Origin of the sequence: Nocardia sp. FDAARGOS_372 (genome assembly GCF_002554515.1) — a bacterium.
GTDB classification, from domain to species: Bacteria; Actinomycetota; Actinomycetes; order Mycobacteriales; family Mycobacteriaceae; genus Nocardia; species Nocardia farcinica.
Genome location: NZ_PDDW01000001.1, coordinates 557,554 through 669,658 on the forward strand (window position 1 = coordinate 557,554; position 112,105 = coordinate 669,658).

At 70.3% G+C, this 112,105-nt stretch carries 109 protein-coding genes, 3 rRNA genes and 2 pseudogenes (1 of these 114 cut by a window edge); 77 read left to right on the plus strand and 37 right to left on the minus strand.

What is annotated here, in order from left to right; genetic code table 11:
- Nucleotides 1–84: 84 nt before the first annotated feature.
- A complete protein-coding gene (locus CRM89_RS02830; protein ID WP_098083151.1) occupies nucleotides 85–1,053 on the minus strand; it encodes a YafY family protein in 969 nt (322 codons plus the stop codon).
- Nucleotides 1,054–1,116: 63 nt separating this feature from the next.
- Here CRM89_RS02830 and CRM89_RS02835 point away from each other — a divergent pair, with 63 nt between their 5' ends.
- Nucleotides 1,117–1,608 (plus strand): pyridoxamine 5'-phosphate oxidase family protein, encoded by a 492-nt coding sequence (locus CRM89_RS02835; RefSeq protein ID WP_011208464.1) that lies wholly within the window; start codon nucleotides 1,117–1,119, stop codon nucleotides 1,606–1,608.
- Between the two features lie 66 nt (nucleotides 1,609–1,674).
- Here the strand turns inward: CRM89_RS02835 and CRM89_RS02840 are convergent.
- Nucleotides 1,675–2,007: pseudogene (locus tag CRM89_RS02840) on the minus strand (transglycosylase family protein); the annotation flags it as partial.
- 931 nt (nucleotides 2,008–2,938) lie between these two features.
- On the opposite strand from CRM89_RS02840, the gene CRM89_RS02845 reads away from it, so the two are divergent.
- The 7 genes from CRM89_RS02845 (at nucleotide 2,939) to CRM89_RS02875 (ending at nucleotide 10,138) form a co-directional block, all read left to right on the plus strand.
- On the plus strand, nucleotides 2,939–4,177 hold the full coding sequence (locus CRM89_RS02845; RefSeq protein ID WP_086840955.1) for a cation:proton antiporter: 1,239 nt from the start codon (nucleotides 2,939–2,941) through the stop codon (nucleotides 4,175–4,177).
- A 27-nt stretch (nucleotides 4,178–4,204) separates the two neighbouring features.
- Complete coding sequence (argC, locus tag CRM89_RS02850) at nucleotides 4,205–5,257, plus strand: N-acetyl-gamma-glutamyl-phosphate reductase (RefSeq protein ID WP_098083152.1); 1,053 nt, start codon at nucleotides 4,205–4,207, stop codon at nucleotides 5,255–5,257.
- Nucleotides 5,254–6,471: a bifunctional glutamate N-acetyltransferase/amino-acid acetyltransferase ArgJ gene (argJ, locus tag CRM89_RS02855; protein WP_011208468.1), complete on the plus strand. Its 1,218-nt coding sequence runs from the start codon at nucleotides 5,254–5,256 to the stop codon at nucleotides 6,469–6,471. Before argC ends, argJ begins: the two co-directional genes overlap by 4 nt.
- Nucleotides 6,468–7,379: an acetylglutamate kinase gene (gene argB, locus CRM89_RS02860; protein WP_011208469.1), complete on the plus strand. Its 912-nt coding sequence runs from the start codon at nucleotides 6,468–6,470 to the stop codon at nucleotides 7,377–7,379. The genes argJ and argB overlap by 4 nt, the downstream gene beginning before the upstream one ends.
- Nucleotides 7,380–7,405: 26 nt before the next feature.
- The gene (locus tag CRM89_RS02865) at nucleotides 7,406–8,602 is read left to right on the plus strand and encodes an acetylornithine transaminase (protein ID WP_060592349.1); all 1,197 of its coding nucleotides are present in this window, start codon (nucleotides 7,406–7,408) and stop codon (nucleotides 8,600–8,602) included.
- Complete coding sequence (gene argF / locus CRM89_RS02870; protein WP_060592348.1) at nucleotides 8,602–9,549, plus strand: ornithine carbamoyltransferase; 948 nt, start codon at nucleotides 8,602–8,604, stop codon at nucleotides 9,547–9,549. Before CRM89_RS02865 ends, argF begins: the two co-directional genes overlap by 1 nt.
- 61 nt (nucleotides 9,550–9,610) lie before the next feature.
- Nucleotides 9,611–10,138 (plus strand): arginine repressor, encoded by a 528-nt coding sequence (locus CRM89_RS02875; RefSeq protein WP_011208472.1) that lies wholly within the window; start codon nucleotides 9,611–9,613, stop codon nucleotides 10,136–10,138.
- 39 nt (nucleotides 10,139–10,177) lie between these two features.
- Here CRM89_RS02875 and CRM89_RS02880 read toward each other — a convergent pair whose 3' ends face one another.
- Together CRM89_RS02880 and CRM89_RS02885 are read right to left on the minus strand one after the other, a co-directional pair.
- A complete protein-coding gene (locus CRM89_RS02880) occupies nucleotides 10,178–11,071 on the minus strand; it encodes an aminoglycoside phosphotransferase family protein (protein WP_098083153.1) in 894 nt (297 codons plus the stop codon).
- Between the two features lie 3 nt (nucleotides 11,072–11,074).
- Nucleotides 11,075–12,178 carry an XRE family transcriptional regulator gene (locus CRM89_RS02885; protein WP_228822060.1) on the minus strand — a complete coding sequence of 368 codons (1,104 nt, stop codon included), beginning with the start codon at nucleotides 12,176–12,178 and terminating at the stop codon, nucleotides 11,075–11,077.
- Between the two features lie 62 nt (nucleotides 12,179–12,240).
- On the opposite strand from CRM89_RS02885, the gene CRM89_RS02890 reads away from it, so the two are divergent.
- The gene (locus tag CRM89_RS02890; RefSeq protein ID WP_098083154.1) at nucleotides 12,241–12,957 is read left to right on the plus strand and encodes a peptidase E; all 717 of its coding nucleotides are present in this window, start codon (nucleotides 12,241–12,243) and stop codon (nucleotides 12,955–12,957) included.
- Here the strand turns inward: CRM89_RS02890 and CRM89_RS02895 are convergent.
- The 4 genes from CRM89_RS02895 to CRM89_RS02910 all read right to left on the minus strand — a co-directional run bounded on the left by CRM89_RS02895 (nucleotide 12,938) and on the right by CRM89_RS02910 (nucleotide 15,184).
- On the minus strand, nucleotides 12,938–13,432 hold the full coding sequence (locus CRM89_RS02895) for a hypothetical protein (RefSeq protein ID WP_127516044.1): 495 nt from the start codon (nucleotides 13,430–13,432) through the stop codon (nucleotides 12,938–12,940). The two genes, CRM89_RS02890 and CRM89_RS02895, sit on opposite strands and share 20 nt — an antisense overlap.
- Nucleotides 13,429–14,133 carry a helix-turn-helix transcriptional regulator gene (locus tag CRM89_RS02900; RefSeq protein WP_127516046.1) on the minus strand — a complete coding sequence of 235 codons (705 nt, stop codon included), beginning with the start codon at nucleotides 14,131–14,133 and terminating at the stop codon, nucleotides 13,429–13,431. Before CRM89_RS02900 ends, CRM89_RS02895 begins: the two co-directional genes overlap by 4 nt.
- A gap of 286 nt (nucleotides 14,134–14,419) precedes the next feature.
- Nucleotides 14,420–14,593 (minus strand): hypothetical protein, encoded by a 174-nt coding sequence (locus CRM89_RS30705; protein WP_172964430.1) that lies wholly within the window; start codon nucleotides 14,591–14,593, stop codon nucleotides 14,420–14,422.
- Nucleotides 14,594–14,734: 141 nt separating this feature from the next.
- Nucleotides 14,735–15,184 (minus strand): MarR family winged helix-turn-helix transcriptional regulator, encoded by a 450-nt coding sequence (locus tag CRM89_RS02910; RefSeq protein WP_098083158.1) that lies wholly within the window; start codon nucleotides 15,182–15,184, stop codon nucleotides 14,735–14,737.
- Between the two features lie 69 nt (nucleotides 15,185–15,253).
- On the opposite strand from CRM89_RS02910, the gene CRM89_RS02915 reads away from it, so the two are divergent.
- A complete protein-coding gene (locus CRM89_RS02915) occupies nucleotides 15,254–15,862 on the plus strand; it encodes a TIGR03086 family metal-binding protein (protein ID WP_098083159.1) in 609 nt (202 codons plus the stop codon).
- A gap of 45 nt (nucleotides 15,863–15,907) precedes the next feature.
- On the opposite strand, the gene CRM89_RS02920 is transcribed toward CRM89_RS02915, so the two are convergent.
- Nucleotides 15,908–16,576: a TetR/AcrR family transcriptional regulator gene (locus CRM89_RS02920; protein WP_060592334.1), complete on the minus strand. Its 669-nt coding sequence runs from the start codon at nucleotides 16,574–16,576 to the stop codon at nucleotides 15,908–15,910.
- Between the two features lie 332 nt (nucleotides 16,577–16,908).
- On the opposite strand from CRM89_RS02920, the gene CRM89_RS02925 reads away from it, so the two are divergent.
- From CRM89_RS02925 to CRM89_RS02940, 4 genes are all read left to right on the plus strand, one after another.
- Nucleotides 16,909–17,268, plus strand: a complete 360-nt coding sequence (locus CRM89_RS02925; RefSeq protein WP_060592333.1) for a hypothetical protein — start codon at nucleotides 16,909–16,911, stop codon at nucleotides 17,266–17,268.
- A 117-nt stretch (nucleotides 17,269–17,385) separates the two neighbouring features.
- Nucleotides 17,386–17,589 carry a hypothetical protein gene (locus CRM89_RS02930; protein WP_098083160.1) on the plus strand — a complete coding sequence of 68 codons (204 nt, stop codon included), beginning with the start codon at nucleotides 17,386–17,388 and terminating at the stop codon, nucleotides 17,587–17,589.
- Nucleotide 17,590: 1 nt separating this feature from the next.
- Nucleotides 17,591–17,995, plus strand: a complete 405-nt coding sequence (locus CRM89_RS02935) for a hypothetical protein (protein WP_216641955.1) — start codon at nucleotides 17,591–17,593, stop codon at nucleotides 17,993–17,995.
- Between the two features lie 169 nt (nucleotides 17,996–18,164).
- A complete protein-coding gene (locus CRM89_RS02940) occupies nucleotides 18,165–18,536 on the plus strand; it encodes a hypothetical protein (protein ID WP_228822059.1) in 372 nt (123 codons plus the stop codon).
- A gap of 262 nt (nucleotides 18,537–18,798) precedes the next feature.
- On the opposite strand, the gene CRM89_RS02945 is transcribed toward CRM89_RS02940, so the two are convergent.
- Genes CRM89_RS02945 through CRM89_RS02955 form a run of 3 tightly spaced genes read right to left on the minus strand, consistent with a single transcriptional unit; the run spans nucleotide 18,799 to nucleotide 20,010 of the window.
- Nucleotides 18,799–19,032 carry a hypothetical protein gene (locus tag CRM89_RS02945; RefSeq protein ID WP_127516048.1) on the minus strand — a complete coding sequence of 78 codons (234 nt, stop codon included), beginning with the start codon at nucleotides 19,030–19,032 and terminating at the stop codon, nucleotides 18,799–18,801.
- Between the two features lie 47 nt (nucleotides 19,033–19,079).
- Nucleotides 19,080–19,400, minus strand: coding sequence for a hypothetical protein (locus tag CRM89_RS02950; protein ID WP_127516050.1), 321 nt, complete (start codon nucleotides 19,398–19,400; stop codon nucleotides 19,080–19,082).
- Nucleotides 19,384–20,010, minus strand: coding sequence for a hypothetical protein (locus tag CRM89_RS02955; protein WP_098083163.1), 627 nt, complete (start codon nucleotides 20,008–20,010; stop codon nucleotides 19,384–19,386). Before CRM89_RS02955 ends, CRM89_RS02950 begins: the two co-directional genes overlap by 17 nt.
- A 36-nt stretch (nucleotides 20,011–20,046) precedes the next feature.
- Between CRM89_RS02955 and CRM89_RS30305 the strand changes: the two genes are divergently transcribed.
- From CRM89_RS30305 to CRM89_RS02980, 6 genes are all read left to right on the plus strand, one after another.
- On the plus strand, nucleotides 20,047–20,268 hold the full coding sequence (locus tag CRM89_RS30305; protein WP_127516052.1) for a hypothetical protein: 222 nt from the start codon (nucleotides 20,047–20,049) through the stop codon (nucleotides 20,266–20,268).
- Between the two features lie 420 nt (nucleotides 20,269–20,688).
- Nucleotides 20,689–21,771: an ABC transporter substrate-binding protein gene (locus CRM89_RS02960; RefSeq protein WP_098083164.1), complete on the plus strand. Its 1,083-nt coding sequence runs from the start codon at nucleotides 20,689–20,691 to the stop codon at nucleotides 21,769–21,771.
- Nucleotides 21,768–22,598, plus strand: a complete 831-nt coding sequence (locus CRM89_RS02965) for an ABC transporter ATP-binding protein (RefSeq protein WP_060592326.1) — start codon at nucleotides 21,768–21,770, stop codon at nucleotides 22,596–22,598. Before CRM89_RS02960 ends, CRM89_RS02965 begins: the two co-directional genes overlap by 4 nt.
- On the plus strand, nucleotides 22,595–23,461 hold the full coding sequence (locus CRM89_RS02970) for an ABC transporter permease (RefSeq protein WP_098083165.1): 867 nt from the start codon (nucleotides 22,595–22,597) through the stop codon (nucleotides 23,459–23,461). Before CRM89_RS02965 ends, CRM89_RS02970 begins: the two co-directional genes overlap by 4 nt.
- A 29-nt stretch (nucleotides 23,462–23,490) precedes the next feature.
- Nucleotides 23,491–24,831, plus strand: coding sequence for an LLM class flavin-dependent oxidoreductase (locus CRM89_RS02975; protein WP_098083166.1), 1,341 nt, complete (start codon nucleotides 23,491–23,493; stop codon nucleotides 24,829–24,831).
- A gap of 150 nt (nucleotides 24,832–24,981) precedes the next feature.
- Nucleotides 24,982–25,920, plus strand: coding sequence for a TauD/TfdA family dioxygenase (locus CRM89_RS02980; RefSeq protein WP_098083167.1), 939 nt, complete (start codon nucleotides 24,982–24,984; stop codon nucleotides 25,918–25,920).
- A 66-nt stretch (nucleotides 25,921–25,986) separates the two neighbouring features.
- On the opposite strand, the gene CRM89_RS02985 is transcribed toward CRM89_RS02980, so the two are convergent.
- Together CRM89_RS02985 and CRM89_RS30710 are read right to left on the minus strand one after the other, a co-directional pair.
- The gene (locus CRM89_RS02985; protein WP_011208489.1) at nucleotides 25,987–26,355 is read right to left on the minus strand and encodes a hypothetical protein; all 369 of its coding nucleotides are present in this window, start codon (nucleotides 26,353–26,355) and stop codon (nucleotides 25,987–25,989) included.
- A 120-nt stretch (nucleotides 26,356–26,475) separates the two neighbouring features.
- Nucleotides 26,476–26,634 carry a hypothetical protein gene (locus CRM89_RS30710; RefSeq protein WP_167547509.1) on the minus strand — a complete coding sequence of 53 codons (159 nt, stop codon included), beginning with the start codon at nucleotides 26,632–26,634 and terminating at the stop codon, nucleotides 26,476–26,478.
- A 276-nt stretch (nucleotides 26,635–26,910) separates the two neighbouring features.
- Here CRM89_RS30710 and CRM89_RS02990 point away from each other — a divergent pair, with 276 nt between their 5' ends.
- Together CRM89_RS02990 and argH are read left to right on the plus strand one after the other, a co-directional pair.
- Nucleotides 26,911–28,113, plus strand: coding sequence for an argininosuccinate synthase (locus tag CRM89_RS02990; protein ID WP_098083168.1), 1,203 nt, complete (start codon nucleotides 26,911–26,913; stop codon nucleotides 28,111–28,113).
- A 33-nt stretch (nucleotides 28,114–28,146) separates the two neighbouring features.
- Entirely contained in the window at nucleotides 28,147–29,568 is a 1,422-nt protein-coding gene (gene argH / locus CRM89_RS02995; protein ID WP_098083169.1) for an argininosuccinate lyase, read from the plus strand.
- 362 nt (nucleotides 29,569–29,930) lie between these two features.
- Here argH and CRM89_RS03000 read toward each other — a convergent pair whose 3' ends face one another.
- The gene (locus CRM89_RS03000; protein WP_098083170.1) at nucleotides 29,931–30,776 is read right to left on the minus strand and encodes a LysR family transcriptional regulator; all 846 of its coding nucleotides are present in this window, start codon (nucleotides 30,774–30,776) and stop codon (nucleotides 29,931–29,933) included.
- A 69-nt stretch (nucleotides 30,777–30,845) separates the two neighbouring features.
- Between CRM89_RS03000 and CRM89_RS03005 the strand changes: the two genes are divergently transcribed.
- Nucleotides 30,846–32,006 carry a YbfB/YjiJ family MFS transporter gene (locus CRM89_RS03005; protein WP_307582711.1) on the plus strand — a complete coding sequence of 387 codons (1,161 nt, stop codon included), beginning with the start codon at nucleotides 30,846–30,848 and terminating at the stop codon, nucleotides 32,004–32,006.
- A gap of 198 nt (nucleotides 32,007–32,204) precedes the next feature.
- On the opposite strand, the gene CRM89_RS03010 is transcribed toward CRM89_RS03005, so the two are convergent.
- Together CRM89_RS03010 and CRM89_RS30715 are read right to left on the minus strand one after the other, a co-directional pair.
- On the minus strand, nucleotides 32,205–32,642 hold the full coding sequence (locus CRM89_RS03010; RefSeq protein WP_011208500.1) for an SgcJ/EcaC family oxidoreductase: 438 nt from the start codon (nucleotides 32,640–32,642) through the stop codon (nucleotides 32,205–32,207).
- A gap of 24 nt (nucleotides 32,643–32,666) precedes the next feature.
- Nucleotides 32,667–33,308, minus strand: coding sequence for an SgcJ/EcaC family oxidoreductase (locus tag CRM89_RS30715; protein ID WP_172964431.1), 642 nt, complete (start codon nucleotides 33,306–33,308; stop codon nucleotides 32,667–32,669).
- Between the two features lie 93 nt (nucleotides 33,309–33,401).
- On the opposite strand from CRM89_RS30715, the gene CRM89_RS03020 reads away from it, so the two are divergent.
- The 4 genes from CRM89_RS03020 (at nucleotide 33,402) to CRM89_RS03035 (ending at nucleotide 35,669) form a co-directional block, all read left to right on the plus strand.
- Entirely contained in the window at nucleotides 33,402–33,848 is a 447-nt protein-coding gene (locus tag CRM89_RS03020; RefSeq protein ID WP_098083171.1) for a MarR family winged helix-turn-helix transcriptional regulator, read from the plus strand.
- A 361-nt stretch (nucleotides 33,849–34,209) separates the two neighbouring features.
- Nucleotides 34,210–34,578 (plus strand): hypothetical protein, encoded by a 369-nt coding sequence (locus tag CRM89_RS03025; protein ID WP_098083172.1) that lies wholly within the window; start codon nucleotides 34,210–34,212, stop codon nucleotides 34,576–34,578.
- 200 nt (nucleotides 34,579–34,778) lie between these two features.
- Nucleotides 34,779–35,177: a VOC family protein gene (locus CRM89_RS03030; protein WP_098083173.1), complete on the plus strand. Its 399-nt coding sequence runs from the start codon at nucleotides 34,779–34,781 to the stop codon at nucleotides 35,175–35,177.
- A gap of 27 nt (nucleotides 35,178–35,204) precedes the next feature.
- Nucleotides 35,205–35,669: a hypothetical protein gene (locus CRM89_RS03035; protein ID WP_060592309.1), complete on the plus strand. Its 465-nt coding sequence runs from the start codon at nucleotides 35,205–35,207 to the stop codon at nucleotides 35,667–35,669.
- A gap of 96 nt (nucleotides 35,670–35,765) precedes the next feature.
- Here CRM89_RS03035 and CRM89_RS03040 read toward each other — a convergent pair whose 3' ends face one another.
- A complete protein-coding gene (locus CRM89_RS03040) occupies nucleotides 35,766–36,404 on the minus strand; it encodes a hypothetical protein (RefSeq protein WP_098083174.1) in 639 nt (212 codons plus the stop codon).
- A gap of 99 nt (nucleotides 36,405–36,503) precedes the next feature.
- Here CRM89_RS03040 and CRM89_RS03045 point away from each other — a divergent pair, with 99 nt between their 5' ends.
- Nucleotides 36,504–36,827 carry a multidrug efflux SMR transporter gene (locus CRM89_RS03045; protein ID WP_011208507.1) on the plus strand — a complete coding sequence of 108 codons (324 nt, stop codon included), beginning with the start codon at nucleotides 36,504–36,506 and terminating at the stop codon, nucleotides 36,825–36,827.
- 7 nt (nucleotides 36,828–36,834) lie between these two features.
- On the opposite strand, the gene CRM89_RS03050 is transcribed toward CRM89_RS03045, so the two are convergent.
- The 3 genes from CRM89_RS03050 to idi all read right to left on the minus strand — a co-directional run bounded on the left by CRM89_RS03050 (nucleotide 36,835) and on the right by idi (nucleotide 39,357).
- Nucleotides 36,835–38,061 (minus strand): serine hydrolase domain-containing protein, encoded by a 1,227-nt coding sequence (locus CRM89_RS03050; RefSeq protein WP_098083175.1) that lies wholly within the window; start codon nucleotides 38,059–38,061, stop codon nucleotides 36,835–36,837.
- A 139-nt stretch (nucleotides 38,062–38,200) separates the two neighbouring features.
- Entirely contained in the window at nucleotides 38,201–38,551 is a 351-nt protein-coding gene (locus tag CRM89_RS03055; protein WP_060592302.1) for a hypothetical protein, read from the minus strand.
- Between the two features lie 236 nt (nucleotides 38,552–38,787).
- Entirely contained in the window at nucleotides 38,788–39,357 is a 570-nt protein-coding gene (gene idi, locus CRM89_RS03060) for an isopentenyl-diphosphate Delta-isomerase (RefSeq protein WP_229434957.1), read from the minus strand.
- A 177-nt stretch (nucleotides 39,358–39,534) separates the two neighbouring features.
- On the opposite strand from idi, the gene CRM89_RS03065 reads away from it, so the two are divergent.
- A complete protein-coding gene (locus tag CRM89_RS03065; protein WP_098083176.1) occupies nucleotides 39,535–42,483 on the plus strand; it encodes an acyl-CoA synthetase in 2,949 nt (982 codons plus the stop codon).
- A gap of 115 nt (nucleotides 42,484–42,598) precedes the next feature.
- Nucleotides 42,599–43,198, plus strand: coding sequence for a trans-aconitate 2-methyltransferase (locus CRM89_RS03070; RefSeq protein WP_098083177.1), 600 nt, complete (start codon nucleotides 42,599–42,601; stop codon nucleotides 43,196–43,198).
- A gap of 18 nt (nucleotides 43,199–43,216) precedes the next feature.
- Here CRM89_RS03070 and rffA read toward each other — a convergent pair whose 3' ends face one another.
- Nucleotides 43,217–44,356 carry a dTDP-4-amino-4,6-dideoxygalactose transaminase gene (gene rffA / locus CRM89_RS03075; protein ID WP_098083178.1) on the minus strand — a complete coding sequence of 380 codons (1,140 nt, stop codon included), beginning with the start codon at nucleotides 44,354–44,356 and terminating at the stop codon, nucleotides 43,217–43,219.
- Nucleotides 44,346–45,443, minus strand: coding sequence for a glycosyltransferase family 2 protein (locus CRM89_RS03080; protein WP_228822058.1), 1,098 nt, complete (start codon nucleotides 45,441–45,443; stop codon nucleotides 44,346–44,348). Before CRM89_RS03080 ends, rffA begins: the two co-directional genes overlap by 11 nt.
- Nucleotides 45,444–45,734: 291 nt before the next feature.
- Here CRM89_RS03080 and CRM89_RS03085 point away from each other — a divergent pair, with 291 nt between their 5' ends.
- The 3 genes from CRM89_RS03085 to CRM89_RS03095 are packed head-to-tail and all read left to right on the plus strand — an operon-like array spanning nucleotide 45,735 to nucleotide 48,608.
- Nucleotides 45,735–47,897, plus strand: coding sequence for a hypothetical protein (locus CRM89_RS03085; protein WP_172964608.1), 2,163 nt, complete (start codon nucleotides 45,735–45,737; stop codon nucleotides 47,895–47,897).
- Nucleotides 47,894–48,367, plus strand: coding sequence for a GtrA family protein (locus CRM89_RS03090; RefSeq protein ID WP_011208516.1), 474 nt, complete (start codon nucleotides 47,894–47,896; stop codon nucleotides 48,365–48,367). The genes CRM89_RS03085 and CRM89_RS03090 overlap by 4 nt, the downstream gene beginning before the upstream one ends.
- Nucleotides 48,368–48,377: 10 nt before the next feature.
- Entirely contained in the window at nucleotides 48,378–48,608 is a 231-nt protein-coding gene (locus CRM89_RS03095; protein WP_011208517.1) for a Trm112 family protein, read from the plus strand.
- A gap of 18 nt (nucleotides 48,609–48,626) precedes the next feature.
- Here the strand turns inward: CRM89_RS03095 and CRM89_RS03100 are convergent, their stop codons facing one another.
- Genes CRM89_RS03100 through CRM89_RS03110 form a run of 3 tightly spaced genes read right to left on the minus strand, consistent with a single transcriptional unit; the run spans nucleotide 48,627 to nucleotide 50,727 of the window.
- On the minus strand, nucleotides 48,627–49,238 hold the full coding sequence (locus tag CRM89_RS03100; RefSeq protein WP_098083180.1) for a TetR family transcriptional regulator: 612 nt from the start codon (nucleotides 49,236–49,238) through the stop codon (nucleotides 48,627–48,629).
- Nucleotides 49,235–49,999 (minus strand): ABC transporter permease, encoded by a 765-nt coding sequence (locus CRM89_RS03105; protein ID WP_060592291.1) that lies wholly within the window; start codon nucleotides 49,997–49,999, stop codon nucleotides 49,235–49,237. The genes CRM89_RS03100 and CRM89_RS03105 overlap by 4 nt, the downstream gene beginning before the upstream one ends.
- A complete protein-coding gene (locus CRM89_RS03110) occupies nucleotides 49,996–50,727 on the minus strand; it encodes an ABC transporter ATP-binding protein (RefSeq protein ID WP_060592289.1) in 732 nt (243 codons plus the stop codon). Before CRM89_RS03110 ends, CRM89_RS03105 begins: the two co-directional genes overlap by 4 nt.
- A 110-nt stretch (nucleotides 50,728–50,837) precedes the next feature.
- Between CRM89_RS03110 and CRM89_RS03115 the strand changes: the two genes are divergently transcribed.
- From CRM89_RS03115 to recN, 11 genes and pseudogenes are all read left to right on the plus strand, one after another.
- Entirely contained in the window at nucleotides 50,838–51,476 is a 639-nt protein-coding gene (locus CRM89_RS03115; protein ID WP_060592288.1) for a DNA-3-methyladenine glycosylase, read from the plus strand.
- A gap of 144 nt (nucleotides 51,477–51,620) precedes the next feature.
- Nucleotides 51,621–52,910 carry a tyrosine--tRNA ligase gene (gene tyrS / locus CRM89_RS03120; protein WP_011208522.1) on the plus strand — a complete coding sequence of 430 codons (1,290 nt, stop codon included), beginning with the start codon at nucleotides 51,621–51,623 and terminating at the stop codon, nucleotides 52,908–52,910.
- 543 nt (nucleotides 52,911–53,453) lie between these two features.
- A 16S ribosomal RNA gene (locus CRM89_RS03125) occupies nucleotides 53,454–54,971 on the plus strand.
- A 327-nt stretch (nucleotides 54,972–55,298) separates the two neighbouring features.
- A 23S ribosomal RNA gene (locus tag CRM89_RS03130) occupies nucleotides 55,299–58,425 on the plus strand.
- Nucleotides 58,426–58,545: 120 nt separating this feature from the next.
- Nucleotides 58,546–58,662, plus strand: a 5S ribosomal RNA gene (rrf, locus tag CRM89_RS03135).
- The 16S, 23S and 5S rRNA genes sit together here, the layout of an rRNA operon.
- Nucleotides 58,663–59,653: 991 nt before the next feature.
- Nucleotides 59,654–60,649 (plus strand): annotated as a pseudogene (locus CRM89_RS03140) (tetratricopeptide repeat protein); the annotation flags it as partial.
- A gap of 137 nt (nucleotides 60,650–60,786) precedes the next feature.
- Nucleotides 60,787–61,674 (plus strand): HAD-IIA family hydrolase, encoded by an 888-nt coding sequence (locus CRM89_RS03145; protein WP_041560038.1) that lies wholly within the window; start codon nucleotides 60,787–60,789, stop codon nucleotides 61,672–61,674.
- A gap of 13 nt (nucleotides 61,675–61,687) precedes the next feature.
- Nucleotides 61,688–61,954, plus strand: a complete 267-nt coding sequence (locus CRM89_RS03150; RefSeq protein WP_060592284.1) for a hypothetical protein — start codon at nucleotides 61,688–61,690, stop codon at nucleotides 61,952–61,954.
- 1 nt (nucleotide 61,955) lies between these two features.
- A complete protein-coding gene (locus CRM89_RS03155; RefSeq protein ID WP_098083181.1) occupies nucleotides 61,956–62,777 on the plus strand; it encodes a TlyA family RNA methyltransferase in 822 nt (273 codons plus the stop codon).
- A complete protein-coding gene (locus CRM89_RS03160) occupies nucleotides 62,774–63,748 on the plus strand; it encodes an NAD kinase (RefSeq protein ID WP_098086864.1) in 975 nt (324 codons plus the stop codon). The genes CRM89_RS03155 and CRM89_RS03160 overlap by 4 nt, the downstream gene beginning before the upstream one ends.
- A complete protein-coding gene (gene recN, locus CRM89_RS03165; RefSeq protein WP_086847674.1) occupies nucleotides 63,726–65,492 on the plus strand; it encodes a DNA repair protein RecN in 1,767 nt (588 codons plus the stop codon). Before CRM89_RS03160 ends, recN begins: the two co-directional genes overlap by 23 nt.
- Before the next feature lie 34 nt (nucleotides 65,493–65,526).
- Here recN and CRM89_RS03170 read toward each other — a convergent pair whose 3' ends face one another.
- Complete coding sequence (locus CRM89_RS03170; protein ID WP_098083182.1) at nucleotides 65,527–65,949, minus strand: SRPBCC family protein; 423 nt, start codon at nucleotides 65,947–65,949, stop codon at nucleotides 65,527–65,529.
- A 162-nt stretch (nucleotides 65,950–66,111) separates the two neighbouring features.
- Between CRM89_RS03170 and CRM89_RS03175 the strand changes: the two genes are divergently transcribed.
- Together CRM89_RS03175 and CRM89_RS03180 are read left to right on the plus strand one after the other, a co-directional pair.
- Nucleotides 66,112–66,447, plus strand: a complete 336-nt coding sequence (locus tag CRM89_RS03175) for a hypothetical protein (RefSeq protein ID WP_011208531.1) — start codon at nucleotides 66,112–66,114, stop codon at nucleotides 66,445–66,447.
- Nucleotides 66,448–66,632: 185 nt separating this feature from the next.
- Nucleotides 66,633–67,820 carry a zinc-dependent alcohol dehydrogenase gene (locus tag CRM89_RS03180; protein ID WP_011208532.1) on the plus strand — a complete coding sequence of 396 codons (1,188 nt, stop codon included), beginning with the start codon at nucleotides 66,633–66,635 and terminating at the stop codon, nucleotides 67,818–67,820.
- A 4-nt stretch (nucleotides 67,821–67,824) separates the two neighbouring features.
- Here CRM89_RS03180 and CRM89_RS03185 read toward each other — a convergent pair whose 3' ends face one another.
- Complete coding sequence (locus CRM89_RS03185; protein ID WP_098083183.1) at nucleotides 67,825–68,628, minus strand: LLM class flavin-dependent oxidoreductase; 804 nt, start codon at nucleotides 68,626–68,628, stop codon at nucleotides 67,825–67,827.
- Between the two features lie 471 nt (nucleotides 68,629–69,099).
- Between CRM89_RS03185 and steA the strand changes: the two genes are divergently transcribed.
- The 13 genes from steA (at nucleotide 69,100) to car (ending at nucleotide 85,197) form a co-directional block, all read left to right on the plus strand.
- On the plus strand, nucleotides 69,100–70,314 hold the full coding sequence (gene steA / locus CRM89_RS03190) for a putative cytokinetic ring protein SteA (RefSeq protein WP_011208534.1): 1,215 nt from the start codon (nucleotides 69,100–69,102) through the stop codon (nucleotides 70,312–70,314).
- A 13-nt stretch (nucleotides 70,315–70,327) separates the two neighbouring features.
- Entirely contained in the window at nucleotides 70,328–71,272 is a 945-nt protein-coding gene (locus tag CRM89_RS03195; protein ID WP_041560040.1) for a copper transporter, read from the plus strand.
- 76 nt (nucleotides 71,273–71,348) lie between these two features.
- Nucleotides 71,349–73,070, plus strand: a complete 1,722-nt coding sequence (locus CRM89_RS03200) for a CTP synthase (RefSeq protein ID WP_011208536.1) — start codon at nucleotides 71,349–71,351, stop codon at nucleotides 73,068–73,070.
- Nucleotides 73,071–73,736 carry an NUDIX domain-containing protein gene (locus CRM89_RS03205; RefSeq protein WP_011208537.1) on the plus strand — a complete coding sequence of 222 codons (666 nt, stop codon included), beginning with the start codon at nucleotides 73,071–73,073 and terminating at the stop codon, nucleotides 73,734–73,736.
- Nucleotides 73,737–73,748: 12 nt separating this feature from the next.
- On the plus strand, nucleotides 73,749–74,699 hold the full coding sequence (gene xerD, locus CRM89_RS03210; protein ID WP_060592274.1) for a site-specific tyrosine recombinase XerD: 951 nt from the start codon (nucleotides 73,749–73,751) through the stop codon (nucleotides 74,697–74,699).
- A gap of 295 nt (nucleotides 74,700–74,994) precedes the next feature.
- Nucleotides 74,995–75,870: a ParA family protein gene (locus CRM89_RS03215; protein ID WP_041560853.1), complete on the plus strand. Its 876-nt coding sequence runs from the start codon at nucleotides 74,995–74,997 to the stop codon at nucleotides 75,868–75,870.
- On the plus strand, nucleotides 75,867–76,787 hold the full coding sequence (locus tag CRM89_RS03220; protein ID WP_011208540.1) for a ScpA family protein: 921 nt from the start codon (nucleotides 75,867–75,869) through the stop codon (nucleotides 76,785–76,787). The genes CRM89_RS03215 and CRM89_RS03220 overlap by 4 nt, the downstream gene beginning before the upstream one ends.
- On the plus strand, nucleotides 76,784–77,461 hold the full coding sequence (scpB, locus tag CRM89_RS03225; protein ID WP_011208541.1) for an SMC-Scp complex subunit ScpB: 678 nt from the start codon (nucleotides 76,784–76,786) through the stop codon (nucleotides 77,459–77,461). The genes CRM89_RS03220 and scpB overlap by 4 nt, the downstream gene beginning before the upstream one ends.
- Nucleotides 77,462–77,471: 10 nt before the next feature.
- Nucleotides 77,472–78,671, plus strand: a complete 1,200-nt coding sequence (locus tag CRM89_RS30010; RefSeq protein WP_107646852.1) for a pseudouridine synthase — start codon at nucleotides 77,472–77,474, stop codon at nucleotides 78,669–78,671.
- A 35-nt stretch (nucleotides 78,672–78,706) separates the two neighbouring features.
- Nucleotides 78,707–79,405, plus strand: a complete 699-nt coding sequence (cmk, locus tag CRM89_RS03235) for a (d)CMP kinase (protein WP_041560856.1) — start codon at nucleotides 78,707–78,709, stop codon at nucleotides 79,403–79,405.
- Complete coding sequence (gene der / locus CRM89_RS03240) at nucleotides 79,402–80,820, plus strand: ribosome biogenesis GTPase Der (protein ID WP_060592272.1); 1,419 nt, start codon at nucleotides 79,402–79,404, stop codon at nucleotides 80,818–80,820. Before cmk ends, der begins: the two co-directional genes overlap by 4 nt.
- A gap of 62 nt (nucleotides 80,821–80,882) precedes the next feature.
- Entirely contained in the window at nucleotides 80,883–81,641 is a 759-nt protein-coding gene (locus CRM89_RS03245) for an acyl-[acyl-carrier-protein] thioesterase (protein ID WP_060592270.1), read from the plus strand.
- An 85-nt stretch (nucleotides 81,642–81,726) separates the two neighbouring features.
- A complete protein-coding gene (gene car, locus CRM89_RS03250) occupies nucleotides 81,727–85,197 on the plus strand; it encodes a carboxylic acid reductase (protein WP_098083184.1) in 3,471 nt (1,156 codons plus the stop codon).
- A gap of 6 nt (nucleotides 85,198–85,203) precedes the next feature.
- Here the strand turns inward: car and CRM89_RS03255 are convergent, their stop codons facing one another.
- Entirely contained in the window at nucleotides 85,204–85,428 is a 225-nt protein-coding gene (locus CRM89_RS03255) for a hypothetical protein (protein WP_041560041.1), read from the minus strand.
- Nucleotides 85,429–85,528: 100 nt separating this feature from the next.
- Nucleotides 85,529–87,568, minus strand: coding sequence for a M3 family metallopeptidase (locus CRM89_RS03260; protein WP_098083185.1), 2,040 nt, complete (start codon nucleotides 87,566–87,568; stop codon nucleotides 85,529–85,531).
- Between the two features lie 193 nt (nucleotides 87,569–87,761).
- Between CRM89_RS03260 and CRM89_RS03265 the strand changes: the two genes are divergently transcribed.
- Nucleotides 87,762–89,843: a TerD family protein gene (locus CRM89_RS03265; RefSeq protein ID WP_098086865.1), complete on the plus strand. Its 2,082-nt coding sequence runs from the start codon at nucleotides 87,762–87,764 to the stop codon at nucleotides 89,841–89,843.
- 284 nt (nucleotides 89,844–90,127) lie between these two features.
- On the plus strand, nucleotides 90,128–90,706 hold the full coding sequence (locus tag CRM89_RS03270; protein WP_228791472.1) for a sigma-70 family RNA polymerase sigma factor: 579 nt from the start codon (nucleotides 90,128–90,130) through the stop codon (nucleotides 90,704–90,706).
- Between the two features lie 7 nt (nucleotides 90,707–90,713).
- On the opposite strand, the gene CRM89_RS03275 is transcribed toward CRM89_RS03270, so the two are convergent.
- Nucleotides 90,714–91,748, minus strand: a complete 1,035-nt coding sequence (locus tag CRM89_RS03275; RefSeq protein ID WP_041560858.1) for an ABC transporter ATP-binding protein — start codon at nucleotides 91,746–91,748, stop codon at nucleotides 90,714–90,716.
- 454 nt (nucleotides 91,749–92,202) lie between these two features.
- On the opposite strand from CRM89_RS03275, the gene CRM89_RS03280 reads away from it, so the two are divergent.
- Nucleotides 92,203–93,285, plus strand: coding sequence for a CdaR family transcriptional regulator (locus CRM89_RS03280; RefSeq protein ID WP_172964432.1), 1,083 nt, complete (start codon nucleotides 92,203–92,205; stop codon nucleotides 93,283–93,285).
- A 211-nt stretch (nucleotides 93,286–93,496) separates the two neighbouring features.
- On the plus strand, nucleotides 93,497–94,789 hold the full coding sequence (locus CRM89_RS03285; RefSeq protein WP_229434959.1) for a mechanosensitive ion channel family protein: 1,293 nt from the start codon (nucleotides 93,497–93,499) through the stop codon (nucleotides 94,787–94,789).
- On the opposite strand, the gene CRM89_RS03290 is transcribed toward CRM89_RS03285, so the two are convergent.
- Nucleotides 94,695–95,153: a hypothetical protein gene (locus CRM89_RS03290; protein WP_228792595.1), complete on the minus strand. Its 459-nt coding sequence runs from the start codon at nucleotides 95,151–95,153 to the stop codon at nucleotides 94,695–94,697. The genes CRM89_RS03285 and CRM89_RS03290 overlap by 95 nt on opposite strands.
- A gap of 158 nt (nucleotides 95,154–95,311) precedes the next feature.
- On the opposite strand from CRM89_RS03290, the gene thiI reads away from it, so the two are divergent.
- A complete protein-coding gene (gene thiI, locus CRM89_RS03295; protein WP_098083187.1) occupies nucleotides 95,312–96,544 on the plus strand; it encodes a tRNA uracil 4-sulfurtransferase ThiI in 1,233 nt (410 codons plus the stop codon).
- 164 nt (nucleotides 96,545–96,708) lie between these two features.
- Here the strand turns inward: thiI and CRM89_RS03300 are convergent, their stop codons facing one another.
- Entirely contained in the window at nucleotides 96,709–97,260 is a 552-nt protein-coding gene (locus tag CRM89_RS03300; RefSeq protein ID WP_098083188.1) for a hypothetical protein, read from the minus strand.
- Nucleotides 97,261–97,697: 437 nt separating this feature from the next.
- Between CRM89_RS03300 and CRM89_RS03305 the strand changes: the two genes are divergently transcribed.
- Nucleotides 97,698–98,438 (plus strand): oxygenase MpaB family protein, encoded by a 741-nt coding sequence (locus tag CRM89_RS03305; protein WP_060592253.1) that lies wholly within the window; start codon nucleotides 97,698–97,700, stop codon nucleotides 98,436–98,438.
- A 13-nt stretch (nucleotides 98,439–98,451) separates the two neighbouring features.
- Here the strand turns inward: CRM89_RS03305 and CRM89_RS03310 are convergent, their stop codons facing one another.
- Nucleotides 98,452–99,780, minus strand: coding sequence for a PLP-dependent aminotransferase family protein (locus CRM89_RS03310; protein WP_098083189.1), 1,329 nt, complete (start codon nucleotides 99,778–99,780; stop codon nucleotides 98,452–98,454).
- A gap of 62 nt (nucleotides 99,781–99,842) precedes the next feature.
- Between CRM89_RS03310 and CRM89_RS03315 the strand changes: the two genes are divergently transcribed.
- From CRM89_RS03315 to CRM89_RS03345, 7 genes are all read left to right on the plus strand, one after another.
- A complete protein-coding gene (locus CRM89_RS03315) occupies nucleotides 99,843–100,328 on the plus strand; it encodes a PaaI family thioesterase (RefSeq protein WP_098083190.1) in 486 nt (161 codons plus the stop codon).
- 146 nt (nucleotides 100,329–100,474) lie between these two features.
- The gene (locus CRM89_RS03320) at nucleotides 100,475–101,137 is read left to right on the plus strand and encodes a PAS and ANTAR domain-containing protein (RefSeq protein WP_060592247.1); all 663 of its coding nucleotides are present in this window, start codon (nucleotides 100,475–100,477) and stop codon (nucleotides 101,135–101,137) included.
- Between the two features lie 176 nt (nucleotides 101,138–101,313).
- Nucleotides 101,314–102,513: a S8 family serine peptidase gene (locus tag CRM89_RS03325; protein WP_098083191.1), complete on the plus strand. Its 1,200-nt coding sequence runs from the start codon at nucleotides 101,314–101,316 to the stop codon at nucleotides 102,511–102,513.
- Nucleotides 102,514–102,533: 20 nt separating this feature from the next.
- Nucleotides 102,534–103,424: a serine protease gene (locus CRM89_RS03330; protein ID WP_127516054.1), complete on the plus strand. Its 891-nt coding sequence runs from the start codon at nucleotides 102,534–102,536 to the stop codon at nucleotides 103,422–103,424.
- Nucleotides 103,425–103,476: 52 nt separating this feature from the next.
- Complete coding sequence (locus CRM89_RS03335; RefSeq protein WP_098083193.1) at nucleotides 103,477–104,289, plus strand: M12 family metallopeptidase; 813 nt, start codon at nucleotides 103,477–103,479, stop codon at nucleotides 104,287–104,289.
- A 154-nt stretch (nucleotides 104,290–104,443) separates the two neighbouring features.
- The gene (locus CRM89_RS03340) at nucleotides 104,444–104,980 is read left to right on the plus strand and encodes a VOC family protein (RefSeq protein WP_098083194.1); all 537 of its coding nucleotides are present in this window, start codon (nucleotides 104,444–104,446) and stop codon (nucleotides 104,978–104,980) included.
- 37 nt (nucleotides 104,981–105,017) lie between these two features.
- Complete coding sequence (locus CRM89_RS03345) at nucleotides 105,018–105,584, plus strand: flavoprotein (RefSeq protein ID WP_011208564.1); 567 nt, start codon at nucleotides 105,018–105,020, stop codon at nucleotides 105,582–105,584.
- Between the two features lie 39 nt (nucleotides 105,585–105,623).
- On the opposite strand, the gene CRM89_RS03350 is transcribed toward CRM89_RS03345, so the two are convergent.
- On the minus strand, nucleotides 105,624–106,844 hold the full coding sequence (locus CRM89_RS03350) for a helix-turn-helix domain-containing protein (RefSeq protein WP_060592236.1): 1,221 nt from the start codon (nucleotides 106,842–106,844) through the stop codon (nucleotides 105,624–105,626).
- Nucleotides 106,845–106,992: 148 nt separating this feature from the next.
- Between CRM89_RS03350 and CRM89_RS03355 the strand changes: the two genes are divergently transcribed.
- The 3 genes from CRM89_RS03355 to CRM89_RS03360 all read left to right on the plus strand — a co-directional run bounded on the left by CRM89_RS03355 (nucleotide 106,993) and on the right by CRM89_RS03360 (nucleotide 108,148).
- Nucleotides 106,993–107,259, plus strand: a complete 267-nt coding sequence (locus CRM89_RS03355; protein ID WP_220276393.1) for a hypothetical protein — start codon at nucleotides 106,993–106,995, stop codon at nucleotides 107,257–107,259.
- Between the two features lie 82 nt (nucleotides 107,260–107,341).
- Nucleotides 107,342–107,440, plus strand: coding sequence for an alpha/beta fold hydrolase (locus tag CRM89_RS32160; RefSeq protein ID WP_371391957.1), 99 nt, complete (start codon nucleotides 107,342–107,344; stop codon nucleotides 107,438–107,440).
- 3 nt (nucleotides 107,441–107,443) lie between these two features.
- Nucleotides 107,444–108,148, plus strand: coding sequence for an alpha/beta fold hydrolase (locus CRM89_RS03360; RefSeq protein WP_098083195.1), 705 nt, complete (start codon nucleotides 107,444–107,446; stop codon nucleotides 108,146–108,148).
- On the opposite strand, the gene CRM89_RS03365 is transcribed toward CRM89_RS03360, so the two are convergent.
- On the minus strand, nucleotides 108,118–108,831 hold the full coding sequence (locus CRM89_RS03365; RefSeq protein WP_172964433.1) for a helix-turn-helix transcriptional regulator: 714 nt from the start codon (nucleotides 108,829–108,831) through the stop codon (nucleotides 108,118–108,120). The genes CRM89_RS03360 and CRM89_RS03365 overlap by 31 nt on opposite strands.
- A gap of 520 nt (nucleotides 108,832–109,351) precedes the next feature.
- Here CRM89_RS03365 and CRM89_RS03370 point away from each other — a divergent pair.
- Together CRM89_RS03370 and CRM89_RS03375 are read left to right on the plus strand one after the other, a co-directional pair.
- Nucleotides 109,352–110,194, plus strand: a complete 843-nt coding sequence (locus CRM89_RS03370; RefSeq protein ID WP_060593411.1) for a mycofactocin-coupled SDR family oxidoreductase — start codon at nucleotides 109,352–109,354, stop codon at nucleotides 110,192–110,194.
- Nucleotides 110,195–110,308: 114 nt separating this feature from the next.
- Complete coding sequence (locus tag CRM89_RS03375; RefSeq protein ID WP_060592230.1) at nucleotides 110,309–111,427, plus strand: class II histone deacetylase; 1,119 nt, start codon at nucleotides 110,309–110,311, stop codon at nucleotides 111,425–111,427.
- Here CRM89_RS03375 and CRM89_RS03380 read toward each other — a convergent pair.
- On the minus strand, nucleotides 111,420–112,105 hold the 3' portion of the coding sequence (locus CRM89_RS03380) for a helix-turn-helix transcriptional regulator (RefSeq protein ID WP_098086867.1). It continues 322 nt past the right edge of the window; only the last 686 of its 1,008 coding nucleotides appear in the window; its start codon lies beyond the right edge, outside the window; it ends in the stop codon at nucleotides 111,420–111,422. The genes CRM89_RS03375 and CRM89_RS03380 overlap by 8 nt on opposite strands.

Consider the following 112,105-nt stretch of genomic DNA (forward strand, 5'->3'; position numbering starts at 1 on the left):
CACACCCGCTCGCGCGTATCCGGCGGCCGCCTGGTGGTGACGGGCGCACCCGGCCGGGTGACCCACCTCGATCGCGGCGTGGGGTCACCCGGCGTAGCGGGCGGCCATTGCGTGGGTGGTGGCTGCCAGCCGGGCCCGCAACTCGGGCGGGTCGAGGATTTCGGCGTACTCGGCCAGCGGCAGGATGCCGTGCACCAGCACGGTCTCGGATTCGGCGGCCACGGTGACCTCGACCCATCCGTCGGCGTCCGGTTCGCCGCGGGAGGCGAATGCCTCGGTCACCGCCGCCGGGTCGAATCCCAGCCGGAGCAGTCCGAGATGGTCGGCGGCGATCCGGCAGCGCGCCCGCACCCGCAGCATCGACCGGGCGAACTCGTCCTGCGCGGTGGACCAGTGGTCGGCGAGCTCGAACCCGGCGGGCCTGGTGAACGTCTCTCCGGTCGGTTCCGCGGCACGGATGCGCCCGACCCGGTAGGAGCGGATGTCGTGCTCGTGCCGGGCGACCAGGTACCAGGTGCCGGCCTTGAGCACCAGGCCCAGCGGGTCGAGCAGGCGGCGGACCTCCCGGTCCGGGCGGCCGTAGCGGACGTCGAGCCTGCGGTCGTGCCACAGCGCGTCGGCGACGGTGGCCAGGGTCGGTGTCTCGTCGGGGCGGTGGAACCAGCCGGGCGCGTCGACGTGCACGCGTTCGGCGATACGGGTGGCGCGGCCGCGCAGTTCCGGCGGCAGGGCGGCCAGCATCTTGAGCTGGGCGGTGGCCAGCACCGCGCCAAGTCCGAGGTCGGCGGCCGCCGCGGGCAGCCCGGCCAGCAGGACGGCGTCGGCCTCGGCGGAGGTGAGCCCGGTGAGCCGGGTGCGGAAGCCGTCGAGCAGCCGCACACCACCACCGCGGCCCGGCTCGCTGTACACCGGCACCCCGGCCGCCGAGAGCGCCTCGACGTCCCGGTACACGGTGCGCACCGACACCTCCAGCTCCGCCGCCAGCTCCGGCGCACTCACCCGTCCGCGGGTCTGCAACAGCAGCAGCAACCGCAGCAGTCGACTCGCTCGCATACTCGCCGACCCTATCCGGCAAACCTGACACCCGATGGCAGGGTTGGGTCGTAGCGTCGCGGTATGACCACATGGAGCAGGTTCACCGAGGAAGCACCGAAGATCGCGAGCGTGTTCACCCGCAGGCACCGGGCCACCGGCAACCTGTGCCTGCTGGGCACGGTGCGGGCCGACGGGTCACCGCGCATCAGCCCGGTGGAGCCGCGGATCTTCGACGGGATGCTCGTCATCGTCGGCATGCCCGGCACCACCAAGTTCAAGGATCTGGCCCGCGATCCGCGGTTCTGCCTGCACACCGCGACCGCGGACCCGCAGGTCCGCGAGGGCGACGCCAAGCTGTTCGGGCAGGTGCGCGACCTGCCGGACCGCGAGGTGCACGCCCGCTTCGCCCAGGACCTGTTCGACGAGAGCGGTTTCGACATCCGCGGCGAGGAGTTCGACCACTTCTATGTCGCCGATCTCACCGGCGCTTCCTGCGTGGAGGTCGGTGCGGACGAGCTGGCGATCACCATCTGGAAGCCGGGGGAAGGGGAGCGGGTGGTGCGCAAGTCCTGACACGGCGACGGCCCTGTCACACCACCGGGGTGTGACAGGGCCGGGTGCGCGGATGCGCGACGATCAGAGGTAGGCGCCGCAGGTCGGCCAGGCGCCGGGACCCTGGGTGGCCAGCACGTTCTCCGCCACGCGGATCTGCTCCTCGCGGCTGGCGTTGTGGGCGTAGCCGGAGCCGCCGTTGGCGACCCAGGTGCTGTGCGAGAACTGCAGGCCACCGTAGTAGCCGTTGCCGGTGTTGATGCCCCAGTTGCCGCCGCTCTCGCACTGGGCGACGGCATCCCAGTCGTGGCCGTAGGCGGAAGCGGTGGCCGAGGAGACCGCGAAGGGAACGGCGACGAAGGCGCCGATCGCGGCAACGATTCCTGCGGCGCGGGTGCTGAGCTTTCGGTTCTGCGACATGGTGGATTCCTTGCTGCGCCCGCCGGCTCGACCGTGGCGGCCGAGTCCCTGTCCCCAGTGGATGTCGGGGGTTCTCGAACCGCGGGACAGGGTTGCCGGTGTTCGGCGGTTCGAGTGTCGAGCCCGTCTCCGGTCGATCGGGCCGCGTCCGACCATAACGAATCAATCTCGGCAGATCACGTACCGGTAACGTCAGGAATGTCTGGAGCGATGGTCCAGGTATTTGTACATTCCCCCAGCTCGACGCGCGGAAACCTGCGGACCCGCGGAGACTCTCGGCTAATCAAAATGTGTGCCATATCACGAATTGGTGGCGGAGATGCGGTCGCGAAATGTGAGGTCTGTGAACGATGGGATTTCTGAGACTGTCGCGGGGCGGCGTGCCTGCCCTCATGTCGGGGATCATCAGCGCAGGTAGAGGCTACTTTTACAAGAATTCTCGAGTGCGATGGGATCACGTCGGGCGGCTTTCCGTTCTATCGGAGTTGCTTCCGTGACCTTTTCCGAGCCCCGCTGTCGCCGAGCCGTTCGGGATGGGGTGGACGACCGTCGGCGACCCCCTCCGCGCTTCTCGGTGCCGGGTCGTGAAAGGGCGCGATCTCCGGGACGTCCGGCTCGGACTCGCTGATCCGAAGCGCGCCCCGCGCTGCCGTCGAGGCGTGCTCGATTCTCTCTGGCGACCGTTGCGCGCACATTCGCTGGGCGCCGAAAAATAAGCTGTCCCCCCACTTTTCGGCGCCGGACCGAATCGGTGTGCGTGATGATCGGGAATTTCGGGTCGAGCACGCGACTTCGCGACGTCGCTCGGAACGGCTGTGGGACAACGTTTTCGGCCACGAATCCGCGCTATCAGGCTACTGGGTGGCAACTCGTCCGAGGGGTGTGTGTTTCGCAGCCCGACCGGCCGCCTCGGCTGTGTCACGATGAGCTGATGGACCTGACCGCAGCCGCCGCGCCGGAGTCGTCGGTGTCCCCTATCGTGTCGCTGTTCTGGATCGCCGCCGTCGCCGTGGCGGCCCCGCTGATTTCCCGGCTATTGCGCGGCTACGTCCCGGATGTGGTGCTGCTGTTGATATTCGGGATCATCGTCGGCCCGCACGCCCTCGGCTGGGCCGACTCCGGCGGCGGGGTGAGCCTGCTCAGCGAACTCGGCCTGGGCATGCTGTTCCTGCTCGCCGGATACGAGCTGGACCCGGCGCTGTTGCGCGGACGGCCGGGCAAGCAGGCGTGGGTGGTGTGGCTGTGCTGCCTGGCGCTGGCCTTCGCCGCCGTGACGCTGTTCGCCGGCCATGCCTCGACCACCGCGCGGATCGCGGTCGCCATCGCCATGACCTCCACGGCCCTGGGCACCCTGCTGCCGATCATGAAGCAGGACGGGTTGCTCGGCCTGCCGCTCGGCCGGGCGGTGCTCACCCACGGTGCGGTCGGCGAACTCGGCCCGATCGTGGCCATGTCGGTGTTGTTGACCAGCCGCAGCCTCGGTTCGGCGGTCGTGGTGCTGGTGCTGTTCGTGATCGCTGCCGCGCTGATCGGTCTGGTGCACCAGCGGGTGCTGGACCGCGTGCCCGGCGCGACCCGGCTGCTGCGCCGCCTCGGTGGCGGCACGGTGCAGCTGCCGGTCCGGGTGGTGTTCCTGTTGTTGCTGGTGCTCATGACGGTCGCGGAGGTGTTCGAGCTCGACGTGGTGCTCGGCGCGTTCGCCGCGGGTCTGATCCTGCGCAGGCTCATCCCGGAAGGGGTGACGGAGGTGGGGCGGGCGTGGGAGACGATCGGCTTCGGCGTCTTCGTGCCCGTTTTCTTCGTGGTGTCCGGGATGGGCATCGACATCGGGGCCGTTCTGGGCGAGCCGCTGCTGTGGCTGTCCTTCGTGGTGTCGATCGCGCTGGCGCGTGGCCTGCCGGTGTGGCTGGGGGAACGCTTCGTGCCGCACGGGGAGAATCTGGTGAGCGGTCGCGCGCGCGTCCAGCTGGCGCTCTACGCCGCCACCGGCCTGCCGATCATCGTCGCCGTCACCCAGGTCGCCACCGCCACCGGCCTGCTCCCCGTCGCCATCGCCTCCACCATGGTGGCCGCGGGCGCGACGACCGTGCTGCTGTTCCCGCTGCTCGCGCGGCTGCTCCGGCCGCGGACCGCGCCGGAAACCGCGAGGTCACACCCCGCTCATGAATGAGCTTGCACAATCGTGCATAATCATTTCATGGCTGATTCGGATGCCCCTCTGCGGATAGCTGTCGCCGGTGCGAGCGGATACGCGGGCGGCGAGGTGCTGCGCCTGCTGCTCGGTCACCCACGCTACCGATCCGGGCGCCTGGAGATCGGCGCGCTCACCGCGGGCTCGAACGCGGGGACCCCGCTCGGCGCCCATCAGCCGCACCTGCTGCCGCTGGCCGACCGCGTGCTGGTCCCGACCACCGCCGCGGAACTGGCCGGGCACGACGTCGTCTTCCTCGGCCTGCCGCACGGCCAGTCCGCCGCGCTGGCCGCGGAACTGCCCGAGTCCACCGTGATCATCGACTGCGGCGCCGACTTCCGGCTGCGCGACGCCGCCGCCTGGACCAAGTACTACGGCAGCGAGCACGCGGGCAGCTGGCCCTACGGCCTGCCCGAACTGCCCGGCGCCCGGGAGGCCCTGCGCGGCGCGACCCGCATCGCCGTGCCCGGCTGCTATCCGACGGTGTCGAGCCTGGCGCTGGCGCCGGCCGTCGCGGCGGGCATCGTCGAGCCGATCGTCAACGTGGTCGCCGTCAGCGGCGCCTCCGGCGCGGGCCGCAAGCTCGACGTCGGCCTGCTCGGCTCGGAGGTGATGGGTTCGGCCCGCGCCTACGGCATCGCGGGCGCGCACCGGCACACCCCCGAGATCGCGCAGAATCTCTCCGCCGTCGCGGGCACCCCGGTGTCGGTGTCGTTCACGCCGGTGCTGGCGCCCATGCCGCGCGGCATCCTGGCCACCTGCACCGCCCGCACCACCGTCGACGCCGCGCAGGCCCGCGCCGTCTACGAGAAGGCCTACGCCGACGAACCGTTCGTGCACCTGCTGTCCGAAGGCACACTGCCGCAGACCGGTTCGGTGCTCGGCGCCAACGCGGTGACCCTCCAGGTCGCCGTCGACGCCGATGCCGGCCTGCTGGTGGTGATCGGCGCGATGGACAACCTGACCAAGGGCACCGCGGGCGGCGCGGTGCAATCGATGAATCTGGCCGTCGGCTTCGACGAGACCGAAGGACTTTCCACCGTAGGAGTGGCACCGTGACGACGACCGACAGCGGCACCGGCAAGCTGGTCCGCACCCAGGGCGTGACCGCCCCGCTGGGCTTCCGGGCGGCGGGCATCGCCGCGGGCATCAAGGCCAGCGGCAAACCGGATCTGGCCCTGGTGTTCAACGAAGGCCCCGAATACGCCGCGGCGGGCGTGTTCACCCGCAACAAGGTCAAGGCCGCGCCGGTGCTGTGGTCGCAGCAGGTGCTGACCTCGCGACGGCTGCGCGCGGTCATCCTCAACTCCGGCGGCGCCAACGCCTGCACCGGCCCCGAGGGCTTCCAGGACACCCACCGCACCGCCGAGGAACTGGCGCGCGCGCTGAGCAATTGGGGCACCGAGACCGGCGCGGGCGAGATCGCGGTCTGCTCCACCGGCCTGATCGGCGACCGGCTGCCGATGGACAAGCTCATCCCCGCCGTCACCGAGATCGTGCACGAGATGGGCGGTGGCCTCTCCGGGGGCACCGACGCCGCGCACGCCATCATGACCACCGACACGGTGCCCAAGGAAGCGGCGTTCCACCACCGCGACAAGTGGAACGTCGGCGGCATGGCCAAGGGCGCGGGCATGCTGGCCCCCTCGCTGGCGACGATGCTCGTCGTGCTCACCACCGACGCGGCCGTGACCGCCGAGCAGCTCGACACCGCGCTGCGCAAGGCGACCCGGCTCACCTTCGACCGGCTCGACGTGGACGGCTCCTGCTCCACCAACGACACCGTGCTGCTGCTGGCCAACGGCGCCAGCGAGGTCACCCCGTCGCAGGAGGAGCTGGAGGCGGCCGTGTTCGCGGTCTGCGACGACCTCGCCGCCCAGCTGATGGCCGACGCCGAGGGCGTCACCAAACGGGTGCGGGTCACCGTCACCGGCGCGGCGAACGAGGACGAGGCCGTCACCGCGGCCCGCGCCATCGCCCGCGACAGCCTGGTCAAGACCGCGCTGTTCGGCTCCGACCCGAACTGGGGCCGGGTGCTGGCGGCGGTGGGCATCGCCCCGATCACCCTCGACCCCGACCGGATCTCGGTGTCCTTCAACGGCAATCCGGTGTGCGTGAACGGTGTCGGCGCGCCCGGCGCCCGCCAGGTCGACCTGTCCGGCGCCGACATCGACGTGCTCGTCGAACTCAACGTCGGTGACGGCGAGGCGATGATCCGCACCACCGACCTGTCCCACGGTTACGTCGAAGAGAACTCGGCCTACAGCTCATGACCGCCATCCATTCGCTCACCGCCCTGGACAAGGCCCACGTCCTGGCCGACGCGCTGCCGTGGTTGCAGAAGTTCCGCGACAAGATCGTCGTCGTCAAATACGGCGGCAACGCCATGATCGACGAGGAACTCAAGCGCGCCTTCGCCGCCGACATGGCCTTCCTGCGCACCGTCGGCGTGCACCCGGTGGTGGTGCACGGTGGCGGCCCGCAGATCAGCGCCATGCTGAAGAAGCTGGGCCTGCACGGGGAATTCCGCGGCGGCTTCCGCGTCACCACCCCCGAAGTGATGGACGTGGTCCGGATGGTGCTGTTCGGTCAGGTCGGCCGAGAACTCGTCGGCCTGATCAACGCGCACGGCCCCTACGCCGTCGGCATCTCCGGGGAGGACGCCGGGCTGTTCACCGCGACCCGCCGCACCGTGGTCGTCGACGGCGAGCCCACCGATATCGGACTGGTCGGCGACGTCACCGAGGTCAACCCCGACGCCGTGCTCGACCTGATCGGCGCGGGCCGCATCCCGGTGGTCTCCACCATCGCCCCCGACGCCGACGGCGTGGTGCACAACATCAACGCCGACACCGCCGCCGCCGCACTCGCCGAGGGCATCGGCGCCGAGAAGCTGGTGGTGCTCACCGACGTCGAGGGCCTCTACACGAACTGGCCCGACCGTTCCTCGCTGACCAGCAGCATCGACGCGGGCGCGCTGGCCGAGTTGCTGCCGCGGCTGGACGCGGGCATGGTGCCGAAGATGGAGGCGTGCCTGCGCGCGGTGCGCGGCGGCGTGCCGACCGCGCATGTCATCGACGGACGGGTGCCGCACGCGGTCCTGCTGGAACTGTTCACCGGGGAGGGGATCGGCACGATGGTGACGCCCTCCGCCGCCTCGGACGGAGTCGTCCCGGCATGACGCCCGTGCCGAAAGGAGATACACCCATGAGCACATCGGATCTGCAGCAGCGGTGGTCGGCCGCGTTGATGAACAACTACGGCACTCCCAAGGTGGCGCTGGTGCGCGGCGCGGGCGCGGTCGTCTACGACGCCGACGGCAAGCGCTACCTCGACTTCCTCGGCGGCATCGCGGTCAACAGCCTCGGTCACGGCCACCCGGCCATCCTGGCGGCGGTCACCCAGCAGCTCGGCACGCTCGGCCACGTGTCGAATCTCTATGTCAGCGAACCGGTGATCGAGCTGGCCGAGCGGCTGCTGGCGCACTTCGGTGACGGCGCGGGCAAGGCGTTCTTCTGCAATTCCGGCACCGAGGCCAACGAGGCGGCCTTCAAGATCGCGCGGCTCACCGGCCGCCGCAAGATCGTCGCCTGCGAGGAAGGCTTCCACGGCCGCACCATGGGCGCGCTCGCGCTCACCGGCCAGCCGTCCAAGCGGGCCCCGTTCGAGCCGATGCCGCCCGGCGTCGTGCACGTCCCCTACGGTGACGCCGCCGCACTGGCCGCCGCCGTCGACGCCGACACCGCCGCGGTGTTCCTGGAGCCGATCATGGGGGAGAGCGGCGTGGTCGTGCCCCCGATGGACTACCTGGTCAAGGCGCGCGAGATCACCGCCCGCCACGGCGCCCTGCTGGTGCTGGACGAGGTGCAGACCGGCATCGGCCGCACCGGCAAGTTCTACGCCCACCAGGCCGCGGGCATCGTCCCCGACGTGATCACCCTGGCCAAGGGCCTCGGCGGCGGCCTGCCGATCGGCGCCGTGCTGGCCCAGGGCCGCGCCGCCGACCTGCTCACCCCCGGCATGCACGGCACCACCTTCGGTGGCAACCCGGTGTGCGCGGCGGCCGCGCTGGCGGTGCTGCGCACCATCGACCAGGAGGACCTGCTCGCCCACGTCGAATCGGTGGGCAAGCGGCTCAGCGACGGCATCGCTCTGCTCGAGCACCCGCTGATCGACCACGTGCGCGGCGCCGGGCTGCTGCTGGGAATCGTGTTGACCGACAACGTGTCCGGCGAGGTCGAAGCGCGCGCCCGGGAGGCGGGCTACCTGGTGAACGCGCCCAAGCCGAACATCGTCCGGCTGGCGCCGCCCCTGGTGCTCACCGAAACCCAGGCCGACAATTTCGTCGCCGACCTGCCCGCGATCCTCGACGGCGCGGCGGCGGACGCGAAGGGAGCACGGTGATGTCCGGCGAACTGCGGCACTTCCTGCGTGACGACGACGTCTCGCCCACCGAACAGGCCGAGATCCTGGCCCTGGCCGCCGAACTCAAGCGGGCGCCGTTCTCCCGCCGCCCGCTCGAGGGCCCGCGCGGGGTCGGGGTGATCTTCGAGAAGAACTCCACCCGCACGCGGTTCTCCTTCGAGATGGGCATCGCCCAGCTCGGCGGCCACGCCGTCGTCGTCGACGGCCGCGACACCCAGCTCGGCCGCGAGGAGACCCTCGCCGACACCGGCCGCGTGCTCTCCCGCTACGTCGACGCCGTCGTGTGGCGCACCTTCGAACAGAGCCGCCTCGACGAGATGGCCTCGGCCGCCACCGTTCCCGTGGTGAACGCGCTGTCCAACGAGTTCCACCCCTGCCAGGTGCTCGCCGACCTGCTGACCCTGACCGAACGCAAGGGCGACCTCGCCGGCCGCAAACTCGCCTACTTCGGCGACGGCGCCAACAACATGGCGCACTCGCTGCTGCTCGGTGGCGTCACCGCGGGCCTGAACGTCACCATCGCCGCCCCCGCCGGCTTCGAACCCCTGCCCTGGGTCCTCGAAGCAGCCCGCAAACGCGCCGCCGACACCGGCGCCACCGTCACCGTCACCGGCGACCCGCAGGCCGCCGCCGACGGCGCCGACGCCCTGGTCACCGACACCTGGACCTCGATGGGCCAGGAGAACGACGGTCTCGACCGCGTCGGCCCGTTCCGCCCCTTCCGCCTCGACGCCGCCCTGCTCGCCGAGGCGAAACCGGACGTGTCGGTCCTACACTGCCTGCCCGCCCACCGCGGCGACGAGATCACCGACGAGGTGCTCGACGGCCCGCACAGCGCCGTGTGGGACGAGGCGGAGAACCGCCTGCACGCGCAGAAGGCGCTGCTGGTGTGGTTGCTGGCCAAGCGGGAAGGCGCGGCGCTATGAGGTCCGCCCTTGCCTGCGCGGCCGGGATGCCCGCCCGACGACGGGGTGTGGGGGCGCGACGATGAGCGTCTCCACACCCGAACGCGGCGGCGCCGAGCAGGGCAAAGGCCCCGCCATCGCCCGCACCCGCGCCGGACGGCAGTCCCGCATCGTCGAACTGCTCTCCGCCCACGCCGTGCGCAGCCAGTCCGAGCTGGCCGCCCTGCTCGCCGCCGAGGGCATCGAAACCACGCAGGCCACCCTTTCCCGTGACCTGGACGAACTCGGTGCCGTGAAACTGCGCGCCGCCGACGGCGGCGCGGGAGTGTATGTGGTGCCCGAAGACGGCAGCCCGGTGCGCGGCGTCACCGGCGGCACCGACCGACTGTCGAAACTCCTCGGCGACCTTCTGGTCTCCACGGACGCGAGCGGGAACATCGCCGTCCTGCGCACCCCACCGGGTGCCGCCGGATATCTCGCCTCGGCCCTGGACCGCGCGGCGCTGCCGTACGTGGTGGGAACCATCGCCGGCGACGACACGATCGCGGTGATCGCCCGCGAACCCCTCACCGGAGCCGAACTGGCGGCGAAAATCGAAGAACTCGCCTGATCCGGGCGGACACACCGAAACCGATATCCGAACTCCCGTTCAGCCCACCGGCTTCCACACCACGCCGCGGTCGCCCGTGCGCAGGGACGCGAGGCGGCGGCGTAGTTCGTGAGCGGCCGGTGGGCGGGTCGGGGCGAGCCGGATATAGGAGCCGAGCGACCCCAACTCCACGATGTCGCGCAGCACCGTCCAGTCCGGCCACTCGAGCGGGTCGTAGCCGTAGGCGGTGACGAACTCCGTGCGGTCCGCGGCCGGTGTGTGGAAATGGTCGGGCAGCGTGGCGGCCAGGTCGAGTTCGCGCGGTCCGGAACAGGCGTTGTCCCAGTCGATGAGTTTCCAGTCGGCTCCGTCGCGGACGACGTTCTCGGTGTGGGCGTCGGCATGCACCAGACCTCGGCCGAGCGGGAAGTGCGTCGCCTCGAATCGAGCGACGAGATCGGCCGCACGACGCCGCAGCCACGCGCGGTCGTCGGGATCCAATGCCGGTGCCGCCCGTGCGGCATCGATGTCCAGCGCCTCGCGCAACCGGTGTAGCGGACGGTATTCCGGGAGCGGGACGGGCGGCGCCGGTTGCGCGTGGAGCCGGCGAACCAGCCGCGCGAGATCAGCTGTCCTCGGGCGATAGTCGGTGGGCCGATACGGCCAGAGTGTGGCGACGGCGTCCCCGGTCAGGATCGGCTGGTCGACCGGCAGCGGAGCCAGCGCGATCGGTTCGGTTGCCGTGGTCTCGAGCCAGCGGGTGACGCCGATGCTCGTGGCCGCGCGTGTCCTGCGCAGCGGTGTGTTCGGCGCGAGTCGCACGACCACGTCCTCGACGAGCCAGACCGCGTTGGATCGCCGGTGCAGCAGCCGGGCGTTCTGTGTCGACAATCCCTGTGCGCCGCAGACGTCCTCCAGCGCGGCGCGCCCGGGAAGCCCGCTGTCGACGGTCATCGTTCACGCCGTCAGTGCGGCGGCGAGTGCTGATCGGAGCGCGCGCACCTCGGCGGTGGGTTGCTGCCGCGCGGCGACGGCGTCCAGGTCGCGCAGGCGGCTGAAGCAGCGTCGTGAGGCGAGCGCGGTGCCGGCGGAGATCGCCTCGTGCCCGGTCTTCACCGCCGACGCGGTGTCACCGGCTCGGAACTGCGCCACGGCCAGGGTCGGCAGCACGACCGCCCGGCTGCGCTCGTGCTCGATCGGATGACCGGCGACGGCGGTCGAGAGCTCGGCCACGGCGGCTTCGGCGAACCGCGGGTCGGACAGCGACAGCAGGTGCAGCGAATGTCCGCGCTGCCCCGCTATTTCGGCGTCGGTGACGAACCAGGCCCACGGCGGAGCCGAGTCCGGTGTCGTCGCCGCATACTTCTCGCCGGATTCGCCGAGTGCTCGCCGCGTCGGTTCGGGTTCGCCGAGCATCGCCCAGCACCACGAGGTGACCGCCTGGATGTAGCCGGCGGTAGTGGGCGAGACCGGGTGCCGTCGGCCGGTGGCGGTGGCCGCGGCGAGCCGCGCGAACGTCAGGGCGTCCCCGGGCCGCCGCAGATGCAGCGCCTGGTGGGCCATGTCGAGCAGGATGATGACCATGAGGTCGGTGGAGCGGGGGTGGTCCTCGGCCCGTTGTGCCGTGTGCACGGCGTAGGTCCACAGACGACGAGCGGCATCGTGATCCTCGACGTCGTAGGCGAGCCATCCGGCAATGCTCGCCAAGTCGGCGGTCGCGACATGCAGCCGCCCTCGTATGTTCGGTGCGCACACCGCATCGAGCGTGGCGACTTGGCGCACTTGACTGAGGGCCGCAGCCCGGCACAGACCGCCGCCATGGGCGAGGTCCCACCGCCGGAATCCGTCGTTCATCGCTTCGATCGCCGCGACATCGGCCGCGCCCACGCGGGTTCTCGTCGCGGCGGTGCGGGCGTCGGGCAGCAGGGCGGCGAGTCGCTCGAGTTCCGGGTGCAGGCGCGAGCCGAGGGCCGCGGCCGTGGCGAGAGTGACGAAGTCCCTGCGGTCCACCCAGTCCACCTCCTCGAAGGCCGAGGGTACCGGCTTCGATGGTGTCGGCATGGAAGCCGAGAAGTGTTGCCGGTGAGGCCGACACCGCCGAGACGACCCACTAGATTGGCGGCATGCCCGCTGAGCGACCGACCATCCTGGCGACCTCGATGGGTTTCCATCGAGCGCGCGATCCGTGGCAGCCCTCTCCGGTGTTCCGTCTGGCATTCGACCTGGCCGGCGGACCGTCCCGGCCGCGCCTGTGCTTCGTCACAACCGGTACCGGGGATCGGCAAACCAGTATCGACGCGTTCTACGCCGCGTTCGACGGTACGGGAGTGATGACGAGTCACCTAGCCCTGTTCGACAAACCGAATATGCCGAACGTGGCCGAGCACTTGCACGAGCAGGACGTCATCTGGGTGGATCGGGGGAGCGTCGTCAACCTGCTGGCGGTGTGGCGTGCTCACGGTATCGATGAGATTCTCCGCGACTGCTGGACCCGAGGTGTGGTCATGGGTGGCGAGTCGGCTGGTTCGCTGTGCTGGTTCACCGGGGGCACCACAGATTCGTTCGGATCGGTGCGCGCCTTCGCGGACGGCCTGTCCCTGCTTCCATTCTCCAACGCTGTGCACTATTCCGACCGCCGCGAGCACTTTCGGAGTTGTGTCGCGGCGGGGGAGTTGCCCGAGGGGTATACCACCGAGGCGGGCGCCGGGTTGCACTTTGCCGGGACGGAGTGCGTGGGGGCGTTCGCGGATCGAAAGTCCGCGGCGGCCTATCGGGTCGTACGGCGTTCCGACGGCACCGTGACGGAGGACCAGCTCGAAGTCAGGCGTCTCGAGCGATAGGCGTCAGGCGCCGGAGCACCGCGCGGATATCGTCTCTCCTGCGCCAACGGTGCAGTACCGGCAGCGCGCGGCGGAGCTCACTACGTGCAGACAGCGACCCGAGTTGCTCACTGGCGTCCAACGCGGTGAGTGCTTCCCGCGCCGCTTCTTCCGGCTGTCCGGCATTCGCATAGGCCCGGGCGTGTTTGGCGTGGGTGATGGTGGCGGTTCGCGCCGACGATGACGACAGCGAGGTGAGGCGCGGCCGCAGGATCGGGACGACTCGATCGCCGCGACCGAGATAGATATCGCAGGTGGCGCGAAAGATGGCGAACAGGTCGTCGTGGACGACGCTGCGTTGTCCCAGGAGGTCGTCAGAATCTCTGAGGGGCATCGCCAGATAGGTCATCGCTCGATCCAGGGCGCGAAGACTGGCGTTCTCGTCGCCGACGAGGGCGTAACCGAAGGCCATCTGTTTCTCGGCGAGTCCCTTCACCCGCGGCGACACTCCGCCGATTCCGAATGCCGCGCCGGCATTGTCGACCGCGCGGTGGCCGTCCAGTAGATCGCCGCGGCGAGGTCACCCCGTTCTTCGCTGAGCCAACTCAACGACTCCGCATAGCGCGCCTGCATGCGTCGCCAAGCCAGCTGTTGTCGCCCCGCGGTCCGACGGCACAACATCTCGAGAACAGCTACATGGCTTGTCAAACCGTCGATGACGCGGGCAGGCGGCAGGCTCCGCGCGGCAGACTGAAATCCGTCGAGCGCATCCTCGAACTGCTGCATGGAACAATCGTCGATCGGGATGCGGTCCAGCGCCTTTTCGAACTCGGTGAGCAGATGCCCAGTCGTGATGCCCGCCCCCAGTGCAGCCAGCAACTCCCTTCGTGACAACGGCATCGAGATACCTCCTTCGGAGGGCAGTCGAACGAAGAGCAGCTCACCCTGAGATACCCGCTCCGCGCTGACATCCACAGCGGACCCGGCGTCGGCGGTGAGCGCCGAGATGGCACCACCTGTGCGATAGATGGCGTCAAGGCGTCCAGCAAGCCATGGTTGCAGCCGCCTGCGACCCGATTCCACATAGGAGATCAGGGATTCTGCACACCCGGCCTGTCGCGCGACCGCTGCCAACGTCAGTCCGCGGGACTTCCTGAGGTTGCGCAGTACCGCTCCAGCTTCGGCCTCGTTCAGCATCTCAGCGACCCCTTGACAGTTCTTCACAACAACGGGCGTTCGATCGACCTCCGATGTTCGGTCGAGGAACGCTAACGGAGGCAGGGCCTTTCGGGGAATCGTTCGTCGGATGCGGACGGATCGCACCGGGAGGGCATGTGCCGATTCGGTCACCGGGTAGGGGAGCAACTGAATGGACGCGTTGGGATGGGTGGACCCTTGTTCACCGACCTCGGAGTGGGACGCGGCGCAAGTGAGTCGACTTGCGCGGCGGTTGGGTTTCGAGTGGGGGTGGGCTGACCCCTGTTCAGTACTCGGGTTGGTCGAGCAGGTTGCCGCTTCCGGTGTCGATGCTGTCCTCCTGCCGTCGACCGCCCACGTCGACGCGGTGACGCTCGATCGGCTGATGGCGGTGGCCGATGTCGAATGTGCCGCGCCCAGGCGGTCTTTCGCGCGGTGGTCGAGTTTCGGCGGGGTGCATCGGTGAACCTCACGGATGTCGGGCTCGTGCTGGTGATCGTCGTTCCGCTCGCGGTCGTCCTCGCGATGATCTGCTGGCCGTCGGACTACGACGAATGATGCCGCCACCGACAGTGTCGGTCCCTGTGGCCGACCCGTGACGTCAGTTCTGCGCACGCCCGTCCGTGGACGACCGCTCGCTCAATACCCGTAGCGCCGCGAGGAATCCGCGCCGCTCGGCCGCGGGCAGGTGGGCGAGCACCTGTTCGTCCTCGCGGGCCTGGATCTCGGCGTGGACGGCGGCGTAGCGGCGGCGGCCTTCGGAGGTGAGCGCCAGCAGCCGGGCGCGGCGGTCGGCCGGGTCGGGGGTGCGTTCGATCAATCCGCGGTCCTGGAGGTCGTCGAGTACCGCGATGATCCGGGTCTTGTCCGCGCCGATCTCCTGGGCGAGGGCGCCTTGGCCGCGCGCGGTGCCGCGGCTCAACGCGGACAGGACCGTGTAGGCCCACATGGACAGTTCGTGTGCTTCGAGAACAGGGCGCTCCAGCGCGATGAGCGTGCGGATCAGCGGTGCGAGCATCGCCGCCAGGTCCGGGCGGTCCGTGGTTCCCATAGGCAGAACCTACCCAGCCCCCAATTAGTAAGCATTTACATATAGTACGCACATGCGTACAGTTGGGTCATGGCTTCCGATCTCGTAGAACTCGACCGGCGCGCGGTGCTGACCACGATGGCCACCGCCGAACTGGTAACCCTCGACGACCTGTCCCGGCCCACCCCGTGCGCCGGCTGGACGGTCGGCGACCTGCTGGCCCACATGGCTGCTCAACACCGCGGTTTCGCCGCGTCGGCGCGCGGCGACGGCGCCGACCTCGCCCACTGGCACGTGCGGCCACCCGGCCCGCACACCCCCGCCGAATACGCCGAATCCGCCGACGACGTCCTGACCGCCTTCGCGGTCCCCGACGTGCTGGAGCGAACCTTCGCGCTCCCGGAATTCGGTCCCGAGGTGACCGTCCGGGGTGAACAGGCGGTCGGCTTCCACCTCGTCGACTACGTGGTGCACGGCTGGGACCTGGCCCGCGCACTCGGCGTGGACTACGCCCTCGACCCCGATGCCGCCGACCCGGTGCTGCGCATCGCCGAGATGGTCCCCGACGGGCCGGACCGGGACGCGCCGAACAGCCCCTTCGCCCGGGCCCTGCCGGTCGACGACGGGAGCGCACCGCTGGACCGCATCCTCCGGCTGCTCGGCCGCTCCCCGACCTGGCCGGACCGGCCCGATCGTTGAGGCGCGACTCCGGCCGGCGACGGTGACGAGGATGCGGCGGCCGGATCAGTCGAGGCTCACCCAGGACACCAGCGACCGCCGGGTCGGCTCGGGCTCGGGTGCCTGGGCGTCCGGCCCGCCGTCCAGGTTCGCGGCCATCCAGGTGTCGAGCGCGGCGACGGTGAGCTCGATCTGGCGGCGCGCCGCCGCGCGGTCGGCGAAAACGATCCAGTTGAGCGCGAATCCGTCGGACAGGGCGGACAGGATGTAGGAGAGTGCGTCGATGGTGTCCGGCCCGATCCGGCGGCCCGCCCGCGCCGCGGCGTTGCCGAGGATCTCCCGCATGGTCGCGAACGCCTCGGTGTAGACGATCTCGGCCTGCTTGTCCTCCTGGCGGCGGGCCCAGCTGATCAACTCGACGATCGCCGCACCGAGGTCCGGGTTCTCGACGTACCACTCCGTCACCCCGCGCATCAGCGCACGCGCCGTGGGCTCCACGTCGTCGTGGATGTCGCTGCGCGTCAACACGTCCCGGTACAGACCGGCGACGTACTCGAAGACGGCGGCGAACAGCACCTCCTTGGTGGCGAAGCAGTAGTGCAGGGTGGCCAGCGGCGCGTTCGCCTCCTGCGCGATGCGGCGGGTGGTCGCGCCGTCCACCCCGTGCGCGGCGATCATCCGCACGGCCGCGGCCACCAGGTCGGCACGGCGTTCGGCGGCGGGAATGCGGGCCATCCCTCTGCTCCTGTCGGATCGGATCTGCCTGTCGCGGCAGATCTGAACAAGCGATCAAGTCAAGACCGACACTACCAGTTTCCATCGCGGTGACCCGGCCACCGAGGACGGCGTTGGGGACTGCTGATCAGTTGTCTTGATCAAATCCTGCGGCTCGAGCCCGTCGCGGACCTGATTGCGCGGCGCACGTCAACTCGTCCTCTCGGCGCGCGGACCTGGAATTCGTGCTCCGCCGCGCCGCCGGTTTCCGGATGCGGAAGCATCAGGGGGCAGGGAAACCGGCACCGACCGCCGCACCGGCGGGGTAAGACAGAGCGTGGAAAGGAGCACCCATGGCCGGAGCGCGCGTACTGGTGATCGGAGTCGACCCCGCCAGGCTCGAGGGCTGGGACCCCGAACCGGTCCTGGCCGCGATCGCGCGCGGCCGGGACCGCTTCCACGACTACGGCATCGACGCCGACTGGTGCCTCGTCGCCCTCGACGAACACCCCGAGGACACCATCACCGCGGCACTGACCCGCACCGACTACGCCTGCGTGGTGATCGGCGGCGGCATCCGCGGTCACGAACCCCTGCTGCTGTTCTTCGAGAACGTCATCAACCTCGTCCGCCGCCACGCCCCCCAGGCCGCCATCGCCTTCAACACCACCCCGGAGGACTGCGCCGACGCCGCCCGGCGGTGGGTGGGGTAGCGACGGGCATGCGGACCCGTCTCGCCGTTGTGGCTCGCCCTCGGACTCGCCGCGCTGACGGCATGGTGGGCCAGGCGCCGCGGAGATCGGGCGCGGCGTCGTCCATAGAATCGTGCCGTGGCCGCTCGATCGCATACACAGAAGCTCACCATCGAGCTCGACGCCGAACGAGCCCGGGCTCTGAACGCCCTGTCGGAGCTCTACCACGCGACACCCGAACGCATGGTCGCGTCGTGGGCCGAGTACCACATCGATCGTTTGCGCGCAGGGCAGACGCCGCACAGCCATCCCTCCGGATGGCGGCCCGACACCGGCGCGTGACATGACCGAGCCGCACATTCCCGGGTCCCCCGGCGGGCTGCGGCCGACGCCGCCGCTGGACGCGGTGGTGCGGCCGGACCAGTCGCTGCCGTACGGCCTGGGCAACCAGCTCCGGGCGCTGGACGCGCGCTGCGACGGGTTCCTCACCCCGTCAGGTATCGCGGTGTACGCCGTGGCGGACACCGCCGAGCGCAACGCGACGTTCGAGGCGGCGCGTCATGCGCCAGGGTTCGTGCTCTTCGGCGACGACTCGGGCGGGCGGGGCTTCCTCGTCGATGCGCGATCGCTCGACGCACGCGTGTATGCCGACGGCCTCGGGGATCTCGACCCGGCCGACGTCAGCGCCGTCGCCGACGATCTCTCGGCGTGTAGCGCGAGGGACGCTTGCGCCGAGGAGGTTTCATGAGCGAGGCACATCCGGCCGTCGAGGTGGTCACCTACGACGGCCTGCCCGCCGCGTCCGGCGGTGCTCATCGCCTGCGGACGAGGAACCCCCGCCTGGCTTGGGAGGCCGTGCAGTCCTTCCTGGACGCGTGTGTCCTCCCTGCCGGGGATCCCACCGTGACACTGGTCGTGTGGAAGGGAGGCCCGCCCGGGCCGTCGGGCACCCCCTGGCCTCCCTGGTGTGGGACGCCCAGGTCCGCCTCCTCGACCCGCGGACGGGCGAGCCGCACCAGGACGTGTCGCCCGAGACGTTCGCCCGCTTCCCCGTGGACGGGTACGGCCGCGTCCTCGGCGCGTCCGGCGTGCGTGCGTCGATCGGGACGACGGCGTCATCGATCGCGCTCTGGCTCAGCCTGCCCGCCGACGACCGCCTCGCAGCTGCGGCGCGACATCTCCAACACCACCTCCCGGTCCGCCTGTCGCCCAAACACTGGCGTCGCTGGCGGCCGACCCGCGACGGATCGTCCTACCGCTCGACGACAATCCCCTCGCCCCTCACCTAATGAGATCTCCCAGGCGACCACAGGCGGCCATGCCCGTGTCTTCGGCCCCGGACGTCACGAGTGTTCCCGCGCCCTGCATCTGCACGGAGCGACCCGGCACTACCCTGCCGGCAGATCGAACGCACCCTGAACCTGATCGACGCGGAGGCCTCGTCGTTCTCCGAGATCCGCGGCATCCGGGAGACCGCCGGTGGGAGTTTTGCAGGCATCGTTGGGTCATTCGAGGCGTGATGGGTTCGGACCGGCCGTGGCCGGTGCGCCTCTACTCCGGCCAGGTGAGCCGATAAGCCAGCCCGACGATCTTCTGCTCGGTTGTCCTACGGTGCTGACGGTGATCGCACCAGCGGCGATACAGCTGTTCGGCCTCGGTGATCGCGGTGGCCTCCGGGGTCCGGACATCGGTGTCGCGCAGGGTCGGATACCGCACGATCGTCAGCCCGATGACCGGATGGGTGATGCCGTCCCGGATCCGGGCGGCGCCAACTCGGGTGTGCAAGGCCAGTGCGCGCCCACGGTCCGTGGGTGCGGGCCCACCCAGGCGGCTCAGCACGTCGGCGGCGCGGGCGAAGCGATTCGCCCGGTGAATCCCTCAGCGGCGATCGACAACGCCTCGGCCACCGGGCTGGGCAGCCGCGCGAGTGTCGCTTCCCGCTCGCGTCCGAGCAGCCTGACGAAGCTCTCGAACGGTGAGACGAACGCGTGTTTCCCGTTGTCTCCCAAGGGGCGACGGCACAGCTCCAGGAGCAGCGAATCGGCGAAATCGCGGACAACGGGGCGGTCTCGGTGCATCGCGCGCGCCTCGGCCACGGTGACCACTCCGGTAAGCAGCAGGGAGCGAACCGAAAGGTCATCCTCCACATACATCGTTCACCTCGGCTTCCGGCCAGGTGACCATGCGCGCCACACGGACGATCTCGGCATCCGTCCACGCTCGGCCCGCGCGGTCGGCGATCCACCGCTCACTCAGCCTCCGAACCTGCTCGACCGCCAGCACCTCGGCCGTCCGTGGAGCACCCGCGTCGATATCCACCGCGGCCAGCCCCAGGGCACCGACGATCGGACGCGTGACCCCGTCCCGGATTCGATGCGCGAACACGCGCGCCTCCAGCGCCAGTGCCCATCGGCGCGGGTTGCTGCCCGGCCCGCCCAGTGCGCGCAGCACGGCGACGGAGCGCTCGTCGGCGTTGTCCCCGGCGTATCCGTCGGCCGCGGCACCCAGAACCCGCGCCACCGGTTCCGCGAGCCGCCCGAGCGCCTCCGGTTCTCGCTTCACCAGGTCGGCATAGAGGCCGAAGTCCGGAAGGAAGAGATTTTCGGCAGCCTCGTCGGTCGGCTGCATACACAACCGCAGCCGTAGCGTGTCCGCCAGATCCCGCTCGGGAACAGGCGCCAACCGCAACGAATCGGCCTCGGCGACCGAGACCGCGCCCCGACGCAAGAGGCCGTCGAGCCTGCCTGCGTCGTCGATTTCCACGGCGGTCCTGTCCCTTGGGCGTTCGTTCCAGCAACGGTGATTCTCGCAGGCGCTGCGCTGTCGTCTCCGCCGGACTTGTCACCGAACAAGATCCGCCACACCGGCGGTCTCGCCGCGCTTGCTCTCGTGTTGCTGCCTTCGTCTGCGCATGTCGATCCGGCCACGCTGGATCGGCTGATGGCGATTGCCGACGTCGAATATGCTTCGCCGCGAGTCAGCTTCGCACGCTGGTCCGGGATCGGCGGGGTACATCGATGAGCATGGTCGACGCCGGACCGATCCTGGTGATCGTTCTGCCGCCGGCGGTGGTCGTCGCAATGATCGTCGATGGCGGATATGCGGGCCCCTCCTCGAGGAGAGTTAGGCGCAGCGCGCGTCGAAGGATTGTCCCGCGCGCCGCGACGCGGAACAGTGCACGCGAACGATGTTGCTGTTTCCGGAGGATGACGTGATGGCCCCGACCGATCGGCCCTGCCCGTCGGTGGCGTGCGTCGGCGGGGCGGCGCGGCGTGTGCCGGCCGCGCTGGTCCGTCGGCGCGCGGTCGACCTCATGCGCGTTCCGCACGGTATCTGTCGCTGAAACGTCGCATCCGCGCGACCGGTGCGAGTTCATCGGTCGTTTCTCCCGAATTCCGGTTCCCCGCCACGCATCCCGGCGTGCCCTCCGAAGGAAAAAGTATGTCCAGAACCGCATTCACGCGGCGCCTCACCCGGGCCGCCGCCGTCGCGCTCGCCGCCGCGGGGGCCCTGTCCACCCTCGGTGCCTGCGGCCAATCCAGCACCGCCACCACCGCCGACGGCAAGACCGTCCTGCGCTATCAGGGCACCACCGGCCAGGTCACCGCGTTCGAACTCGCCGATGATCTCGGCTATTTCAGCAAGATCTCCCTGAAATGGGAGGGTGACACCACCAGCGGTCCGGCGAGTATCCAGGCGGCGGCGACGAATCAGACCGAGTTCGGCAGCGCGTTCAACGGCGCGGTGGTGAAACTGATCTCCGGCGGCGCGAAAGTCACCTCGGTGCTCAGCTCCTACGGCGCCGACGAGCTGTCGTTCAGTGGCTATTACGTGCGCGAGGATTCGCCCATCACCACCGCCCGCGATCTGATCGGCAAGAAGGTGGCGGTGAACACCCTGGGCGCGCACCACGAGTTCATCACCCGCGAGTGGCTGCACCAGCAGGGACTGTCGGAGGCGGAGATCGACCAGGTGCAGTTGGTGGTGGTGCCGCCCGCCAATACCGAGGACGCGCTGCGCAAGGGGCAGGTCGATGTCGGCACGCTCGGCTCGGTGTTCCGGGAGACCGCCCTCGAACGCGGCGGCCTGCGCCCGCTCTACACCGACAAGGCGATCTTCGGCGAATTCGACTACGGCACCTATGTCTTCCGCGACGAGTTCATCGAGAGGAACCGGGACGCCGTCGCCGATTTCGTGCAGGGCACGGCCCGCGCGACGCGTTGGTTGCAGGTGACGCCGCGCGAGGAGGTGGTGGCCCGCTTCGCCGACATCATCAACCGGCGCGGCCGCAACGAGAACACCGACCTGCTGAAGTACTGGCGTAGTCCGGGTATTCCGGTGCCCGGCGCGGTGATCGCGGAGAAGGAATTGCAGATCTGGATCGACTGGCTGGTCCGCAACGGCGAACTGGATCAGGGCGAGCTGCGGGCGAGCGATCTGTTCACCAACGAATTCAACCCCTACGCCAACGGCACCTATCAGCCGGCGAGCGGACCGACCGGTGAGGCGGTGGCACAGAAATGACGGCGACGAAACTCGCGGTGCGCGGGGTGCGCAGGGAATTCGCCGTGCGCGGTTCCGCGGAACGGTTCACCGCCCTCGACGACATCACGCTCGAGGTGCGGGCGGGGGAGTTCCTCGTCCTGGTCGGGCCGAGCGGGTCCGGGAAGTCCACGCTGCTGGATCTGCTCGGCGGATTGAGCACGCCGACCGCCGGGAAGATCCTGCTCGACGACGAACCCGTCACCGGTCCGGGGCTGGACCGCGGGATCGTCTTCCAGCAGTATGCGCTGCTGCCGTGGCGGACCGCACGGGCGAACATCGAGTTCGGGCTGGAGGCCAAGGGTGTGCGGCGCCGGGAGCGCAGGCAGATCGCCGACCGGTATCTGGACCTGGTGGGACTGACCGGATTCGGCGATCGCTACCCGCACGAATTGTCGGGCGGGATGAAACAGCGGGTCGCGATCGCGCGCAGCCTCGCGTTCGACCCCGAAGTGCTGCTGATGGACGAACCGTTCGCTGCGCTCGACGCCCAGACCAGGGAGTCGCTGCAGGACGAACTGCTGCGCATCTGGCGCGCCACCGGCAAGACCATCCTGTTCATCACCCACGGCATCGACGAAGCGGTGTATCTGGGACAGCGGGTGGCGGTCCTGACCTCCCGCCCGGGCCGGATCAAGGCCGTCGTCGATGTGGACCTCGAGCGCGACGCCGGCGAGGACATCCGCTCCACCGAGGCGTTCCGCGCCTACCGGCACCGGATCTGGACGCTGCTGCGCGGTGAGGTCGCGCGCGCCCAGGACGAGGAATTGACCGCCCGCACCGACGAATCCCGAGAGGTCTCCGCATGACCAGTGTTGTGGATGTCCGCCCCGACGCCGTCCCGGACGTGCGCGCCACCTCCGTCGAGTCCGCGCCCTCGGCCGGCGCCCGCCTCGCCGCGGTGGCGGGTCGCACCGCGTGGCGCGGGGTCAAACCGCTGTTCGCGATCGCGGCGTTCGTGGCGATCTGGCAGCTGGCTCCGCAGGCCGGGCTGGTGGACGAGGTGTTCCTGCCGCCGTTCACCACCGTCGCGGAGGCGTTCGTGGACCTGGTGCGCAGCGGCGAGATGTGGACGCACGTGTCCACCAGCCTCGGCCGGTCGCTGAGCGGATTCGCGATCGCGCTGGCCATCGCGGTGCCTCTCGGTGTCGCGATCGCCTGGTACAAGCCGGTGGCCGACCTGCTCAACCCGATCCTGGAATTGTTCCGCAACACCGCCGCGCTGGCGTTGCTGCCGGTGTTCGTGCTCATCCTCGGCATCGGCGAGACCTCGAAGGTGGCGCTGGTGGTGTATGCGAGCACCTTTCCGATCCTGCTCAACACCATCACCGGCGTGCGGACGGTCGACCCGTTGCTGATCAAATCCGCGGCGTCGCTGGGCCTGACACCGCTGCGACTGTTCCAGAAGGTGATCCTGCCCGCCGCGATTCCCGCCATCTTCACGGGTCTGCGCATGGCCGCCGCCAGCTCCATCCTGGTGCTGCTCGCGGCGGAAATGGTCGGTGCGCGAGCCGGGTTGGGCTATCTCATCACCGCGGCGCAGCAGAACTTCCAGATCCCGAACATGTATGCCGGGATTCTGGCGATCTCGCTGCTCGGATTGTCCTTCAACGGTCTGCTGGTCGCGCTGGAGCGCCGATTCTCGCGCTGGCGCGCCGAGAGCAACCACTGACCGAATCCCGTCGTCACGAGGAAACTTCCATGTCCCCGAAGCAATTCCATCTCAACGCGTTCCTGATGGGCGTCGGACACCACGAGGCCGCGTGGCGGCATCCGCGCACCGACGAACACCAGGTGCTCGAGGTCGCGCATTTCCAGGAACTCGCGCGCATCGCCGAACGCGGCAAGCTCGATTCGGTGTTCTTCGCCGACGGCCTCGCGGTCGGCCCGCGCGTCGAACGCAACACCCTGGCGGTGTTCGAGCCGGTCACGCTGCTGTCCGCGATCGCGGCGGTGACCTCGCGGATCGGGCTGATCGCGACCGCTTCCACCAGTTACCACGAGCCCTACAATCTGGCGCGGAAGTTCACCTCGCTCGACCACATCAGCAAGGGCCGCGCCGGATGGAACATCGTCACCTCTGCCGGGGCGGACGAGGCGGCCAATTTCGGTCTCGACGCCATTCCCGACCACGCCGGGCGTTACGAGCGGGCGCGCGAATTCCTCGATGTCACCCTTCGCCTCTGGGACAGCTGGGAATCCGACGCCGTGGTGCTCGATCCGGACCGAGGCGTCTTCGCCGATCCGGCGAAAGTCCACACCATCGACTACGACGGCCCGCGCTTCCGGGTGCGGGGACCGTTGAACTCCCCGCGCAGCCCGCAGGGGCGCCCACTGCTGGTGCAGGCGGGCTCCTCGGAGAGCGGCAAGGATTTCGCCGCCCGCTACGCCGAGGCGGTCTTCACCGCACAGCGCACCCTCGCCGACGGGCAGGCGTTCTACCGGGACCTGAAAGCCAGGGTGGCCGCCCACGGACGCGCCCCCGAGGATCTGAAGGTGCTGCCCGGCCTGGTGCCCTACATCGCCGACACCGAACGGGCGGCGCGCGAACTCGAGCGGGAATTCACCGAACTCATCTCACCCGACTACGCCCTCGGGCAGCTGTCGCGGCTGCTCGGTGTCGACCTCACCGCGCACGCGCTGGACGCGCCGCTGCCCGCGCTGCCCGACGTGGCCGATTTCCAGGGCAACAAGAGCAGATTCGTGCTGGTGAAGGAGCTGGCGGAGCAGGAGCGGCTGACGGTGCGCGAGCTGATCGGCAAGCTCGGCGGTGGTCGGGGGCACCGGTCCTTCGCCGGGACGCCGGAGCAGGTCGCCGACGAACTGCAACGGTGGTTCGAGAACGGCGCGGCCGACGGCTTCAACATCATGCCGCCGTACCTGCCGGGCGGGCTGACCGACTTCGTCGACAAGGTGGTGCCGATCCTGCAGGAACGCGGGCTGTTCCGCACCGAGTACGAGGCCGACACCCTGCGCGGACACTACGGGCTCGCGCCCGTGGAGAGCCGGTTCGCGGTCCGGCCGGCCGCGGCGAGCGCATGAGGCCGCGCCGATGAGCCTGCCGAAGGCGCGGCCCGGCGGCATCCCCCTGACCAGGCGACGCGCGGTGGACTTCCTGCGCGTCACCCGCGCCGCCTGTCGGTGGGGACCGCGTATTCGCCGCCCGCACCCCTTCTCCCGGAACGAGTTCCCATGACCGCAGTGACCGAGAACCCCGTCACCACCGACACCGTGCACGTCGCGCCCGTCGCCGGACACATCGGCGCCGACATCACCGGCGTCGACCTGCGCGAGCCGTTGACCGACCCGCAGGTCGAGGCCATCACCTCCGCCCTGCACACCTACAAGGTGCTGTTCTTCCGCGACCAGCACATCGGCCACGCCGAACACGTCGCCTTCTCCCGCCGCTTCGGCGCGGTGACGCCGTCGCACCCCTACGACGACGACGCGCCCACCGACTACCCGGAGATCCTGGCCGTCGACACCCGCCTGTACGAGAAGCGGTTCGGGGTGCGGAAGGCGAGCTACACCAACCAGTGGCACACGGACGTCTCACCACTGATCAACCCGCCCGCCGCCTCGATCCTGCGCGCCAAGATCGCCCCCGAGCGGGGCGGTGACACCCGCTGGACCAACCTCGTCGCCGCTTACGAGCACCTGCCGGAATCGCTGCGCCGCTTCGTCGACGGTCTGCGGGCCGAACACCGCTTCGGCGGCAGCAGGCCGGCGTGGAGCACCGACAGCGACTACGCCAAGAAGGTGGCCGCCGCCCCGCTGGTCACCGAACACCCGGTGGTGCGGGTGCATCCGGTGACCGGCGAACGTGCCCTGTTCGTCAACCCCGGCTTCACCACCCGCATCGTCGGCCTGACCCCTGCCCAGTCCGACGCCGTGCTGCGCCTGCTCTTCGACCACCTCACCGACCCCGCCTTCACCGTCTCCTTCCGCTGGCGCCCCGGCAGCATCGCGTTCTGGGACAACCGCGCCACCGCCCACCTGGCCCCCAGCGACATCGACCACCTCGACGTGACCCGGGTGCTCTACCGCACCACCCTCGAAGGGGACATCCCCGTCGGCGTCGACGGACGGCCTTCCACGTCGGTCGCGGGGGAGCGGTTCACCGGAGCGTGACGGGTCCCGGCCCGGCCGGATCTCCTCGGCTGGGCCGAACTCGCCGGCGGACGTGCCCCACCAGCCCTACAACAGGTCGATACGGTCCGGGTCGGGCAACGCCCGCGGCCGCTCGTCGGTGTACCAGGCGTATTCGATTCCGCTCAACCAGCCGTCCCCGACCCACACCAGCACCTCCCCGACCGGCGCTCCGTCCGCATCGCGCACCGCACCGCCGGCGAGTATCCCGTCGGTCGAGCCCGATACCGGAACCGCCCCCGGGCCGATCTCCAGGTCTACGCTGGGCGAGCCCACGCCCCAGGTGGCGACCACGCGCGCGTATGGCAGCTGTGCCAGGAACCGGCCCGCCTCGGGTGTACCGGACGACAGCAACTTGGTGACGACACCGACCTCGAGCTCGGTCAACGGTCGCGGCGAAGCACGCCGGGTAGCCATTCGATTCCTCCGGGAGCGTCAAGCGGTGACAAGGTGTGCGGGTCGATGCGAAGCGCGCCGCGGCCCATGAACGTTCCGCTCATCGACCCCTGGGGCCGGTGAGCATTTCCCGCGGCGAACCTACTTGGCGAAGAACTGCTGGAGGATCGGGGTGGCGGCCTCCAGTGCCCACTTGGCCGCCGCCAGCATGCCGTTGCCGAGGTTGATGACGACGAAGCCGATGAGGTCGCGGTTCTGTTCGGCGAGGGGCTGGAGTGGTTCGATGAACTGGTCGAACATGGTGGTTCCTTCGCATCCGGGGTGGATGGGGTAAGGCTCAGCCTTCCACCGCGGCGGTGCGTCGCCAAGGGGTCTGGACCGGGAATCTGCGCTGGTGGGAGAGTTCGGCACCCCGGTTGTGAATGGGATTGCATCATCGTGCATAATCATTTGCAGAACGGCGCGGGCCCGCCGAGGCCGAGTCCGACGGCGTCGGGACCGGGCTGGGCCCACCGCTCGGGCAGCCGAGCACCATACTGCTGACACACGTACCGCAAACCTAGGAGCACTGAAGACATGTCCGAGCGCGTCGTACTCGCCTACTCCGGTGGGCTGGACACCTCCGTCGCCATCAGCTGGATCGGCAAGGAGACCGGCGCCGAGGTCGTGGCCGTCGCCATCGATCTGGGCCAGGGCGGCGAGGACATGAACGTGGTGCGCCAGCGCGCGCTGGACTGCGGTGCGGTCGAGTCGATCGTGATCGACGCCCGCGACGAATTCGCCGAGCAGTACTGCCTGCCGACCATCCAGGCCAACGCCCTCTACATGGGCCAGTACCCGCTGGTCTCGGCGATCAGCCGGCCGCTGATCGTCAAGCACCTGGTCGAGGCCGCCAAGTTCCACGGCGCCGACACCGTCGCGCACGGCTGCACCGGCAAGGGCAACGACCAGGTGCGCTTCGAGGTCGGCATCGGCGCGCTCGCGCCCGACCTGAACGTGATCGCCCCGGTGCGCGACTACGCCTGGACCCGGGAGAAGGCCATCGCCTTCGCCGAGGAGAACAAGCTCCCGATCAACGTCACCAAGAAGTCGCCGTTCTCCATCGACCAGAACGTGTGGGGCCGTGCCGTCGAGACCGGCTTCCTCGAGGATCTGTGGAACGCGCCGACCAAGGACGTCTACGACTACACCGCCGACCCCACGGTCAACTTCGAGGCGCCCGACGAACTGATCATCACCTTCGACAAGGGTGTGCCGGTCGCCATCGACGGCCGTCCGGTCAGCGTGCTCGAGGCGATCGTGGAGCTGAACCACCGCGCCGGCCGCCAGGGCGTCGGCCGCCTGGACATGGTCGAGGACCGGCTGGTGGGCATCAAGAGCCGCGAGATCTACGAGGCGCCGGGCGCGATCGCCCTGATCACCGCGCACCAGGCGCTCGAGCACGTCACCATCGAGCGCGAGCTGGGCCGCTACAAGCGCCAGGTCGAGCAGCGCTGGGGCGAGCTGGCCTACGACGGCCTGTGGTTCTCCCCGCTCAAGCGCGCGCTGGACGCCTTCGTGCAGGACACCCAGCAGCACGTGTCCGGCGACATCCGGATGGTGCTGCACGGCGGCTCGGCCGTGGTCAACGGCCGCCGCTCCGAGCAGTCGCTCTACGACTTCAACCTCGCCACCTACGACGAGGGCGACACCTTCGACCAGTCGCTGGCCAAGGGCTTCGTGCAGATCCACGGCCTGTCGTCCAAGGTGGCCGCGCGCCGCGACCTGAACCAGAAGTAGTTCCGCACCTCGAACGGGAGAGACGGCAACACGATGACGCAGAGCGGCGGCACGAACACCGGTGCGCTGTGGGGCGGGCGGTTCGCGTCCGGTCCGGCCGCCGCGATGGCGGCGCTGAGCAAGTCCACCCACTTCGACTGGGCGCTGGCGCCCTACGACATCCGCGCCTCCAAGGCGCACGCCCGGGTGCTGCACAAGGCGGGACTGCTCTCCGACGCCGACCTGGACACCATGCTGGCCGGCCTGGACCGGCTGGCCGCCGACGTCGCGTCGGGGGCGTTCGTGCCCGCCGAGACCGACGAGGACGTGCACGGCGCGCTCGAGCGCGGTCTCATCGACCGGGTGGGAGCGGAGGTCGGCGGGCGGCTGCGCGCGGGCCGTTCCCGCAACGACCAGGTCGCGACCCTGTTCCGGATGTGGGTGCGTGACGGGGTGCGCCGGGTCGCCGCGGGGGTGCTCGACGTGGTCGACGCGCTGGTCGAGCAGGCCGCCGCCCATCCGGACGCGGTGATGCCGGGCAAGACGCACCTGCAGGCCGCCCAGCCGGTGCTGCTGGCGCACCACCTGCTCGCCCACGCCCATCCGCTGCTGCGCGACATCGAGCGGTTGCGCGATTTCGACAAGCGCGCCGCGGTGTCGCCGTATGGTTCGGGCGCGCTGGCCGGGTCGTCGCTGGGGCTCGATCCGGAGGCGATCGCCGCCGACCTGGATTTCGATGCCGCCGCGGCCAACTCGATCGACGCGACCTCGGCCCGCGACTTCGCCGCCGAGGCCGCCTTCGTGCTGGCCATGATCGCCGTCGACCTCAGCCGCATGGCCGAGGAGGTGATCATCTGGAGCACGCCGGAATTCGGCTACGTGACGCTGGCCGATGCCTGGTCCACCGGCTCCTCGATCATGCCGCAGAAGAAGAACCCGGACGTCTCCGAGCTCACCCGCGGCAAGGCGGGCCGCCTCATCGGCAACCTCACCGGCCTGCTGGCCACCCTCAAGGCCCAACCGCTGGCCTACAACCGGGACCTGCAGGAGGACAAGGAACCGGTCTTCGACTCGGTGGCGCAGCTGGAACTGCTGCTGCCCGCTATCGCGGGCCTGGTCGGTACATTGACCTTCCACACCGACCGGATGGCCGAGCTGGCACCCGCCGGGTTCACGCTGGCCACCGACATCGCCGAATGGCTTGTCCGCGAGGGCGTCCCGTTCCGGGTCGCACACGAGGCGGCCGGTGCCTGCGTGCGGGCGGCGGAGGCGCGCGGCGTCGGACTCGACGCGCTGACCGATGAGGAGTTCGCCGCGATCGATCCGGCGCTCACCCCGCGCGTGCGGGAGGTGCTCACCGTGCAGGGGTCCATCGCGTCCCGGAACGCCAAGGGCGGCACCGCGGGTACGCGGGTGGCCGAGCAGCTGGCCGAGGTGCGCGCCGCGGCGCAGCAGGCGCGGGCCTGGCTCGCCTGAGTCCTGGTCGGCCCGAGTCGCCGCCCGGCGCACGCGTCTCGGTGAACGTGAGATGAACTGGGAATGAACGAAACTCGCCCCCTACCGTGAGTGGCGACGCCACGGCCGGTAGGGGGCGGTTCGGATTCCGGTCGGTCAGAGACCGATCAGGCTGAGCAGAGCAGCGAGCAGATCAGAGACGAACTCGAAAATCATTCGAACTACCTCCTTCATCCGTGCTTGCTATTACCGAGTGGAACAGTAGCGAGCATCACCCCGGAACGCCAAACCGAATCGAAAAATCGGCCTCTGACCGGGGAAGGCGTTCCACCCCTTGAGATTTGGCTGCCGTCACCGCCCCTCTCACGCCCGAGGGCTGAACCTCATCCGGTGTCGAGCGCGACGTCGAGGTAGCGGCGGGTCGAGCGGGCCGGTGGGGGAGTGCTGCGCCAGCCAAGGAACAGCGGCGAGTCGGGAATGTCGGGCAGGTCGCGGTAGACCACGCCGGGATGCGGCGCGCGCTCGACGGCGATGTCGGGCACGGCGCCGATCCCTCGGTCGGCGGCGACCAGTTCGAGCCATTCGTCGAAGTTTATGCAGGTGACGATCTCTCGGTCCGTGCGCGGGTCCGGCCAGTCGGCGGGGGTGGTGGTGCCGGAGCGGATGTTGACGACCAGCGGATGGGCGGCCAGGTCCGCCCAGGACAGCCCGGGGCGCCGCGCCAGCGCGGAATGCGTGGACACCGCGAGGACGCGGCGTTCGGTGCCGATACGGCGCCAGGTGATCGCGGCGCTCTCCCGGTGCACGGTCCGGGCCAGGGCGACGTCGATGCGGCCGTGCTCGAGCGCGCCGGCGGGATCGTCGACGCGGTGGATGGCGAGCGTGCCGCCCAGCGCCTCGTAGCGGGCGCGGGTGGCGGCGAACCAGTCCGAGGGCAGCAGCCAGGCGAAACCGAGCCGGACCACGGCGCGACCGCGCATGTCGTCGTGCAGTTCGGTGAGGTCGGTGAGGATGCGCCGGGCGCGCGGCAGGAACTCGGCGCCCTCGGCGGTGAGTTCCAGACCGCGGCCACCGCGAATCACCAGGTCGCAGTCGAGGATCCGCTCCAGGTCCTGGATGGTGCGGGTGAGCGAAGGCTGGGTGAGGTGCAGCCGCGCCGCCGCCCGCGTGTAGGTGCCCGTGTCGCACAGCGCGACGAACGCGGCGAGATGACGCACCTGCAGATCCATGCGTCGAGCGTATACACCATGTTGAGCAAGCATTTCCCGGACGGTCGCGCTGCTCGTAGCGTGCAGGGGGTGACCGAAACGATGGAACGCCCGCGCCTGGCGCCGCGGGGCCGCGCGATCGGCGTGGCGGCCGCGGCCGGGCTGGCCGCGGCGATGGGGGTGGGCCGCTTCGTGTTCACCCCGTTGCTGCCGATCATGACCGCCTCGACCGGACTCGGCGCCGGCGACGGCGCCGTGATCGCGACCGGCAACTACGCCGGCTATCTGGTGGGCGCGCTGCTGCTGACCCGGCTGCCGCAGCTGAGCCGCCGCGGCACGTTCCTCGCCTGGTCGCTGGTGCTGATCGCGAGCGAAGCGGCCATGGCGGCGAGCGCGCAGGTGGCGGTGCACACGGCGCTGCGGTTCGCCGCCGGGGTCGCGAGCGCGGCGATCTTCATCGCGTGCGCCAGCACGGTGTCGCGGCACCGCGCCGAGGGCGCCTCGCTCGGCGTCGCGTTCGCCGGTGTCGGCTCCGGCATCGCGGTGACCGGGCTGTTCACCCTGCTCGCCGGGCCGCACCTGTCCTGGCAGGGGCTGTGGATCGGCTCGGCGGTGCTGACCGCGCTGCTGCTGGCGCCCGCCTGGCTGCTCGACATCCGGCCGGAGATCGGCACCGACGTCACCGGGTCGCGTCCGGCTCCCGGACCGCGGGAGCGCCGGGCCTGGCTGCTGCTGCTCGGCGCCTATTTCGCCGAAGGCGTCGGCTACATCATCGTGGGCACCTTCCTGGTCGCCGCGGTCGCCGGGCCGGACACCACGGCCGCCACCGGACCGGCGCTGTGGCTGGTGGTCGGGCTCGCCGCCGCACCGGCGACCGTCGCCTGGCACGCCGTCGCTCGCCGCTTCGGTACCGGACGCGCCCTCGTCGCGGCCCTGACGGTGCAGGCCGTCGGCGTGGCCGCGCCCGCGCTGCACGACGGCCTGGTGGCCGCGCTGATCTCGGCGCTCGCCTTCGGCGGCACGTTCATGGGCGTGGTGGTGCTCGCCATCGATCTCGGCAACCGGCTGCCCGTCGCGCGCCCCGCCGCCACCCTCACCACCCTCTACGCCATCGGCCAGGTCATCGGCCCGCTGCTGGTCGTCCCGGTGCTCGGCAGCTCCTTCACCGGCGCCTTCGCCATCGCCGCGGTGATCGTCGCCGTCGCCGCGGCGCTGGCAGCGGGCGCCACCCGCGCTGCCGCCCCGTCCTGACGGGTGCTGTCGGAACCCGAGGCACCGGGGATGCCTGGCCGGGTCGGGGTCGGCACGACGTTGCGTTCGTCGCCCGCCGCGTCGGCGAGCAGCGGGTCGGGGCTGTCGGCGATGGCCGCCCGGACATCGCGGGGGTCGGCTCGGTGATCTCGGCCGGTGCCGGTCAAGGCGTTGTCCGGTCGATGGACCGCGGCACGGTCAGCGCCGACCCGGCCGCGCGCCCGGCCGGACCAGGAAGGTGATTCCTTCCAGCACCCGCCTGCGCTGCGTCTTCTGCAGTGCGGCGATTCGCCATTCGCCGTCGTGGTCGCGGACCAGGGTGTAGGTGACGCGCTTGCCGAGCCGTCGCGGCCGGCGGGCCGCCGACTCCCCGGCGGTGACGACCACGGCGGTGTCCGGGCCGTGCCGGTGGATGTCGAGGACCTCGCTCCAGAGCCGGGTCCCCTTCAAGAAGCTGTCGAACAACTCCTGATGCACCCGGCCGATCTCCGCCGCGCCGCGGTACACCGTGCCGGTGTAGGTGACGTCGGTGGCGTCGGTGGTGAAACACGCCGCGTAGGCGCTGCCGTCGCCCCGGCGCCACGCGTCGCGGCTGCGGGCGAGCAGTGCGTGGATCGCGTCGATATCGGTGGTCACGGTGTTCTCCTCGGGGTGGGTGGGTCAGCGTTCGGCGGCAGGCGCGGTGTCCGGGGCGACCAGGAACGAGATCCGCTCCAGCGCCCGGCGGCGTTGGGTGTTGTGGAAACTCGCGATCCGCCAGGCGCCGTCGGCCTCGCGCACCATCGTGTAGGTCTGGGTCTTACCGAGATCGGTGGGTCGCTCGCCGGTGTAGGTGTCGCCGCGGCTGGTGACCACGGCGACGTCGTCACCGAAGAAGCGCAGGTCCAGGAACGCGTCGGCGAGCTTCGTGCCCGCGAGGAATCCGTCGAAGAGTGCCTCGTGCGCGGCGGTGAGGTCGGCGCGGCCGCGGTAATGGGTGCCCAGGTAGGTGGTGTAGGTGGCGTTCTCGGTGAACACCGCGCCGAAGGCCGTGGCGTCGTTGCGATTCCAGGCCTCGGTCATCGCCGTGAGGGTGGTGCACACGCCCCGCAGGCTCTCGGCGGTGCCGGTTTCCGGGCGCAGGTCCAGACAGTGATCGACACCGGTGTCCCGGACCTCGGCGGTGCGATCCAGCCACAGGTAGGCGCCCCCGCAGGCCAGCGCGGCCAGGGCGGTCGCAGCGCCGACCGTGCGGAGAACGCGGCGCAGGCGTGGCTTCGGTGTGGCGGGGGCGTCGACCCCAGGGGTGTCACCGGCGAGCATGAGGTGTCCTCCATGTTATTCTTCTGCTTGTAGGAAGTTACGTCCTTGACGAAGTATCTGCGTCAAGGAAGAGATTAGGGACGAGGGGTCGAAGTGTCAACACCGGACGGCTCGGCGGAGTCGCGCGAGGTCTATCGCCGTTACCTCAGCGCTGTCGTATTGCACGCTCAGGCCGGGGCGAAGGCCTGCGGCCTCGGCGTCACCGACCTCTACGCGCTGAACATCCTCGAGTTGAGCGGGCCCATGACGCCCGGGGAACTCGCCGCGCGCACGGGGCTCACGACCGGACCGACCACGCGGCTGATCGACCGATTGGCGAAGGACGGATACGTGCGTCGCGTACCCGATGCCGACGACCGGCGCAAGGTGGTGGTGGAACCCGTCGGCAGGCCCGCGGGACTGGACCGTGCGCTCGCCCCCGCGCGCCGTCGCGTCGCCGAACTGATCGCCGGATACAGCGCCGAGGAACGGGCGGTGCTGTTCGACTACTTCGAACGTGCCGCGCTCGCGTATCAGCACGCGGTCGACGAGATGGAGTGACCGGGCGAACCCGCCGTGCTTTCTCGCTCCGCGAATGCGGAGGAATTGCTGCGCCCCAGGGGAATTGGTCGTCCGAGTGAAACGGTGACCGGCCGGTGTGTCCGGGTCGAAGTTCGGCGGAAGGGCAGTGGAACACACCGCTACGGCAGTTCCGCATTTCCGCGCGTGCGCCCATGCTGGATATGCGGCCACCGCCGTGCCGGGCCGAACGGCACGGTGCCGCTGCCGGGTTCGCCGATCACCGCGTATGTCGTTACAACCGAGACACTTTCACGACGGGACGGTAGAGGAGGAGCGCTGTGACGATCTCCGACGAGCGTTCGTGGTCGGCGGCCGGGCGCCGGGAAAAGGTGGGTGCGCGGTGAGTTTCTATCATTTCGCGCCCGCGCTCGGATATCTGCGCGCCGACCTGTCGGGCATCCGGCAGCCCTGGGACGAGATCAGGATGCGCCACCTCGCGCCGCGCCTCGGCTACAACCTGCGCAAGACGATCGTCTTCACCGCCGCCACCACGCACCGCATCGAGCGGCTGCTCGACCAGGTCGACCGGCACGGCGCCGAGGCGGTGTTCGTGCCCGGCCGCCACCACCTGGACGGGCAACTCGAAGTGCTGCGCGAGCACGTCGGCGTCGTGATCGACCTGGACGACGAGCTGCGCGCCGGGCGACGCCCACGGGCACCGCGCGCCGAGCGCGGCCTGTCCGGGGTGTGGAAGTGGATCACCGGGTGACGGCGCCGCGCCTGGTCGGCTATGCTCGCTCGCGATGACGACCGGGACGGCACTGTGCCACGCACGGATGGGTGACCCGGCGCTCACCTGAGCGCCGCGCGGCCCGGCACGGGCCAGTCCCTCCGGTGCGCCGTCGCGCGCGCCCCACCTCCTGCCGCGATTCAGTTCACACCGAATCCACTTTCAGGCAGGAGATTTCATTGTCCGCACGATTCGACCACACCATCATCGCGGCCGCCGACCGGGCGGAATCGGCCGCCTTCTACCGCGAGATCCTGGAATTGCGTGATGCCCCGTCCTGGGGCGTGTTCACCAATCTGCGCTGCGCAGACGGGGTGTTGCTGCAGTTCGCCGAACCGCCCGTCGACATCCAATTCCAGCACTACGCGTTCCTCGTCGACGACGCGTTGTTCGATCGCGCGTATCGCCGGTTGCGTGAGCGCGGCGTCGAACACTGGGCCGATCCGCATCGCAGGCAGCCGGGGGAGATCAACCACGGGCACGGCGGCCGCGGGGTGTATTTCCTCGACCCGGCCGGACACGGGCTCGAGATCCTCACCCGTCCGTATCTTCCGGAGGTTACCGTCGAGGAGCAGTGACGTGTTCCCACGGCGAACGGAGGCAGCGTGCGACGCCGATATCCGGTACTGGCGGGCGCCGCGATCGTGACGGCGGGCGCCGGCCTCGCCGCACTCGTCGGGGTCGACCGGGGGGACGGTCCCGTCCCGGCGGCTCCGGCGGTGCCGACCCCGGCGGACCTGGAGGCCACCCTGGTGAAGGCGACCGATCCGCGGGTGCCCCGCGCGGAACAGATCGGGCTCGTGGAAGGCGACGACGCGGACGGGCCCCGGCTCGCCGAGGGCAACATGGTGCTCGTCGCCGACGTGCCGGCCCACCGGCACCGGGTGGTGGACGTGCGCGTGGCCGGGCCGGACCGGGTCATCGCGGTGACGCGAACTTCGGTGGCGGGCGTCGAGATTCCGTCGACGGGCGAGGTGCCGTTCGTCCTCGACGCCGGTGCGTGGAAGATCGAGAAGGCGTGGGCGTGCACGGTGGTCGAGAACCTCGGCCACCGTGTACGTGCCTGCTGACCGCCTCACATGCCTGCCGCCCGCTCGCCGGTGGTCGTGGCCGGTCTACCTGGCTGTTGTGCCGGTGGCGGCGGTGCTGGTCGGGCCGAGTTCGGCTCATGCTCGCGCGCGTTCCTCCAACAGATCCGCCAGCCGCGACAGCGGGGCGACCACGCCGGGGACGGCGGCCGGATCGCGCAGCCTGCCCAGGTCGTAGGTGAGCAGGTCACGACCGGCCAGGCTCCAGCGCGGGACCAGGTCGGCCAGCAGCGCCTCGACCACCTCGGGGTCGAGCATGAGGCGCGCGTACTGCCGGTCGACGGCGGTGACCCGGAACCGCCGATCGAAGCCCGCGTGGCCGGTGTGGAGGGGCGTTGCGCCGTAGTGGGCGTCGCCGAGTTGCAGGGACAGCGACCGGTCGAGCACGGCGATCGGGGGATAGGGCCGGTCGAGGTGCACGACCACGACGACGAACCGGTGGGTGTCGAACCCGTACTCGGCCACCGTCACCCGGCGGCCCTCGGCCACTCCGGTCAGCGTGAAGGCCACGCCGCCGCCGTCGCGCCCCGGCAACCGGGCCACCCAGGCCGGGCGGACCCCCTCGTCGTAGTGCCAGCCGTGGCTTGCGGCCCACTGGGCGAAGGTGTTACGCCGGGGCCGGTCGGAACGGCGGTACATCGGCAGGAGCACGAACAGCCCCGCCACCACCAGGACGGCGACGAACACCACCAGACCGATCACGAAGGCGTCCCGCACGGCTGTTCACCTCCTGCGCATCACCGTCCAGTGTGGAACATGGACGGCCGCCCACCGGCGATTCACTCGGTCGTGTCGGCGGGTCGTTAGGCTGCGGCCATGACCTTGCTCCTGCTGGCGCTGGCCATCGCGTCCGAGGTGACGGCGACAGTCTCGCTGAAACTCTCCGAGGGATTCACCAAACTCACGCCGTCGATCGTCGTGGTGGTCGGCTACTGCGCGGCGTTCTACTTTCTCTCCCAGGCATTGAAGCGGGGCATGGCGATCGGCGTCGCCTACGGGATCTGGTCCGCGGTCGGGGTGGCGGCCATCGCCCTGATCGGTGTGCTGTTCCTGAACGAACGTCTCACGCTGGTGCAGGTCGGCGGCATCGGGCTGGTGATCCTCGGGGTGCTGGCGCTGGAACTGGGTGGCGCGCACTGACTCCGGCTCAGCCGGACCGTTTGGCGATGTCGTGGGCGAGTGCGCCGAGGCGGGCCAGCCGCGCGTCACCGAGCGGGGTCAGTTTGCCGCCGAGCCGGTTGGTGACGAACCCCAGCGACATGCCCGTCTCCGGATCGGCGAAGGCGCCCGAGCCACCGAGGCCGAAGTGCCCGAACGCCGAGATCGGCTCGGCACGGGACGGTTTCATCGGTACACCGTGGTAGCCCAGCGCCCACGGGATGCGGAAGGCGAGCACGTAGTCGGGGGTGAAGACCTGGCGGGTGCGGATCTGTGCCACGGTCTCCGGCCGCAACAGCTGGACGCCGTCGAGCGTGCCGCCCAGGGCCAGCGCCGCGTACAGTCGCGCCAGCGCCCGGGCGGAGAAGACACCGTTCACGCCCGGCATCACCGAATCGTGCAGGCGCGGGTCGGACATGATCTCGGCGAAACCGCGCGGGGTGGTGTCGGCGGCCGCCGACAGGCGCGTCCTGCCCATCAGCCGCGCGCTGGATTCCCAGCTCATGCCCGCCACGGTGAGGGTGGGGAAGTTGGTCGCGATGCGGTGCCGCTGCTGCGGTGGCACCCGGAACCACAGGTCCTCGATGCCGAGCGGTTCGGCCAGCTCGGTGCGCAGCGCTTCGGTGAAACTCCCGCCGGACACCCGCCGCACCAGCTCGGCGACCAGGTGACCGAAGCTGATGCCGTGATAGCCGCTGGTGGTGGTGTGGCGCGGGTCCGGGGTGGCCGCGGCCAGCGCCGCGGTGACGGCCTCGTCGTCGAAGAAGCGCTCGACCGGGCCGGGCAGCAGGCCGCGCAGCCGGTGCAGGCCCGCGCGATGGGTGAGCAGCCGGCGCACCGTGATGTCCTGTTTGCCCGCGGCCGCGAACTCCGGCCAGTACTCGGCCACCGGGTGGTCGTAGTCGAGCAGGCCGCGTTCGGCCAGGCGGTGCAGCAGGGTCGAGGCCACCCCCTTGCCCGTCGAATAGGCGACGGCCACCGTGTCCCGAGCCCACGGCACACCCGGCCGCGCGAACCCGGCCCACACATCCACCACCGGCTCGCCGTGCAGGTAGACGGTCAACGCGCCGCCCCCGTCGCCGGGCCGCCGGAAGAGCCGGTCGAACTCGGCGACGAGCCGGACGAACCGGCGGTCGACGCGCTGGGCCGCGTGATCGGCGTGGGATGTGGAGTCGGTGTGCGCTGTGTCGGCGGACGGTGTGGAATCGGCGGTCACCGCGGTCCCCTCTCGTTGGTGGTCCCGACCCAGACTAGGAGCCGACCGGGGGAGCGCGGACGAGACGGCGGGCGGTGGCCACCTCGTGCCACCGCCCGCCGTGTCCGGTGCCCGGACGACCGGAGTCCGGGCGCTCGGTTCAGGCCGCCGCCGCCCGGCGCAGGGCGCGCAACGTGGAGTCGGGATCGTCGACGTCGACCACGAGCCGGGTGAACTCGCCGCCGGTCAGCTCGATCTGTACCGCGCTGCCGTCGAACCGGGTGTCCCAGAACTCCTTGCGGCCCTTGCCGCGGAACGTGCCCGCCGCGATCACGCCGGGGAAGAACGTGCCGGGCGCGCGCACCCACGGCGGTCGCAGATCCACCGACGCCGGACCGACCGCGGCGATGTCGCGCAGGTCGAAGGTGAGCCGCTCGCGTAGGGAGAGCAACCGGTGTCCGCCGACCACCTGAACCGTCACCGTCGTGCCCGTGACCTCGATCTCGACCATTGGCGCACCTCGCTCCCACCTCGGTAACTCGTACCTTTCCCAGGGTGCCGGGCAGCCCTGGTGTCAGGCTGTGGCGTTCCTGTGAATTCCCCAAGTCTCGCGAGGGGTGGCGATACCCGGATATGCGCATTCAATTATGTATCTGCACCGTGTCGCCCGGCATGCTCAGCCGTGCTGTCGTCGCTGGGGACCGGAGGGGCCGGGCCGCGACCGCCTGAATTCGCGCCGGCCGGCGATCAGCGCCCGGCCGACTCCCGATACGCCGCGTCGGCGATCTCGAGCACCTCGGCCAGCCAGGGGGTGTACGCGGCGGGCTCGGCGGCCAGCTTCGCCCGCACCTCGGCGGGCGGCACCCAGCGCAGGTTCGCGACCTCGGCCGGGTCCGGGTGCGGGGTGGTGTCCAGGGTGCCGATGAGCACGTGATCCCACTCGTGCTCGACGCGCCCGGTGGCGGTGTCGGCGGCCCGGTAGCGGAAGACGCCGACCTCGGTGAGGCCGGCGGCGACGCCGAGTTCCTCGGCCAGGCGGGTGGCGGCCGCCGCTTCGACGGACTCACCGGGCGCGGGGTGCCCGCAGCAGGTGTTGGCCCACAGCAGCGGGAAGCGGGTCTTGACCGCGGCCCGCTGCTGCAGCAGTACCCGCCCGGCGGTGTCGAAGAGCAGGACGGAGAACGCGCGATGCAGCTTGCCGGGATCCCGGTGCGCCTCGGCGACCGGGCAGGCGCCCACCGCCCGGCCTGCCTCGTCCACGAGCTCGACGGGCATGGCCTCGCGGTCGGCGCGCGGCTGGACGAGGGTTTCGGTCACCACCCCACCCTATCGGGGCCGAGGTGTGACCTGGATCGGGCACGGGGTACGGCCACGCCGGACACATAATGGTCGCACGGTGTGGAAAGCTCGGTGGTACGCGTCGGCGTCGTGTGGTGCGTGTCACAGCACGGTAGGGCAGTGCAGTAGGGCAGTGCGGTAGGGCCAGGAGCGATCGTGAAGTTCAGTGCGAAGGATGTGGTGGGGCCGGTGCGGCGGTTGATGGCGACCGCGCAGAACGGTCTGGAGGTGATCCGTTTCGGCGGCCTCGCCCACGGTGTGGAGTCCTCGCCGTTCGAGGTCGTCGAGCGCAAGCGCATGTACCGGCTGCGGCACTACTTCCCCGACGACGCCGCACCCGGTAGGCCGGTCGCGCTGCTGGTGCCGCCGCTGATGGTCAACGCCGACATCTGGGACGTCAACGCCGAGGGCGGCGCGGTCGGCATCCTGCACCGCGGCGGGATCGACTGCTGGGTGGTCGATTTCGGTTCGCCCGCGCTGGAGGAGGGCGGCTGGGAGCGCGACCTGGCCGATCACGTGCTCGCGGTGAGCAGCGCCATCGACACCGTCTGCGCGGAAACCGGCGCCGAGGTCCACCTGATGGGTTACTCGCAGGGCGGCATGTTCGCCTACCAGACCACCGCGTACCGGCACGGCAAGGGCGTGGCGAGCATCGTCACCTTCGGCAGCCCGGTCGACATCGTCAACGGCGTGCCGTTCGGGCTGCCCTACGGCCTGGTCTCGGAGTTCGCCGACTTCCTCGCCGACCATGTGGTGACCCGGCTGCCGATCACCGACTCGATGGTGCGGGTCGGCTTCCAGCTGCTCGACCCGGTCAAGACCGCCAAGGCGCGCATCGATTTCCTGCGCCAGCTGCACGACCGGGAGGCGCTGCTGCCCAAGGAACGGCAGCGCCGCTTCCTCAACAGCGAAGGCTGGGTGGGTTACGCGGGCCCGGCGGTGGCCGATCTGCTCAAGCAGTTCGTCGCGCACAACCGGATGATGCTGGGCGGTTTCGTCATCCGTGACCAGCCCATCTCGCTGGCCGAACTGAAGTGCCCGATCCTGGCCTTCGTCGGCGAGGTCGACGACATCGGCCAGCCCGCCGCGGTGCGCGGCATCGTGCGCGCGGCACCGAACGCCGAAGTCTACGAATCCACCCTGTACGCCGGGCATTTCGGGCTCGTGGCGGGCAGCGTGGCGACCAACCAGACCTGGCCGCTCGTGCAGCGCTGGATCGAGTGGATGGACGGCGATCAGCCGCTGCCCGAAGAGATCTGCCCGATGTCGGAGCACACGGCGAGCAACGCGCCGCGCTCGGCGGCCACCCGGATCGTGAATTCGGCGGCGGCGCTGGCCGAGGCGGGCGCGGGAATGGGCAAGGCGCTCGAGGGCCTGGCGGGCAGTGCGCTGCGCGGATCGTTCGAGCTGGCCGGGGAGGCGGCGCGGGCGCTGCCGCGACTGACCCGGCTCGGCATGATCCAGCCCAACACCCGCATCTCGCTGGGGCTGCTGCTGGCCGAGCAGGCCCGCCGGGCGCCGTTGCGCGAACTGTTCCTCTTCGACGACCGCGTGCACACCAACGCCGCGGTGGACGTCCGGATCGACAACGTGGTGCGCGGGCTCATCTCCGTCGGCATCCGGCCCGCCACCCGCGTCGGTGTGGTGATGGAGACCAGGCCCAGCGCATTGGTGGCGGTGGCGGCGCTGTCGCGGCTCGGCGCGGTCGCGGTGTTGCTGGCCCCCGGCGGCGAACTCGGCCGCGCGATGGAGCTGACCAAGACCGACACCGTCATCGCCGACCCGGAGAACCTGCGGCACGCGGCGAGCACCGGTGCGCGGGTCCTGGTGCTCGGCGGCGGCGAATCCCGCGGCCTGGACATACCGGCCAGCGCCGAGGTCATCGACCTCGAACAGATCGACCCGGCGCACGTGCGGCTGCCCGCCTGGTACCAGCCCGACCCCGGGCTGGCGCGGGAACTGGCGTTCGTGCTGGTCACCGGCACCGGTGACAAGCTGGAGATCAAGTACGTCACCAACCACCGCTGGGCGCTGTCGGCCTTCGGCACCGCCACCTCGGCCGACCTCGACCGCCGCGACACCGTGTATTGCCTTGCCCCGCTGCACCACTCGTCGGGCCTGCTGGTGAGCCTGGGCGGCGCGGTGGCGGGCGGCAGCCGGATCGCGCTGGCCCGCTCGCTCGACCCGCGACGCTTCGCCGAGGAGGTGCACCGCTACGGGGTCACGGTGGTGACCTACACCTGGACGATGCTGCGCGACATCCTCGACGCGGAGGTCTTCCCCGCCGGGCACAGCCACCCGATCCGGCTGTTCATCGGTTCCGGCATGCCCGCCGGCCTGTGGCGGCGCACCACCGAGCAGTTCGAACCGGCCCGCGTGCTCGAGTTCTACGCCTCGATCGAGGGTGACGTGGTGCTGGCCAACGTCAAGGGCGTCAAGGCCGGATGCAAGGGCAGGCCGGTGCCGGGCACCGCGCGGGTCGAACTGGTCGCCTACGACCCCGTCGCGGGTCGCATCCGCACCGACGACAACGGTTTCGCCCGTCGCTGCGCCGACAACGAAGTGGGACTGCTGATCGGCAAGGCGTCCGAGGGCGTCGACCTCTCGGCGGGCGGCCTGCGCGGTGTGTTCGCCCCCGGCGACGCCTGGATGCCGACGGAGAACCTCTTCCGCCGCGACAGCGACGGCGACTACTGGCTGGTCGACCGCAAGGACACCGTCATCAAGACCCCGCGCGGTCCGGTGTTCGGCCAGCCCATCGTGGACGTGCTCAACGACATCGCCGCCGTGGACATGGAGGTCGCCTACGGCCTCGACCTCGGCGACCATTGCCTGGCGGTGGCCGCGGTGTGCGTGCGGCGCGGCTTCCAGCTCGAACCCAAGGACGTCACCGAGGCGATGCGGGCGCTCGACCCCAATCAGCGGCCGGACCTGGTGTACGTGGTCGACGAGATCCCGCGCAGCGCCTCCTACCGGCCCTCCACCAGTGCTGTGCGGGCCGCGGGCAGGCCGCGGCCGGGGCCGGACACCTGGTGGTACCACCGCGAGACCGAGTCCTACGAGGTGCTCACCGAGGCGGAGGCGCGCGCCCTGTTCGGCGAGTGAGGCGGGGCAAAGTCCTTGCGGCAGGCGCCGATCCGGCCGGTCCGCCCGGAACTGGCATAGTGGTGCGCGGGCGACGGTGCCCGCGCAACCGACGACTGTTCAGGGGTCCGATTTCGTGAGCACCAGCCTCATCTACCGCAACCGCGCCGTCTACGAGTTGATGATGCGCGGGCTGTACGGCCGCCACTACGCGGCGCGGTACCGGGCGATCGCGGACCTGGTGCCCGAGGGCGCCGACGTGCTCGATGTGTGCTGCGGGCCTGCCACTCTCTACACCCGGTACCTGCGGCACCGGAACGTGCGCTACACGGGGCTGGACCTGAACGAGAAGTTCGTCGCCGGTGTGACGCGGGCCGGGGGAGCGGGGCGGGTCTGGAACATGCGCTCGTCGCAGCCGCTGCCGCCGGCCGACGTGGTGATCATGCAGGCCAGCCTCTACCACTTCCTGCCCGACGCCGCCCCCGTGCTGGACCGGATGCTGGCCGCGGCCCGCGAGCGGGTGGTGCTGGCGGAGCCGGTGCGCAATCTGGCCACCAGCCGCAACCGGCTGCTCGCGCTGATCGGCCAGCGCTTCACCGACGCGGGCGACGGCTCCCACGCGCATCGGTTCACCGAGGCGAGCCTGGCCGACCTGATGCGCGGATACCGGGCGCGGATCGTGCGCGACGAGCTGATCGCGGGCGGCCGGGAGAAGCTCTACGTGCTCGCGACCTGAGCCGGACCGGCGTGCGGTTCACACCGTGAACGCGGTGACGGCCTCGATCACCCGCTCGACCTGGGCGTCGGCCAGATCGGGCCACAGTGGCAGGCGCACGACGGTGCCGGAGAACTCGGCGCTGCGCACACACGGATACGGTGTGCGGCCCAGCTTGAGCCCGGCCGGGCTGGAGTCCAGCGGCACATAGTGGAACGGCGCGGAGATGCCGCGCGCGGCCAGATGCGCGATCAGGTCGTCACGGCGCTGCTCGGTGGGTGTGCGCAGGTAGAACAGATGGGCGGTGTGTTCGCGGTCGGCGGGCACCGACATCAGCCGGACGTCGTTGCGCGCCGCCCAGTCCGGCAGGCCCGCCGCGTAGGCGTTCCACACCTGGTGCCTGCCCGCCTGGATGCGGTCGAACTCGTCGAGCTGGGCGTCGAGCACCGCGGCGTTGAGTTCGCTGGGCAGGTAGCTCGAGCCGATGTCCTGCCAGGAGTACTTGTCCACCGCGCCGCGCAGGAACCGGGCGCGGTCGGTGCCCTTCTCCCGGATGATCTCCGCGCGGCCCATCAGGATGTCGTCGGTGAGCAGCAGCGCGCCGCCCTCGCCGCAGTGCACGTTCTTGGTGTCGTGGAAGCTGAGCGTGCCCAGGGTGCCGATGGTGCCGAGCGGCCTGCCGCGCCACCGGCCGCCCAGGCCGTGCGCGTTGTCCTCGACGATCGCGAAGCCGTGAGCCGCGGCCAGCTCGAGCAGCCCGGCCATGTCGGCGGCCACGCCGCCGTAGTGGATGACCACCACCGCTTTGGTGCGCGGCCCGATCGCCGCGGCGACCGACTCGGGATCGAGATTCCCGGTGGCCGGGTCGATGTCGGCGAACACGCACGTGGCTCCGCGCAACGCCATCGACGTCGCGGTGGAGGTGAACGCGAAACTGGGCACGATCACCTCGTCCTCGGGGCCGAGTTCGAGCAGCAGGCCCGCCATCTCCAGCGCCGACGTGCACGAGGTGGTCAGCAGTGCGTGCGGCGCCTCGGTGATCGCCCGGAGCTTGGCGGTGGCCGACGCGGTGAAGGGTCCGTCGCCGTGGCTGTGGTCGGAGGCGAGCACCGTCGCGAGATTGGCCAGCTCCCGGCGCGCCCGGTACGGCCTGCTGAAGATGACCCGGTCAGTGCTCAACCCGCTCGGTCCCCCTGCTGGTGACGGTGGTGGTCGGCGCCGGGGGCTCGCCCGGGCGCGGTGTCGGCGAGGCGACGGTGAGGAACAGCGGTTTGCCGACGAGGATGTGCAGGGCGACGCCCAGGTACTCGGCGATGAGGCCGAGGGAGAACAGGATCGCGCCCGAACACAGCAGCAGCACCACGATGATCGAGGCCCAGCCCTCCGGCGCCCACTGCGAGGTGGTCAGCGCCTTGTAGACGACGTAGGCCGCCATGACGCCGCCGGCCAGCGCCAGCGTCACGCCCAGCATGCTCACCAGCCGCAGGCCGCGGGTGCCGCTGCACAGCACCATCTTCCAGAACAGCGAGAACAGCCTGCGGTAGTTGTATCCGGACTCCTCGCGGCCCTCCGCGCGCAGCACCACCGGCTCCTGCGCGACCCGGCCGACCACCCAGGTCAGCGCGACGTCGAGATAGGCGCCGTTGGAGGCGACCTCGGCCAGCTGCCTGCCGATGTCGCCGCGGATGAGGCGGTAGCTTTCGAACCTGGTCGAATCCGGGAACGCGAACACCGTGGCCAGCACGATCTTCGCACCGCGCGAGGTGAGGTTGCGCAGGAAGCCGTGCGGGCGGGTGTTGACCGGCTTGGAGTAGACCAGATCGGCGCGCTGGGCCAACGCGGCGTCGAGGAAGGCGCCGATGAAGCGCGGATCGTGCTGGCCGTCCTCGTCCATCGTGACGATCCAGTCGCCGCGCGCCACCGACATGCCCGCGATGGTGGCGGCGTCCTGCCCGAAGTTGCGGCTCAGCCACACCACGCGGACCTCGGGATATCGCTGGTCCAGTTCCTGGAGCACCACGTCGGAGCGGTCCGGGCCGTTGTCGTGGACCAGGACGATCTCCTCGACCACGTAGTCGGTGCCCGCGGGGGTGGCGGTGCGGGTGGTGAGCCGGTGCAGTTCCGCCACCAGCGGTCCGATCGTCTGCTCGCCCCGATAGACGGGCACCACCACGGAGATGCCGTGCGGGCGGTCGACGCCGGGCCTGACGGGCCTGCCGTTCGTCGCGGAATCGGCGGAGTGCGGGCGTGCGGTGGGAATCGGCATCAGCTGGATCGACTTTCGATGACGGTGCGTGCCGGTACTGCCCGCCGAACAGCGGAGCCCGAGCCGCGGGCCACTCTAACACGCTGCGATTCAGGGCTTCCGGCGCTGCTCATCCCGTCATCATCGGCATATTCGAGCGCCGATGCCAAGCCGGACACCCGCATGTAGGGTTGGGAACTCGTGACCGAGAGTGCAGTGCACGGGGCTGTGGCCGAGTCCGGGGCCGCGGCGCCGGCGGGCGGGGATTCGCGACGAGACGTCCTGCGGTGGGGTCTGGTCACCGTGGCCGGGGTGATCGCGGGGTATGCGGCGGTGCTGCTGGCCAATGCCAGGCACTATTTCACCGACGACACCGAATCCCAGTACACCGCGCTGTGGGTGGGGCTCGGCCGGGCCCTGCGCGAGGGCACGTTCCCGGTGATGGTGCCCGAGCAGTGGATGGCCGGGAACAACACCATGGACGACGCGGGTCTGTACAACCCCCCGCAGCTGCTCATCGACCTCATCGCGCCCTCGATCGACAACGTCGCGGTGTACGCGACGGTGGTCAAGCTGATCTTCTCGATCATCGCCGCGCTCGGTGTGTACCGGATCTGCCTGGTCTACGGCGCCCGCCCGGCGTGGTCGGCGGTGGCGGGCGTGGCGTTCCCGCTGTCGGGCTTCTTCCTGTTCTTCGACCAGGCCAGCTGGATGACCGCGCTCACCGGCACCGCCTGGATGGTGCACGCGTGGGCGTCCTCGGTGCGGTACACCCGCGGGCTGGCCGGCCCGATCCCGGTGTTCGTGTTCCTCTATCTGACCATCTCGACCCAGTACATCTTCCCGGCCGTGGAGGCGGTGCTGATGCTGGCGGCGGTCGCGGTCGCCGAGCTGGTCCGGCAGCGCCGATGGCAGCCGGTGCTGCGGCTGACGCTGGTCTCGGCGTGCGCGGGCCTGGCCGGCCTGCTGACCTTCCTGCCCAGCATCCTCTCGGCCAAGGTCACCTGGCGCGGCACCTCCCAGATCATCAACGACCAGTTCCTGACCGTGCCCTGGTCGGAATCGCTCAATGCCAGCCTGCCCAGCGCGATGCCCGCCTTCACCTCCTGGTGGGGGTATGTGCAGCCGATCCCGATGACCTACATCGCCTGGTTCGTGATCCCGGCGCTGGCCTTCGTCGACTGGCGACGGGCGGGACGGGGCTGGCGCGAATACCTGGCGGTCGCGCTGTTCGCCGGGATGATGCTGATGTGGACGGCGGGCCCCGGCACCATCGGGCCGCTGCGCTGGCCGGCCCGGGTGCTGCCGATGCTGGCGATCGGACTGCTGGTGCTGGTGTGCGTGCTGCTCGGCCGCTACGGCACGCTGCGCGATCGCCGCGGCCGGTTCGTCGCCGCGGGCCTGCTGATCCTGGCGCTGTTCGTGCGCACCTTCTCCGCCGACCCGCACGACGTCGGCTGGCACGTGCTCTCCGCACTCGCCGTCGCGGCACTGGGCGTGGCCGTGGTCCGGCTCGCGGGGACCCGCGGCGTGGCGGCGGCGTGCGCGCTCACCATCGTCGCCATGTTCCCGATCGCCTACCTGCAGGTGCGCGACGCCCAGCCGACCCCGATGGCGTGGAACCTGCCCGCCGACCGCGGCGAGGCCAAGGCCGCCTTCCCCGATTTCGAGGGCACCACCCTGCAACTCGGCGAGCGCGGCCTGTTGCAGCCGCAGGACCGTTCGCTCGACGGCGCCTACGGCTCGCTGGTGTTCGGCAACTACGCCCGCGCGCTGGAGCGCGATTACGTCAACGGCTATACCCCGACCGGCTACTTCTACTTCGGCGAACTGCTGTGCATGCGCTGGGACAGCAGCGTCTGCCCCGACGCCTACCGGCGCGTGTTCGCCCCCGAACCGAGCACCGGCCGTCCACTGGTCGACCTGATGAAGGTCGACCGGGTGGTGCTGCAGCGCGCCCTGTTCCCCGACGTGCCGAACCAGCCCGCGCCCGACGGCTGGAAATGGGTCGACCAGCCCGGCCACGAGCGCTACATCGCGGTGCTCGAACGGGTCGACGGCCCGGTGTCCACGGTGAACGGGCGGATCGCCCACACCAGGAACGCGACCGCCACCTCGATCGACGAGACCGACACCACCAGCCGGGTGCGGGTCAGCGCCGAACAGGGCGGACAGGTCGTCTTCGCCCGGCTCGGGTGGCCCGGTTACCGGGCGACGCTGAACGGTACGCCGGTGCCGATCACCACGGTGGCCAAGTCGTTCGTCGCGGTGGACCTGCCGCCGGGCACCACCGACGCCGAACTGGTGCTGACCTGGCGGCCGCCCGGCTGGAAGATCGGCATCGCCGCGATGGCGGCGGGCCTCGTCGGGCTCGGCCTGATGCAGTGGTGGTACGTGCGGTCCACGCGCAGGCCCGCCGGCGATGATCCCGAACCGGGGGTGCCCGAGCGGGTCCCGGTGGACGTGCGGGCATGAGCACCGGTCTCGACCCGACGTCCGGGGCCGGTGCGGTGGCCGCACTCCGGCGCGTGCTGCGCAGGCAGGAGGTCGGCTTCGCGCTGATCGGCGGCTTCAACACCGTGCTCGGCATGGTGCTCACCGTGGCGTGGCTGACGGTGCTGCCGGACCGGCCCTGGGCGCCCTCGGCCGCCGTCGCGCTCGCCTACGCCATCGGCATCACCGTCGCGTTCGTGTTGCACCGGACGCTGGTGTTCCGCGTGCGCGGGCGAGTGCTGCGCGATTTCCTCGGCTTCGTGGCCGTGAACTCCGGCGGACTGGTGTTGAACATGGCGCTGCTCTCGCTGGCGGTGTCGGTGTGCGGGCTGCCCGAAAAGCCCTCGGCGGTGGTCGTGATGGGCGTGGTCGCGGTGGCGAGCTTCTTCGGCCACCGCCACATCTCGTTCCGGCGTCGGCCGGTCGCCGCACCCGACGAGCCGGTCGGGTAGGTTCACCACCATGTCGGAGCGCACCGTCCTGGATCCCACTCTGCTCGAGCTGCTGGCCTGCCCGCAGGACAAGGGGCCGCTGCTGCTGGTCCGTGACAACGCGGGCGCCGACGTTCTCTACAACCCCCGCCTGCGCCGCGCCTACCCGATCGAGAACGGCATCCCGGTCCTGCTCGTGGACGAGGCGCGCGACGTCGCCGACGACGAGCACGCGGCGTTGGTGGCCCAGCAGCGCGACTGACCCCGCGTCACCGCCACGTCATCCGGTACCGAGGTCGCCGGTGAGATAGCGCTGTAGGGTCGGCCCGACCGCCGCGGCGAGCTCGTCGAGCGGCATCGAGGCCAGCGGCTCGACGCCGATGATCTTGCGGGCCACCATGATTCCCATCATCTGCGAGGCAGCCAGTGCCACGCGGGCGCGCCCGTCGTCGGTGTCGGTGGCGATGCGCCTGCGCACCCGTTCGAGCACCACCTCCAGCACGAAGGTGCGGGCCAGCGCCGGTTCGGCACCGGTGAGCAGTGTGCGCGCCACCGCGACCACCGCCGGTCCGGCGGGGGAGTCCCAGATGGCGGTGACCGCCCGGATGATCGTCGCGCCCAGCTGCTCGACCGGCGTCGCGTCGATCACCGCGAGCACGGCCTCCGGGTCGACCGGCAGGTCCACCACCGCGGTGAACAGCTGCTGCTTCGTGCCGAAGTAATGGTGGACCAGGGCCGGATCCACCCCGGCGTCGGCGGCGACCGCGCGGATCGAGGTCCGGTCGAAACCGTGTTCGGCGAAGCGCACCCGCGCCGCGTCGAGGATCGCCTGCCGTGCCCCGGACCGGCCGGGCCGCCGTCCCGCGCCGCGCCCGGCCCCGGTGCGGCTCACGGAGTCTGCCGCCGGAGGGTCGCGGCCCCGAGCACCAGCGCGACCAGCGCGAACCCGGCGACGATCAGCAGGTCCACCCACATCCGCCCGGTGGCTTCGGGGTGCACCGACACCTCCTGCAACGCGTCCACGGCATAACTCAACGGCATCACGTTGCTGATGATCTCGAGCCAGCGCGGTAGTTGGTCACGCGGGACGAGCAACCCGCACAGGAAGATCTGCGGCGCCACCACCACCGGCATGAATTGCACCGCCTGGAACTCGGTGCGGGCGAAGGCGCTGGCCAACAGCCCGAGCGCGACCCCGCAGATCGCGTCGACCACGGCGATCAGCACCACCCAGCCGGGATTGCCCGCGGCCTCCAGCCCGAGCAGTCCGAAGGCGACCAGGCACGCCACCGCCGCCTGGGCGGCCGCGGCGAGGGAGAAGGCGCTGCCGTAGCCGCCGAGCAGGTCGAGTTTGGACAGCGGCGTGGTGAGCAGGCGTTCCAGCGTGCCGGAGGTGCGTTCGCGCTGCATGGCGATGGCGGTGATGAGGAACATGACGATGAACGGCAGGATGCCGAGCATGCTGATGCCGACGCGGTCGAACAGGGCGGGCGCGTGCGGGCTCGCCGGGGTGTCGGCGTAGATGAAGTACAGCAGCGTCATCAACAGGGCCGGGACGACCAGGATCATCGCGACCGTGCGGTGGTCGTTGCGCAGTTGCCGCAGGATGCGGCCGGTGGTGGCGGCGTACGGGCGAAGCGTCGGGGTGCTCATGCGTGCTGTCCCATCGTGATGAGGGTCAGGAAGGCCTTCTCGAGGTTGTCCTGTCCGGTCCGTGCCCGGAGTTCGTCCGGGCTGAGTTCGGCCAGCAGCCTGCCCTCGCGCATGAGCAGCAGCCGGTCGCAGTGTTCGGCCTCGTCCATCACGTGGCTGGAGACCAGCAGTGTGGTGCCGGCGGCGGCGAGTTCGTGGAACTGCTTCCACAGCTCCACCCGCAGCACCGGGTCCAGGCCCACGGTGGGCTCGTCCAGGATCAGCAGTTCCGGTCGCGCCACCAACGCACAGGCCAGGGAGGCGCGGGTCTTCTGTCCGCCGGAGAGCTCGTCGCCGCGGTGATGGGCGTGCTCGCGCAGGCCGACCGCGGTGAGCGCCTCGTCGACCTCGGCGCGGTCGCGGCCGTACAGCGCCGCGAAGTAGGCGACGTTCTCGCGCACGCTGATGTCGTTGTAGATGCTCGGCGCCTGGGTGACATAGCCGATCCGCCTGCGCAGCTCCGCCGCGCCCGCGGGCAGGCCGAGCGCGCTGATCCGGCCGGAGCGCACCTGCTGGGTGCCGACGATGCTGCGCATCAGGGTCGTCTTGCCGCAGCCGGACGGCCCGAGCAGCCCGGTGATCGTGCCGGACGGAATGGTCAGGGAAATCTCGTGCAGGACCGGTCGTCCGCCGCGGTGCACGACGAGATCGCGGACGTCGACGGCGGGGGTGGGCGAAGGACGCGACATGGCCGCCTCAATTCATCGTGTGTTGAATTCACTCTGTGGTGAATTCAACGCCTCCCACCGCCCGGGCGCAAGAGGCGCGTCCACCGGCCTTGTCGGGGCCGTCCGGGACAATGGCCGTCGTGTCTGTCGAGGAACTGGTTGTCGATCCACCCACCGCCGCCCGCCGGCTGCTCGGTGCCACCCTGCGCTCCGGCCAGGTCGCGGTCCGGCTCGTCGAGGTCGAGGCCTACGGCGGGGATGCGGAGGGCCCGTGGCCGGATCCGGCCTCGCACTCCGGTCGCGGCCGGACCAAGCGCAACGCCGTGATGTTCGGTCCGGCCGGTTACCTCTACGTCTATCTGAGCTACGGGATGCACACCTGCGTCAACGTGACCACCGGGCCCGACGGCACCGCCAGCGCGGTGCTGCTGCGCGCGGGCGAGGTGGTCGACGGGCTCGACGTCGTGCGCGGCCGGCGTCCCACCGCCCGCACCGATGCCGACCTCGCCCGCGGGCCGGGCAACTTCGGCACCGCCCTCGGCATCGCGCTCGACGACTACGGCACCGCGCTGTTCGACCCGGCCGCCCCGATTCGCCTGGAGCTGGCCGACCCGCTGCCCGCGGCACTGATCGCCGACGGCCCCCGCGTCGGCGTGAGCAGCGAGGCCGACCGGCCCTGGCGGTTCTGGCTGCCGTCCTCGCCCGCCGTCTCGGCCTACCGGCGCAGCCCCCGTGCGCCCGGCGCGGCCACGGTGCGCGCCCCGCGGTGAATTCCGGCGCGTCCCCTCGCGGTCGGTGGTGCTGCCGGCGTGCCGCGCGTCGGCGGGTGGCGCCCGCCGACCCCGTCGACGCTGTTCCGCACCGGTGAGACCTGCCGGTCGGCGGTCGATCCCGGTGCGGAAAGATGGGACGGCGTGAGCGGCGACATCATCGATGAACTGACCTGGCGCGGGTTGATCGCGCAGTCCACCGACCTCGACGCCCTGCGCGCGGCGTTGGCCGCCGGACCGCTGACCCTCTATGCCGGTTTCGATCCCACCGCGGCGAGCCTGCACGCGGGCCACCTCGTCCCGTTGCTGGCGCTCAAGCGGTTCCAGCGGGCCGGTCACCGCCCCATCGTGCTGGCCGGCGGCGCGACCGGTCTCATCGGCGATCCCCGCGACGTCGGCGAGCGCACCATGAACTCCTCCGACACCGTCGCCGAATGGGCCCGGCGCATCCGGTCCCAGCTCGAGCGCTTCGTCGATCTCGACGACTCGCCGACCGGCGCGGTGATCGTGAACAACATGGACTGGACCGGTCCGCTGAGCGCCGTCGATTTCCTGCGCGACATCGGCAAGCACTTCTCGGTGAACGTCATGCTGGCCCGCGACACCGTCAAGCGGCGCCTGGAGGGCGACGGCATGTCCTACACCGAGTTCAGCTACATGCTGCTGCAGGCCAACGACTACGTGCAGCTGCGCCGCAGCTTCGGCTGCCGCCTCCAGGTCGGCGGCTCGGATCAGTGGGGCAACATCATCGCCGGCGTCGAACTCAATCGCCGCCTGGACGGCGAGTCCGTGCACGCGCTCACTGTCCCGCTGGTGACCTCCGCCGACGGCAAGAAGTTCGGCAAGTCCACCGGCGGCGGCAGCCTCTGGCTCGACCCCGAGATGACCAGCCCGTACGCCTGGTACCAGTACTTCGTGAACACCGCGGACGCCGACGTCGTCCGCTACCTGCGCTGGTTCACCTTCCTCGACCGCGAGGAGCTCGCCGAGCTCGAGCGGGCCACGGCCGAACGTCCGCACGCCAGGGAGGCGCAGCGCAGGCTCGCCGCCGAGATGACCACGCTGGTGCACGGCGAGCAGCACACCAGGGCGGTACAGCTGGCCAGCCAGGCGCTGTTCGGTCGCGGCGACCTGCGCGAGCTGGACGAGGCGACGCTCGGTGCGGCCCTGCGGGAAGCCGCGGGGGAGGGCGAGGTCGCACGGGTCACGCCCGGCGAGCCGGCCACGATCGTCGACCTGCTGGTGGCAACCGGCCTGGCCGAGAGCCGGGGCGCGGCCCGGCGCACCGTCAACGAGGGCGGCGCCGCGGTGAACAACCAGAAGATCGCCGATCCGGACTGGACCCCCGCCGACGGCGACTACCTGCACGGACGCTGGCTGGTCGTGCGCCGCGGCAAGCGCAACATGGCCGGCGTGCTGCGCGACGGAAATTGATCTTGGTGGCTTGGGTCACATTTGTGTGGCCCAAGCCCGTTTCCGGCCTGCTGGCGAGCCTCTGACCTGCGGAATCACACCGGTGTAGTGCGGATTTGACGAGGCGTTATCCGGCGCGTAACTTATTCAACGTCAGAGCGACACGGACACCGACCCGGAGCCGCAACGCCGAGCCGCAACGCCGAGCCGAGAGGCTGGGCGGGGCCTGGGAAACGAGGTAGGACGAGGAGCGCCTGACGGGCAGCAGGACCATGTGACGCAGCGGACTTGACTCCGGGCGGTGCAGTGGTTAGGCTGGAAAAGTTGCCTCACAGAAGCTCCGGCGAAAATCCGGATCGGATGTGTGTGCGTGTGTTCTTTGAGAACTCAATAGTGTGTCGATGAATGTCAGTGCCAAATATTTTTGGTTCCGGTTCCTCATACCCCCGTGTGAGGGACGGACATTTTTTGTCAGCTAATTTCCGGCTGGCGATTGTTTTGCTGGGTTTTCGGACTCTAGTTTTGTACTTTTGATTGCGCCCTGTGGGGTGTGATTGTGAGTCTTCAACGGAGAGTTTGATCCTGGCTCAGGACGAACGCTGGCGGCGTGCTTAACACATGCAAGTCGAGCGGTAAGGCCCTTCGGGGTACACGAGCGGCGAACGGGTGAGTAACACGTGGGTGATCTGCCCTGTACTTCGGGATAAGCCTGGGAAACTGGGTCTAATACCGGATATGACCTTACATCGCATGGTGTTTGGTGGAAAGATTTATCGGTACAGGATGGGCCCGCGGCCTATCAGCTTGTTGGTGGGGTAATGGCCTACCAAGGCGACGACGGGTAGCCGGCCTGAGAGGGCGACCGGCCACACTGGGACTGAGACACGGCCCAGACTCCTACGGGAGGCAGCAGTGGGGAATATTGCACAATGGGCGAAAGCCTGATGCAGCGACGCCGCGTGAGGGATGACGGCCTTCGGGTTGTAAACCTCTTTCGACAGGGACGAAGCGCAAGTGACGGTACCTGTAGAAGAAGCACCGGCCAACTACGTGCCAGCAGCCGCGGTAATACGTAGGGTGCGAGCGTTGTCCGGAATTACTGGGCGTAAAGAGCTTGTAGGCGGTTTGTCGCGTCGTCCGTGAAAACTTGGGGCTCAACCCCAAGCTTGCGGGCGATACGGGCAGACTTGAGTACTGCAGGGGAGACTGGAATTCCTGGTGTAGCGGTGAAATGCGCAGATATCAGGAGGAACACCGGTGGCGAAGGCGGGTCTCTGGGCAGTAACTGACGCTGAGAAGCGAAAGCGTGGGTAGCGAACAGGATTAGATACCCTGGTAGTCCACGCCGTAAACGGTGGGCGCTAGGTGTGGGTTTCCTTCCACGGGATCCGTGCCGTAGCTAACGCATTAAGCGCCCCGCCTGGGGAGTACGGCCGCAAGGCTAAAACTCAAAGGAATTGACGGGGGCCCGCACAAGCGGCGGAGCATGTGGATTAATTCGATGCAACGCGAAGAACCTTACCTGGGTTTGACATACACCGGAAACCTGCAGAGATGTAGGCCCCTTGTGGTCGGTGTACAGGTGGTGCATGGCTGTCGTCAGCTCGTGTCGTGAGATGTTGGGTTAAGTCCCGCAACGAGCGCAACCCTTGTCCTGTGTTGCCAGCGCGTTATGGCGGGGACTCGCAGGAGACTGCCGGGGTCAACTCGGAGGAAGGTGGGGACGACGTCAAGTCATCATGCCCCTTATGTCCAGGGCTTCACACATGCTACAATGGCCGGTACAGAGGGCTGCGATACCGTGAGGTGGAGCGAATCCCTTAAAGCCGGTCTCAGTTCGGATCGGGGTCTGCAACTCGACCCCGTGAAGTTGGAGTCGCTAGTAATCGCAGATCAGCAACGCTGCGGTGAATACGTTCCCGGGCCTTGTACACACCGCCCGTCACGTCATGAAAGTCGGTAACACCCGAAGCCGGTGGCCTAACCCCTTGTGGGAGGGAGCCGTCGAAGGTGGGATCGGCGATTGGGACGAAGTCGTAACAAGGTAGCCGTACCGGAAGGTGCGGCTGGATCACCTCCTTTCTAAGGAGCATCTGCTCGGTCGTCTCGAAGAGTCGAGGTCGGTCGTGCCAGAGCCGCTGATGTCCCCGAGTGTGGGACTGCGGAGCTCATGGGTGGAACGCTGACAGCTTCCGTCATGGATGGTCAGGGCTCAGTTCCTGATCGTGGTGGATATATCGACACACTGTTGGGTCCTGAAAGAACAGACGTTCTTTCCAGGCAAGAGATACGATCCGCTCGGGTCTTCGGTCATACCGGCTTCGCCTTTCGGGTGGGGTGCTGGTGCCGAGTCGAGGTTTGAGTGGGTGTGTTGTTTGAGAACTGCACAGTGGACGCGAGCATCTTTGTTTGTAAGTGTTTAAGAGCGTTCGGTGGATGCCTTGGCACCAGGAGCCGATGAAGGACGTAGGAGGCTGCGATAAGCCTCGGGAGCTGTCAACCGAGCTGAGATCCGAGGATTTCCGAATGGGGAAACCCAGCACGAGTGATGTCGTGTTACCCGCGCCTGAATATATAGGGTGTGTGGAGGGAACGTGGGGAAGTGAAACATCTCAGTACCCACAGGAAGAGAAAACAAGAGTGATTCCGTGAGTAGTGGCGAGCGAAAGCGGATGAGGCTAAACCATGTAGATGTGATAGCCGGCAGGCGTTGTCTATGTGGGGTTGTGGGGTTGCTCTTCCCGGTTCTGCCGAGCTGGGCGTGAGTCAGAAACCGTTGTGTTAGCTGAAGTGGTCTGGGACGGCCTACCGTAGACGGTGAGAGTCCGGTAAGTGAAAACATGACGGCTCATGTGAGTGATACCCGAGTAGCAGCGGGCCCGTGAAATCTGCTGTGAATCTGCCGGGACCACCCGGTAAGCCTGAATACTCCCTGGTGACCGATAGCGGACTAGTACCGTGAGGGAAAGGTGAAAAGTACCCCGGGAGGGGAGTGAAATAGTACCTGAAACCGTGCGCTTACAATCCGTCAGAGCCTGCGCCCAGTTTTCTGGGGTGGGTGATGGCGTGCCTTTTGAAGAATGAGCCTGCGAGTTAGTGGCATGTGGCGAGGTTAACCCGTGTGGGGTAGCCGTAGCGAAAGCGAGTCCGAATAGGGCGTTGAGTCGCGTGTTCTAGACCCGAAGCGGAGTGATCTACCCATGGCCAGGGTGAAGCGACGGTAAGACGTCGTGGAGGCCCGAACCCACTTAGGTTGAAAACTGAGGGGATGAGCTGTGGGTAGGGGTGAAAGGCCAATCAAACTCCGTGATAGCTGGTTCTCCCCGAAATGCATTTAGGTGCAGCGTCACGTGTTTCACGCCGGAGGTAGAGCTACTGGATGGCCTAGGGGGCCTACAAGCTTACCGAAGTCAGCCAAACTCCGAATGCCGGTGTGTGAGAGCGTGGCAGTGAGACTGCGGGGATAAGCTTCGTAGTCGAGAGGGAAACAGCCCAGATCGCCGGCTAAGGCCCCTAAGCGTGTACTAAGTGGAAAAGGATGTGGGGTCGCGAAGACAACCAGGAGGTTGGCTTAGAAGCAGCCACCCTTGAAAGAGTGCGTAATAGCTCACTGGTCAAGTGATCCTGCGCCGACAATGTAGCGGGGCTCAAGTACACCGCCGAAGCCGCGGCACTCCAACATGACATCCGCATCGGGTTACGGTCCGGTGCGCAGTGGTTGGGGTGGGTAGGGGAGCGTCGTGCAGCCAGGGAAGCAGCAGTGTGAACTAGTTGTGGAGGCTGTGCGAGTGAGAATGCAGGCATGAGTAGCGAAAGACGAGTGAGAAACTCGTCCGCCGAATGACCAAGGGTTCCTGGGCCAGGTTAATCCGCCCAGGGTGAGTCGGGACCTAAGGCGAGGCCGACAGGCGTAGTCGATGGACAACGGGTTGATATTCCCGTACCCGTGTATCCGCGCCCAATGGCGAATCAGTGGTGCTAAGTGCCCAAAAGCGGATGGACCTCCTTCGGGAGGCCGGAAGTGGCTGCGCACGACCCCTGCTGTAGTAGTCAAGCGATGGGGTGACGCAGGAAGGTAGCTGGGCCAGTGAGTGGTTGTACTGGTGTAAGCCTGTAGGGCGTTGTGTAGGCAAATCCGCACAACATGAGCCTGAGAGGTGATGCGTAGCCGATTGAGGTGAATTCAGTGATCCTATGCTGCCGAGAAAAGCCTCTAGTGAGTTGGTACACGGCCCGTACCCCAAACCGACACAGGTGGTCAGGTAGAGAATACCGAGGCGATCGAGAGAACTGTGGTTAAGGAACTCGGCAAAATGCCCCCGTAACTTCGGGAGAAGGGGGACCTGATCTGGTGACCGGTCTTGCACCGTGAGCTGGGTTGGGTCGCAGAGACCAGAGAGAAGCGACTGTTTACTAAAAACACAGGTCCGTGCGAAGTCGTAAGACGATGTATACGGACTGACGCCTGCCCGGTGCCGGAAGGTTAAGAGGACCGGTTAGCGCTTCGGCGCGAAGCTGAGAATTTAAGCCCCGGTAAACGGCGGTGGTAACTATAACCATCCTAAGGTAGCGAAATTCCTTGTCGGGTAAGTTCCGACCTGCACGAATGGCGTAACGACTTCTCTGCTGTCTCAACCACAGACTCGGCGAAATTGCATTACGAGTAAAGATGCTCGTTACGCGCGGCAGGACGAAAAGACCCCGGGACCTTCACTATAGCTTGGTATTGGTGTTCGGTACGGTTTGTGTAGGATAGGTGGGAGACTGTGAAAGCCACACGCCAGTGTGGTGGGAGTCGTCGTTGAAATACCACTCTGATCGTATTGGACTTCTAACCTCGGGCCATGATCTGGTTCAGGGACAGTGCCTGGTGGGTAGTTTAACTGGGGCGGTTGCCTCCTAAAATGTAACGGAGGCGCCCAAAGGTTCCCTCAGCCTGGTTGGCAATCAGGTGTCGAGTGCAAGTGCACAAGGGAGCTTGACTGTGAGACTGACGGGTCGAGCAGGGACGAAAGTCGGGACTAGTGATCCGGCACCGGCATGTGGAAGCGGTGTCGCTCAACGGATAAAAGGTACCCCGGGGATAACAGGCTGATCTTCCCCAAGAGTCCATATCGACGGGATGGTTTGGCACCTCGATGTCGGCTCGTCGCATCCTGGGGCTGGAGTAGGTCCCAAGGGTTGGGCTGTTCGCCCATTAAAGCGGCACGCGAGCTGGGTTTAGAACGTCGTGAGACAGTTCGGTCTCTATCCGCCGCGCGCGTCAGAAACTTGAGGAAGGCTGTCCCTAGTACGAGAGGACCGGGACGGACGAACCTCTGGTGTGCCAGTTGTCCTGCCAAGGGCACTGCTGGTTAGCTACGTTCGGAAGGGATAACCGCTGAAAGCATCTAAGCGGGAAGCCTGTTCCAAGATGAGGTTTCTCACCCCCTCGAGGGGGTAAGGCCCCCCACAGACCATGGGGTTGATAGGCCAGAACTGGAAGCGCGGTAACGTGTGGAGGTGACTGGTACTAATCGGCCGAGGACTTACCAACAACGATGTTACGCGTCCACTGTGCGGTATCTGAAACAACACACAACCCACCGTTGGCACCCGCCCCATCACCGAGGAATGGTGTGGGGTGTGTGCGGGGGTGTGGATAGTTTCATAGAGTTACGGCGGTCATAGCGGTGGGGAAACGCCCGGTCCCATTCCGAACCCGGAAGCTAAGCCTGCCAGCGCCGATGGTACTGCACTCGACAGGGTGTGGGAGAGTAGGACACCGCCGGAACATCCTTTCCTGATAGGGGACCCACTAGTGGGTCCCCTATCGGCATTTCCGGACCCCACACCCCCAGACACCGGCCACCCACCGGCTACCACACCGACACGTGATTGAATTCAAGAGGGCCAGCAAACCCTCTGCTGAAAAAACTTGGAAAGGGAACACCGTGTCCGAACACAATGACGGTCGGAGGCCGTTCCGGCGCGCGTCCGATGCGGGTCAGCGCGGTGCCGGCGCCGACCGTCCCGGTGCGGACAGCGGCGCCACCGGCGATCGGGATTCCGGGCGATCGGGCGGCGCGGGCGAGCGTCGCGGGTTCCGCCGTGGCGAGCCGGATAGTGGGCAGCGAAGTGATTCGACCGGACGCGGCGGCTACGAGCAGCGCGGCGGTCGGGATCGCGGCGGCTACGAGCGGACCTCGGGGGATCGCGGCGGCTTCGGGCGCGGTGAAACCGGCGACCGGGGTGGGTTCCGCCGCGGCGGCTCCGAAGGCGGCCGCGACCGTGGCGACGAGCGCGGTGGTTTCCGGAGTGGGGAAGGCGGCCGTGGTGCCGGCGGCGGCTTCCGTCGCGGCGAGTCGCGCGGCTTCGACCGGCGTGATCCAGGTTCGGAGAGTGCCGGCGGCTTCGCTCGTGGGCGTGATGCGGATCGGGCCGGCGGCGAGCGCGGATCGCGCGGTACGGACGCGGGTGAGCGTGGTTTCCGTCGCGGCGGCGAGCCCGGTGGTTCGCGCGAAGGCGGCGGTGTCGCGCGCGGTACGTCCGGTGAGCGCGGCGGGTTCCGTCGCGGTGGACCGTCCGAGGGCGGCTCCCGGTACGGTGCGCCCGATCGTGGCGACGACCGGGGAGGTGCGCAGCGCGGCGGGTTCCGTCGTGGCGCGTCGGATCGTGACGACCGCGGGCGTGGCGGGTTCGATCGCGGTGGGGCGGCGCGCGGTGCCGGCGGCGGAGGTGAGCGCGAGGGTTCCGAGCGCGGCGGTTTCCGTCGTGGCGGCGAACGGGGCGGCTCCTCCAGCGGCAGTGAGCGTGGTGGTTACCCGCGCGGTGGTTCCGACTCCCGGGGTGCGGATCGTGGCCCCGGACGCGGCGGTTCCGGATTCGACGCGACGGCTCGTGGGGGTTCCCGCGACGCCGGTGCGGATCGTGCGCACGATGATGCGGAGCGTGGGGCGTCGGCACTGGGCGGCGAGCGCGGTGGTTTCCCGCGGGGCGGGGACGAGCGGCGCGGGTCCGGCGCGCGTGGCGAGTTCGAGGACCGGCGGCGCGGTGGTGAAGGTGCGCGCGGTACGGGAGGACGCAATCTCGAGCGGCGGGCGCCGCGGCCGGAGGAGCCGGATCTGCCCGACGACGTGGAGGCGTCGGACCTCGATCCCGCGGTGCGCCGGGATCTGCTGAGCCTGGACAAGGGCAATGCCGAGACCGTGGCGCGGCACCTGGTGATGGCGGTGCGGCTGCTCGACGACGATCCGCGGCTGGCGTTGGCGCACGCACGCGCGGCGCGGCAGCGGGCCGGGCGGATCGCGGTGGTGCGCGAAACCGCGGGCGTGGTGGCCTATCACGCGGGGGAATGGGCCGAGGCGCTGTCGGAGCTGCGGACCGCGCGGCGGATGTCGGGCGGTTCGGGTCTGCTGGCGGTGATGGCCGACTGCGAACGCGGGCTCGGTCGTCCCGAGCGGGCCATCGAACTGGGCCGCAGTGACGAGGCCAGGGCGCTCACCGGGGACGAGGCCAGCGAACTGCGGATCGTCGTGGCGGGCGCCCGGATGGACCTGGGCCAGTACGACCAGGCGGTCGTCACCCTGCAGACCGACGACCTCGATCCCGAGCGCACCGGCTCCTCGGCCGCCCGCCTGTTCTACGCCTATGCCGACGCGCTGGTCGCCGCGGGCCGCACCGCCGAGGGCCTGGAGTGGTTCCTCAACGCAGCCGCCGCCGATCTCGACGGCGAAACCGATGCCGAGGACCGCGCGGCCGAACTGACCGGGGACGCCTGAGCCCGGCCGCGGATCGATCCCGGGGATCCGGGACCGCCTCGACCACCCGGCGCTCGTGTCGGCGGGCTGACGTAGTGTCGTGTCACGCCGGTGCGGCGGGGGCACGGCCGGGGTGGATGCGACGAAGTGGGAGTGGTGTGACGCGGTTACGAGATCGCTATGAGGCGTTGCTGCTCGACCTGGACGGCACGCTGTACCGGGGTCCGGTGGTGATCGCCGGTGCGCCGGAGGCGTTGGCCGCCGCGGCGACATCGCAGCGGCTGGCCTATGTCACCAACAACGCCAGCCGCGGGCCCGCGGTGGTCGCCGCGCATCTGGCCGAGCTGGGGTTCCCTGCGCGGGCCGAGGACGTGGTGACCAGCGCGCAGGCCGCGGTCCGGTTGCTGGCCGAGCGGCTCGAACCGGGCGCGACCGTCCTCGTGGTCGGCACCGATGATCTGGCCGCCGAGGTGGAGGAAGCCGGGTTGAAGCCCATCCGGCGGTTCGACGGTGCCCCGCCCGCCGCGGTCGTGCAAGGACATTCCCCCCAGACGGCGTGGCCGGACCTGGCCGAGGCCGCCTACGCGGTGCGCGCGGGCGCGCTGTGGGTCGCGGCCAACACCGACCGCACCCTGCCCAACGAGCGTGGTCTCGCGCCCGGCAACGGCGCGATGGTCGCGGCGTTGCAGGCCGCCACCGACCGTGCGCCGGTGGTCGCCGGCAAGCCGTACGCGCCGCTGCTCGAGGACGCCGTCGCCCGGGTCGGCACCCGCGCCGCGCTCGTGGTCGGCGACCGGCTCGACACCGACATCGAGGGCGCCGATCGGGTCGCCCTGGATTCGCTGCTGGTGCTCACCGGCGTGAGCACCCTCGACGAGCTGCGCGCCGCGCCGCCGGAGCGGATCCCGACCTACGTGGCCGAGAGCCTGGACGCGCTCAACCACCCGCCGGTCGCCGACGACGCCGAGCTGGACCTGGCCGAGCGGCTGCGCAAGTACCCTGGCAGGGCGGTGACGGTACGCGCGTCCCGTTCGGAAATCCGATAGCGTTGGCACCACGATGACTACTCCGACCAATGCGCCCCGACCGGGGGTCCCGCTGCCCGGGCAGCATCTGCCCGGCGCGCAGGGTCGGCCGGAACCGGCCGACCCGGACCGGATCCGCGCCGAGATCGATGAGCTGCTCGCCGAACTCGACGCGGGCGGCGGCCGCACCGGACCGGCCGAGCACGCCGAGACCGGCGCGGACATCACGCGGCGCGCCCGCATCCTGGAACAGGCACACGAGGTGTTGGTCCAGGCACTGGCCACGGTGGACAAGATCTGAGGTGGCCAGGCGCGCACGAGTGGACGCCGAACTGGTTCGCCGCGGGTTGGCGCGATCGCGGGAGCACGCGGTCGAGCTGATCGGCGCGGGACGCGTCCTGATCGCTGGAACGGTCGCCTCGAAACCGGCGACCGCGGTGGAACCCGGCACCCCGCTGGTGGTGCGGGAACAGCCCGACGAGGTGCAGTGGGCCTCGCGCGGCGCGCACAAACTGCTCGGCGCGCTGGAACGTTTCGAGCCCGCGGGGCTGCGTGTGGCGGGCAAACGGTGCCTGGACGCCGGGGCGTCCACCGGGGGTTTCACCGATGTGCTGCTCAGCCGGGAGGCCCGCGAGGTGGTGGCCGTCGACGTCGGATACGGCCAGCTGGTCTGGCGGTTGCGCACCGACGAGCGGGTGCGGGTGTTCGACCGCACCAACGTGCGCACGCTGACGCCGGAACTGATCGAGGGCACCGTCGAGCTGGTGGTCGGTGACCTGTCGTTCATTTCGCTGGGGTTGGTGCTGCCCGCGCTGGCCTCCTGCTGTGCCGACGGCGCCGATCTGCTGCCGATGGTGAAGCCGCAGTTCGAGGTCGGCAAGGAACGGGTGGGATCCGGTGGCGTGGTGCGCGATCCGGCGCTGCGCGCCGAGGCGGTGCGCGGGGTCGCCGCCGCCGCGGCCGAACACGGGCTGCGGACGGTGGGCGCGGTGGCCAGTCCGCTGCCCGGGCCGTCGGGCAATGTCGAGTACTTCCTGTGGCTGCGCAAGGACGGGCCGTTCGAGTACGACGCGGCACAGGTGCGCGAGCTGGTCGCGCGGGCGGTCGAGGAGGGGCCACGATGAGCGGGTCCGGCGACCGCGAGATCCTGCTGATCGCCCACCCGGGCCGCGCCGAGATCGTCGAGACCGCGCACCGGGCGGCGAAGATCTTCACCGAAGCCGGGATCGGGCTGCGGGTGCTGGCCGACGAGGCGCCGAGTACCCGGTTCGACAGCCGCGCCGAACCGGCGCCGGTGACCGGTCCGGCCGGCGATGTCGTGCGGGTGGTCGAGCACAGTGCGGCGGCCGCGGTCGGCTGTGAGATGGTGCTCGCCCTCGGCGGTGACGGCACGTTCCTGCGCGCGGCCGAACTGGCCAGGCCCGCGTCGGTGCCGGTGCTCGGAATCAACCTGGGCCGCATCGGCTTCCTGACCGAGGCCGAGGCCGAGCACCTCGACGAGGCGCTGGGCCAGGTGGTGCGCGGGGACTATCGGGTCGAGGACCGGATGACCATCGACGTGACCGTGCGGGTCGAGGACGAGGTGGTCGAGTCCGGCTGGGCGCTCAACGAGGCGAGCATCGAGAACGCTTCGCGCATGGGCGTTCTCGAGGTGGTGCTGGAGGTCGACGGGCGCCCGGTCTCGGCGTTCGGCTGCGACGGCATCCTGATCGCGACGCCGACCGGGTCGACGGCCTACGCGTTCTCCGCCGGTGGGCCGGTGGTGTGGCCGGAACTCGAGGCGCTGCTGGTGATCCCGAGCAACGCGCACGCCCTGTTCGCGCGGCCGCTGGTCACCAGCCCGGAGTCCCGCATCGCGGTGGAATCGGTTGCCACCGGCCACGATGCGATAGTTTTCCTGGATGGCAGGCGCACGCTGGCGCTACCGCGCGGCGGCCGGGTGGAAGCGGTCCGCGGCAGCGAACCGGTGCGCTGGGTGCGGCTGGATTCCGCGCCGTTCGCGGATCGGATGGTGCGCAAGTTCCAATTGCCCGTGACCGGCTGGCGAGGCCGACGGCGAACGGAGAGCACACGTGCTGACAGAGATCAGGATTGACAGTCTCGGTGTCATATCCGCGGCCACCGCGCAGTTCCACGAGGGTTTCACGGTCCTGACCGGTGAGACCGGCGCGGGCAAGACCATGGTGGTCACCAGCCTGCATCTGCTCGGCGGTGCCCGCGCGGACGCGGGCCGGGTGCGGCTCGGCGCGAACAAGGCCGTGGTGGAGGGCCGGTTCACCGTCGAGGACCTGAACGAGGACGCCCGCGGCCAGGTGGCCGAGGTGCTCGAGTCGGCGGCGGCCGAGGCCGACGACGACGGCAGCGTCATCGCCATCCGCACCGTGAGCAGTGACGGCCGCTCCCGCGCCCATCTGGGCGGTCGCAGCGTGCCCGCCTCGGTGCTGGCCGACTTCACCTCCTCGCTGTTGACCGTGCACGGTCAGAACGATCAGTTGCGCCTGCAGAAGCCCGAGCAGCAGTTGGCCGCGCTGGACCGGTTCGCCGCCGACACCGTGGGTCCGTTGCTGCGCAAGTACCAGGTGCTGCGCCGCGCCTGGCTCGACGCGCGCACCGAACTGCTGGAGCGCACGGCGCGCAGCCGGGAGCTGGCGCTGGAGGCCGATCGGCTCAAGCACTCCCTCGACGAGATCGACGCCGTCGCGCCCGAGCCCGGGGAGGACGTGCGCATCGTCGACGAGGTGCGCAGGCTCAGCGATCTGGATTCGCTGCGCGAGGCGGCGGCCGTCGCCCACGACGCGCTCGCCGGGCCTGCCGACGCGCCCGAGGACGGCTCGGGCGCGCTGGAACTGCTCGGGGCCGCGCGGGCGCGGTTGGAGGCGGCCGAGGATCCGGCGCTGTCGGCGCTGGCGCCGCGGTTGGGCGAGGCGATCGCCGTGGTGGTCGACCTGACCACCGAGCTGAGCGGTTATCTGTCGGATCTGCCCTCGGATCCGGGTGCGTTGGATTCGCTGCTGACCCGGCAAGCCGAATTGAAGAGCCTGACCCGCAAGTACGCCCCCGACATCGACGGTGTGCTGGCCTGGGCGGCCGAGGCCAGGACGCGGCTCGAGTCGCTGGACGTGTCGGAGGAGGCGCTGACGAAGCTGGCCGCCGAGGTCGACATCGCGGCCGAGCGGGTGCGCGCGGCGGCGGTGAAGTTGACCGCCGCGCGGACCAAGGCCGCGGGCAAGTTGGCCGCCGCGGTGAGTGCGGAACTCGCGGGGCTGGCGATGGGGAAGGCGAAGCTGGAGGTGCAGGTGCGTGCGGTGCCCGCGGCCGCGCAGGATTCGGCGCCGCTGACCGTCGACGGCGTCGAACTGCACGCGGGCGCCACCGGCGTGGACGAGGTCGAGTTCCGGCTGGCCGCGCATTCGGGCGCGCAGTCGTTGCCGTTGAGCAAGAGCGCCTCCGGTGGTGAGCTCTCGCGGGTGATGCTGGCGCTGGAGGTGGTGCTCGCCGGGTCCGACCACGGGGCGACGATGGTGTTCGACGAGGTCGACGCCGGTGTCGGCGGCCGGGCCGCGGTGGAGATCGGGCGCAGGCTGGCCCGGCTGGCGCGCACGCACCAGGTGATCGTGGTGACGCATCTGCCGCAGGTGGCGGCGTTCGCGGACACGCACCTGGTGGTCGACAAGTCCGACGAGGGCGGCACGGTGAACAGCGGCGTGCGGGCGCTGACGAAGGACGAGCGGGTGGTGGAGCTGGCGCGCATGCTGGCCGGCCTGGACGACACCGAGACCGGCCGCGCGCACGCGGAGGAACTGCTGGAGATGGCGCGCGCCGAGCGGGCGAGCGTCTGATCCGGCGCGCCGCGACGGCGCGCCGGTGAGTGGGTCAGGCGAAGGCCTTCTTGGTCGCGCCCATGATCTGCCCGATCAGGGTGCGCAGACCGGCCTCGAGCACCTTGGCGGGCACCGGCAGGCTCGGCTCGGACTCCATGGTGTAGGTGACGCGGGTGCCGCCCTCGGCGTCGGCGAAGGTCACGATGCCGACGTGGCGCTTCACCGGCACGCCCTTGACGATCTTGTACTCGAAGCGCTCGTTGGGCACCAGCGTGGTGGTCTCCTCCACGAAGCCGATCGAGCCGCGGCCGACGGTGTACTGGGCGCCGACGCCGGAGGGGCTGTCGGTGCCCGGCTTCTTCAGCGTGAACTGCACGCCCGGCAGGAAGGGGTTGATGCCGTCACGGTTGACGAAGAACGTGTAGACGGCCTGGCGCGGGGCCGGGATGACGGCCTCGACGATGCTGCGTGGCATGAATTCTTCTCCTCTACGGGCGACAGGTCGACGGAAGTGTATAGGCACTGCCTCATCGTCTCGGCGGTGCTGTCACGTGCGTCACATTCACCGACCTTGTTTCGGATCGCGCTGAACGGCAACTGCCGGTACGTCGGTAAACGCAGATGAGGAGGACGACCCATGATCCGTTCCGGAGTGCGAGTGGCGGCGACCGCGGCGGCGGCTGCGACCGTGACCCTGCTCGGCGCGGGACTCGCCGCGGCCGCGCCCACGGTGAGCGCGGACACCAGCGAGGAAGGCGCCGTCGTGGTCGGCAGCCGGCCCGAGGGCGAGCAGTGGATGTGCGTGCTGGCCGGCGCGGGCGCGCAGACGATGCTGCGCGTGGATATCGCCCGGGCGGGGGAGAGCCGGGGTGATTTCGCGGCGGGTACCACGGTCGGCGCGGGCTGCGTCAGCACGGCGCCGTTCGGCGCGACGGTGGTGACCGGCAACGCCTCGCTCGACGACGCCGACTGATCCGGTCGCGGAACGGGGTCCGGGTGCGGTGGTCCGCACCCGGACCTTTTCGTGTGGCGGAGCCCGCGCGCTCGGGGTGACCGTGCTCGCGACCCCTCGGCCCCCGGACGCCGTTTTCGCCCCTGGCCGCCGGGTAGCCGTCCAGTACCCGACGAACCCGTCGGCCGAGCAGTGAGGAGTGGCGGATGAAGGCCGTGACCTGGCAGGGCAGGCGCAAGATCGCCGTGGACGAGGTGCCCGACCCGCGGATCCAGCAACCGACCGACGCGATCGTGCGCATCACCTCCACCGCAGTCTGCGGCTCGGACCTGCACCTGTACGAGGTGCTCGGCCCGTACATGACACCCGGTGACGTGCTCGGGCACGAGCCGATGGGCATCGTCGAGGAGGTCGGCGCCCAGGTGCGCGACCTGAAGCCCGGCGACCGGGTGGTGGTGCCGTTCCAGATCAGCTGTGGACACTGCGCGATGTGTGACACCGGCCTGCCGACCCAGTGCGAGACCACGCAGGTGCGCTCGCAGGGCAGCGGCGCGGCGCTGTTCGGCTACTCCGAGCTCTACGGGCAGGTGCCCGGCGGCCAAGCGGAGTACCTGCGTGTCCCGTATGCCGATCACACCCACATCACCGTGCCCGAGGGGCCGGACGATCAGCGATTCCTGTACCTCTCGGATGTGCTGCCGACGGCGTGGCAGGCGGTCGAGTATGCCGCGGTGCCCGACGGCGGCTCGGTGACCGTGCTGGGTCTCGGCCCGATCGGCGACATGGCGTGCCGGGTTGCCGCCCACCGGGGGTACCGGGTGATCGGCGTGGACCGGGTACCCGAACGGCTGTCCCGGGTGGCTGCCCGCGGCATCGAGGTCATCGACTTCTCCGCCGTGGACGCCGACCTGGGCGATGTCATCCGCGACCGCACCGACGGGCGCGGCACCGACGCGGTGATCGATGCCGTCGGGATGGAGGCGCACGGCTCGCCCATCGGATCGGTGGCGCACCGCTCGGCGGCGCTGCTGCCGGACGTGGTGGCCCGCAAGGTGATGGACACGGCAGGGGTGGACCGGCTGGCCGCCCTGCACGAGGCCATCGACATCGTCCGCCGCGGCGGCACCATCTCCCTGGTCGGCGTGTACGGCGGCATGGTCGATCCGCTGCCGATGCGGGTGCTGTTCGACAAGCAGATCCAGCTGCGGATGGGGCAGGCCAACGTCACCCGCTGGGCGCCGGAGATCCTGCCGTTGCTCACCGACGACGACCCGCTGGGCGTGGACACCTTCGCCACCCACCGCCTGCCGCTGAGCAAGGCCCCCGCGGCCTACGAGATGTTCCAGCAGAAGGCCGACGGCGCGGTGAAGATCGTTCTCGATCCGGCCGCGTGACAGCTCAGCCCGCCAGCGCCTGCACCTTCGCGGCCGTCTCGTAATCGGCGCGCCAGTCGGGACCGGTAGGGGCCAGCGTCAACCGTTCGACGCCCGCGTCGGCGTACTGCGCCAGCAGCTCCGGCCAGCGGTTCGAGTCCTGGCCGAGCGGCGGCGCGACGACGGTGATTCCCGGTGTCGGCCTACCGAATCCGGCCGCCAGCTCGGCCAGCTCGCGTCCGCCCGCCGCGGCCTGTTCCGGGGTCGCGGCGATGGCGATCCACCCCTGGGCGAATTCGGCGGCCCGGCGGCGGGCCCGGGGTCCGTCACCGGCGACGAGCACCGGCGGGACGGTCGCGCCGGGCGACAGCGCGACCTCGGTGCCGTCGGGCAGCGCGGTGGTGCGTCCGGCGATCAGGTCGGGCAGCACCCGCAGCGCGGCGTCGGTGGTGCGGCCGCGCTCGGCGAAGGACGCGCCCGCCGCGCGCCAGCCGATGTCGCCGTGGGCGGGATTGCCGGTGCCGATGCCCAGCAGCAGCCGGTCACCGGAGACGTACTGGAGGCTCGCGATCTGCTTGGCCGCCCAGGCCGCCGGGCGCAGCGCGAGCAGCAGGACGCCGTAGCCGATGCGGATCCGTTCGGTCACCGCCGCCGCCGTGGCCAGCACCACCGTGCTGTCGAGCATCGGCGCGCTGGCGATCAGATGATCGGTGGACCATACCGAGTCGAGGCCGATCTCCTCGGCGAACCGGGCGCTCGCGCGGACGTCGCCGAGGATGGGGCGGGCGGGGTCGGGGGTCGAGGTGGGCAGGATGACACCGATCTCCATGAGATGTCCTTCGTCGAGGGGGGCGGGGGCGTGATGCGCCGGTGTCCGGGAACAACCCGGGGGCGGTCCGTGCTGTTCCCGGGTGGTTGATCGCCGTCCGGGTGCCTGTGGGATTCCCACAGTTCGGGGCGGTCGGTACGAACACCATTGGGGCACAAGTGGTTTCACGCAGAAGTTCCGACCGCGGCGGTGGTGTCGCCGCTGATAGCGGAACTTCCTGAGTTGCTCGAACTGGTCATCTGATCGAAATCGTGCGGGCCTGCGGTCGTGAACCGCGGAACGGCTATCGGCGAGAACTCGCGCCGGAATGCGGAAACCCACGCGACACGGGGGCGTGGCGACCGGCGCGCAACAGTGGATGCCGTGCGTGTGCCGATTACCCTGTCCCGGCTGATATCACAGTGACGAATGTGACCCACCGCTCGGCGCGCCTCCACCACGGGCCCCGACATAGCCGCCATCATCGGCCCCATGAAGTTGCCGGCCCTGTTGTCGAAGAACACCGAAACGCTGCCCGGCCGCACCGGGATAGCCCGGGTGGATCGCAACACCCGGCGACTGCTGCGGCGCGTCGGCCCCGGTGACATCGCCGTCGTCGACGAGATGGACCTGGACCGCATCACCGCCGACCGGCTGGTCGAAGCCGGTGTCGTCGCGGTGGTCAACACCTCGCCCTCGATCTCCGGCCGCTACCCCAACCTCGGGCCGGAAGTGCTTGTCGCCAACGACATCATGCTGGTGGACACGGTCAGCTCCGACGCCTTCACCAAGATCAAGGACGGCAGCAAGATCCGCATCCACGACGGCGTGGTGTACGCGGACAAGCTGACCAAGAAGGAACCCGAGGCACTGGTCGAGGGCATCGAGCTGACCGAAGCCGCCATCGCCGAGCGGATGATCGAGGCGCGCAACGGGCTCGCCGACCACCTCGAAGCCTTCGCGGGCAACACCATCGAATTCGTGCGCACCGAGAGCGCGCTGCTCATCGACGGCATCGGGGTGCCCGAGCTGGAACTGGACATGAAGCAGCGGCATGTGGTCGTGGTGGCCGACGGGCCCGATCACGCCGAGGACCTCAAGCGGCTCAAGCCGTTCATCAAGGAGTACGCGCCGATCATGGTCGGCGTCGGGCGCGGTGCCGACACGCTGCGCAAGCAGGGGTACCGGCCCGACCTGATCGTCGGCGACCCGGAGGAGATCACCTCGGCCACGATGAAGTGCGGCGCCGAGGTGATCCTGCCCGCCGACACCGACGGTCATGCCAAGGGCCTGGAACGCATCCAGGACCTGGGCATCGGCGCCACCACCTTCCCGTCCTCGGGCGCCCCGGCCGATCTCGCGCTGCTGCTGGCCGAGCATCACGGCGCCGCGCTGATCGTCACCGTGGGTGCGGCGGCCTCGCTGGACGACTTCTTCGACCGCGGCCGCCGCGACAGCAATCCGGCCACCTTCCTGACCCGGCTGAAGGTCGGCACCAAACTCATGGACGCCAAGGCGGTGGCCACCCTCTACCGCAACCGCATGTCCGGCGTCGCGCTGGCGATGGTCGTGCTGGCCGCGCTGATCGCGGTGATCGTGGTGCTGCTGGCCTCCAACACCGGCACCGAGGTGCTGGACTGGGCGGTGGACACCTGGAACCGTTTCGCGCGATGGTGCCAGGATCTCGTCGGCGCGGGCCAACGATAGCCGGGAGCGATTGATGATCTCACTGCGCCAGCACGCCATCTCGATCGTGGCGATCTTCCTCGCGCTCGCGATCGGGGTGGTGCTCGGCTCGCAGACCCTGGCCGCCGATCTGCTCTCCGGCCTGCGCGCGGACAAGACCGAACTGGGTCGGCAGGTCGACGACCTCGGTGCCCGCAATCGCGCGCTCACCGACCAGGTCGACGCCGCCGACCGCTTCATCGCGAGCTCGGCCGGGCGCATCCTCGGCGGCACCCTCGCCGACCGGTCGGTGCTCGTCTTCACCACCCCCGACGCCGACCCGGCCGACGTGGAGGCGGTGAGCACCGGCCTGCAGACCGCCGGCGCGGCGGTCGCCGGGCGGATCGCCCTGACCGACGCCTTCGTCGACGCGGCCGAGGGCGACCGGCTGCGGACCGCGGTGACCAACACCATCCCGGCGGGCGCGCAGCTGCGCACCGGCGGCGTGGACCAGGGCAGCCTGGCCGGTGACCTGCTGGGCATGGTGCTGCTGCTCGACCCCGCCACCGGACAGCCCCGATCGACGCCACAGGAGCTGAGCCTGGTGCTCGAGACGCTGCGCGGCGGCGGGTTCCTCGCCTACGGTGACACGCCCGTGCAGCCGGCCCAGCTGGCCGTGGTCGTCACCGGTGCGGGCGCGCAGGCCGCCGAGAACGCCCGCGGCGCGAACGTGGCCCGCTTCGCCGGTGCCCTGCGCGGTCGCGGGGCGGGCGTCGTGCTGGCCGGGCGTACCGGCGCGGCCGACGGACAGGGCGCGCTCGCGATCGTCCGCTCCGATGCCGCGCTCGCCGCGGCGCTGACCACCGTGGACAATCTGGACCGGGAGATCGGCCGGGTCACCACCGTGCTGGGGCTGACCGAGCAGCTCGGCGGCGGCGCGGGCCGCTACGGCACGGGCCCGCAGGCCGGCTCGCTGACATTGGCCGGACTGCCCGGCTGATCCGGTGGTGGCGATCGATCAGCTAACGGGCGTGGCGTGCGAATCGGGCGCCCGTTTCGTGTTACTGTGAAGACCCGTGGGTCAAACACGGATTCAGGCGCGAACCGCCACGAAACACATCTTCGTCAGCGGTGGTGTCGCCTCCTCATTGGGCAAGGGCCTTACCGCCTCCAGCCTCGGTCAGCTGCTCACCGCGCGCGGACTGCGCGTCACCATGCAGAAACTCGACCCCTATCTGAACGTCGATCCCGGCACCATGAATCCGTTCCAGCACGGCGAGGTGTTCGTGACGGAAGACGGTGCCGAGACCGATCTCGACGTCGGCCACTACGAGCGATTCCTCGACCGTGACCTGTCGCGGGACGCGAACGTGACCACCGGGCAAATCTATTCCTCGGTCATCGCCAAGGAACGCCGCGGCGAATACCTGGGTGACACCGTCCAGGTCATCCCGCACATCACCGACGAGATCAAGAACCGCATCCTGGCCATGCGCGGCCCCGATCTACAGGGCCAGACGCCGGACGTGGTGATCACCGAGATCGGCGGCACGGTCGGCGACATCGAATCCCAGCCGTTCCTCGAGGCGGCCCGCCAGATCCGCCACGACGTCGGCCGCGACAACGTCTTCTTCCTGCACGTCTCGCTGGTGCCCTACCTGGCGCCCTCGGGCGAGCTCAAGACCAAGCCCACCCAGCACTCGGTGGCCGCGCTGCGCAACATCGGCATCCAGCCCGACGCGCTGATCCTGCGCTGCGACCGCGAGGTGCCGCAGGCGCTCAAGTCGAAGATCGCGCTGATGTGCGACGTCGAGGTGGACGCCTGCATCTCCACCCCGGACGCGCCGTCGATCTACGACATCCCGAAGGTGCTGCACCGCGAGGGCCTGGACGCCTACGTGGTGCGGCGGCTGGGGCTGCCCTTCCGCGACGTGGACTGGACCGTGTGGGGCGACCTGCTCGACCGTGTGCACTCCCCGCGCGAGGAGGTCGAGGTCGCGCTGGTCGGCAAGTACGTCGACCTGCCCGATGCCTACCTCTCGGTCACCGAGGCGCTGCGCGCCGGTGGCTTCGCCTCCCGGGCCAAGGTGAACATCCGCTGGGTGGCCTCCGACGAGTGCGAGACCGCGGCGGGCGCCGCGGCCGCGCTGCGCGATGTCGACGCGATCCTGATCCCCGGCGGCTTCGGCATCCGCGGCATCGAGGGCAAGGTCGGCGCCATCCACTTCGCCCGCACCCGCGGTATCCCGCTGCTCGGCCTGTGCCTCGGCCTGCAGTGCGTGGTGATCGAGGCGGCCCGCTCGATCGGGCTCACCGACGCCAACTCCACCGAGTTCGAGCCCGACACCCAGCACCCGGTGATCTCCACCATGGCCGATCAGAAGCAGGCCGTGGCCGGTGAGGCCGACCTGGGCGGCACCATGCGCCTGGGCGCCTACCCGGCGGTGCTGGAGAAGGGATCGGTGGTCGCCCGCGCCTACGGCTCGGAGCAGGTCTCCGAACGGCACCGGCACCGCTACGAGGTGAACAACGCCTACCGCGACAAGATCGCCACCAGCGGGCTGAAGTTCAGTGGCACCTCCCCGGACGGGCTGCTGGTCGAGTTCGTGGAGCTGCCCGCCGAGGTGCACCCGTTCTTCGTCGCCACCCAGGCGCATCCGGAGCTGAAGAGCAGGCCGACCCGCCCGCATCCGCTGTTCGCCGCGCTGATCGCGGCCGCGCTGAAATATAAACTGGCCGAGCGGCTTCCGGTCGACATTCCGGACGACGAGTTGGCGAGCGCAGAACAGGGAGCGTGAATGAGCGAGCGTGACGGCGGGACCGGGGCACCGGGCAGCCACGATTTCGAGACCGTGGCCAGCCGGACGGTGTATTCCGGCGCGATCGTCGCGCTGCGCCTGGACCAGGTCGCCATGCCCGGCGGCCGGGTGGTCGAACGCGAGGTCATCGAACACCACGCGGCGGTCGCGGTCGCCGCGGTCGACGACGAGGACAACGTGATCCTCATCCGGCAGTACCGCCACCCGCTCGGGCGGCGGCTGCTGGAACTCCCCGCCGGGCTGCTCGACATCCCCGGCGAGGATCCGCTCACCGCCGCCCGGCGCGAGCTCGCCGAGGAGACCGGGCTGGCCGCGCGGGAGTGGTCGGTGCTGGTGGACGTGGCGCTCTCGCCGGGCTTCACCGACGAGGCACTGCGCGTCTACCTGGCCCGCGGGCTCAGCGCGACGCACCGGCCGGACCCCGAACTCGAGGAAGCCGACATCGAGGTGGTGCGCATGCCCGTGGCCGAGGCGGTGCGCGCGGCGCTGGCCGGAGAGATCGTCAACGCCACCGCGGTCGCCGGGGTGCTCGCGCTGACCGCGGCCCGCGCCAACGGCACCGAACTACGTCCCGGCGACGCGCCCTGGCCGGACCGGCCGACCACCTTCCTGGATCGCAAGGCAGCGCAGAGGGCCGCGGACTGACAGGATCAGGGGATGCTCGCGCGCGAGATCGACGCCTACCTGGACCATCTCGCGGTGGAGCGCGGCGCGGCCCGCAACACCCTCGGCGCCTACCGGCGTGATCTGGGGCGCTACCGCGACTTCCTGACCCAGCGCGGGATCGGCGGGCTCGAACAGGTGCGGGAGGCCGACGTCGCGGCGTTCACCGTCGCGCTGCGATCCGGCGGCGGCGATCATCCGCCGTTGGCGGCCAGCTCGGTGGCACGAGCGTTGATCGCGGTGCGCGGGCTGCACCGCTTCGCCGCCGCGGAGGGGATGACCAGCACCGACGTCGCGCATGCGGTGAAACCGCCCACCCCCGGCCGCCGGTTGCCCAAGGCGCTGCCCTACGACCAGGTGCTGCGGCTGCTCGAGGCCGCGGGCGGGGGACCGGCCGAGGACGGGGACACCGCCGCCGTGGACGGCGGCCCGCGCGGTCTGCGCGATCGGGCGTTGCTGGAACTGCTGTACTCCACCGGGGCGCGCATCTCGGAGATGGTCGGCCTCGACGTCGACGATCTCGACACCACCGAACGCGCGGTCGTGTTGCGCGGCAAGGGCGGCAAACAGCGCATCGTCCCGATCGGCCGTCCGGCGCTGGCCGCCGTGGACGCCTACCTGGTGCGCGGACGACCGGTGCTGGCGGCCGCGGGCAAGGGCACCGGCGGCGCGCTGTTCCTCAACGTGCGGGGCGGGCGGCTGTCGCGGCAGAGCGCGTGGCAGGTGCTGCAGACCGCCGCCGAACGCGCGGGCATCGGCGCCGCCGTCTCCCCGCACACGCTGCGGCACTCCTTCGCCACCCACCTGCTCGACGGCGGTGCGGACGTGCGCGTGGTGCAGGAGCTGCTCGGCCACGCCTCGGTGACGACCACGCAGATCTATACCCTGGTCACCGTGAGCACACTGCGCGAGGTCTGGGCCACGGCCCATCCACGCGCCAGGTGAGGGGACGGGGGATCGTCGCGGTAGCCGGTCGGCGCGTGTCCGAACGCGTGTCCGACGCCGTCAAGCGGTAGCGTCTAGCGAGAGCTGGACCGTACGAAAGCGAGGTCGGGCGCGATCGGCCTCGCTACGCTCGGCAAGGCAGCGCGAGCGTCCTCGCTACGCTCGGCAACGGGCAGGAACGTATAAGGAGCAGCGGATCGTGACGACAGCCGGCGCGGCGGAGCCGCCATACGGTGAGGCGCAGCCGCCGACAGAACCCCGCCCGGGAGAGGATTCGGACGTCGCGGCGGAGACCCTGTGGGGCGGCACCGCCCCGCCCGTGCCCGAGGACGGCGAACTGGGCCCGACGGGCAGGCCGCTGCGGGTGGTCCCCGACCCGCCCCCGCTGACCTCGCACGGCGACGCGCTGATCGTCGCGATGTGCAACCAGAAGGGCGGCGTCGGCAAGACCACCTCCACCATCAATCTCGGCGCGGCCCTGGCCGAATACGGCCGCCGCGTGCTGCTGGTCGATCTCGACCCGCAGGGCGCGCTCTCGGCCGGGCTCGGCGTGGCCCACCACGACCTCGACCTGACCGTGCACAACCTGCTCGTCGGCGGGCGCACCTCGATCGACGACGTGCTGATGCAGACAAAGGTCGAGAACATGGACCTGCTGCCGAGCAACATCGACCTGTCGGCGGCGGAGATCCAGCTGGTCAACGAGGTCGGCCGGGAGCAGACGCTCGGCCGCGCGCTGGAACCGGTGCGCGACCGCTACGACTACATCCTCATCGACTGCCAGCCCTCGCTGGGTCTGCTCACCGTGAACGCGCTGGCCTGCTCGGACGGGGTCATCATCCCGATGGAGTGCGAGTACTTCTCGCTGCGCGGGCTCGCGCTGCTCAACGACACCGTGGAGAAGGTGCGCGACCGGCTGAATCCGCGGCTGAGCCTGTACGGCATCGTGGTCACCATGTTCGATGCCCGGCTGCTGCATTCGCGTCAGGTGATGGCGCGCGTCGTCGAAGTGTTCGGCGACCTCGTGTACGACACCGCGATCGCGCGCACCGTGCGGTTCCCCGACGCCAGCGTGGCGGGCGAGCCGATCACCACGTGGGCGCCGAAATCCGGTGGGGCCGAAGCGTATCGGGCGATGGCACGGGAAGTCATCCACCGGTCCGGCCGGTGAGCGCGGCCACCGACCCCGCCCCGCCGACCGTCCCCGATCCGCACGAGCCCGTCCCGGCGAACGCGCAGGCCGAGGGCGACGGCGAATCCGGCGGCGAATCCGGCGGCTTCCGGCTCAAGCTCGCGAATTTCGAGGGCCCGTTCGACCTGCTGCTCACCCTCATCAGCTCGCGCAAGCTCGACGTCACCGAGGTGGCGTTGCACCAGGTCACCGACGAGTTCATCGCCTACACCAAGGCGCTCACCGCGAGCATGGAGACCACCGCGGGCCTGCGCGCGGACAAGATCCTGGACCAGACCACCGAATTCCTCGTGGTGGCCGCGACCCTGCTCGACCTCAAGGCCGCACGGCTGCTGCCGTCGGGGGAGATGACCGACGCCGAGGATCTGGAGCTGCTCGAGGCCCGCGACCTGCTGTTCGCCCGGCTGTTGCAGTACCGCGCGTTCAAGCAGGTGGCCGAGCTGCTCGGCGAGCTGGAGGCCGTGGCCCTGCGCCGCTACCCGCGCGCGGTGGGGCTGGAGGAGCGCTTCGCCGGGTTGTTGCCCGAGGTTACCCTGGGAGTGGACGCGGCGGGCTTCGCCGAAATCGCGGCCGCGGCGTTCCGGCCCCGCCCCCGCCCCACGGTCGGACTGGATCACCTGCACCAGCACACGGTGTCGGTGGCCGAGCAGGCGGCGCTGGTGCTGGAGATGCTGAAGGCGCGCGGGCCCGGCGGTTGGACCACCTTCGCCGAACTGGTCGCCGACTGCGAGGTGCCGGTGCAGATCGTGGCGCGTTTCCTCGCGCTGCTCGAGCTGTACCGGGGCAAGAGCATCGAGTTCGACCAGCCCGACCCGCTGGGTCCGCTGGCGATCAGCTGGATCGGCGATCCGGGCGAACAGGACACGACCGTGACGATCGAGGAGGACTACGGGTGAGCCAGCCACCGAACACCGCCGCGGACGTGGTGTCCGATCTCACCCCGCCGGTTCTCGACGACGCCGAATTCCGTTCGGCGCTCGAGGCGATGCTGCTCGTCGTGGACGCTCCGGCCCCGGTAGAGCAGCTGGCGGCGGCCCTGGACGACACCACCGAACGGGTCGAGGCGACGCTGCGGCAGATGTCGGCCGAACTCACCGCGCGGGGCAGCGGCATCGATCTGCGTTTCGTCGGCGACGGCTGGCGCTTCTATACTCGCACCGAGTACGCACCGTACGTGGAGCGCGTACTGCTCGACGGCGCCAGGACGAAACTGACCAGGGCGGCGTTGGAGACGCTGGCGGTCGTGGCATACCGCCAGCCGGTGACCAGGAACCGGGTGAGCGCGGTGCGCGGCGTGAACGTCGACGGCGTGATGCGCACGCTGCTCGCGCGCGGCCTGATCGCCGAAGCCGGGGTCGACCCGGAGACGAACGGCACGCTCTACCGCACCACCGAACTGTTCCTGGAGCGGATCGGGCTGGCGTCGTTGTCGGACCTGCCACCGCTGGCGCCCCTGCTCCCGGGCGTCGACCTGATCGACGAGATCAACGACAGCCTGGAAACCGATCCCCGGTACACCAGGCTGCGCAAACCCGCCGAGTCCGACCTGGACCTCGGCACCGAGGATTGACGAAGGACACATGAATACGCCCGCTCGCCGAGATGGCACACCGGATCGTAGGAAACACAGCGCGCACTCCGCCAGGGGCGGGGCAGCGCGGGCCGCGGGATCGCGCGGCGCCAGGGCCGCCCAGCGCGGCGGCGCCCCCCGCGGTGGCGCACCGTGGGAGAACGACGAGCGCGGCGGGTCGCGCCGCGCACCCCAGGGCGGCACACCGCGCGCGGGCCGTTCCACCGGGCAGGGCGCGGCGCGCACCGGCGCCCAGGGGACGGGACGCCCGGCCGGCCACGGCGCGGGACGCCCGGCGGCGCAGGGCACCGGCCGTCCCGGTGCACCGAGCGCATCGCCACCCGCCCGGAAGGCCAAGAATCCCAAGCCGCAACGGCAGGCTCCGGTCGCTCCGCTGCTGAGCAACGCCAAACCGGCCCGTCGCCAGAACGTCGAGCCCAAGCACACCGACGGCCCGGCGAAACTGCCGTGGGGTGAGGGCGAACGGCTGCAGAAGGTGCTCGCCAAGGCCGGTGTCGCCTCGCGTCGCGCCGCCGAGGAGATGATCGACCAGGGCCGGGTCGAGGTCGACGGCGTCATCGTGCGCGAGCAGGGCCTGCGCATCGACCCGCAGACCGCCGTGGTCCGCGTCGACGGTGTCCGCGTGGTGGTGCGCGACGAGCAGGTCTACGTCGCGCTGAACAAGCCGAAGGGCTGGCAGTCCACCATGTCCGACGATCTGGGCCGCCCGTGTGTCGGCGACATCGTCGCCGAGCGGATCGCGGCCGGGCAGCGCCTGTTCCACGTCGGGCGCCTCGACGCCGACACCGAGGGCCTGCTGCTGCTCACCAACGACGGCGATCTGGCGCACCGGCTGATGCACCCGTCCTTCGAGGTCTCCAAGACCTACCTGGCGACCGTGCACGGGGAAGTCCACCACAAGGTGATCGGCAAGCGGCTGCGCGACGGCATCGAGCTCGAGGACGGCCCCGCCAAGGTGGACCGCTTCCAGGTGCTCGAACTCGGCGAGGGCCGTTCGCTGGTCAAGATCGTGCTGCACGAGGGACGCAAGCACATCGTGCGCAGGTTGCTCGACGCGGTGGGCCACCCGGTGACCCGGCTGGTGCGCACCCACATCGGCCCGGTCGCGCTGGGCGACCAACGGCCCGGCACCCTGCGCGTGCTCGGCCGCGACGAAATCGGCAAACTCTACGAGGCGGTGTCGCTGTGAACGGTGTGCAGATCCCGGTCGAGGCCCCCGGCGCGATGTCGGAGGACACGCCCCTGGTGGTCGCGATGGACGGGCCGTCGGGCACCGGCAAGTCCAGCGTGTCGCGGCGGCTGGCGACCCGGCTCGGCGCCCGCTACCTCGACACCGGTGCGATGTACCGGGTGGCGACGCTGCGCGTGCTGCGCGCGGGCGTGGAACTCACCGATCCCGCCGCCATCGCGGCCGCGGTCAAGGAACTGCCGCTGACCATCGGCACCGACCCCAGCCGCGAGGTGATCGAACTCGACGGCGAGGACGTCTCCGCCGAGATCCGCGGCGACGCGGTCACCAAGGCCGTGTCCGCGGTGTCGGCGGTGCCCGAGGTGCGCGACCTGCTCGTGGCCGCGCAGCGCGACATCGCCGCGGACGCCCGCCGCATCGTGGTGGAGGGCCGCGACATCGGCACCGTGGTGCTGCCCGCCGCCGACGCCAAGATCTACCTGACCGCCTCGGCCGAGGCGCGCGCCGAACGGCGCAACCAGCAGAACATCCGCGAGGGCCGCGGCGACGACTACGCGGCCGTGCTCGCCGACGTGCAGCGGCGCGACACCCTCGACTCCACCCGCGCGGTGTCCCCGCTGCGTCCCGCCGCGGACGCGGTGCTGGTCGACACCAGCGAGCTGACCATGGACGAGGTCATCGACGAACTGTCGCGCGTGGTGGCACAACAGATTTCGACAGGAAGTGCACAATGAGCGAGGACGTGCTCGCCGGCGACGGCGTCTGGAGCGACGAATCCGACTGGGAGATCGCCGATCTCGATGGCGAGCAGGAGGGGGAGGCGCAGCAGGCGATGCCGACCCTGGCCGTGGTCGGACGCCCCAACGTCGGCAAGTCCACCCTGGTGAACCGGATCCTCGGCCGCCGCGAGGCGGTCGTGGAGGACATCCCCGGCGTCACCCGCGACCGGGTCTCCTACGAGGCCACCTGGGCCGGCCGCCGCTTCCTGGTGCAGGACACCGGCGGCTGGGAGCCCGACGCGAAGGGGCTGCAGCAGGCGGTCGCCCGGCAGGCCGAACTGGCGATGGCGACCGCCGACGCCATCCTGCTGGTCGTCGACGCCACCGTCGGTGCGACCGCCACCGACGAGGCCGCGGTGAAGAAGCTGCGGCGCTCGCGGATCCCGGTCATCCTGGTCGCCAACAAGGTCGACGACCAGCGGCTCGAGGCCGAGGCCGCCGCGCTGTGGTCGCTGGGGCTCGGGGAACCGCGCATGGTCAGCGCCGCGCACGGCCGCGGTACCGGCGATCTGCTCGACGACGTGCTCGAGGTACTGCCCGAGACCCCGCGCGAGGGCACCGGCGGTACCGGCCCGCGCCGGGTCGCGCTGGTCGGCAAGCCGAACGTCGGCAAGTCCAGCCTGCTCAACAAGCTCGCCGGGGACGAACGCTCGGTGGTGCACGACGTGGCGGGCACCACCGTCGACCCGGTGGACTCGCTGGTGGAACTGGGCGGCAAGATCTGGAAGTTCGTCGACACCGCGGGCCTGCGCCGCAAGGTCTCCAATGCCAGCGGCACCGAGTTCTACGCCTCGCTGCGCACCAAGTCGGCGCTGGAGGCCTCGGAGGTGGCGATCATGCTGATCGACGCCTCCCAGCCGATCACCGAGCAGGACCTGCGGGTGATCAGCCTGGTGGCCGACTCCGGGCGCGCGCTGGTGCTGGCGTTCAACAAGTGGGACCTGGTCGACGAGGACCGCCGCCTGCAATTGGAGAAGGAGGTCGACCGGGAGCTGGTGCGGGTGCCGTGGGCGCAGCGCGTCAACATCTCCGCCCACACCGGTCGCGCCGTGCAGAAGCTGGTGCCCGCGATGGAGACCGCGCTCGAGTCCTGGGACAAGCGCATCTCCACCGGCCGGTTGAACAACTGGCTCAAGGAGGTCGTCGCGGCCACCCCGCCGCCGATGCGCGGCGGCAGGCTGCCGCGGGTGTTGTTCGCCACCCAGGCGGCCACCCGGCCGCCCACCTTCGTGCTGTTCACCACCGGTTTCCTGGAGGCAGGTTACCGACGGTTCCTGGAACGCAGGCTGCGCGAGGAGTTCGGCTTCGACGGCTCGCCGGTGCGCATCTCGGTGCGCGTGCGGGAGAAGCGCGAGCGCGGACGCAAGTGAGCACGGTCCGGTAGCGCGGCGTTCGCCGGACCGCCGCGCTCGGGCCTGGCATCATCGCAGACATGGTCATTCCCCGCGTGCTCGCGCCGTGCCCGACCGACTACACCCCGTTCAGCACCCACTGGCCGGTCCGACTGGCCGACACCGACCGGGAGCAGCGGCTGCGCCTGGACGCGGTCGCCCGCTACCTGCAGGACATCGGCTTCGAACATCTCGACGCCGTGGCCGACGGGGCGAACCATCGCGGCTGGGTGGTCCGCCGCACGGTGATCGACGTGCTGGAGCCGGTGCGCTGGGGCGAGCACGTCACGCTCTCACGGTGGTGTTCGGCACTGTCGAACCGCTGGTGCAACATGCGGGTGCGCATCGAGGGCAGCGGTGGCGGATCGATCGAGACCGAGGCCTTCCTCATCCACTTCGCCCCCGACAGCGCGGTGCCCTCCCGGATGAGCGACCGGTTCATGGCGCCCATGCTGGCCACCACCACCGAACACCGGCTGCGCTGGCAGGCCGCGCTCACCGACCCGATGCCGGCACCGGACGCGCCGGGGGTGGAGGAGCGGCCGTTCCCGCTGCGGGTGGCCGACATCGATCTGCTCGACCACGTCAACAACGCGGTGTACCTGAGCGCGCTCGAGGAGTTGCTGGACCGGCACGCCGACCTGATCGCCGGACCGCACCGGGTGATCGTGGAATACGCCAAGCCGCTGCGCGCGGGGGAGCAGGTGCGGCTGCTCGGCCTGCGCACCGGCGGGACGCTGGACGCCTGGCTGGCGGTGGGGGAGCAGCCCCGCGCGGTCGCCCGGGTCACCAAGCTCTGACACCGATCTCGGGTTGATTGTTAACGACGGTTCTTAGTTGAGCTAACGTGCTCGGGGTAGTCCGCTTCACCCCGGGAGGCCAACGGTGGAATCCACACGAGCGACGCGTCTGCGGCAGCGGATCGCCGCCCTGTACGCCGACGACGCGCAGGTGCGCGACGCGCGGCCGGACGAGGCGATCAGCACGGCGCTGCGGGAACCGGGCCTGCGGCTGCGCGAGCTCGTCGCCACCGTGGTCGACGGCTACCGCGACCGGCCCGCGCTGGCCGCGCGCTCGGTGCAGCCGGCCGTCGACGCCGCGACCGGTGCCAGCGTGGCACGGTTGCTGCCCGAGTACACGACGATGAGCTACGGCGAGCTCGGCCTGCGGCTGCGCGCGGTGGCCGCGGCCTGGCAGCACGACGACGAAACCCGTCTTCGCCCCGGCGAATTCGTCGCGACCCTGGGTTTCACCAGCCCCGACTACGCCGTCGTCGACCTGGCCTGCGTGTGGGCGGGCGCGGTGGCGGTGCCGCTGCAGGCGAGCGCATCGGTGACGCAGCTGACCGCCATCCTGGCCGAGACCACGCCCGCGATCCTGGCCACCGGCCTGGACACCCTGCCGCACGCGGTGGCCTGTGTGCTCGCCGGGGCCACGCCACGGGCACTGCACGTGTTCGACTTCGATCCCGCCATCGACGCGCAGCGCACGGTGTACGAGGCGGCGTGTGCGCGGCTGGCCGGTACCGGTGTGCGCGTGCGCACGCTCGCCGAGGTCGAGGACCGCGGCCGGGCGCTGCCGCCGGCCGTGATCGACGACGGCCACGGCGACGACCGGCTCGCCCTGCTGATCTACACCTCCGGCAGCACCGGCACGCCCAAGGGGGCGATGTACACCGAGCGGCTGGTCGCGCTGATGTGGCTGGGCCAGCCGCAGGTCGCCGCGCTCACCGTCAACTACCTGCCGCTCAGCCACGTCGCCGGGCGGCTGGCGCTGTTCGGGCTACTCGCGCGCGGCGGCACCGCCTACTTCACCGCGCGCGCCGACATGTCCACGCTGTTCGAGGATCTGGCGCTGGCCAGGCCGACCGAGCTGTTCGTGGTGCCGCGCGTGTGCGAGATGGTGCTGCAACGATTCCAGACCGAGCGGCTGCGGCGCCAGGCCGACGACAACCGGGGGGTCAAGGCCGACCTGCGCGTCGAACTGTTCGGCGACCGGCTGCTTTCGGTGGTGTGCGGCAGCGCGCCGCTGGCCCCGGAGCTGAAGGCGTTCATGGAATCGGTGCTCGACCTGACCCTGCACGACGGCTACGGCTCCACCGAGGCGGGCGGCAGCGTGGTCATCGACAACACCGTGCGCAGGCCGCCGGTGCTGGACTACCGGCTCGCCGACGTGCCCGAACTGGGCTATTTCCGCACCGACAAGCCGCATCCGCGCGGCGAGCTGCTGCTCAAGACCACCACCATGATCCCCGGCTACTACCGGCGGCCCGAGCTCAACGCCCAGATCTTCGACGAGGACGGCTTCTACCGCACCGGCGACGTGGTCGCCGAACTGGCGCCGGACCGGCTCGTCTACGTCGATCGCCGCAACAATGTGCTCAAGCTGGCGCAGGGCGAGTTCGTCACCATCGCCCGGCTGGAGGCGATCTTCGCCAACAGTCCGCTGGTGCGCCAGATCTTCGTCTACGGCAACAGCGAACGCGCCTATCTGCTGGCGGTGATCGTGCCGAGCCGACAGGCGCTGGCGGGCGATCCGGCCACGCTGAAGACGCGGATCGCGGAGTCGTTGCAGCACATCGGCCGGGACGCCGAGCTGGAGGCCTACGAGATCCCGCGCGACTTCCTCATCGAGACCGAGCCGTTCACCACCGAATCCGGGCTGCTCTCGGGCATCGGCAAGATCCTGCGTCCCGCCGTCGAGGCGCGCTACCGCGACCGGCTCGAACAGCTCTACGCCGACCTGGCCGCGGCCCAGCAGGACGAGCTGGTGGCGCTGCGCCGCGAGGCCGGGCAGCGTCCGGTGCTCGAGACCGTCACCCGCGCGGCCGCCGCGATCCTCGGCGGCACGGCGAGCGACCTGAGCCCCGCCGCGCACTTCACCGATCTCGGCGGCGATTCGCTGGCAGCGCTGGCGCTGTCGAACCTGCTGCGTGAGATCTTCGCCGTCGAGGTGCCGGTCGGCGTCATCACCGGCCCCGCGACCGACCTCCGTGACCTGGCCGTCCACATCGCCGCGGAACGCGAAAACCGCACCGAGACACCGCTGTTCGACCGGGTGCATCCCGACCAGGCCCTGATCCGGGCCACCGACCTCGCCCTGGAGAAGTTCTTCGACGCCGAGGAGCTGGCCGCCGCGGCCACCGCCGCGCCGCCGGTCGCCGAGCCCCGAGTGGTGCTGCTGACCGGCGCCAACGGCTATCTCGGCCGGTTTCTGTGCCTGGAATGGCTGGAACGGCTCGACCGCGTCGACGGACGGCTGATCTGCCTGGTGCGCGGCGCGGACGAGGCCGCCGCGCTGGCCCGCCTGGAAGCCGCCTTCGACAGCGGCGATCCCGAATTGGTGCGCCGCTTCAAGGAATTGGCCCAGCGCAGGCTCACCGTGGTGGCCGGCGACATCGGCGAGCCCGGCCTTGGCCTGGCCGCCGCCACGTGGCGACGGCTGGCCGCCGAGGTCGAGCACATCGTGCACCCGGCCGCGCTGGTCAACCACGTGCTGCCCTACCGGCAGCTGTTCGGGCCCAACGTGGCGGGCACCGCGGAGATCCTGCGGCTCGCGCTCACCGAGCGGCGCAAGCCGATCGACTTCCTGTCCACGGTCGCCGTCGCCGCGCAGATACCCGCCGACCGGTTCGCCGAGGACGGCGACATCCGCGTGATCAGCCCGATCCGCACGGTGGACCGCGGCTACGCCAACGGCTACGGCAACAGCAAATGGGCCGCCGAGGTGTTGCTACGTGCGGCGCACGACCGCTTCGATCTCCCGGTGGCGGTGTTCCGCTCGGACATGATCCTGGCCCACGGCAGCTTCGCCGGACAGCTCAACATTCCCGACGTGTTCACGCGGCTGCTGCTCAGCCTGCTGGTCACCGGCATCGCGCCCGCCTCGTTCCACGCCGCGACGGTCACCGGCGAGCGCCCGCGCGCCCACTACGACGGGCTGCCCGCGGACTTCACCGCTGCCGCGATCACCGCGCTCGGGGCGCGCACCGCGGGATTCCACACCTACGACGTGCTCAACCCGCACGACGACGGCATCAGCCTGGACACCTTCGTGGACTGGCTGATCGAGGCCGGACATCCCATCGAACGCATCCCCGAGCACAGCGAGTGGGTCACCCGCTTCGAGACGGCGTTGCACGCCCTGCCCGAACGTCAGCGCAAACACTCGCTGCTCCCGCTGTTGCACGCCTACCGCAGGCCGGTGCCCGCGCTGCGCGGCTCGGCGCTGCCCGCCGCGGAGTTCCGGGCGGCGGTGCGGGCCGCAGGCATCACCGCCGACGGCGACATCCCGCACCTGACGCGCGCGCTGATCGAGAAGTACGTCGCCGATCTCCGCCTGCACGGACTGCTGTAGTCGCGCTCAGGGGCGCGGCAGCATCGCCAGGGCGAGTGGCACGCCCGCGGAAATGCTCGCACCGGCGAACAGGCCGGTGGTCATCGAGCGGCTCAGCGCGCCCACGCCCACGGCGAAGGCCACGGCGGCGATCAGGGCGAGCACCGCGGTGCCGCGCTCGACGCGTCCGCGGCGTGCGCCGCCCGCGGCGGGCCGCACGGCACGGCGCTTCGGGCTAGCTTCCAGCAACATGGCATCCTCCGCGCAGTCACGGGTGCGCCTCGGGTGACGCCCCTGTTCTGGGGACACCGGCGCCCGGAGAATCGGCACGCAGCTATTTCTGAGACAACCGTCACGTCCGGCTCAGGCCGCGCCGGGCCAGCAGCGGCCCGATGTCCGGCTCTCGCCCCCGGACCTGCGCGAACGCCGCCATCGGGTCGACCGAGCCGCCGCGTGCGAGCAGCGTGCGCCGGAAGATCTCGCCCTTGTCCCGGATCGGCGCCGTGCCGTCAATGAACCATTCGACGGTGTCGGCGTCGAGCACCTCGCTCCAGATGTAGGAGTAGTAGCCCGCCGCGTACCCGCCGGAGAAGATGTGCGCGAAGTAGGCGGTGCGATAGCGGGGCGGGACGGCCGACAGCGCCAGCCCAGCCTTGCGCAGCGCCTGCTCCTCGAAAGCGGCAGCGTCCACGCCGTCGAGCGCGGCCGGGTCGGCGACCCGATGCCAGGCCCAGTCCAGCTGCGCGGCCGCCAGGTACTCCACGGTGCGGAACCCTTCGCCGAAGCGCGCCGCCTCGCGCAGGCGTTCGACCAACTCCGCCGGCATCGGCGCACCGGTCTCGACGTGGCGGGCGTAGCGCGCCAGGATCTCCGGGTGGTCCATCCACATCTCGTTGACCTGCGACGGGAACTCGACGAAGTCGCGCGGCACCGCCGTGCCCGAGAAATACGGGTAGCGCACGTCGGAGCACAGCCCGTGCAGGGCGTGGCCGAACTCGTGGAAGAGGGTGCGCACGTTGTCCCAGGTCAACAGCACCGGCTCACCCTCGGGCGGCCGGGCGATGTTGAGCACGTTCGTCACGACCGGGCGGGTGCCCAGCAGCGTGGACTGATCCACCAGCGCCGTCATCCACGCCCCGCCGCGCTTGGACGGGCGCGCGAAGTAGTCACCGAGGAACAGGCCGAGCGGGCTGCCGTCGGCGTCGAACACCTCGAAGACCCGCACGTCCGGGTGATAGCCGGTCAGGTCCGCGCGTTCGCGGACGGTGATGCCGTAGACCCGCTCGGCCGCGTGGAAGACCCCGTCCCACAGCACGCGCTCCAACTCGAGGTACGGCCGCAGCGCCGCACCGTCCACCGCGAACCGTTCGGCGCGCACCCGCTCCGACCAGTACAGCCAGTCCCAGGCCCGCAGCTCGTCGCCCGCGCCCGCGGCACGCATCGCCGCGGCCAGTTCGGCGGCCTCGCGCTCGGCATTGGCCACCGCCGGCGGGACCAGCCGCGCGAACATCTCCTCGACCGCCTCGGCGGTGCCCGCCGTCTGGTCGGCCACCACGTACCCCGCGTGATCGGGGAAGCCGAGCAGCGCGGCCCGCTCGGCGCGCAGGGCGGCGATCCGCACGGCCGTCGCGGCGTTGTCGGGGTCGGTGCCGAAACCGCGATCCAGCGAGGCGTCGAGCACCTGGCGGCGCAGCTCCCGATCGCTCAGCTCCGCGAGCACCGGTTGGTTGGAGACGTTCTGCAGCCGCAACGCCCAGCCCTCGTGGCCGAGGGCCCGTGCCTGCTCGGCGGCCGCCGCCACCGCCGCGGGCGCCAGCCCGGCCAGCTCCCGCTCGTGCTCGACCAGCACCGTCGCCGCGTTCGTCGCCGCCAACAGGTTCTGGCCGAAACGGGTGGCGGCGGCGGCCAATTCGGCGTTCAGCTCACGCAGCCGGGCCTGTCCCCCCGCGTCCAGTCGCGCACCGGCCCGCACGAACTCCAGGTGGTACTGCTCGAGCAGCCGCAGATCCTGCGCGTCCAATCCCAGCTCCGCGCGCCGCTCGTACAGCGCGTCGATCCGGGCGAACAACTCCGCGTTCAGGTGGATCGCGTCGTGATGCGCGGCCAGCCGCGGCGAGACCTCCGCCTCGATCGCCTGGATCCCCGGCGTCGAATCCGCCGAGACCAGCGCGAAGAACACCGCGCGTACCCGCCGCAACACCGCCCCCGAGCGCTCCAGGGCCACCACCGTGTTCGCGAACGTCGGCGCCTGCGCGTCCCCCGCGATCGCCGCCACCTCCGCCAACTGCTCGCGCATCCCCCGCTCGAACGCGGGTAGGAAATGCTCCTCCCGTATCCGCGCGAACGGCGGCAACTCGTAGGGCAGCGCACTGCGTTCGAAGAACGGATTCATCCCCCGACTCTAAGCCGCCCCCACCCACCCCGGCCGCGCCGATGCGAGACGGACCTCCTGTGAGCCACGTAACACCGCGGTACTTCCGGCCGATAGCGACTGCGTCGACTCCGAACGTGAGCGACTTTCAGGGGGCGCGTCGGAGTGGACCTGGCCCCGTGGGGCAGGACCAACCGATCGTCGAAGGGTGAACGTGATGTCTCCGATGCTGTCCAAAGGCGAGAACGTGCCGCTGCCGGACGATGTGGAACGAGTCGATGTCGTGCTCGGCTGGAGCGAATCCGAGGTGGAGGTGGACGCGTCGGCGTTGCTGCTCGGGGCGGACGGGAAGGTCGGTGACGACGCCGATTTCGTGTTCTACAACCAGCCGGAGTCGCCCGACGGCTCGGTGTGCTTCCTCGGGGCCAGCACGACCGAAGAGGGCGCGCAGGCGAGAATCGCGCTGGACCTGTCCGCCGTGAGCGAGCGGGTGCACCGCATCGCGCTGGTCGGCAGTGTCGGTGCCGGAACCTTCGGGGACTTGGGGAAGCTGGCCTTGCGTGTGGTGGACGCCGCCGGGATGTCGCTGGCCGAGTACGTGACCGCCGACGCCACCACCGAATCGGCGTTCGTGTTCGGAGAGGTGTACCGGCGCCACGGAATCTGGAAGGTGCGCGCTGTCGGCCAGGGCTGGGACAGCGGATTGGCCGGGTTGGCCACGGATTTCGGCGTCGCGATCGACGACGACGGCGAGCGCGCCGAGGCTCCCGAGGGCCCGGACGGCAGCATCGAGACGTCGCCCGCGGAGCCCGCCTCGGCCGCGCGGGAGCCGCAGGACACCCCTCGGCAGGAATCGGATGCTCGGCGGTCGGTCGAACCGCCGGCCGAGGACGCCGGCCCGCGTTCGGTCGATGCCGTCCAGGTACCGGAGCCGGCCCAGCGCCCGGCGGCGGCCCGTCGCGGGGTGCGGACCACCAAGCGAGCGCCCAAGAAGGTGAAGCCGCTCGAGTTCACCCTCGCCGAGCACGACGGCTGGCAGCCCGCCCGGTTGTTCTCCGTGATCGGCGTCGGCGCGGGGGAGGAGCAGGAGCGCCGCGCGACCTCCGCACTGATCTCGACCATGCAGGCCGTCAAGCCGTTCGCGCGGGCCATCTGCGCGCGAATGGGTGCGCCCGCAGGGGTGTTCGAGGGTTATGTGGAGGTGCCCTACGAGCGTGGCGAGTCCAAGGTGGTGCCCGACGCGGTGCTGAAGGTGGTGCGCGGTGGCCGGGTGTGGACGGGATTGCTCGAGGTCAAGACCGGCAACGGCAGGCTGCGCCGCGAACAGCTCGAGAATTACCTCGATGTGGCGCGCCGCAAGAAGTACGACGTCGTGGTGAGCCTGTCCAACGACGTGCCCGCGGGACCGGGCGAACTGCCGGTCGACGTCGACCGCCGCAAGCTGGCCAAGGTCGCGCTGCGGCACCTGTCGTGGTCGGAGGTGGCGCACGAGGCACGCATGCTGGTCGCCCACGGCGGCATCGACAACGAATTGCAGGCATGGATCCTCGCGGAGTTCCTGCGTTACCTGGACCATCCCCGTTCCGGTGCCGCCGAGTTCGTCGACATGGGCAGGCACTGGGTCGCGGTGCGCGACGGGGTGCTGGCGGGCACCCTCCGCGCGGGTGACCAGAAGGCGCTCACCGTGGCCGAGACCTGGTCCTCGCTCTCGCGTCACCTGGCGCTGCGGATGACGGCGGAACTCGGTGTCACGGTCAAGCATGTCCTGGCGCGCAAGTACCGGACGGATCCGGCCGCCCGCAACGCCGCCGTCGCGGAGCGGCTGGCCGCCGAGGGCGTGTTCGAGGCCGTGCTGCGCATCCCCGACACGGCGGGCGACCTGGTCGTGGTCGCCGACCTGCGCACCAACCGAGTGCGTTGCCGGACCACCCTGGATGCCCCGAACGAGGGCACGTCGGGGCGTCGGCTGAGCTGGTTGCTGCGTCAGCTCGCCGACGCACCGGGCGAGGTCCAGGTGGAGGCGGTGTTCTCGGAGAAGGGCAACGAGGCGTGCGAGCACCTGTCGACGGTGCGGACGACGCCGAAGGTGCTGACCGAGGGGCGGGCGGGCACCATCGTGTCGTTTTCCCTCGAGCAGTCCTTTCCGATGGGCAGTCGGCGGTCGGGGACCGCGGCCAGTTTCGTCGCCAGCGTCACCGGAGCGATGGATGCCTTCTACGGCGGGGTCGTACAACCGCTGCGGGGGTGGGTGCCCGCGGCGCCGAAGCAGTCGGACATGGTGCCCGCCGAGGACTGACGCTGTCTCCGAGCACCCGGCAATCGTGTGGTTGTCGGGTGCGGACGGTGATGTATCGGGTTCGGACCTAGCATGCTCGATCGTATGGTCCGATTTGTCGAGGTATTTCCCGGTTAAACACGAATTGTCGGAGAAATTCGGACTTTCGCAGCGGGGGCGGCGGCATTGCTGGAGCATTGCTGGTGGCGCGCCGTTCGGCGCGACGGGTCGGGAAAGACATTTCAGCAGGAGTCCACACCATGCCAGACGAGTGTGAGCCTGAGAACAATACGGGAGCGGTCGCCATGAGGGCGCCTGGGCGGCCGCTAGGGGAAGGGCCGGATCTGGCGGCACTGCTCTCGCAGATCGCCGCCGGTGACCGGGAGGCGTTCACGCAGTTCTATCGGGCGACCAATGTCCGGGTGTTCCGGACGGCACTACGGGTGCTGCGGGGGCATGCGGCGGCCGAGGAGACCACCCAGGAGGTCTTTCTCCAGGTGTGGTCGATCGCCGACCGCTACGATCGCCGCCTCTGTTCCCCGGTCGGGTGGCTGATGATGCTGACCCACCGCAGGGCGGTGGACCGGGTGCGGGCCGAAGCCGCGGCGGGAATCCGGGAATCGACCTACGGCGCAACGAGTTCCAGCGCCGCCTACGACGTGGTGGCCGAGGCCGCGGTGCAGCGGCTGGAGCGCCTCGAGGTGGCCAGATACCTGCGCGGCCTCAGCGCCGTGCAGCGCGAGGCCATCGCGCTGGCCTACTACGGCGGGCGCACCTACCGGGAAGTGGCCGCCCACCTGGACGTGCCGTTGCCGACGGTGAAGACCCGCATCCGCAGCGGACTGCAGCAGTTGGAGGCATCGCTGCGCGCCGCCGCGAACTGACCCGGGATCAGCGGGGGGAGTCCGAATAGGCGGGCAGTACCTGGGTGTCGTCGTTTTCGTTCAGCGATTCGCGGATGGCGGCCTGGGCGGCCGGTGGCAGGGTGTGCATGATCTCGCGCACCCGCGCCCGCCGCCGTTCCACCGCCTGCCGCACCGGCATGCCCGGCGTGGCCCGCATCTGCGGGATGATGCCCTCGACCTCCTCGGCACCGCCGTGATGATGACCGGCATCGACCATGGCCTGCTCGCGGGCCATCTGCGCCTCGTCCTTCTCCTCCGACATACCGATCGGACCGATCATGCGACCGTTGAGGAACTGCTTGACCACCGGCTCCTCCGAGGTCAACAACACCTCACGCGGCCCGAACATCACCAACTGACGCCGGAACAACATCCCGATGTTGTCGGGCACCGTCCGCGCCAGATTGATGTTGTGGGTCACGATCAGGATCGTCGCATCGATCTGGGCGTTGATATCGATCAACAACTGCGACAGATACGAGGTACGCACCGGATCCAGACCCGAGTCCGGCTCGTCGACCAGAATGATCTGCGGATCCAACACCAACGCCCGCGCCAACCCCGCCCGCTTGCGCATACCACCGGAGATCTCCCCCGGCAGCTTGCCCTCCGCACCCAACAGACCGGTCAGCTCGAGCTTCTCCATCACGATCTTGCGGATCTCGGACTCGCTCTTCTTGGTGTGCTCGCGCAACGGGAAGGCCACATTGTCGAACAAGTTCATCGACCCGAACAGCGCACCGTCCTGGAACAGCACACCGAACAACTTGCGGATCTCGTAGAGCTCCTTGTTCGAACACGTCGTGATATCGGTGTCACCGATGTAGATCGACCCACGCTCCGGCCGCAGCAACCCGATCAACGACTTCAAAAACACCGACTTACCCGTACCCGAGGGACCCAGCAGGGCGCTCACCTCACCGGCGGGCAGCGTCAGCGAAACATCCTGCCAAATACGCTGCGAACCGAAGGACTTCGTCACACCCTCGGTCCTGACCTCGACGCCCACGCAAACCTCCATGCTCTCCGGTGAGCCCCCCACGACGGCCATCGCGCGCGCATCCAGGGCCTGTGGACGACAAGTTACTGCATCTTCCGTGTTTCCGGAATTGTGCGCCGTCACCTACCCGCGGTGGTGCGGTTGTCGGCGCGGCCTCTCCATACACAAGAATATAGGTTCACTTCGATCGGCGGTGACGGATCGGCGGGGCGGCCGCGTCCGGAGCGGATTCACGCGGCAGGCACCCGGTGCGTCTGCGGCCCTGTGGTGCGTCCGCCGAGTCGCCGGGAGGTGTGCACCGCCCGTTGAACCTCCCGATGAGGTCGCGTAACGTTGATATTCGTTCTCGGTTTCGGTTTTGGATGGGGGTCGGTGGATGACCACAGCCGCACAGGGGCGCCGGCTCGGTCCGGTGTCCGACGGTGCACCGATCCGTGTCGGGCGCGGCGCGGATCCGGCGCCGAGTGAGAGAAGAATGATCGGTCACTTGTCGGGAATGCCGGGCACCGGGCGCGCACCGTCGGGCAGTGCTGGTGCGCCGCTGTCCCGCGCCTGCCACGACCTGGCCGTCGGCATCCTCGGCGAGGAGAACGTGGCGGCGGCGGCCGCCAGACTGGCCGCGGCCGCGGCGTCCTGCGCCCGCGAGGGCGTCGCACTGGGCACCGTGCACCGCATCGTCTTCGATTGCGTGCACAAGGAATTCGCGACCGTCGAGGCCGCGCACGGCACCGGCCGCGACGGCGTGGACCGGCGGCTGTGGGAGGTGCTGGAGCAGGCCGCGGTGGCCGTGTCGGTGGGCTACCTCGAGGAGGCGGGCGCAATCGGCACGCAGCAGCACAGCGCTGTCGACACGTTGACCGCCGCGCTGCTCGGCGGACGGGTCGACCCCGTCCTGGTCCGCGAATCGGGCGTCGAGGTCGCCGAGACCTACGCGGTGGTGGCGATGTCGTTCGCCGCCGCCGAGGACGAGGCGCCGCGCGAGAGCGGCCGGCTCGCCCAGCGGGTGCGCATCGCACTCGCCGAACGCGGCCGCCACGTGCTCTCGCTGCTCGGCCGCGACGGCGGCACCGTCCTGGTGCCGGTCAGCGACCGGACGAACCTCGAACGCCTGATGGCCGCGGCCGCGCAGGCGGCGGGTGGCCCGCTCACCGCCACCGCGGTCACCGTGCCCCGCGACGAGATCCCCGACGCCGCCGACCGCGCGCACGAACTGCTCGACATGGTGCACCGGCTGCGCATGGGCCCGGCCCTGTACCGGTTCGAGGAACTGGCCCTCGAATACCAGATCACCCGCCCCGGACCGGGTTTGGACTACCTCGGTACCGTGCTCGACCCACTCGACGAGCAACCGAAGCTGCTCGAAACCTTGCGCTGCCACATCGGCAACGGCTTGAACCGGCAACGCACCGCCCGAATGCTGAACCTGCACACCAACGGACTGGACTACCGCCTGCGCCGCATCGGCAGGCTCACCGGCTACGACCCCGGCGACGCCAGGGGCATCTGCTATCTGCGGGCGGCGCTGGTGGCGCGCAGCTACCGGGAGCACGCAGGCTAGTCGCGCGGCCGCCACCACGGCGTGGACACGCCCGGGTGGCATTCGCCACATCCGCACGGTGTGGTGACCCGCCGTCCGGCGGGTACGTCCTTGCGAGGACCGCCGAACGACACAGCCTCGGCGCGCCCGTCATCCGCACAACCATCTTCGCGGGGAACGACTTCCGGGTCGCGCGGCGCGCCGGGCGACGACGGACAAGGAGTTCCACCCGGTGGAGCAAGTACTACGGCCCCTGATCGTCTTCGCGGTGACCCTCGCGGGCACCGTCACCCTCGGACTGCTCATCGATCGCCTGCTCTGTTACGGCGCGCGCAGACGCCCCGGCACCGCGCTCCCCGGCCTGCTGCGGCGCGTCCATCTGCCGCTGCAGGTGTTCCTCGGCGCGGTCGCCTTGCACGGCACCTATCCGCTGGCCGAACTGAATCTGCGCCAGGACGCGGTGATCCGCAATCTGCTGGCCACCACGGCGATCATGGCCGCGGCCTGGCTGGTGGTCCGTGGCGTCGACGCGGCGGCGGAGAACATGTTGCGCGCCTACGCCGACCGCACCCGCGACATCGCCAAGGTGCGTCAGCTGCGCACCCAGCTCGGCCTGGTGCGGCGGATCGTGACGTTCCTGCTCGCGGTGACCACCGCCGCGGTGGTGATCCTGCTGCTGGTGCCGAGCCTGCGGGCGCTGGGGACCTCGCTGCTGGCCTCCGCGGGCGTGATCGGCATCATCGCGGGCGTCGCCGCCCAGTCCACGTTGAGCAACCTCATCGCAGGACTGCAGATCGCCTTCGGCGATTCGGTCAAGATCGGCGACACCGTCGTGGTGGAGGGGGAGTGGGGCACGGTCGAGGAGATCACGCTGGCCTTCCTCACCGTGCGGATCTGGGACGACCGGCGGCTCACCATGCCGGTCTCCTACTTCAACAGCAAGCCCTACGAGAACTGGTCGCGCGGCGGCTCACAGATCACCGGCACGGTCTACCTGCACCTGGACCACAGCACCCCGATCCCGCTGCTGCGCGAGCATCTGCGCGAGTACCTGCGACAGCGCAGGGACTGGGACGGCCGCGACTGCGGCCTGGTGGTCACCGACAGCACCCCGACCAACATCGTCGTGCGCGCGACCATGACGGCCGCCGACGCCGACGACGCGTGGACGTTGCGCTGCGCGGTGCGCGAGGAACTGCTCGGCTGGCTGCGCGAGCATCATCCGCAGGCGCTGCCGAAGATCCCGACCGCGATCACCACGGCCGGGAGACCGCGGCGCCGGATCGCCGGGAACTGGTGTCGGCCACGGACGGCGCGCGCGTCTGAGCCGGTTCGTCGGGGCCGGTTTCGGGAGGGCCGGTTTCGTGGGGGCCGCGCGTGCCGTCGCGTGCCGTCGGCGACGGCCCCCACCGCGGGACCGGTCGGGGGTGTTATCCGCCGAAGCCGACCAGTGCCGAGGCCAGATCCGGCACCTCGAGCACCTCGAGCGCCTGCTGGCGCACATCCGGGCAGGTCTGCGTGGTGACGGTGTCGACGATGGTGCGGTCGCGGATCACGTCGTCGTTGAGGCCGTCGTTGCGCGCGGCCCAGTTCTGCACGGTGCCGTTGAAGCTCACCTTCGCCACCGTGGCGCCCTGCCCGCGCCAGTTGTCCAGTTCGGACTGGATCATGTCGCACAGCTGCTGGGCGGCCTGCGGTGTCACCGCTTCGGTCTCCGATTCGGTGGTGGTCTGAGCACCCTCGGTCGTGGTGGGCACCATGGTCACCGTCTCGGTGGCGTTGCCGGTGTCGGTGTCGTTGTCGTCGGTACACCCGGCCAGGACGGTGCCCGCCACCAGTGCGCCGGCGATCAGGAGCGAGCGAGTGCAGTACGAGCGATCGAGATTCATGTTTCGTTCTCCTCCGAGTCGGAAGCTGTCAACACGACGGCATAGCTGCTGTACCCCGCGCGGGGGCCCCGAATCGGCGGCGGTGCGGCACCGGCCGCGGCCGCGCTGTCAGGATAGGAGGCGAACGAGACGGTCACCGACGGCGAAAGGGGTGGCAGATGTCCGGATTCTGCGTGCTGGCCAAATACGGCGAGATCGCGGTCAAGGGGCGTAACCAGGGCTGGTTCGAGAACTGCCTGGTGCGCAACCTGCGGCATGCCGTGGGCGGGCCCGTGCTCATCCGGCGCCGCGGTGGGTTCCTGGTGGCGTCGGCGCAGCACCGCGATCCCGCCGAGCTGACCCGTCGCCTGCAGGAGGTGATGGGATTGAGCGTGGTGCAACCCGCGCTGTCGGTGCCGCCCACCGTCGAGGACGCCACCGCCGCCGCCGTCGACCTGTTGCGGCGCAGGCACGCCGAGCGTCCCGGCGCGCCCGTGCCGACCTTCGCGGTGCGGGCGCGGCGACGCTGGAAGGACTTCCCGATGTCCTCCGACGCGTTCGCCGCGCACATCGGCGCGCGGGTGTGTGCCGAACTCGGTTGGCGGGTGGATCTGGCCGCGCCCGAGGTGCCGGTGCTGGTGGAGGTCGATCGGCGGGAGATCTTCGTCTCGGTCGAGCGGCTGCCCGGCCAGGGCGGGCTGCCGGTGGGATGCAGCGGGCGGGCGCTGGTGCTGCTGTCCGGCGGCTACGACTCGCCGGTGGCGGCCTATCGGGCGATGCGCCGCGGGTTGCACTGCGACTTCGTTCATTTCACCGGCGCCCCGTACACCGACCCCAGCTCCATGTACAAGGCGTATGCGCTGGCCAGGGAGCTGGGGCGGTATCAGACGCCCGCGCGGCTCTACGTCGTGCCGGTCGGCAACGCGCAGAAGACGTTGGCGACCGCGGGCGCCGAAGAACTCCAGATCGTCGCCCGGCGCCGGCTCTACCTGCGGATCGCCGAGGAACTCGCGCGCCGTCGCCAGCGCGACGCCCTGGTCACCGGCGACAGCCTCGGGCAGGTGGCCAGCCAGACGCTGTCGAATCTGGTCTCCGCCGACCAGGCCTGCACGCTGCCGGTGCTGCGCCCGCTGATCGGCTGGGACAAACAGGAGATCATCACCGAGGCCCGGCGCATCGGCACCGCGGAGATCTCGGTGCTCCGCGACGAGGACTGCTGCAGCCTGCTCGCGCCCAGCGAGGTCGCCACCCGCACCAACCCCGCCGATCTGCGGGTGATCGAGCAGCGCGCCGACATCGACACGCTGGTCGAGCAGGCGCTCGAGCACGTCACCGTGCTCACCCCCGGCCGCGTCCGCGGAGCCGAGCCGCCGCGCGCGAAGGTCGCCCGGCCCACCGTTGTCGCCGGGTGAGGTGAGCGCACCGCCGCGCCGGCTTGTGCGACGGCCGCCGCCGCCGTCGGCGACGGCGGCCCATTGGGTGCGGCAGCCGACCCGCGGCTTCCGCCGGAGACGCGAATCGGCGCGGGACGTTCGGGGTGAACGCCCGCGCCGATCGCTGCGGAGATCTGCGGTGCTCACGCCGACGGGGGAAGCGGGGAGACCTCGTGGACGGTCACCACGACCGCGGTGTCGCCGTACGGGGTCGAGCCCATCGCGACGTTGTGGAACATGCGCGCCAAGCCGACGCGCATGCCGTACTTGGTGCGCAGGCCCGCGTCGATCTTGTCGAACAGCGGTCCGGCCGGGATCAATTCGGCAAGGCCCTGGTGCTGACGGGAGCCGACCGCGGGCTTGCCGCGCCAGTTGCCCGCCTGCACGATCACCCGCGGATCACGGACCAGCTGTTGCGCTTCCGGCGAATGCGAGGAGACACGGAAGGCGAGCCTGCCGCGGTCGATCGGAATCACCAGGTGCGCGGTGGTCGGCCAGTGCCCCGCGGGATCGGGACGGGTCACCAGCACGGTGCTCGCATCCCACCACAGCATGCCGGGATGCCATTCGCTGGGCCGATCCGGCACGGCAGGCAGCCGCTGCACGGTGTGCGCGGCGGCCGGGTGCGGGACCGGGGTCGGTGGGGTGGGCGGCACCGCGCCGGTGGCGGCGGGATGGCCGAGGGTGTGAGTCATGCAAACCTCCGGAACGGGGTGTGGTGTCGGTGCTGGACGGCCCGCTTCTTCACAGGATGCTTGAGAAAATCTAAGTCTTAGGACATAGATTTGGTATAGCACCGAGGTGAGATAGCTGCAACGTCCGACCACTTCGGGTCCACTCCAGCCGTTCCCGATCGATGCCGCGTGAATCACCTGTCCGCCGAATCAGTCTGTGTTGTCGGCAATTTCCGGCAGAAGGATCCGTCGCGCTCGATCCGCCCGGCGCGGTCGAGTCGCGGCCGTCGATGAAGACGTACTGGTGGTTTTCGGTAGGGGTCCGCCGGTGCGCTCCGAAGTGGCTGCCGCCCCTGCGGATCGCCTGTGAGACGATGATAACGCAACTATCTCATAGTATCGCGCGTGCGGCCTCGGTGGTCGGCGACGCTTGTAATCGAACGGAAGCGGAGCTGCGTATGAAAACTCCCGCAGTACCACGTGATTCGTTGCTCGGCCGCTATCTCGGCGACCGCCGCTTCGCCCTGACGCTGCCCCGTGCGGTCGGGTTGCAGATCCTGCACCCGTCCGTCGCGGCGGCGATCGTCGAGCACGCGCCCACCGCGCTGTGGGCGCACAAGAAGCGGGTGGTCTCCCGCATGATCCACCTCGCCTACACCCCCTGCGACCCGCACGCGGCGATCCTGTACGGCCACGAACTCGTCCGTGGCGTCGACAGCCGCGGCCGCCGCTACAACGGCCTCACGCCCGACTTGTTCTTCTTCCAGCACGCCACCTACGTCGACACCCTCGTCACCGCCATCGAAACCTTCGACCGCCCCCTGTCCGCCGAGGAGAAGAACACCCTCTACGCCCAGTGCTGCGCCTGGTACCGCCGCTACGGCATCTCCGCCCGCCCCATGCCCGGCACCTGGCCCGCCTTCACCGACTATCTGGCCGAGATCTGCGCCACCGAACTCACCGTCACCCCCGACACCACCGCACTCGCTCCCCAGCTCCTGCACCCCGACACCTGGATCCCCCGCACCCTCCCCGACTTCGCCCTCCGCACCCTCCTCCACGACCGCACCCGCGCCCTGCTGGACATCCCCCGCCACCCCACCGACCGCCCCGCCACCGCGGCCTATGCCCGCGCGGTGAAGTCCGGCATGCGAGTGCTCACGCCGCGAGCCCGGCTGGTCGCCTCGGCGCGGGTGTGAGTGCGGCGCGCGCTCACAGCGGGATGTCGTCGAGGACATCGCGAACCACGGCCAGGGCGTTCGGGAGGTCGCGGGGGGACAGTGATCCCACGGCCAACCGCAGGCCGTGCGGGACGTGCGGGGTGGTGGCGAACAGGTCGGCGGTGGAGACACGGATGCCGCGGCGGGACAGTTCCGCCGCGACCCGATCCATGCGCTGGCCGGGATCGACGGGCAGCCAGGCGAAGTAGGAGCGGGGGTGCGCGCGCATCGGCCTGCCGTCGAGTTCGCGCCGCAGGATGCGCTGGTGTTCGGCGGCGGCCGCGCGGCTCGCGGCTTCGAGATCGGCGAGGGTGCCGTCGCTCAGCCAGCGCACGACCAGGGCGGTGACCAGGCTGGACGGGCCCGCCATGGTGGTGCGGACGATGCGGGACAGCGCGTTGCGGGCCGACGCGGGCGTGACGAGGAGACCGAAGCGCAGGCCCGCCGACACGCTCTTGGAAATGCTCGACACCCAGAAGGTGCGTTCCGGGGCCAGCGCGGCCAGCGGCGGGGGCGCGGGGTCGGCGAGGAAGGCGTAGGCGGCGTCCTCGATCAGCAGCAGGTCGTGCTTGCGGGCGAGGGCGATCAGCTCGGCGCGGGCAGCGGCGTTCAGCACCCAGCCGAGTGGGTTGTGCAGTGTCGGCATCGTGTAGACCGCTCGTAGCCGCCGCCGGGCGCAGGCCTGGGCGAGGGCGGTGAGGTCGGGGCCGTCGCCGTCGGCGGGAATCGGGACCAGGTCGAGCCGTTGCGCCTCGGCCAGCATCCGGAATCCGGGGTAGGTGAGTTCGTCGACGGCGACGGCGTCACCGGGCGCGAGGGTCGCGCGGAGGACGAGATCCAGTCCGTGCTGGGCGCCCGAGGTGAGGAAGACACGCTCGGCTTCGGCCTCGATGCCCAACCGCGCGGGATACCCGGCGGCGGCCCGGCGCTCGTGCGGACGGCCGCCCGGCGGTGGCTGCCGCAGCACCGCGTCCAGCTCGCCCGCCGTCGCGAGCTCGCGCAACGCCGCGCGCAGCAGCTCGCTGCGCCGTCGCGAAAACGGTTGCGTGATGGACAGATCCGCCCACACCGTATCGGCGCCCGGCCCGTACTCCGGCGACACCAGCCGCACCGAGCGATCCCGCACGAAGGTGCCGCGGCCCGGTTCGCCGACGACGACGCCGGTGCGCTTCAGCTCGGCATACACCCGTGTGGCGGTCGCGATGGCGATACCGAACTCCGCGGCCAGTTGGCGGTGCGTGGGCAGCCGATCGCCGGGCGCCCATCGGCCCGCGGTGATCTGTTCGGCGATCAGGTCCGCCACGCTGCGGTAAGACGGCATCCGCCCACTGTACCTAGGACAATTGTTTGATCGTCCTAGCCGACCGTCGTTAGCGTGCGCGCATGACGAGCACGACCACCGAACTCCCGGTCCTGGACTACCTGCGCGCCGTCGTCGCCGGTACCGCCACCCCCGACCAGTCCTGCCGGTTCCGCTACCCGACCGCCATCTCGCGGACCCTCGGCATCCGGCTGGTCGCGGTCGACCACGGGACCGCCACCGTCGAGATCGACACCGACGCCGCGGTGCACGGCAATCAGCAGGGCACGGTTCACGGCGGGTTGCTCGCCGAACTGGCCGACGCCGCGATCGGCACCGCGCACTCCACGGTGGTCGCCCCGGACGAGAGCTTCACCAGCATCGACCTGCGCGCGGTCTACCTGCGCCCGGTCTGGCGGGAGACGCTGCGGGCGGTGGCCCGCCCGGTGCACTCCGGGCGCACCATCACCCACTACCAGTGCGAGGTGGTGCGCGCGGACGGCACACCGGTCGCCCTGGTCACGAGTGTGGTCACCACCTTGCGCGGGGAACGGGCGGCGGGCCGGTAGATCACCCGGCGCGCCGAGCAGGGGTGGACGCCGACGGTTCGGACATTCGATGGACGGCCCCCGCGGACCGGCGCGAAAACGGGGTGTGCAGTTGCCCGCGACGCGCCCGTGCGCGGGGGAGTGGTGCGGGGCGGGATACTGGAACCGTGAGCGAAGGCAACGGGACGCCCCCGGTCTCCGCCGCCGATGCGTGGCGGCCGGCGGGCAGCTATCGGTTCTGGTTCGCGGACCAGCGCTGGGAATGGTCGGACGAGGTGGCCGTGTTGCACGGCTACGCACCGGGTTCGGTGGTGCCCACCACCGAGCTGATGCTGGCTCACAAGCATCCCGAGGACCGCGATGCGGTCGCCGACATTCTCGCGGCCGCGGTGTCGACCGGTCAACCGTTCTGCAGCAGGCACCGCATCCTGGACACACACGGCCGCGTCCGGCACGTCCTGGTCGTCGGCGACGAGATGCGTGACGCGGACGGCCGCGTCGTCGGTTCGACCGGCTACTACATCGACCTCACCGACCGCCTCGACGAAGCCCGCAAGGAAGTCCTCGACGAGACGCTGCCCGACCTGGTCGCCACCCGCTCGGTGATCGACCAGGCCAAGGGCGCCCTCATGCTCATGTACGGCATCAGCGCCGAGCAGGCTTTCCGCGTGCTCGCCTGGCGCTCCCAGGAGACGAACACCAAACTCCGCGACCTGGCCGCCCGCCTGGTCGAAGCCGTCACCGAATTCGGCGGCTGCGGTGTCGGGGAACGCACCCGCTTCGACCATCTCCTGTTGACCGCGCACGAACGCGACACCCCGGAACCCTAGAGCGGGCGGCGGCTGTCCGTCGGCGCAGGTGGGGGGCGAGTACCCACCGGCCGCGCCGGCGGAATCGTCCTCGCCGCGCCGTCCCGAATCGAGTAGTCGCTACTCGCGATCCGCCGCCCCGCGCGGACCTAGCCTTGGTGCCTCCTTCCACCCCACCCCGGAAATCTGGAGTCACCATGTCCGAGTCAACACATGTCCTCGCGGGGGAGAAACTCGTCGTGTTGCGCGCCCCCGCCCGCGCGGTGCTGCGGGAGCCGAACGCGGGCCCCGCGGCCTTTCCCGCCGAGGTCGCCGCCGACGTCCGCATCGATATCGATGAGGTCGACGCGGCGACGTTGCGGTCGGTCGCCGCCGATCCGACCGTCGTCGGGTTCGGCCCGGCGATGCCGATGCGCCTCGTCGAACCGGCCGAGCGCGGCGGTGTCGTCGCCGCGGCGGCGGGTCCCACCTGGGGCGTCGAGGCCGTCGGCGCGACGACCTCGCCGTTCACCGGGCAGGGCGTCACCGTCGCGGTGCTCGACACCGGTATCGACGCCGACCACCCCGCCTTCGCCGGCGTCGACCTGGTCACCAGGGACTTCACCGGCGGCGGCTCCGCCCACGACAAAGACGGTCACGGAACGCACTGCGCCGGAACGATTTTCGGTCGCGACCTGGACGGCACGCGGATCGGCGTCGCGCGCGGGGTCGGGCGCGCGCTGATCGGCAAGGTCCTCGGCCCCGGTGGCGGCGGCAGCGACACCATCGCCGAGGCGATCCTGTGGGCGCGCGACAACGGCGCGCACGTGATCTCGATGTCGCTCGGCATCGATTTCCCCGGCTTCGTCGAGAAACTGGTCACGCTGCGCGGGCTGTCCATCCCGGTGGCCACGTCGCTGGCGCTGCGCGCCTACACCGCCAACGTGCAGCTGTTCCAGACGCTGTCGCAGTTCCTGGCCGCGGGCATCGGTCAGCCGATGGTGGTGGCCGCCACCGGCAACGAGAGCGGCCGCGACCGCACGCCACCGTTCGAGATCGACGTCGCCCCGCCCGCCGCGGCGGCAGGCATCGTCGCCGTCGGCGCGCTGGGACGCACCGCGAACGGCCTTGCCGTCGCGCCCTTCTCGAACTCGCGCGCGACCGTCTCCGCACCCGGCGTCGGTGTGGTCAGCGCGGCCGTCGGCGGCGGCACCGAGTCCATGAGCGGCACCAGCATGGCCACTCCGCACGCGGCGGGGGTGGCGGCGCTGTGGGCGGAGAAGCTGGCCGCACAGGGTCAGCTCGCCCCGCTCGTCCTGCAGGCCAAGCTGATCGGCGAGGCCACCACCGACCGGCTCATCCCCGGTACCGATCCCACCGACACCGGCGCGGGGCTCGTCCGCGCCCCCCAGTCCTGATGCCATCCGAGGAGCACACCATGACCGTCATCGATCCCGCGCCGGGCCACCTGCTCGAGCGCACCGAGATTCCCACCACCGTCAAAGAACTCGTGCATGCGATTCCCGGCCAGGAACAGCACGCGCTGAACCCGGCCGAGGCACCCGCACCCGGCGACGCCGTCACCGCGCCCTACTGCCCGCCGTGGGCGACCTACGCCGAACCCACGGTGGCCGAGACGTTCTCGCTCGACGGCCAGACCTTCTACGAGCCGCTCGTGCACGAGGAACCCAACCCGATGCTGTATCCGATGTGCACGGTGGGCATCGTGTTCAACAGCAACGGCAAACGCGGCAGCGGCGTCCTCGTCGGCCCCAACCTGCTGCTCACCGCGGGGCATGTCGCCCCGTGGGGCGCGAGCAACTGGAGCATGGAGTTCATCCCCGCCTTCCGCAACGGCGACCGGCCGTTCGGATCCTCGTTCGTGCAGAGCTATTGGGGCTACAACCCCGGCGGCGACGTGCCCACCGGCTACGACTACGTCATCTGCAAGCTCTACAACCCGCTCGGCAACGCGCTGGGCTGGATGGGCTCGCAGTCCTGGGGCGACGAGGACGAGTACTACAACCGGCGCTACGTCTCCTCCGGCTACCCCGGCAGCTACGGTCAGCGCCCCGCCGTGGAGCTGGACATGGGCATCCGCGACATCGATAACGACAGTCCCGGCAAGGAACTCGAGTTCGCGCTGCGCGCCGACCTCGGGCCCGGCTGGTCGGGCGGCCCGCTGTGGGTGCACACCGCCAACCCGTTCGTGGTCGGCGTCTGCAGCGGACAGGAGAAGGACGGCCTCGATCCCACCCGCCTGGTGTTCGCCGGCGGCAAGGGGATGGTCGACGTCGTCCGGCACGGATTGACCGACATGCGCCCGTGAGGACGCCCCGGGGCCGGGTGCTCCCGGCCCCGGCCCAGCCCGGAGAACCATCATGAACACCCTCGCGATCTGCAGCCCCAAGCGGCTGCCCGACGACAAGCAGATCGAGTCCGCCCGGCTCGCCGTCGAGATCAATCCCGCCAACATGCCCTATGTGCGTCCCATCGCGGGACTGGTGGGCGAGCGCCCGGTGAACCGCGAGTTCATCTCGGCCATGACCACCAAGTACTGGCGCAGCGGCGGCGTCCACCTCGGCGTCCGTTTCCTCGACACCACCGACCGCGCGCTCCAGGACCGCATCCTGGCCCACATGAACGCCTGGTCACCGGGCGCGAACATCGGTTTCCACCGCAGCACCGCCCCCGACGCCGAGATCCGCATCGCCCGCACCCCCGGCGACGGCTACTGGTCCTATCTCGGCACCGACGTGCTGCAGATTCCCGCCGACGAGCCGACCATGAACCTCGACTCGTTCGGCCTCGACACCGACGAACGTGAATACACCCGCGTCGTCCGCCACGAAACCGGCCACACCCTCGGTTTCCCGCACGAACACCTGCGCCGCGACGTCGTGCACCGCATCGACCCGGCCAAGGCCATCCGCTACTTCCGCGACCGCGTCGGCTGGTCGGAGGCCACCACCCGCGCCCAGGTGCTGACACCGCTGGAGGAGGTGGCCCTGATCACCACCCCCACCGACACCCAGTCGATCATGTGCTACCAGCTCCCCGGCTCGATCATGCGCGACGGCCAACCGGTCCCCGGCGGGCTCGACATCAACGACCGTGACCGCGGTTTCGTCCACGTCCTCTACCCGACGGCCGTGGCCACCACCCCGATCCAGGCGCTGGCCGGGGTGCACTGAGGTTCGTGACCGGCGAGTCCACCGCGGGCTCGCCGGTACCGGACGGCTCCCGCTGAATGAGCACCACCCTGCCCGGCGCGCGTACTGGTGCGGTAGTAAACAGGACGGGGGCGGTGTCGCCCGACCGCACCGAGTTCGAGGAGGCCGCAGGCGGATGCGCGGAATCAACCATGTCGTCCTGTTCGTCGCCGACCTGCCGCGCAGTCTCGCGTTCTACGAAGACGTGCTCGGCTTCCAGCGCCTGCCGGGCGGCTTCCCCGGTGGCGTGTTCCTGCGGCACGCGGGCTCGGCCAACGACCACGATCTCGGCCTGTTCCAGTACCGTGACCGCACCCCGGTCACTCCGGGCGCGGTCGGGCTCTACCACGTGGCCTGGGAAGTCGACACGCTCGCCGAACTCGCGACGATGCGGGACCGACTCCGAGCCGCCGGAGCTCTCACCGGCACCGGCGACCACGGCTCCACCAAAGCCCTATACGGCCGCGACCCCGACGGCATCGAATTCGAGGTGTGCTGGCTGGTCCCCGACGAACACGTCGAGGAAGCCCTGAAACCGGGAACGGCGCTGACGGCTCCGCTCGACCTGGACGCGGTGATCGAGCGCTACGGAGCCGAGACGCCGGGCGGACCGCGCACGGACCACGCCGTATGGGCCCGCCTCGCCGCACGCACGGCCGAGACGAATCGCTGACTCGCGCCGCACCCCGCCCGCCTGCGACCATGACCGGATGAACTCCCTGGGGCAACCCGTCCTCTACGCGCTCGTCACCGGTTCACCCGCCGCCCGCGACGTCGGCCGGCTCGTGGATTCGGCGCAGCGCGACGGCTGGGACGTGTGCGTCGTCGCCTCACCGCAGGGCCGCCGTTTCCTCGACACCGCCGCGTTGGCCGAGCAGACCGGCCACGTCGTCCGCACCGAATACAAGGACCCCGGCACCCCCGACCTGCTGCCACCCGCCGACGCCATGATCGCCGCACCCCTGACCTGTAATTCGGTGGCCAAGTTCGCCGTCGGCATCTCCGACACCCTGCCGCTCGGACTACTGGTGGAAGGCGTGGGAAAGGGCCTGCCGATCGTGGCCGTGCCGTTCTCCAACCGCGCCCAGATGAGCTTCCCGCCCATTCGAGCCGCGTTGCGCAACCTCGCCGAATGGGGCGTGACCCTGATCGGCGACGCCGTCCACGGCGGGCACGAGCCCGGCACCGGCGAGCAACGCCTCGCGGAATTCCCGTGGGCGCAGGCATGGCAGGCCGTCCTCGACCACCCCCGGTGGAAGGGCGCGGGTCAGGGGTAGTCGTTCATCTCCGGGTGAAACTCCCCTGGGGGGCGGTCGTCAACCCGGTACCACACCGACCCGCTGGGCGAGTCGGCCCAGCTCGCCCGTCGTCAGGTCGCGGCGCGCCTTGCGCATCATGTGGCCGACGAGTTCGCGCACGTGGACCATCGTGCGGACATGCTGCGGAGCAAGGTGTTCCGCCCGCAGCAGCGCGTAGAGCGAGTCGCGGTAGTGCTTCTGCATGGCGTGGGCACGGCCGATCTCGACGAAGTACTGGGCGCGGCGGCCCTGATTCGGCAGGTCGGCGGGGGAGAGACGTGGTGCCAGGGCGAGCACGCGGCCGGGCTCGCGGCGCTCCAGGGCGGCCGACATTCGCCAGAGCGTCACGTTGGCGGGGCCGAAGGAGTCGTTGCGCGCCAGGGAGGTGCTCGGCCGGGCGGCGGCGAGGCGGTCGGCTTGCGCGGCGGCCTCGGCCAGGTGGGGTTCGGGATCCCCGCCCAGGGTGGCCGCCACCATGGACCCGTGCAGGTGCAGCATCCCGTACGTTTCCACCTCGCCGACGGTGCGGACGGCACCGGCGATCTGCTCGGCGGTGCCGATGGTGGTGTCCAGCGCCGCGGGCAATGCGCCCGGGCGCGACAGCATGATCTGTCCCTTGCTGAACGCCGCCGTCGCCACCGCCGCCACCCCGTCGACCTGCGCCGCGGCGCGCTCGCACTCCTGCGCCGCCGTCCAGGCCAGGGCGTGATAGCCGCGCGCCCGCAGTGCGGAGGCGATGCCGTAGGTCACGGCGGCGAGCACGTCCCACGCCCGCTCGCTCTCCGCGTCGCGCACGTGCCGGTAGGCGTCGGTGAGCATCGGCACGAGCATCGGTCCGAGCGCGGAGTAGTCACAGTCGTTGCGCAGCTCGGTGGCCTTGCGCGTCAGCGCGGCCAGTTCCGCCGGACCCACCGGCGGGCGGTGGTCGGTCACGTTGCCGCGCGACCACAGCACGGCCTCGATCTCCGGGACCACCATGTGGAATGCGGCGGTGCCGGGGTCGAGCTTCTCGTGTTCGTGGCCCGCCAGGTCTGCGACGGTGACCCCAAGCGCCGAAGCCAGCGCCAACAGCGTCCGCCGCGAGTCCACCGGCCGTAAACCGTTCTCGTACTTGGCGATCGCGCTGCGGGACAGTCCGGCTCGGTCGGCGAGGACCTGCTGCGAGATGCCGCGCCGCGCGCGGATGGTGCGCACTCGGCGGCCGACCCACCGTCCGTCGTCCGGCTGGAAGTCGCTCATTCCTCCACTGTTCCACAGCGGAACGGTATTCGGCGGTCGCACTGCCAAGGTTTCCCTCCAGCTCGCAGCCGCGCGGGGCGTGGCTGCCGGCTTCGGCCATCGAGGGGATGGAGGGATTCGCGTGTTCGCGTTCGGTTGGATAGATCCGTTGTCTCCGACCTACGAGTGGGATTCGGGACAGGTCCGCCGCCTGGCGCGGCGATTGGGGTATCCGGTGCGGTGGGGTGATCCGTGTTCGGTTCTCGGTGTGGCCGAGCAGGTGGCGGCGTCGGGTGCGGATGTGGTGTTGTTGCCGTCCTCGGCGCATATCGATGCCGTGTCGTTGAACCGGGTGCTGGCGGTGGCGGATGTGGAATGTGCCGCGCCCCGGGTGTCGTTCGCGCGGTGGTCGCGGTTCGGCGGAGTGCGGCGGTGACCGGGGGCGTCCCCGGGCGCGGCCATATTTCTAGAACCTGTTCTTGCTAGAGTGCTCGGGCGACCAGTGAGGGGTGGTGGATGTGCCGTACATCGAAAACAACGGGGTGAAGATTCATTTCACCGATACCGGTGGAAGCGGCCGGGCCGTGGTGCTCGGGCACGGCTTCTTCCTGGACTAGGAGATGTTCGCGGCGCAGGCGGCCGGGCTCGCGCCGGACTACCGGGTGATCGCCATCGACGCGCGCGGCTTCGGCGGCACCGAGGACTCCGGTGAGCCGTTCAGCTACTGGGACCTCGCTCGCGACGCGTGGGCGGTCGTCGACGCGCTCGGGTTGGACCGGGTGGTCGCCGGCGGGATGTCGCAGGGCGGGTTCACGGCCCTGCGGATGGCGTTGCTCGCGCCGCCGCGGGTGGACGGGCTGATCCTCATCGGCACCTCCGCCGAGGCCTACACGCCGAAACAGAAGATCGGCTATCGCGAGGTCATGGACGCCTGGACCGGCAGCGGCCCGCTCGCGCCGATCGCCAAGACGATGGCCTCGGTGATGATCGGCGGCACCGACGAGGACCGCCGGCCCTGGCTGGACAAGTGGTCGACCGGTGATCGCCGGCGCATCCGGCTGGCGGCCGACTGCCTGATCAACCGCGAGTCCATCACCGAGCTGATCGGCGAGATCACCTGCCCCGCACTACTGTTGCGCGGAATCAGCGACCAGGCGTTCGCCGCGGAGGACATGGAAGCGCTCGCCGCGAGTCTCGGCGGGCCGACACGACTCCACACCGTCCCCGGCGCCACGCACGCGGTGAACATCACCCACCCGCGGGAGGTGAACGCGCTGTTGCGGGAGTGGCTGGCTCAGCTCGACGGCACGCCGAGCCAGAGCTGACGCGCCGGGTCGGCGGTGTCGGCGAAGAGTTCGGTCCGCAGGGTGAACACCTCGCCGGTGCCGGGCCTGCGCAAACGGAGGTGCGGGTCGGGCCGGGCGACCGACACGATGCCCGCCGACCACAACCGGTGGAAGTCGGGCTGCTCGGCGAGATCGCCGAGCAGGCGTGCCACCGCCCCCGGATCGCGCGGGCACGCGGCATGATGGCGCAGCATCCCCACGGCGATGCGGGCTTCGCGCTCCCATTCCTCGTGCACCAGGCGGGCGCGCGGATCGGTGAACAGCCAGCGCAGCACGTTGCCGTGCCGGCGAAGGCCGGGGAAGGTCGCGTCGTGGGCGGCGTTGGCGTCCAGCACGTCCCCGGTTTCGCTGCGGTATGCCGCCGGATGCGGGGCGAAGGCGTCCAGGGTGCCGCGATGGGCGGGCGCGGTCGCGGGCGGGTCCTCGGGTGCCTGCCCGGCCAGCCGATACAGGTGCCGTCGTTCGTCGGCGTCGAGACCGTAGACCTCCGACAGCGCTTCCAGGACCGCGGGACTCGGGCCTGCGGCACCGCCCTGCTCGATCTTGGCGATGTATCCCAGGCTGGAGTGGATCGCGGTGGCCAACTCCTGCCTGCTCATCCCGCGCCGTTCCCGTCGCGCCCGGACGAACCCGCCCAGCGTGGGCAATTCCACTGCCGCCACCCCTATCGTTCCTCGCCCGCCGACGCACGGCTGGTACCACTGCCGAGTAGTACCACCCGCGACGGTGCACCCCGTAACGGGGTGCGGTCGGGTGTTGTCGAGCGCGCCGCGCGGACGGTGAGATGGGAGGGCCGCCGCGCGCCGAGACGTGGAGGGGAGGGCTCGGCGGCCGATCGGCGGTGCACGGCCGACCACCTGGGTCCCCGCCGTCGGCACGCTCGGGTCGGTGGCGGTGGCGTGATGGACAGGGGCATCGCGCCACCGCCGTTCGGAACCGGCCCGGGCGGGCCGGCGTCGGGCGGGTCGGCGGTGCACCGCCCGTCGCCCCATGCCGCCCGTGTATCGATGGACCGGTGTATTGACGGTGGACTGGACACTCGTCTACCTTCGGACGGGACTGTCGGCGCGCAGTGCCGACGCCGAAATCGCCGGTGCTGTCGGGGTCCGACCGGCTGCGGTCGACGCCCGCGCCGCGCCGACCCGGCAGCGCGGACCGCACGAGAAGATCGAAGGTGCTGCCATGAGTGACCGGACCGAGCCCCTCCAGGGGAAAGTGGCACTGGTGACGGGCGCGGCCCGCGGCCAGGGCCGGGCGCACGCCGCTCGGCTGGCCGCCGACGGCGCCGACATCATCGCCGTCGACGTGTGCGCGCCGGTCTCCGACACCGTCACCTATCCGGCTCCCACCGAGGCCGACCTCGCCGAGACCGCCCGCCTGGTCGAAGCCGCCGGCCGCAAGGTCCTCACCCGCGTGGTCGACATCCGGGATCTCGCGGCCCTGCAGGACGTCGTCGCCGACGGCGTCGCGATGTTCGGCCGCCTCGACGTGCTCGTCGCCAACGCGGGCGTGCTGAGCTGGGGCCGCCTGTGGGAGTTGAGCGAAGACGCCTGGGACACCGTCGTCGACGTCAACCTCAACGGCACCTGGCGCACCGTCCGCGCCGTCGTCCCCGCGATGATCGAGGCGGGCAACGGCGGATCCATCGTCATCGTCAGCTCCTCGGCCGGACTGAAAGCCACCCCCGGCAACGGCCACTACGCCGCCGCCAAACACGGCCTCGTCGCCCTCACCAACACCCTGGCGCTCGAGGCAGGCGAATTCGGCATCCGCGTCAACTCGATCCACCCGTACTCCGTCGACACCCCCATGATCCAGCCCGACGCGATGATGGAGATGTTCGGCAAGCACCCGGCCTACCTGCACGCCTTCCCCCCGGTGCCGCTGCGGCAGGCAGCCGACGGGAAGAGCGGCTTCATGCCCGTCGACCAGGTCGCCGACGTGGTTTCGTGGCTGGCCGGGCCGGGCTCGGGCGTCATCACCGGCACCCAGATCCCCGTCGACGCGGGGGCACTCAAGTACTGAGAGTTGCCCGCCGGTCCCGTTCCCGGCGTCGTCGTTCGGTATTTCTACCGATGACAGCCTGCCCACCCCCCTCGATCCTGACTCCACCGAACACTCGGACGGAGAGGAACGATCGTGGCAACCACCACCGGATACATCTGGAACACGCTCTACGGGTGGGCGGACACGGGCAGCGGCGGCGTGTTCCCGCCCAGCGTGGACGCCTTGACCCAGCCGATCTCGCACCATGTCGCGCACCCGGACACCAAGCGGCGGCTGCACGAGTTGATCTGCGCGTCGGGGTTGATCAAGTCGCTGCACCAGCTCGAGCCCGCGCCCGCCACCAGGGACGACGTGCTCCGGGTGCACGACGAGGCGCACTACGAGCGAATTCTCGCCGAGAGCGCGCTGCCCAAGGGTGGTGACGCCGGGGACGGGGTGTCGCCGTTCGGCAACGGCGGTCACCACATCGCGCTGCTGGCGGCCGGTGGGGCGATCGAGGCGGTTCGCGCGGTCGCCGACGGCACCGTGACCAACGCCTACGCCTTGATCAACCCGCCGGGGCACCATGCCGAACGGGCGACCGGCCGTGGTTTCTGCCTGTTCAACAACGGTGCCATCGCGGCCGCGTACGCGCTCGAGGTGCTGGGGATGCAGCGGGTGGCGATCGTGGACTGGGATGTGCACCACGGCAACGGCGCCCAGGACATCTTCCGGGAATCGGCGCGGGTGCTGAACATTTCGGTGCACCAGGATCGGTGCTTCCCGTCCGACTCCGGGTTCCGCGACGAGCGCGGGTCGGGTGCGGGCTTCGGGTACACGCTCAACATTCCGTTGCCGCCGGGCGGGGGCAGCGGCGCCTACGACTACGCCTTCGACACCGTCGTCCTGCCCGCGCTGCGCGCCTACCGGCCCGAATTGATCATCGTCGCCAGCGGTTTCGACGCCTCGATGATGGACCCGCTGGCGCGCATGATGTTGCGCAGCGACGGGTTCCGATCGCTGACCCGCAAGATGCTCGACGTGGCCGACGAGGTGGCGGGCGGGCGGCTGGCGTGTCTGCAGGAGGGCGGTTACAGCCCCTACTACGTCCCGTTCTGCGGGCTCGCGGTGGTCGAGGAACTGGCCGGGGTCTCGACCGGCATCGCCGACGCCTACCAGCCGATCCTGGGGGCGATGGGCGGCGACGAACTGCTCCCGCACGAGCGCGCGGCCGTCGACGCGGCCGCCGAGCTGGTGGCCGACATCAGCTGAGCGCGGTGTCCCGGTAGATGCGGGCCAGGTCGGGCACGGGGGCCGTCGCCGGGCCGGGCACGAAGGTCGCCGTCGCGGTCGCGCGGGCGGCGGCCTCCGTCCGCCGGGTCACGCCGAGCTTGCGGCGGATGCTGACCATGTGGGCGTGCACGGTGCGCGGGCTCAAGCTCAGGTCGGCGGCGATCTCGGCATCGGTGCGGCCGACGACCAGGCCGCTGAGCACCCGCAGTTCCTGCGCACTCAACCGCCACACCTCGTCGGGGGTGACGGCGCGGACGCACACCTCCAGGTCGCCGAAGTCGCCGCGGCGGGCGAGCACGACGCGATACCACGCGCCCTGATGCAGCCACAGGTGCCGGAGTTCGGTCAGGGCGCTGGTGAGGAAGGCGTCGACGACGCGCGCGAACGCCGGGTCGTCGAGGAAGGGAACCGCGCGTGCGGCCTCGGCGATCCGCTGGTCGGGGCCCCACCGCAGGTAGGTGCGGCCCGCGGCGCCGCGCTCAGCGGGTGACTCGGCCGCGTGCTCGCCGTGGCGCAGGGCCAGCGCCAGCAAGCCGGACAGGTCCTGGGCGAGCGCGCGCTGGGCCGTGCCGAAGGCGTCCGGGCGACGCGCGGAGAAGTGGGCGACACCGACGTAGTCGCCGTCGTCGAACAACTCCACCGACATCCCGTCGGCAT

Bases quoted from the DNA above. Each gene is read 5' to 3' on its own strand.
- CRM89_RS02830 (WP_098083151.1), bottom strand. From the start codon at position 1,053: ATGCGAGCGAGTCGACTGCTGCGGTTGCTGCTGCTGTTGCAGACCCGC.
- CRM89_RS02835 (WP_011208464.1), top strand. From the start codon at position 1,117: ATGACCACATGGAGCAGGTTCACCGAGGAAGCACCGAAGATCGCGAGC.
- CRM89_RS02845 (WP_086840955.1), top strand. From the start codon at position 2,939: ATGGACCTGACCGCAGCCGCCGCGCCGGAGTCGTCGGTGTCCCCTATC.
- argC (WP_098083152.1), top strand. From the start codon at position 4,205: ATGGCTGATTCGGATGCCCCTCTGCGGATAGCTGTCGCCGGTGCGAGC.
- argB (WP_011208469.1), top strand. From the start codon at position 6,468: ATGACCGCCATCCATTCGCTCACCGCCCTGGACAAGGCCCACGTCCTG.
- CRM89_RS02865 (WP_060592349.1), top strand. From the start codon at position 7,406: ATGAGCACATCGGATCTGCAGCAGCGGTGGTCGGCCGCGTTGATGAAC.
- argF (WP_060592348.1), top strand. From the start codon at position 8,602: ATGTCCGGCGAACTGCGGCACTTCCTGCGTGACGACGACGTCTCGCCC.
- CRM89_RS02875 (WP_011208472.1), top strand. From the start codon at position 9,611: ATGAGCGTCTCCACACCCGAACGCGGCGGCGCCGAGCAGGGCAAAGGC.
- CRM89_RS02880 (WP_098083153.1), bottom strand. From the start codon at position 11,071: ATGACCGTCGACAGCGGGCTTCCCGGGCGCGCCGCGCTGGAGGACGTC.
- CRM89_RS02885 (WP_228822060.1), bottom strand. From the start codon at position 12,178: ATGCCGACACCATCGAAGCCGGTACCCTCGGCCTTCGAGGAGGTGGAC.
- CRM89_RS02890 (WP_098083154.1), top strand. From the start codon at position 12,241: ATGCCCGCTGAGCGACCGACCATCCTGGCGACCTCGATGGGTTTCCAT.
- CRM89_RS02900 (WP_127516046.1), bottom strand. From the start codon at position 14,133: ATGCTGAACGAGGCCGAAGCTGGAGCGGTACTGCGCAACCTCAGGAAG.
- CRM89_RS30705 (WP_172964430.1), bottom strand. From the start codon at position 14,593: ATGCACCCCGCCGAAACTCGACCACCGCGCGAAAGACCGCCTGGGCGC.
- CRM89_RS02910 (WP_098083158.1), bottom strand. From the start codon at position 15,184: ATGGGAACCACGGACCGCCCGGACCTGGCGGCGATGCTCGCACCGCTG.
- CRM89_RS02915 (WP_098083159.1), top strand. From the start codon at position 15,254: ATGGCTTCCGATCTCGTAGAACTCGACCGGCGCGCGGTGCTGACCACG.
- CRM89_RS02920 (WP_060592334.1), bottom strand. From the start codon at position 16,576: ATGGCCCGCATTCCCGCCGCCGAACGCCGTGCCGACCTGGTGGCCGCG.
- CRM89_RS02925 (WP_060592333.1), top strand. From the start codon at position 16,909: ATGGCCGGAGCGCGCGTACTGGTGATCGGAGTCGACCCCGCCAGGCTC.
- CRM89_RS02935 (WP_216641955.1), top strand. From the start codon at position 17,591: ATGACCGAGCCGCACATTCCCGGGTCCCCCGGCGGGCTGCGGCCGACG.
- CRM89_RS02950 (WP_127516050.1), bottom strand. From the start codon at position 19,400: ATGTATGTGGAGGATGACCTTTCGGTTCGCTCCCTGCTGCTTACCGGA.
- CRM89_RS02960 (WP_098083164.1), top strand. From the start codon at position 20,689: ATGTCCAGAACCGCATTCACGCGGCGCCTCACCCGGGCCGCCGCCGTC.
- CRM89_RS02965 (WP_060592326.1), top strand. From the start codon at position 21,768: ATGACGGCGACGAAACTCGCGGTGCGCGGGGTGCGCAGGGAATTCGCC.
- CRM89_RS02970 (WP_098083165.1), top strand. From the start codon at position 22,595: ATGACCAGTGTTGTGGATGTCCGCCCCGACGCCGTCCCGGACGTGCGC.
- CRM89_RS02975 (WP_098083166.1), top strand. From the start codon at position 23,491: ATGTCCCCGAAGCAATTCCATCTCAACGCGTTCCTGATGGGCGTCGGA.
- CRM89_RS02980 (WP_098083167.1), top strand. From the start codon at position 24,982: ATGACCGCAGTGACCGAGAACCCCGTCACCACCGACACCGTGCACGTC.
- CRM89_RS02985 (WP_011208489.1), bottom strand. From the start codon at position 26,355: ATGGCTACCCGGCGTGCTTCGCCGCGACCGTTGACCGAGCTCGAGGTC.
- CRM89_RS30710 (WP_167547509.1), bottom strand. From the start codon at position 26,634: ATGTTCGACCAGTTCATCGAACCACTCCAGCCCCTCGCCGAACAGAAC.
- CRM89_RS02990 (WP_098083168.1), top strand. From the start codon at position 26,911: ATGTCCGAGCGCGTCGTACTCGCCTACTCCGGTGGGCTGGACACCTCC.
- argH (WP_098083169.1), top strand. From the start codon at position 28,147: ATGACGCAGAGCGGCGGCACGAACACCGGTGCGCTGTGGGGCGGGCGG.
- CRM89_RS03000 (WP_098083170.1), bottom strand. From the start codon at position 30,776: ATGGATCTGCAGGTGCGTCATCTCGCCGCGTTCGTCGCGCTGTGCGAC.
- CRM89_RS30715 (WP_172964431.1), bottom strand. From the start codon at position 33,308: ATGCTCGCCGGTGACACCCCTGGGGTCGACGCCCCCGCCACACCGAAG.
- CRM89_RS03045 (WP_011208507.1), top strand. From the start codon at position 36,504: ATGACCTTGCTCCTGCTGGCGCTGGCCATCGCGTCCGAGGTGACGGCG.
- CRM89_RS03055 (WP_060592302.1), bottom strand. From the start codon at position 38,551: ATGGTCGAGATCGAGGTCACGGGCACGACGGTGACGGTTCAGGTGGTC.
- CRM89_RS03080 (WP_228822058.1), bottom strand. From the start codon at position 45,443: ATGCCGATTCCCACCGCACGCCCGCACTCCGCCGATTCCGCGACGAAC.
- CRM89_RS03090 (WP_011208516.1), top strand. From the start codon at position 47,894: ATGAGCACCGGTCTCGACCCGACGTCCGGGGCCGGTGCGGTGGCCGCA.
- CRM89_RS03095 (WP_011208517.1), top strand. From the start codon at position 48,378: ATGTCGGAGCGCACCGTCCTGGATCCCACTCTGCTCGAGCTGCTGGCC.
- CRM89_RS03105 (WP_060592291.1), bottom strand. From the start codon at position 49,999: ATGAGCACCCCGACGCTTCGCCCGTACGCCGCCACCACCGGCCGCATC.
- CRM89_RS03110 (WP_060592289.1), bottom strand. From the start codon at position 50,727: ATGTCGCGTCCTTCGCCCACCCCCGCCGTCGACGTCCGCGATCTCGTC.
- CRM89_RS03115 (WP_060592288.1), top strand. From the start codon at position 50,838: ATGGCCGTCGTGTCTGTCGAGGAACTGGTTGTCGATCCACCCACCGCC.
- CRM89_RS03150 (WP_060592284.1), top strand. From the start codon at position 61,688: ATGACTACTCCGACCAATGCGCCCCGACCGGGGGTCCCGCTGCCCGGG.
- CRM89_RS03160 (WP_098086864.1), top strand. From the start codon at position 62,774: ATGAGCGGGTCCGGCGACCGCGAGATCCTGCTGATCGCCCACCCGGGC.
- CRM89_RS03170 (WP_098083182.1), bottom strand. From the start codon at position 65,949: ATGCCACGCAGCATCGTCGAGGCCGTCATCCCGGCCCCGCGCCAGGCC.
- CRM89_RS03175 (WP_011208531.1), top strand. From the start codon at position 66,112: ATGATCCGTTCCGGAGTGCGAGTGGCGGCGACCGCGGCGGCGGCTGCG.
- CRM89_RS03180 (WP_011208532.1), top strand. From the start codon at position 66,633: ATGAAGGCCGTGACCTGGCAGGGCAGGCGCAAGATCGCCGTGGACGAG.
- CRM89_RS03185 (WP_098083183.1), bottom strand. From the start codon at position 68,628: ATGGAGATCGGTGTCATCCTGCCCACCTCGACCCCCGACCCCGCCCGC.
- steA (WP_011208534.1), top strand. From the start codon at position 69,100: ATGAAGTTGCCGGCCCTGTTGTCGAAGAACACCGAAACGCTGCCCGGC.
- CRM89_RS03195 (WP_041560040.1), top strand. From the start codon at position 70,328: ATGATCTCACTGCGCCAGCACGCCATCTCGATCGTGGCGATCTTCCTC.
- CRM89_RS03205 (WP_011208537.1), top strand. From the start codon at position 73,071: ATGAGCGAGCGTGACGGCGGGACCGGGGCACCGGGCAGCCACGATTTC.
- xerD (WP_060592274.1), top strand. From the start codon at position 73,749: ATGCTCGCGCGCGAGATCGACGCCTACCTGGACCATCTCGCGGTGGAG.
- CRM89_RS30010 (WP_107646852.1), top strand. From the start codon at position 77,472: ATGAATACGCCCGCTCGCCGAGATGGCACACCGGATCGTAGGAAACAC.
- cmk (WP_041560856.1), top strand. From the start codon at position 78,707: ATGTCGGAGGACACGCCCCTGGTGGTCGCGATGGACGGGCCGTCGGGC.
- der (WP_060592272.1), top strand. From the start codon at position 79,402: ATGAGCGAGGACGTGCTCGCCGGCGACGGCGTCTGGAGCGACGAATCC.
- CRM89_RS03245 (WP_060592270.1), top strand. From the start codon at position 80,883: ATGGTCATTCCCCGCGTGCTCGCGCCGTGCCCGACCGACTACACCCCG.
- CRM89_RS03255 (WP_041560041.1), bottom strand. From the start codon at position 85,428: ATGTTGCTGGAAGCTAGCCCGAAGCGCCGTGCCGTGCGGCCCGCCGCG.
- CRM89_RS03260 (WP_098083185.1), bottom strand. From the start codon at position 87,568: ATGAATCCGTTCTTCGAACGCAGTGCGCTGCCCTACGAGTTGCCGCCG.
- CRM89_RS03270 (WP_228791472.1), top strand. From the start codon at position 90,128: ATGAGGGCGCCTGGGCGGCCGCTAGGGGAAGGGCCGGATCTGGCGGCA.
- CRM89_RS03275 (WP_041560858.1), bottom strand. From the start codon at position 91,748: ATGGAGGTTTGCGTGGGCGTCGAGGTCAGGACCGAGGGTGTGACGAAG.
- CRM89_RS03280 (WP_172964432.1), top strand. From the start codon at position 92,203: ATGATCGGTCACTTGTCGGGAATGCCGGGCACCGGGCGCGCACCGTCG.
- CRM89_RS03290 (WP_228792595.1), bottom strand. From the start codon at position 95,153: ATGAATCTCGATCGCTCGTACTGCACTCGCTCGCTCCTGATCGCCGGC.
- thiI (WP_098083187.1), top strand. From the start codon at position 95,312: ATGTCCGGATTCTGCGTGCTGGCCAAATACGGCGAGATCGCGGTCAAG.
- CRM89_RS03300 (WP_098083188.1), bottom strand. From the start codon at position 97,260: ATGACTCACACCCTCGGCCATCCCGCCGCCACCGGCGCGGTGCCGCCC.
- CRM89_RS03305 (WP_060592253.1), top strand. From the start codon at position 97,698: ATGAAAACTCCCGCAGTACCACGTGATTCGTTGCTCGGCCGCTATCTC.
- CRM89_RS03310 (WP_098083189.1), bottom strand. From the start codon at position 99,780: ATGCCGTCTTACCGCAGCGTGGCGGACCTGATCGCCGAACAGATCACC.
- CRM89_RS03315 (WP_098083190.1), top strand. From the start codon at position 99,843: ATGACGAGCACGACCACCGAACTCCCGGTCCTGGACTACCTGCGCGCC.
- CRM89_RS03325 (WP_098083191.1), top strand. From the start codon at position 101,314: ATGTCCGAGTCAACACATGTCCTCGCGGGGGAGAAACTCGTCGTGTTG.
- CRM89_RS03330 (WP_127516054.1), top strand. From the start codon at position 102,534: ATGACCGTCATCGATCCCGCGCCGGGCCACCTGCTCGAGCGCACCGAG.
- CRM89_RS03335 (WP_098083193.1), top strand. From the start codon at position 103,477: ATGAACACCCTCGCGATCTGCAGCCCCAAGCGGCTGCCCGACGACAAG.
- CRM89_RS03340 (WP_098083194.1), top strand. From the start codon at position 104,444: ATGCGCGGAATCAACCATGTCGTCCTGTTCGTCGCCGACCTGCCGCGC.
- CRM89_RS03345 (WP_011208564.1), top strand. From the start codon at position 105,018: ATGAACTCCCTGGGGCAACCCGTCCTCTACGCGCTCGTCACCGGTTCA.
- CRM89_RS03350 (WP_060592236.1), bottom strand. From the start codon at position 106,844: ATGAGCGACTTCCAGCCGGACGACGGACGGTGGGTCGGCCGCCGAGTG.
- CRM89_RS03360 (WP_098083195.1), top strand. From the start codon at position 107,444: ATGTTCGCGGCGCAGGCGGCCGGGCTCGCGCCGGACTACCGGGTGATC.
- CRM89_RS03370 (WP_060593411.1), top strand. From the start codon at position 109,352: ATGAGTGACCGGACCGAGCCCCTCCAGGGGAAAGTGGCACTGGTGACG.